The 113025-nt window shown below is 69.7% G+C and carries 104 protein-coding genes, 3 tRNA genes and 2 pseudogenes (2 of these 109 running past the window's edge); 57 read left to right on the top strand and 52 right to left on the bottom strand.

The annotated features are described in order from the left end of the window. The 3 genes from ACZ4NB_RS03365 to ACZ4NB_RS03355 form a co-directional block, all read right to left on the bottom strand. Positions 1-751: the 5' portion of an IclR family transcriptional regulator gene (locus ACZ4NB_RS03365; protein ID WP_467658216.1), read on the bottom strand. Its footprint begins 20 nt before the window's first position; only the first 751 of its 771 coding nucleotides appear in the window; its start codon is at positions 749-751; its stop codon lies off the left edge, out of view. 397 nt (positions 752-1148) lie between these two features. Beyond that, entirely contained in the window at positions 1149-1373 is a 225-nt protein-coding gene (locus tag ACZ4NB_RS03360) for a DUF5326 family protein (protein ID WP_467657966.1), read from the bottom strand. A gap of 218 nt (positions 1374-1591) precedes the next feature. Beyond that, positions 1592-1909: a cupin domain-containing protein gene (locus ACZ4NB_RS03355; RefSeq protein ID WP_467657965.1), complete on the bottom strand. Its 318-nt coding sequence runs from the start codon at positions 1907-1909 to the stop codon at positions 1592-1594. Between the two features lie 48 nt (positions 1910-1957). On the opposite strand from ACZ4NB_RS03355, the gene ACZ4NB_RS03350 reads away from it, so the two are divergent. From ACZ4NB_RS03350 to ACZ4NB_RS03330, 5 genes are all read left to right on the top strand, one after another. Next, a complete protein-coding gene (locus ACZ4NB_RS03350) occupies positions 1958-2335 on the top strand; it encodes a phage holin family protein (protein WP_384424276.1) in 378 nt (125 codons plus the stop codon). Positions 2336-2338: 3 nt separating this feature from the next. Then, a complete protein-coding gene (locus ACZ4NB_RS03345) occupies positions 2339-2914 on the top strand; it encodes a low molecular weight protein-tyrosine-phosphatase (protein WP_467657963.1) in 576 nt (191 codons plus the stop codon). Then, positions 2911-4050: a cystathionine gamma-lyase gene (locus ACZ4NB_RS03340; protein ID WP_467657961.1), complete on the top strand. Its 1140-nt coding sequence runs from the start codon at positions 2911-2913 to the stop codon at positions 4048-4050. The genes ACZ4NB_RS03345 and ACZ4NB_RS03340 overlap by 4 nt, the downstream gene beginning before the upstream one ends. 231 nt (positions 4051-4281) lie before the next feature. Beyond that, positions 4282-5178, top strand: a complete 897-nt coding sequence (locus ACZ4NB_RS03335) for a LysR family transcriptional regulator (protein WP_467657959.1) — start codon at positions 4282-4284, stop codon at positions 5176-5178. A 48-nt stretch (positions 5179-5226) separates the two neighbouring features. Next, positions 5227-5706: an NUDIX domain-containing protein gene (locus ACZ4NB_RS03330; RefSeq protein ID WP_393485819.1), complete on the top strand. Its 480-nt coding sequence runs from the start codon at positions 5227-5229 to the stop codon at positions 5704-5706. Between the two features lie 53 nt (positions 5707-5759). Here the strand turns inward: ACZ4NB_RS03330 and ACZ4NB_RS03325 are convergent, their stop codons facing one another. The 3 genes from ACZ4NB_RS03325 to ACZ4NB_RS03315 form a co-directional block, all read right to left on the bottom strand. After that, positions 5760-6560, bottom strand: a complete 801-nt coding sequence (locus tag ACZ4NB_RS03325; RefSeq protein ID WP_467657957.1) for a pyridoxamine 5'-phosphate oxidase family protein — start codon at positions 6558-6560, stop codon at positions 5760-5762. Between the two features lie 91 nt (positions 6561-6651). Further along, positions 6652-8460, bottom strand: coding sequence for a globin domain-containing protein (locus ACZ4NB_RS03320; protein ID WP_467657956.1), 1809 nt, complete (start codon positions 8458-8460; stop codon positions 6652-6654). A 449-nt stretch (positions 8461-8909) separates the two neighbouring features. Further along, a complete protein-coding gene (locus tag ACZ4NB_RS03315; protein WP_467657954.1) occupies positions 8910-9545 on the bottom strand; it encodes an HAD family hydrolase in 636 nt (211 codons plus the stop codon). A gap of 153 nt (positions 9546-9698) precedes the next feature. On the opposite strand from ACZ4NB_RS03315, the gene ACZ4NB_RS03310 reads away from it, so the two are divergent. Further along, positions 9699-10256 carry a DUF2269 family protein gene (locus ACZ4NB_RS03310; RefSeq protein WP_467657953.1) on the top strand — a complete coding sequence of 186 codons (558 nt, stop codon included), beginning with the start codon at positions 9699-9701 and terminating at the stop codon, positions 10254-10256. Between the two features lie 20 nt (positions 10257-10276). On the opposite strand, the gene ACZ4NB_RS03305 is transcribed toward ACZ4NB_RS03310, so the two are convergent. Both ACZ4NB_RS03305 and ACZ4NB_RS03300 read right to left on the bottom strand, forming a co-directional pair. After that, positions 10277-10750 carry a GlcG/HbpS family heme-binding protein gene (locus tag ACZ4NB_RS03305; RefSeq protein WP_467657952.1) on the bottom strand — a complete coding sequence of 158 codons (474 nt, stop codon included), beginning with the start codon at positions 10748-10750 and terminating at the stop codon, positions 10277-10279. A 135-nt stretch (positions 10751-10885) separates the two neighbouring features. Beyond that, positions 10886-12106 carry an MFS transporter gene (locus ACZ4NB_RS03300; RefSeq protein ID WP_467657951.1) on the bottom strand — a complete coding sequence of 407 codons (1221 nt, stop codon included), beginning with the start codon at positions 12104-12106 and terminating at the stop codon, positions 10886-10888. A 132-nt stretch (positions 12107-12238) separates the two neighbouring features. On the opposite strand from ACZ4NB_RS03300, the gene ACZ4NB_RS03295 reads away from it, so the two are divergent. Together ACZ4NB_RS03295 and ACZ4NB_RS03290 are read left to right on the top strand one after the other, a co-directional pair. Then, on the top strand, positions 12239-12757 hold the full coding sequence (locus ACZ4NB_RS03295) for a MarR family winged helix-turn-helix transcriptional regulator (protein ID WP_467657949.1): 519 nt from the start codon (positions 12239-12241) through the stop codon (positions 12755-12757). 88 nt (positions 12758-12845) lie between these two features. Further along, positions 12846-13298, top strand: coding sequence for a GNAT family N-acetyltransferase (locus ACZ4NB_RS03290; RefSeq protein ID WP_467657948.1), 453 nt, complete (start codon positions 12846-12848; stop codon positions 13296-13298). A gap of 76 nt (positions 13299-13374) precedes the next feature. On the opposite strand, the gene ACZ4NB_RS03285 is transcribed toward ACZ4NB_RS03290, so the two are convergent. The 5 genes from ACZ4NB_RS03285 to ACZ4NB_RS03265 form a co-directional block, all read right to left on the bottom strand. After that, positions 13375-14136, bottom strand: coding sequence for a TetR/AcrR family transcriptional regulator (locus tag ACZ4NB_RS03285; RefSeq protein ID WP_467657946.1), 762 nt, complete (start codon positions 14134-14136; stop codon positions 13375-13377). Between the two features lie 805 nt (positions 14137-14941). Then, positions 14942-16078 carry a pyridoxal-phosphate-dependent aminotransferase family protein gene (locus ACZ4NB_RS03280; RefSeq protein WP_467657945.1) on the bottom strand — a complete coding sequence of 379 codons (1137 nt, stop codon included), beginning with the start codon at positions 16076-16078 and terminating at the stop codon, positions 14942-14944. Positions 16079-16202: 124 nt separating this feature from the next. After that, positions 16203-17666 (bottom strand): serine hydrolase domain-containing protein, encoded by a 1464-nt coding sequence (locus ACZ4NB_RS03275; protein WP_467657943.1) that lies wholly within the window; start codon positions 17664-17666, stop codon positions 16203-16205. A gap of 122 nt (positions 17667-17788) precedes the next feature. After that, positions 17789-18499, bottom strand: a complete 711-nt coding sequence (locus ACZ4NB_RS03270) for a hypothetical protein (protein ID WP_467657942.1) — start codon at positions 18497-18499, stop codon at positions 17789-17791. Between the two features lie 49 nt (positions 18500-18548). Beyond that, positions 18549-19808 (bottom strand): DNA polymerase III subunit beta family protein, encoded by a 1260-nt coding sequence (locus tag ACZ4NB_RS03265; protein ID WP_467657941.1) that lies wholly within the window; start codon positions 19806-19808, stop codon positions 18549-18551. A 398-nt stretch (positions 19809-20206) separates the two neighbouring features. On the opposite strand from ACZ4NB_RS03265, the gene ACZ4NB_RS03260 reads away from it, so the two are divergent. Both ACZ4NB_RS03260 and ACZ4NB_RS03255 read left to right on the top strand, forming a co-directional pair. Further along, a complete protein-coding gene (locus ACZ4NB_RS03260; protein ID WP_384424260.1) occupies positions 20207-20452 on the top strand; it encodes a hypothetical protein in 246 nt (81 codons plus the stop codon). A gap of 134 nt (positions 20453-20586) precedes the next feature. After that, positions 20587-21009 carry a hypothetical protein gene (locus ACZ4NB_RS03255; protein ID WP_467657940.1) on the top strand — a complete coding sequence of 141 codons (423 nt, stop codon included), beginning with the start codon at positions 20587-20589 and terminating at the stop codon, positions 21007-21009. 30 nt (positions 21010-21039) lie between these two features. Here ACZ4NB_RS03255 and ACZ4NB_RS03250 read toward each other — a convergent pair whose 3' ends face one another. From ACZ4NB_RS03250 to dnaB, 3 genes and pseudogenes are all read right to left on the bottom strand, one after another. After that, entirely contained in the window at positions 21040-21378 is a 339-nt protein-coding gene (locus tag ACZ4NB_RS03250; RefSeq protein ID WP_467657939.1) for a cyclic-phosphate processing receiver domain-containing protein, read from the bottom strand. A 160-nt stretch (positions 21379-21538) separates the two neighbouring features. Next, positions 21539-21727 (bottom strand): annotated as a pseudogene (locus ACZ4NB_RS03245) (alpha/beta hydrolase fold domain-containing protein); the annotation flags it as partial. A gap of 79 nt (positions 21728-21806) precedes the next feature. Further along, entirely contained in the window at positions 21807-23264 is a 1458-nt protein-coding gene (dnaB, locus tag ACZ4NB_RS03240; protein WP_467658215.1) for a replicative DNA helicase, read from the bottom strand. Between the two features lie 476 nt (positions 23265-23740). Here dnaB and ACZ4NB_RS03235 point away from each other — a divergent pair, with 476 nt between their 5' ends. Both ACZ4NB_RS03235 and ACZ4NB_RS03230 read left to right on the top strand, forming a co-directional pair. Continuing rightward, entirely contained in the window at positions 23741-25078 is a 1338-nt protein-coding gene (locus ACZ4NB_RS03235) for an MATE family efflux transporter (protein ID WP_467657938.1), read from the top strand. A 41-nt stretch (positions 25079-25119) separates the two neighbouring features. Beyond that, positions 25120-25983, top strand: a complete 864-nt coding sequence (locus tag ACZ4NB_RS03230; RefSeq protein ID WP_467657936.1) for a trypsin-like serine peptidase — start codon at positions 25120-25122, stop codon at positions 25981-25983. A gap of 79 nt (positions 25984-26062) precedes the next feature. On the opposite strand, the gene rplI is transcribed toward ACZ4NB_RS03230, so the two are convergent. The 4 genes from rplI to rpsF all read right to left on the bottom strand — a co-directional run bounded on the left by rplI (position 26063) and on the right by rpsF (position 27835). Continuing rightward, positions 26063-26509, bottom strand: coding sequence for a 50S ribosomal protein L9 (gene rplI / locus ACZ4NB_RS03225; RefSeq protein ID WP_467657935.1), 447 nt, complete (start codon positions 26507-26509; stop codon positions 26063-26065). An 18-nt stretch (positions 26510-26527) separates the two neighbouring features. Further along, complete coding sequence (rpsR, locus tag ACZ4NB_RS03220) at positions 26528-26764, bottom strand: 30S ribosomal protein S18 (protein ID WP_003978893.1); 237 nt, start codon at positions 26762-26764, stop codon at positions 26528-26530. A gap of 110 nt (positions 26765-26874) precedes the next feature. Further along, positions 26875-27462, bottom strand: coding sequence for a single-stranded DNA-binding protein (locus ACZ4NB_RS03215; protein WP_384424252.1), 588 nt, complete (start codon positions 27460-27462; stop codon positions 26875-26877). Positions 27463-27544: 82 nt separating this feature from the next. Continuing rightward, positions 27545-27835 (bottom strand): 30S ribosomal protein S6, encoded by a 291-nt coding sequence (gene rpsF, locus ACZ4NB_RS03210; protein WP_006604399.1) that lies wholly within the window; start codon positions 27833-27835, stop codon positions 27545-27547. Positions 27836-28064: 229 nt separating this feature from the next. Between rpsF and ACZ4NB_RS03205 the strand changes: the two genes are divergently transcribed. From ACZ4NB_RS03205 to ACZ4NB_RS03195, 3 genes are all read left to right on the top strand, one after another. Next, positions 28065-28370 (top strand): hypothetical protein, encoded by a 306-nt coding sequence (locus ACZ4NB_RS03205; RefSeq protein WP_393485789.1) that lies wholly within the window; start codon positions 28065-28067, stop codon positions 28368-28370. 138 nt (positions 28371-28508) lie between these two features. Next, positions 28509-29630 (top strand): lipid II:glycine glycyltransferase FemX, encoded by a 1122-nt coding sequence (locus ACZ4NB_RS03200; protein WP_467657934.1) that lies wholly within the window; start codon positions 28509-28511, stop codon positions 29628-29630. Between the two features lie 77 nt (positions 29631-29707). Then, positions 29708-30739: an alanine racemase gene (locus tag ACZ4NB_RS03195; protein ID WP_467657933.1), complete on the top strand. Its 1032-nt coding sequence runs from the start codon at positions 29708-29710 to the stop codon at positions 30737-30739. 92 nt (positions 30740-30831) lie between these two features. Here ACZ4NB_RS03195 and ACZ4NB_RS03190 read toward each other — a convergent pair whose 3' ends face one another. Both ACZ4NB_RS03190 and ACZ4NB_RS03185 read right to left on the bottom strand, forming a co-directional pair. After that, entirely contained in the window at positions 30832-32313 is a 1482-nt protein-coding gene (locus ACZ4NB_RS03190) for a glycosyltransferase family 87 protein (protein WP_467657932.1), read from the bottom strand. Between the two features lie 134 nt (positions 32314-32447). Next, entirely contained in the window at positions 32448-35111 is a 2664-nt protein-coding gene (locus ACZ4NB_RS03185; RefSeq protein WP_467657930.1) for a transglycosylase domain-containing protein, read from the bottom strand. 361 nt (positions 35112-35472) lie between these two features. Between ACZ4NB_RS03185 and ACZ4NB_RS03180 the strand changes: the two genes are divergently transcribed. The 4 genes from ACZ4NB_RS03180 to ACZ4NB_RS03165 all read left to right on the top strand — a co-directional run bounded on the left by ACZ4NB_RS03180 (position 35473) and on the right by ACZ4NB_RS03165 (position 39290). Beyond that, positions 35473-36153, top strand: coding sequence for a PadR family transcriptional regulator (locus ACZ4NB_RS03180; RefSeq protein ID WP_467657929.1), 681 nt, complete (start codon positions 35473-35475; stop codon positions 36151-36153). A gap of 46 nt (positions 36154-36199) precedes the next feature. Next, positions 36200-37282, top strand: a complete 1083-nt coding sequence (locus ACZ4NB_RS03175) for an inositol-3-phosphate synthase (RefSeq protein ID WP_467657928.1) — start codon at positions 36200-36202, stop codon at positions 37280-37282. Positions 37283-37360: 78 nt separating this feature from the next. Further along, positions 37361-38620, top strand: coding sequence for an MFS transporter (locus tag ACZ4NB_RS03170; protein ID WP_467657926.1), 1260 nt, complete (start codon positions 37361-37363; stop codon positions 38618-38620). A gap of 109 nt (positions 38621-38729) precedes the next feature. Beyond that, positions 38730-39290: an LppU/SCO3897 family protein gene (locus ACZ4NB_RS03165; RefSeq protein WP_467657925.1), complete on the top strand. Its 561-nt coding sequence runs from the start codon at positions 38730-38732 to the stop codon at positions 39288-39290. A gap of 121 nt (positions 39291-39411) precedes the next feature. Here ACZ4NB_RS03165 and ACZ4NB_RS03160 read toward each other — a convergent pair whose 3' ends face one another. Further along, positions 39412-40887: a CCA tRNA nucleotidyltransferase gene (locus tag ACZ4NB_RS03160; RefSeq protein WP_467657924.1), complete on the bottom strand. Its 1476-nt coding sequence runs from the start codon at positions 40885-40887 to the stop codon at positions 39412-39414. Between the two features lie 249 nt (positions 40888-41136). On the opposite strand from ACZ4NB_RS03160, the gene ACZ4NB_RS03155 reads away from it, so the two are divergent. From ACZ4NB_RS03155 to trxA, 7 genes are all read left to right on the top strand, one after another. Next, on the top strand, positions 41137-43392 hold the full coding sequence (locus tag ACZ4NB_RS03155; RefSeq protein WP_467657923.1) for a DUF6049 family protein: 2256 nt from the start codon (positions 41137-41139) through the stop codon (positions 43390-43392). Between the two features lie 46 nt (positions 43393-43438). Then, positions 43439-45661 carry a murein biosynthesis integral membrane protein MurJ gene (gene murJ / locus ACZ4NB_RS03150; protein WP_467657922.1) on the top strand — a complete coding sequence of 741 codons (2223 nt, stop codon included), beginning with the start codon at positions 43439-43441 and terminating at the stop codon, positions 45659-45661. A gap of 107 nt (positions 45662-45768) precedes the next feature. After that, on the top strand, positions 45769-47484 hold the full coding sequence (locus tag ACZ4NB_RS03145; RefSeq protein ID WP_467657921.1) for a protein kinase family protein: 1716 nt from the start codon (positions 45769-45771) through the stop codon (positions 47482-47484). A gap of 584 nt (positions 47485-48068) precedes the next feature. Next, positions 48069-48746 carry an RNA polymerase sigma factor SigM gene (sigM, locus tag ACZ4NB_RS03140; protein ID WP_467657920.1) on the top strand — a complete coding sequence of 226 codons (678 nt, stop codon included), beginning with the start codon at positions 48069-48071 and terminating at the stop codon, positions 48744-48746. Positions 48747-48748: 2 nt separating this feature from the next. After that, positions 48749-49681, top strand: a complete 933-nt coding sequence (locus ACZ4NB_RS03135; protein ID WP_467657918.1) for an anti-sigma factor family protein — start codon at positions 48749-48751, stop codon at positions 49679-49681. Between the two features lie 114 nt (positions 49682-49795). Next, on the top strand, positions 49796-50770 hold the full coding sequence (gene trxB, locus ACZ4NB_RS03130) for a thioredoxin-disulfide reductase (RefSeq protein WP_467657917.1): 975 nt from the start codon (positions 49796-49798) through the stop codon (positions 50768-50770). A 46-nt stretch (positions 50771-50816) separates the two neighbouring features. Next, complete coding sequence (gene trxA, locus ACZ4NB_RS03125) at positions 50817-51143, top strand: thioredoxin (RefSeq protein ID WP_393485761.1); 327 nt, start codon at positions 50817-50819, stop codon at positions 51141-51143. A gap of 83 nt (positions 51144-51226) precedes the next feature. Here the strand turns inward: trxA and ACZ4NB_RS03120 are convergent, their stop codons facing one another. The 9 genes and pseudogenes from ACZ4NB_RS03120 to rpmH all read right to left on the bottom strand — a co-directional run bounded on the left by ACZ4NB_RS03120 (position 51227) and on the right by rpmH (position 58075). Continuing rightward, positions 51227-51844, bottom strand: coding sequence for a GNAT family N-acetyltransferase (locus ACZ4NB_RS03120; protein WP_467657916.1), 618 nt, complete (start codon positions 51842-51844; stop codon positions 51227-51229). A gap of 309 nt (positions 51845-52153) precedes the next feature. Next, the gene (locus ACZ4NB_RS03115; protein ID WP_467657915.1) at positions 52154-53254 is read right to left on the bottom strand and encodes a ParB/RepB/Spo0J family partition protein; all 1101 of its coding nucleotides are present in this window, start codon (positions 53252-53254) and stop codon (positions 52154-52156) included. Beyond that, entirely contained in the window at positions 53251-54321 is a 1071-nt protein-coding gene (locus ACZ4NB_RS03110) for an AAA family ATPase (protein ID WP_393486448.1), read from the bottom strand. Before ACZ4NB_RS03110 ends, ACZ4NB_RS03115 begins: the two co-directional genes overlap by 4 nt. Before the next feature lie 306 nt (positions 54322-54627). Continuing rightward, positions 54628-55353 (bottom strand): 16S rRNA (guanine(527)-N(7))-methyltransferase RsmG, encoded by a 726-nt coding sequence (gene rsmG / locus ACZ4NB_RS03105; RefSeq protein WP_467657914.1) that lies wholly within the window; start codon positions 55351-55353, stop codon positions 54628-54630. 135 nt (positions 55354-55488) lie between these two features. Continuing rightward, positions 55489-55995, bottom strand: coding sequence for a Jag family protein (locus tag ACZ4NB_RS03100; RefSeq protein WP_467657912.1), 507 nt, complete (start codon positions 55993-55995; stop codon positions 55489-55491). 14 nt (positions 55996-56009) lie between these two features. Beyond that, on the bottom strand, positions 56010-57137 hold the full coding sequence (yidC, locus tag ACZ4NB_RS03095; RefSeq protein ID WP_467657911.1) for a membrane protein insertase YidC: 1128 nt from the start codon (positions 57135-57137) through the stop codon (positions 56010-56012). Positions 57138-57140: 3 nt separating this feature from the next. After that, the gene (yidD, locus tag ACZ4NB_RS03090; RefSeq protein WP_393485750.1) at positions 57141-57458 is read right to left on the bottom strand and encodes a membrane protein insertion efficiency factor YidD; all 318 of its coding nucleotides are present in this window, start codon (positions 57456-57458) and stop codon (positions 57141-57143) included. Positions 57459-57544: 86 nt separating this feature from the next. Further along, positions 57545-57913: pseudogene (rnpA, locus tag ACZ4NB_RS03085) on the bottom strand (ribonuclease P protein component); the annotation flags it as partial. Positions 57914-57937: 24 nt separating this feature from the next. Beyond that, complete coding sequence (gene rpmH / locus ACZ4NB_RS03080) at positions 57938-58075, bottom strand: 50S ribosomal protein L34 (RefSeq protein ID WP_003949374.1); 138 nt, start codon at positions 58073-58075, stop codon at positions 57938-57940. Positions 58076-58451: 376 nt separating this feature from the next. Between rpmH and dnaA the strand changes: the two genes are divergently transcribed. From dnaA to ACZ4NB_RS03020, 12 genes are all read left to right on the top strand, one after another. Further along, positions 58452-60344, top strand: coding sequence for a chromosomal replication initiator protein DnaA (gene dnaA / locus ACZ4NB_RS03075; protein WP_467657910.1), 1893 nt, complete (start codon positions 58452-58454; stop codon positions 60342-60344). Between the two features lie 986 nt (positions 60345-61330). After that, positions 61331-62461 carry a DNA polymerase III subunit beta gene (gene dnaN / locus ACZ4NB_RS03070; RefSeq protein ID WP_033266997.1) on the top strand — a complete coding sequence of 377 codons (1131 nt, stop codon included), beginning with the start codon at positions 61331-61333 and terminating at the stop codon, positions 62459-62461. Between the two features lie 231 nt (positions 62462-62692). Then, a complete protein-coding gene (gene gnd, locus ACZ4NB_RS03065; protein ID WP_399145855.1) occupies positions 62693-63571 on the top strand; it encodes a phosphogluconate dehydrogenase (NAD(+)-dependent, decarboxylating) in 879 nt (292 codons plus the stop codon). 58 nt (positions 63572-63629) lie between these two features. Further along, complete coding sequence (recF, locus tag ACZ4NB_RS03060) at positions 63630-64766, top strand: DNA replication/repair protein RecF (protein ID WP_467657908.1); 1137 nt, start codon at positions 63630-63632, stop codon at positions 64764-64766. A gap of 73 nt (positions 64767-64839) precedes the next feature. Further along, a complete protein-coding gene (locus ACZ4NB_RS03055; protein ID WP_393485741.1) occupies positions 64840-65373 on the top strand; it encodes a DciA family protein in 534 nt (177 codons plus the stop codon). Between the two features lie 297 nt (positions 65374-65670). Next, positions 65671-67725 carry a DNA topoisomerase (ATP-hydrolyzing) subunit B gene (gene gyrB / locus ACZ4NB_RS03050; RefSeq protein WP_467658214.1) on the top strand — a complete coding sequence of 685 codons (2055 nt, stop codon included), beginning with the start codon at positions 65671-65673 and terminating at the stop codon, positions 67723-67725. A gap of 50 nt (positions 67726-67775) precedes the next feature. Then, positions 67776-70367: a DNA gyrase subunit A gene (gyrA, locus tag ACZ4NB_RS03045; RefSeq protein ID WP_467657907.1), complete on the top strand. Its 2592-nt coding sequence runs from the start codon at positions 67776-67778 to the stop codon at positions 70365-70367. A gap of 15 nt (positions 70368-70382) precedes the next feature. Beyond that, positions 70383-71075, top strand: coding sequence for a DUF3566 domain-containing protein (locus tag ACZ4NB_RS03040; protein ID WP_467657906.1), 693 nt, complete (start codon positions 70383-70385; stop codon positions 71073-71075). Between the two features lie 88 nt (positions 71076-71163). After that, positions 71164-71237, top strand: a tRNA-Ile gene (locus ACZ4NB_RS03035). Between the two features lie 189 nt (positions 71238-71426). After that, complete coding sequence (locus tag ACZ4NB_RS03030) at positions 71427-71561, top strand: DLW-39 family protein (protein ID WP_003958712.1); 135 nt, start codon at positions 71427-71429, stop codon at positions 71559-71561. A gap of 232 nt (positions 71562-71793) precedes the next feature. Further along, complete coding sequence (locus ACZ4NB_RS03025) at positions 71794-73722, top strand: vWA domain-containing protein (RefSeq protein ID WP_467657905.1); 1929 nt, start codon at positions 71794-71796, stop codon at positions 73720-73722. Between the two features lie 32 nt (positions 73723-73754). Next, the gene (locus ACZ4NB_RS03020) at positions 73755-75149 is read left to right on the top strand and encodes a hypothetical protein (RefSeq protein ID WP_467657903.1); all 1395 of its coding nucleotides are present in this window, start codon (positions 73755-73757) and stop codon (positions 75147-75149) included. Between the two features lie 40 nt (positions 75150-75189). Here the strand turns inward: ACZ4NB_RS03020 and ACZ4NB_RS03015 are convergent, their stop codons facing one another. Both ACZ4NB_RS03015 and ACZ4NB_RS03010 read right to left on the bottom strand, forming a co-directional pair. Then, on the bottom strand, positions 75190-76506 hold the full coding sequence (locus tag ACZ4NB_RS03015; protein ID WP_467657902.1) for a serine/threonine-protein kinase: 1317 nt from the start codon (positions 76504-76506) through the stop codon (positions 75190-75192). Between the two features lie 60 nt (positions 76507-76566). Continuing rightward, entirely contained in the window at positions 76567-77115 is a 549-nt protein-coding gene (locus tag ACZ4NB_RS03010; protein WP_467657901.1) for a helix-turn-helix domain-containing protein, read from the bottom strand. A 127-nt stretch (positions 77116-77242) separates the two neighbouring features. Here ACZ4NB_RS03010 and ACZ4NB_RS03005 point away from each other — a divergent pair. Further along, a tRNA-Ala gene (locus tag ACZ4NB_RS03005) sits at positions 77243-77315 on the top strand. A gap of 183 nt (positions 77316-77498) precedes the next feature. Here the strand turns inward: ACZ4NB_RS03005 and ACZ4NB_RS03000 are convergent. Beyond that, entirely contained in the window at positions 77499-78221 is a 723-nt protein-coding gene (locus ACZ4NB_RS03000; protein ID WP_467657899.1) for a DUF5324 family protein, read from the bottom strand. A gap of 299 nt (positions 78222-78520) precedes the next feature. Here ACZ4NB_RS03000 and ACZ4NB_RS02995 point away from each other — a divergent pair, with 299 nt between their 5' ends. Beyond that, positions 78521-79048, top strand: coding sequence for a peptidylprolyl isomerase (locus ACZ4NB_RS02995; protein WP_384424218.1), 528 nt, complete (start codon positions 78521-78523; stop codon positions 79046-79048). 133 nt (positions 79049-79181) lie between these two features. Beyond that, positions 79182-80090, top strand: a complete 909-nt coding sequence (locus ACZ4NB_RS02990) for a rhomboid family intramembrane serine protease (protein ID WP_467657898.1) — start codon at positions 79182-79184, stop codon at positions 80088-80090. Between the two features lie 236 nt (positions 80091-80326). Here the strand turns inward: ACZ4NB_RS02990 and crgA are convergent, their stop codons facing one another. After that, entirely contained in the window at positions 80327-80581 is a 255-nt protein-coding gene (gene crgA, locus ACZ4NB_RS02985; protein ID WP_393485723.1) for a cell division protein CrgA, read from the bottom strand. A gap of 179 nt (positions 80582-80760) precedes the next feature. On the opposite strand from crgA, the gene ACZ4NB_RS02980 reads away from it, so the two are divergent. The 6 genes from ACZ4NB_RS02980 (at position 80761) to ACZ4NB_RS02955 (ending at position 85528) form a co-directional block, all read left to right on the top strand. Continuing rightward, positions 80761-81531, top strand: a complete 771-nt coding sequence (locus ACZ4NB_RS02980) for a DUF881 domain-containing protein (RefSeq protein ID WP_467657896.1) — start codon at positions 80761-80763, stop codon at positions 81529-81531. A 38-nt stretch (positions 81532-81569) separates the two neighbouring features. Then, a complete protein-coding gene (locus ACZ4NB_RS02975; RefSeq protein WP_467657895.1) occupies positions 81570-82268 on the top strand; it encodes a class E sortase in 699 nt (232 codons plus the stop codon). A gap of 81 nt (positions 82269-82349) precedes the next feature. Continuing rightward, positions 82350-82526 carry a hypothetical protein gene (locus ACZ4NB_RS02970; protein ID WP_384424213.1) on the top strand — a complete coding sequence of 59 codons (177 nt, stop codon included), beginning with the start codon at positions 82350-82352 and terminating at the stop codon, positions 82524-82526. Then, positions 82523-83179 carry an aminodeoxychorismate/anthranilate synthase component II gene (locus tag ACZ4NB_RS02965; RefSeq protein WP_467657894.1) on the top strand — a complete coding sequence of 219 codons (657 nt, stop codon included), beginning with the start codon at positions 82523-82525 and terminating at the stop codon, positions 83177-83179. The genes ACZ4NB_RS02970 and ACZ4NB_RS02965 overlap by 4 nt, the downstream gene beginning before the upstream one ends. Next, positions 83176-84759: a class E sortase gene (locus ACZ4NB_RS02960; protein WP_467657893.1), complete on the top strand. Its 1584-nt coding sequence runs from the start codon at positions 83176-83178 to the stop codon at positions 84757-84759. Before ACZ4NB_RS02965 ends, ACZ4NB_RS02960 begins: the two co-directional genes overlap by 4 nt. Before the next feature lie 25 nt (positions 84760-84784). Then, entirely contained in the window at positions 84785-85528 is a 744-nt protein-coding gene (locus ACZ4NB_RS02955; protein ID WP_467657892.1) for a class E sortase, read from the top strand. A 75-nt stretch (positions 85529-85603) separates the two neighbouring features. Here the strand turns inward: ACZ4NB_RS02955 and ACZ4NB_RS02950 are convergent, their stop codons facing one another. The 7 genes from ACZ4NB_RS02950 to ACZ4NB_RS02920 all read right to left on the bottom strand — a co-directional run bounded on the left by ACZ4NB_RS02950 (position 85604) and on the right by ACZ4NB_RS02920 (position 94270). Beyond that, positions 85604-86041 (bottom strand): hypothetical protein, encoded by a 438-nt coding sequence (locus tag ACZ4NB_RS02950; protein ID WP_467657891.1) that lies wholly within the window; start codon positions 86039-86041, stop codon positions 85604-85606. A 168-nt stretch (positions 86042-86209) separates the two neighbouring features. Then, positions 86210-88216 (bottom strand): Stk1 family PASTA domain-containing Ser/Thr kinase, encoded by a 2007-nt coding sequence (gene pknB, locus ACZ4NB_RS02945; RefSeq protein ID WP_467657890.1) that lies wholly within the window; start codon positions 88214-88216, stop codon positions 86210-86212. A gap of 145 nt (positions 88217-88361) precedes the next feature. After that, complete coding sequence (locus ACZ4NB_RS02940; protein ID WP_467657889.1) at positions 88362-89828, bottom strand: peptidoglycan D,D-transpeptidase FtsI family protein; 1467 nt, start codon at positions 89826-89828, stop codon at positions 88362-88364. Further along, positions 89825-91207, bottom strand: a complete 1383-nt coding sequence (locus ACZ4NB_RS02935; RefSeq protein ID WP_393485708.1) for an FtsW/RodA/SpoVE family cell cycle protein — start codon at positions 91205-91207, stop codon at positions 89825-89827. Before ACZ4NB_RS02935 ends, ACZ4NB_RS02940 begins: the two co-directional genes overlap by 4 nt. Before the next feature lie 23 nt (positions 91208-91230). Further along, positions 91231-92781 (bottom strand): PP2C family protein-serine/threonine phosphatase, encoded by a 1551-nt coding sequence (locus ACZ4NB_RS02930; RefSeq protein WP_467657888.1) that lies wholly within the window; start codon positions 92779-92781, stop codon positions 91231-91233. A 132-nt stretch (positions 92782-92913) separates the two neighbouring features. Continuing rightward, entirely contained in the window at positions 92914-93444 is a 531-nt protein-coding gene (locus ACZ4NB_RS02925) for an FHA domain-containing protein FhaB/FipA (RefSeq protein WP_467657886.1), read from the bottom strand. Positions 93445-93454: 10 nt separating this feature from the next. Then, positions 93455-94270, bottom strand: coding sequence for an FhaA domain-containing protein (locus tag ACZ4NB_RS02920; RefSeq protein ID WP_467657885.1), 816 nt, complete (start codon positions 94268-94270; stop codon positions 93455-93457). A gap of 517 nt (positions 94271-94787) precedes the next feature. On the opposite strand from ACZ4NB_RS02920, the gene ACZ4NB_RS02915 reads away from it, so the two are divergent. Continuing rightward, positions 94788-94871 (top strand) — tRNA-Leu (locus ACZ4NB_RS02915). Positions 94872-95258: 387 nt separating this feature from the next. Here ACZ4NB_RS02915 and ACZ4NB_RS02910 read toward each other — a convergent pair. Continuing rightward, complete coding sequence (locus ACZ4NB_RS02910) at positions 95259-96224, bottom strand: LysR family transcriptional regulator (RefSeq protein WP_467657884.1); 966 nt, start codon at positions 96222-96224, stop codon at positions 95259-95261. Positions 96225-96369: 145 nt separating this feature from the next. Here ACZ4NB_RS02910 and ACZ4NB_RS02905 point away from each other — a divergent pair, with 145 nt between their 5' ends. Next, a complete protein-coding gene (locus ACZ4NB_RS02905) occupies positions 96370-97596 on the top strand; it encodes an MFS transporter (RefSeq protein WP_467657883.1) in 1227 nt (408 codons plus the stop codon). Between the two features lie 160 nt (positions 97597-97756). Here ACZ4NB_RS02905 and ACZ4NB_RS02900 read toward each other — a convergent pair whose 3' ends face one another. Next, the gene (locus tag ACZ4NB_RS02900; RefSeq protein ID WP_467657881.1) at positions 97757-98407 is read right to left on the bottom strand and encodes an FMN-dependent NADH-azoreductase; all 651 of its coding nucleotides are present in this window, start codon (positions 98405-98407) and stop codon (positions 97757-97759) included. Between the two features lie 126 nt (positions 98408-98533). On the opposite strand from ACZ4NB_RS02900, the gene ACZ4NB_RS02895 reads away from it, so the two are divergent. Continuing rightward, complete coding sequence (locus ACZ4NB_RS02895; protein WP_467657880.1) at positions 98534-98896, top strand: winged helix-turn-helix transcriptional regulator; 363 nt, start codon at positions 98534-98536, stop codon at positions 98894-98896. An 81-nt stretch (positions 98897-98977) separates the two neighbouring features. On the opposite strand, the gene ACZ4NB_RS02890 is transcribed toward ACZ4NB_RS02895, so the two are convergent. Then, on the bottom strand, positions 98978-99412 hold the full coding sequence (locus tag ACZ4NB_RS02890) for a MarR family winged helix-turn-helix transcriptional regulator (protein ID WP_467657879.1): 435 nt from the start codon (positions 99410-99412) through the stop codon (positions 98978-98980). A gap of 138 nt (positions 99413-99550) precedes the next feature. Between ACZ4NB_RS02890 and ACZ4NB_RS02885 the strand changes: the two genes are divergently transcribed. The 4 genes from ACZ4NB_RS02885 (at position 99551) to ACZ4NB_RS02870 (ending at position 105281) form a co-directional block, all read left to right on the top strand. Beyond that, entirely contained in the window at positions 99551-100867 is a 1317-nt protein-coding gene (locus tag ACZ4NB_RS02885; protein WP_467657878.1) for an ABC-2 transporter permease, read from the top strand. Positions 100868-101236: 369 nt separating this feature from the next. Continuing rightward, a complete protein-coding gene (locus ACZ4NB_RS02880) occupies positions 101237-102703 on the top strand; it encodes a DUF2252 domain-containing protein (RefSeq protein ID WP_467657877.1) in 1467 nt (488 codons plus the stop codon). Positions 102704-103846: 1143 nt separating this feature from the next. Beyond that, complete coding sequence (locus tag ACZ4NB_RS02875) at positions 103847-104926, top strand: J domain-containing protein (protein ID WP_467657876.1); 1080 nt, start codon at positions 103847-103849, stop codon at positions 104924-104926. 10 nt (positions 104927-104936) lie between these two features. Further along, positions 104937-105281 carry a rhodanese-like domain-containing protein gene (locus ACZ4NB_RS02870; protein WP_467657874.1) on the top strand — a complete coding sequence of 115 codons (345 nt, stop codon included), beginning with the start codon at positions 104937-104939 and terminating at the stop codon, positions 105279-105281. 18 nt (positions 105282-105299) lie between these two features. Here the strand turns inward: ACZ4NB_RS02870 and ACZ4NB_RS02865 are convergent, their stop codons facing one another. The 6 genes from ACZ4NB_RS02865 to paaA all read right to left on the bottom strand — a co-directional run bounded on the left by ACZ4NB_RS02865 (position 105300) and on the right by paaA (position 110121). Beyond that, positions 105300-106433: an acyl-CoA dehydrogenase family protein gene (locus ACZ4NB_RS02865; RefSeq protein WP_467657873.1), complete on the bottom strand. Its 1134-nt coding sequence runs from the start codon at positions 106431-106433 to the stop codon at positions 105300-105302. Positions 106434-106585: 152 nt separating this feature from the next. Beyond that, positions 106586-107629, bottom strand: a complete 1044-nt coding sequence (locus tag ACZ4NB_RS02860; RefSeq protein WP_467657872.1) for a 2Fe-2S iron-sulfur cluster-binding protein — start codon at positions 107627-107629, stop codon at positions 106586-106588. Further along, entirely contained in the window at positions 107629-108126 is a 498-nt protein-coding gene (paaD, locus tag ACZ4NB_RS02855; RefSeq protein ID WP_467657870.1) for a 1,2-phenylacetyl-CoA epoxidase subunit PaaD, read from the bottom strand. Before paaD ends, ACZ4NB_RS02860 begins: the two co-directional genes overlap by 1 nt. After that, positions 108120-108836 (bottom strand): 1,2-phenylacetyl-CoA epoxidase subunit PaaC, encoded by a 717-nt coding sequence (gene paaC, locus ACZ4NB_RS02850; protein WP_467657869.1) that lies wholly within the window; start codon positions 108834-108836, stop codon positions 108120-108122. The genes paaD and paaC overlap by 7 nt, the downstream gene beginning before the upstream one ends. After that, positions 108836-109174 (bottom strand): 1,2-phenylacetyl-CoA epoxidase subunit PaaB, encoded by a 339-nt coding sequence (gene paaB / locus ACZ4NB_RS02845; protein ID WP_393485679.1) that lies wholly within the window; start codon positions 109172-109174, stop codon positions 108836-108838. The genes paaC and paaB overlap by 1 nt, the downstream gene beginning before the upstream one ends. Next, entirely contained in the window at positions 109171-110121 is a 951-nt protein-coding gene (gene paaA, locus ACZ4NB_RS02840; protein ID WP_467657868.1) for a 1,2-phenylacetyl-CoA epoxidase subunit PaaA, read from the bottom strand. Before paaA ends, paaB begins: the two co-directional genes overlap by 4 nt. Positions 110122-110288: 167 nt before the next feature. Here paaA and ACZ4NB_RS02835 point away from each other — a divergent pair, with 167 nt between their 5' ends. The 3 genes in view from ACZ4NB_RS02835 to ACZ4NB_RS02825 are tightly spaced (each overlapping or abutting the next) and all read left to right on the top strand, a layout consistent with a single transcriptional unit that may run on beyond the window. Then, positions 110289-110960 (top strand): DUF5819 family protein, encoded by a 672-nt coding sequence (locus tag ACZ4NB_RS02835; protein WP_393485676.1) that lies wholly within the window; start codon positions 110289-110291, stop codon positions 110958-110960. Beyond that, positions 110957-112372, top strand: a complete 1416-nt coding sequence (locus ACZ4NB_RS02830; RefSeq protein ID WP_467657866.1) for an HTTM domain-containing protein — start codon at positions 110957-110959, stop codon at positions 112370-112372. The genes ACZ4NB_RS02835 and ACZ4NB_RS02830 overlap by 4 nt, the downstream gene beginning before the upstream one ends. Beyond that, positions 112369-113025, top strand: the 5' portion of a protein-coding gene (locus ACZ4NB_RS02825; RefSeq protein ID WP_384424187.1) for a TrmH family RNA methyltransferase. 18 nt of this gene lie beyond the right edge of the window; the window shows 657 of its 675 coding nt (coding positions 1-657); its start codon is at positions 112369-112371; its stop codon lies off the right edge, out of view. Before ACZ4NB_RS02830 ends, ACZ4NB_RS02825 begins: the two co-directional genes overlap by 4 nt.

Below are 113025 nucleotides of genomic sequence, written 5' to 3'. Positions count from 1 at the left end.
CGAGTGTCGTTAGTGTCGTCTCCGCCATTTTTCGTAGTCGATCCGTAACGGACCGCAATCGGTGCAGTTCGTTGGCGGGAAGTGACACGGCCAACGACGCGGCGGCCGCGCCGACCTGGATGGGGATGGCCGAGCACACCGTGCCCAAGGCATATTCCTGGCGCTCGAAGGCCGCCTGACCGCGACGCACCGTATCCAAGCGCCGCAGCAATTCGCCCTCAGATCGCAGGGAAAAGGGCGTTATCGACTGGACGGGATGTCGTGACAGATGCTCCTTCCTCGATGCCTCGTCAAGCTGCGCGAGCAGACACTGCCCGATCGCATGAGCGTGCGCGGTGGTACGAAAATCAACCCATTCCTCCACCGGCGGCCGATCCGGGTTGTCGGCGACCGCCACGACCTCTACTTCACCCTCCCGGTAGACGGCGAAGTAGACGGCGGCGCTCAACTTCCGGCCCGCCACGGCCAGCGCTTCGGAGATCTGGGCCCGCTGCCGGCACCTGGCCCCGACCTGACCGATGGCCTCCGCCGCCGCACCGATGACGAAGACGCCGTTCTCGCGCTGCAGATAGCCCTCGTGGGTCAGGGTCCGCAACAGGTGGTAGGTCGTCGGCAGCGGCAGTCCGGTTTCTCTGGCGAGTTGTTTGGCCGGCGCTCCATCGGCGTGCGCGGCCACCGCCTCCAGCAGCCGGAGCGCTCGTTGCACCGACCCGATCAAGGTGGGGTGTGAAGCGGATTCGCCGTTCACCACTGCCAACGCCAACCCCCAGATCCGCTCGCCGTGGGGCACGGGGACCCCGGTCGCGGGACCCGCTCCCACGACCGCGCGCGTCTCCCAGGCTTGCGCGACGACGCCGGCCCAGTCGCGCCTCACTCGGTATTTTCCGGAACGTCACCATCCGGAAGACGCCTGCGATCCGCACTCTAACTCCGCCGATCGGAGCAGTAGGCCGAAAGGCAGCGGAGTTAACCCGCCTGGCGCACTAGTTGGCTTGAGGAGGCGGGGTCGGACCGACATCTGACGTGGTGGGGCCGCCGTTGAACGGGGTGGGGCAGAGTTGGACGGTGTGCGTCGGATGGTGCGCCGGGTGGCATCTCGACACGGGCGGGTGTGCCCGTACGCGGTCGTCCGGTCGGAGTGGGAGGGCTTACCAGTCGCTCTTCGACGAGGACGACGACGAGCCGCTGACCCTGCGCACGAGATAGACGACCCCGGCGATGAGCGCCGCCGCGATAAGGAGCTTGAACAGCACGCCGATCAGGAAGCCGAGCGCCGAGGTGATGAATCCTCCGAAGACCACGATCAGGACGACGGGCACCACGACCCAGGTGACCCACCACGGAAGCCCTGCGAATATCCCCTTACCAGCCACTGCTCTGCCCTGCTTTCTGTCTGTAACGGTGTCTGTACCGCGCTATCTGTCCATCGCACTGTCTGTGCGCCGATGGCACCGTCCGCGCGCCGGGCCGCTGCCCGGCCGCCTCCGGCTCTCCCATCACCAACGATGCTAGGGCGCGGAACACAGCCGTGGGGGCTTCGCAGCCCCGGCACTCCCCTGAACCTTCCCCTACGGGTCGCGGGCCTCCACCCTTAGCTCTCAGGAGGAGAGAAGACCACCATCACCCTGAGATCCTCGCTGATGTGGTGGAACTTGTGGGGAACCCCGGCCGGCACATAGACCACGCTTCCGCGCGCCACCGGCTCCGTCTCCGCCCCGACCGTGATCGCCCCCCGGCCGCTGACCACGAAGTACACCTCGTCCTGGGCGTGCGGCGCCTGCGGATCGACGCTGCCGGCGTCCAGCGCGTACAGCCCGACCGACATGTTGCGTTCCCTGATGAACTGCAGGTACGCGCCGTCGTTGGCGGCCCGCTCCGCTTCCAGTTCATCCAGCCTGAAGGCCTTCATGCCGTTCGCACCCCTTGATGGTTCACACTCGTCTGCGACGATCTCACCATGAAGCATTTTCTGGTCAAGACGATCGCCAACGCCGCGGCGCTTGCCGTGGCCATCTGGCTGCTCAAGGACATCACGCTCACCGGCGAGAACACCGGCCGCCAGGTGCTGACCCTGATCCTCGTCGCGCTGATCTTCGGGCTGGTCAACTTCCTCGTCAAGCCCGTGGTGAAGCTGCTGTCCTTCCCCCTGTTCATCCTCACGCTCGGCCTGATCACGCTGGTCGTGAACGCGCTGATGCTGCTGCTGACATCCTGGCTCGCCGGCAAGGTCGACCTCGCCTTCCATGTGAACGGCTTCTGGACGGCGCTGCTCGGCGGCGTGATCATCTCCATCGTCTCCTGGGCGATGCATGTGATCCTTCCCGACGAGGACTGATCCTTGACCGCTGCGTTCCGCATCTGCTTCGTCTGCACGGGCAACATCTGCCGTTCGCCGATGGCGGAGTCCGTCTTCCGCGCCCGCCTCGCGGAGGACGGGCTCGACGCCCTGGTAGAGGTGGACAGCGCCGGCACCGGTGGCTGGCACGAGGGCGACGGAGCCGACCCGCGCACGGTCGCCGTGCTGCGCGCGGGCGGCTACCCGTCCGCCCACACCGCCCGGCAGTTCCGCGCCTCCTGGTTCGACCGCCTCGACCTGGTCATCGCGCTCGACTCCGGGCATCTGCGCGAGCTGCGACGGCTGGCCCCCACGCCCGAGGCCGCCGCCAAGGTCCGCCTGCTGCGCTCCTACGCGGAAGGCGCGGCGGCTGATCTCGACGTACCCGATCCGTACTACGGCGGTTTCGCGGACTTCGAGGAGTGCCTGGAGATGGTCGAGACGGCGAGCGAGGGCCTGCTGGCAGCGGTCCGCATCGCGGTCACGGCCCGCTCCGTCGTCCCGGCCCGCGCCTCGGGGCACGACGACCGAAGCCCGGCGCAGGTCCCGCACCACCCGCAAGAGAAGGAGGGCCGATGACGGGCGACGGCACCCGCGTCGTACGAGCCGGGCTTCCGGAGCCGGAGCCCTTCGAGCCGGCCCTCCCCGGTCCGGTCTTCGCGGCCCACTTCCACCTGCCCGGCGACGCCGTCGGCCCCTACACATACGGACGGGACGCCAATCCGACGTGGACCGGCCTGGAGAAGGCCATCGGGGCGCTGGAATCGCCGGACACGAGCGCCCACACCGTCGCCTTCGCGTCCGGCATGGCGGCGATCAGCGCCGTCCTCTTCTCCCAGCTGCGCTCCGGCGACGCCGTGGTCCTGCCCAGCGACGGCTACCAGCTGCTGCCGGCCGTCCGCACCCGCCTGGAGAGCTACGGCATCGAGGTCCGTACGGCCCCCACCGCAGACGACGCACAGCTCGACGTGCTGGACGGTGCCCGGCTGCTGTGGATCGAGACGCCCTCCAACCCCGGGCTCGACGTCTGCGACATCCGGCGGCTGGCCGACGCGGCACACCGGCAGGGCGCCCTCGTCGCCGTCGACAACACCCTCGCCACCCCCCTCGGCCAGCGCCCGCTGGACCTCGGTGCGGACTTCTCGGTCGCCAGCGGCACCAAGGCGCTGACCGGCCATGGCGATGTCCTGCTGGGGTACGCCAGCACCCGCGATGCCGCGCTGGCCGAGTCCGTACGGCTGTGGCGCAAGACCGTGGGCGCGATCCCGGGCCCCATGGAGAGCTGGCTCGCACATCGCTCGCTCGCCACCCTCGCACTGCGCATCCGCCAGCAGTCCGCCGGTGCGCTGGCGCTTGCCACGGCGCTGGCCGACCGCCCCGAGGTCACCGGCCTGCGCCACCCCGGGCTGCCGTCCGACCCGTCCCACCGCCTCGCCACCCAGCAGATGCGCCCTGGCCGCTTCGGCTCCGTGGTCTCGTTCGTGCTGCCGGACAAGGCGTACGCGGAGCGGTTCCTGTCCGCGCTGGCCTTGGTCGACGATGCGACGAGCTTCGGGGGCGTACGGTCCAGCGCCGAGCGCCGCGCCCGCTGGGGCGGCGACGCCGTGCCCGAGGGCTTCATCCGCCTGTCGGTCGGCGTCGAGGAACCGGAGGACCTGGTCGCGGACGTCCTCCACGCCCTGGATGTCGCGGCGCGCGAGGCCGCACAGAGCTGACCGGACGTAATAGGCCGGCAGGGTATCCCCCCTCGTCACCCTGCCGGCCGCGGCTCCGCGTGGACCGAGTCCACGTGTTTCACGTGAAACCAGCTGTTTCACGTGAAACGAACCGCCGAGACAAGGCTAGTTGACTGAGCGTCAGTGTCCAATCACGCTAGCGACACAGCCCTATCGACAAATTTATAGTTGGCCCGCGACCAGGCTTCCGAGGGACGCAGGAGGTACGCGATGGATCTGGCTCTGCTGCGCACCTTCGTCACGGTGCACCGAGCCGGCTCCTTCACCCGTGCCGCGGCGTTACTCGGCCTCTCCCAACCCGCGGTGACCAGCCAGATCCGGGCGCTGGAACGCCAGTTGGGCCGCCCGCTCTTCCTGCGCTACGCCCGTGGCGTCACCCCCACCACCATCGGCGACGAACTCGCCCACAAAGTGGCGCCGCACCTGGACGCACTCACCGAGATCACCGAGACCGGCCTGGACCGGGACTCCGTCACCCGCACCCTCCATCTCGCCGGGCCCCCGGAGTTCCTCGCCGAGCGCGCGCTCCCCGCACTGACCCCCCTCATCGCCCAGGGCCTGTCCATACGCACCGCCTTCGGCGCCACCGACGAGCTGCTGACCGGCCTGGCCGCCGGCCACCACGATCTGACCGTCACCACCACCAGGCCGCGTGGCGGACTGCTCACCGCCACCCCGCTGTGCGACGAGGAGCACGTCCTGATCGCCGCACCGCGCTGGGCGGCCCAGTTGGGCGGCCCGGCCGTGCTGCAGGCCGGGGGCGTCCGCGTGCTGGACCCCGTACCGCTGGTAGAAGTCCATGAGAGCCTGCCGTTGATCGCCCGCTACTGGTCAGCGGTCTTCGACGCCAAGCCCGCAGCCTCCGCCGCCGTGATCGCGGCCGACCTCAGGGCGGTGCTGTCGTGCGTCACGGCCGGTGCGGGGCTGGCCGTCCTGCCCCGCTATCTGTGTGCCGAGGCGCTGGACTGCGGAGAGGTCGTCGCGCTGCTCGACCCGCCGGTCCCCCCGCTGCGCACCTACTTCCTCGCCGTACGGACCGGAACGCTCGGCCTGCCGCATATCGCACGGGCGCATGAGTCGCTGCTGCGGTCCGCCGTCGACTGGTGATGAAGGGGCAGGGGTTTCACCAGGCTGTGGTTGCGGCATCTGTCGACTATGACCGTACGGCCAGTCGTCAAACGCACCGCCCGCGCGATCCTGCTCGACGGCGCGGATCTTGTTCTGATCAAGCGCACCAAACCGGGCCGGGCCCCGTACTGGATCACCCCCGGCGGTGGGGTCGAGCCCGAGGACGCCACCGTCATCGACGCCCTCCACCGTGAACTGGACGAAGAGCTGGGCGCGAAGGTCAAGGACGTGGTGCCGGTCTTCGTTGACACCGTCGAGCACATCAGCGACGGCGGGGTGGACGGCGTGAAGGTGCAGCACTTCTTCGTGTGCCGGCTCGACTCGATGGACCCCGCACGCCGCCACGGCCCGGAGGTCGAGGAGCCCTGCGGGGACTACGAGATCGTGCGGGTGCCCTTCACCCGCGTCGGGATCGCCTCCGTCGAGGTCGTGCCGCTGTCGCTGCGGCACTACCTGGACGGCAACATCGAAGGCGTACGGGCGATGCACGCCCCCGACCTGGGCTGAGCCCGGACGGCCGCACCGCAGCACCCCGCGCCGCGGCAGTCGCGGCCGTCGCGTCAGCCCTCGCGCCGGTCGAACCACCCGCGGAATTCGGGTTCGTCCTCCGCGGGGCGGCGCGGCTGGGCGCGCGCCAGCACCCGCTCGACCCGGTCGAGGAACTCCGCGTTCAGCTCCTCCACGAAGTCCTCCCGGCCTTCGGCCCGCAGCGCGGCGCCCGTGTCCTCGTGCAGCCCGCCCCGAAGGTGCTCGTTCTTGCGCTCCGCGCGCCGGAACGGCGGCCGCTCGCCCGCCTCGGCCGCCGCGCCGAAGAAGTCGCCGCCCTTGCGCTTGAAGTCGTCCGTTCCCCAGGCCCGCGCCCCGCGCTGGTGCGCCGGGACCTTCTGCAGATGCGGAATGTGCTTGGCGCAGTGGATATACGCCTCTTCGACCTCGACCGTGACCCACAGCTGGGCGCGCCGGCCGGGCACCGGATCGACCGGAAGATCGGCGTGGTGCGCCCGCATCTCGTCGTCCATCACAACCCGCGCCCGGCCGTTGACGTGCAGCCCGATGCGGTCGCGGGTGAAGTCGACCATCAGCATGCCCAGGCGGGGGTTCTCCGAGATGTTGCCGATGGACGCCATGACACCGTTGCCGCGGTACTCCGGGTAGGCCAGCGTCCGTTCGTCGAGCACCCGGAGGAACCCGGGCGGGCCGGCGCGGAACGTCGCATCGCACTCGCCGTGCCGGTCGGCCGTGGACAGGAAGAACATCTCCTGCCGGGCCACGAACTCCTGCATACGGGCGTTGAGATGGTCCAGGACCTGGTCCTGGTAGAAGCGGTCGGCGCGCCGGGTCGTGCCGAGTCTCTGCTGCACCAAGTGCTCGCCGTCACTTCCGGGGCGCGCCTGCGCGCTCGTGCCCCGCCCCTCGCCTCTCGGCTCGTGTTCACCCTGTGCTGCCAAGACCTCAATCTCCTGCCGAGACCAGCTCTTCTATGGAGTCGTGCCGTATGCGGTCGGTCGGAATACCGACCCCCACCAAAGCGTCCACACCGCTGCGGATCAACCCGGGCGGCCCGGAAAGATAGGCGTCGTACTCCCGGAACGGTCCGTATTGCCGTACTGCGTCCGGAAGCTGACCGGTCTCGCTGCTGGTCCCGCCGCGGACCGCGGGCCCGGTGGCGACGACCGGACGGACCGAGAGCCAGGGGTGGGTCTGTTCGAGCTGCAGCATGGTGTCGAGGTCGTAGAGGTCGTGATCGCTGCGGGCACCGTAGAAGACCTCGACCGGACGCCGGACTCCGTGTTCGGCGACGTCCTGGACCAGGGCCTTGATGGGGGCGATGCCGGTGCCGCCGCCGACACACAGCAGGCCGTTGCGCGTGGAGTGGTCGACGGTCATCGAGCCGGCCGGGGCACCGAGCCGGATGACGTCGCCGGGCCGGGCGCGGTGGACCATGGCGTTGGAGACCCAGCCGGCCGGAACCGCCTTGACGTGGAACGAGAGCAGGCCGTCCGAGCGCGGCGCGGAGGCGAAGGAGTAGTGCCGCCAGACCCGCGGCCACCAGGGGGTTTCGACGCTGGTGTACTGCCCGGCGAGGAACGGGTAAGGCTGGTCGGGGCGGACCGTCACCACCGCGATCTCGGGCGTGCGCAGCTCGTGCGAGACGACCTCGGCCTGCCACCACGGGGGCGCCACGGCCTCGTCCTCGGCGGCGGCATCGATCATGATCTGCGAGATCGCGGTGTACGCGCGCACCCATGCGGCCTCGGTCTCCGCGTCCCAACTGGACGTCGCATAGCGCGAGAGCGCCTTGAGCAGGCATTCGCCGACCGCCGGGTAGTGGTCGGGCTGGGTGCCGTACTTGCGATGCCCGCGGCCGAGGTTCGACAGGTACGCGGTGAGCACCTCACCGTCGTCGACATGCTGGGCCGCGGTGAGCAGCGCCTTGAACAGCCGGTCGCGCTGGGTGTCCATCGAGGCAGGGAACAGCGCCCGGAGATCGGGGTGCTGGACGAAGAGCAGCGCGTAGAAGTACGAGGTGACCTTGTCCGCGACCGGCCCGATTTCGGCCATGGTGCGGCGGATGAGGATCGCGTCGGGCGAGGCGGGTGCCGCATCGGAGGCCGAGGCTTGCAGAGCGTCGAGGGAGGGCTCCGGGGCGGGGGCGGCGGGGCGCTGAGGGGTGAAGACGGAGGGGGCGGGGGCCTCGTTCTGCACGGCGGGGCCGGCGCCGGCGGGGGCTGCCGTGCGGCGTATCGACTCGTGGACGGGTTCGGGCTCGGGGCCCCGGGACGGCTCGCGTTGCTGGGCGGGCTCGGGCACAAGGTGCGGCGGGTCGAACGGGGACGGGGGAGCGCTGTAGCCGCGGCCCGCGGCGGCCTGCTCGGCATAGCGGGGTGCGGCGGGCCGGTGGCTCGTCTCGCGACGGGGCTGAGGGACCTGCTGCGGCTCCGCTTCGCGTTCCCGCGTGGCGGCGGTGCCTACCGGACGAATCGGGTTGACCGGTCTACTGGGTATCCGTTCCCGTTCGTTCCGTTCATCACGTTCGTCGTGCTCGTACCGCTCACGGAAGTCTCCGAGCTGACCGCGGTCGTCGCGTCCACCCGGGTCGTTCGCTCCGGCCCGGCCGTCCTGGCCCTGCCGGTCCTGGACGTTCTGTCGCTCCTGCTGTTCTCCGGAGGGCTTCTTCGCCGGCGGAGTGAACCAACCCCAATCGCCACTGTTGCCGCCAGAAGAGCCGCCATCGGCCGACGTGGTGGTCGGAGCGTCCATGGTCTGCCTCGCCTCGAACGTCTTTCGGTTGACTTAGCACTTCCGCGGATCGGAACTGCCCGGAATTCCCCCGTCCTGCCCCGGAATTCTTAATCGACTCAAGCGATTCCGGCAAGCCCCTCCAAAGCGGACAGACCCCACTCCCTTGCGACAATGCGGAGCAGACGCCGCGTCAGCAGCATGCCAGCCCCGCCCACCACAACGGACAAACAGTCGGAAGTCCGGTGCCACGGGCCGCTTCGTCGCTATGCTGACGAACTTTGCCCGCCCTTCGTGACCCGCGGAAGCCCTGACCCCCGCCAAGCCGGACTCGACCATACCGGCAGTAGTTGAAACCACAAGACCTGATCTTGGAACACTCCGAACGGGCCCTCTGATAACAGGGTTCCTCCCCACAGAGTGCATTTTCAGCGCACACAGTGGGCGAATCCCCGGCAGAAAACTCGGAATTACCGGGCAGTACGCACCAGTTCGTATGCCTCACGCAGATCGCGTCCCGCGTATGCATATAAGGCCAGGTCACTGACGTGGTGATCGGCATTCACGGCCACGGATCGGGGCACCGCGGCGAACAGTTCGGCATCCGACTTCGAGTCGCCGTACGCCACGCAGTCGGCCCGGGTCAGCCCGTACCTCACACAGAGTTCATCGGCGATCCGCACCTTCGCCGCCGGCGAGAGAATGCCGGTCGGATCCATCGGCTGCCGGATCGGGACAGCGGGCCAACGCGAGGCGTGTGCGCTATCGGCCCCCCAGCTCAGCAGCCGGTCCACGAAGAAGCTCGGTGAGAGGGAGATCACCGCGCATCGTTCGCCCCGTGCTCGGATATCCGCCCAGACCTCCTGAATTCCGGCCAGCCACGGCGCGCCGTCGAAGGCCGCGGCGACATGGAGTTCGGTCAGCTCGGCGGCCCAGAGGTCACACGCCCGCTGGGCATACTGCAGCGGCGTCAGCTCCCCCGCCACGAACCCGCGCTCCAGCTCGGCGATCTCCCGGTCCAACCCGAGCTGCCGGGAGATCTCGATGGCGGCCGCGGACCCGTGGAGCAGAGTTCCGTCCATGTCGAACAGATGCAGCGTCCCCATAGGGCGGAGCTTAGGGCCTGCGCATCCTGGCCCATCGGACGGGCCCTGACTGCTGTAGGGGAGAGGGGCCGGAGGGCGTACTCGGGTGCGCGTAGGCGCGGATACTCCCGGCGGCAGATGTACGGCGGGGCCGCGGACGCGACCGTGGACCGTATGCAGCAGCTACGCCGGCCCGCCCGCCGGGCCCTCCTCGTCCTCCACGTCGCCGTATCCGTCAGCTGGCTCGGGCTCACTCTCGGGCTGCTCACCCTCAGTGTCACCGGCTTCACCACCCACTCTCCCGAGATGGCGGCGGTCGCCTACCGGGCGATGAAGATCTTCAGTGACTGGCTGGTCCTCCCGATCGCCCTTGCCACGCTGGTCAGTGGACTGGTGCTGTCGATGGGCACCCCATGGGGACTGGCCAGGCACCGCTGGGTCCTCATCAAGTTCTGGCTGACGCTCGTCACCGTGCTGCTCACGGTCTTCTCCCTCAGCCCTGGCATCGACCGGCTGGCCGCCGAGGCGGCCGCGGGCAGCCCCACCCCCGACTTCCGTCTCGTCGTCGCACCGGCGGTCGCCACCGCCACCTACCTCTTCATCACCGCGATCTCCGTCCTCAAGCCCTGGGGGCTGACCAAGCGCGGCCGCCGACTGCGCGCGGTGCAGTCGACCGGGACCCGCACCCCTCAGGCGCGTGGGAGCGGCAAGGAGGGTGCGGGCGTCCGCTAGCGGACGGGGCGGGACCGTCGTCAGACGAGGTCGGCCTCCGCTATCGCCGTGGTGGCGATCTGGTGGTCCTGCTCGGGGGCGCCGCCGCCGACGCCGATCGCGCCGATCAGCCGGCCGTCCCTGTGCAGTGGCACGCCGCCCGCGAGGAAGAGCAGCGGCCGGTCCAGCGCCGTGGGCAGCGTGTGGAAGAGCCCGTCGGGTCGTACGAGATCGACGAGCTCGGCGGTCGGCGCGTCCAGCTGAAGAGCGGTGTAGGCCTTGCGGGTGCTGGTCTCCCCGGAGATCAGCACGGCCGTGTCGTCCCGCCGGAAGCCGAGCAGATGGCCACCCGCGTCGACAACGGTCACGCTGCCCCGGACCCCAAGGGCTTCGGCGGCCCGCACGGCGGCCTCGATGAGGGATTCGGCATCACGGGTCGTGAGGGGGCGGACAGCGGGGGCGGGCTCGACGGTGGAGGCGTGAGGGGTGGAGTCCTGGCCGGTGGAGGTGCTCATGAGGAGTGTCCTTGGGGGTGTGGTGCGGGTGGCGCTCGTGGCGCCGCTGGTGCTGGGGTTGGTGGGGCTGGGGTTGGCGTTGCCGGGGCGGCGAGAAGTGCCGGGGTATGGCTGCCGGCGCGGTGGCCGGAACCGTCAGCTCTGCGCGGCCGGTACTGGCCCGTCGGCGACCGTGCCGGGAAGCCCGGTGGCCACCACCTGGCCGCGGCCCGTCTGACGCCGCTCCAGGCCGGAGGCGAATATCGCCACCGCGAGCGCCGCGACGGTCATCAGCGCACCGACCCAGTTGGGGGCGGTGTAGCCGAGGCCGGCCGAGATGACGATCCCGCCGAGCCAGGCGGCCAGTGCGTTGCCGAAGTTGAAGGCCGCGATGTTGCCGGCCGAGGCCAGCGTGGGCGCCGCGGCCGCCTGGTCCATCACCCGCTTCTGCAGCGGCGGCACGGTCGCGAAGCCGAAGACGCCGATCAGCGCGATGGTGACCGTTGCGCCGATCTTGTTGTGCGCGGTGAAGTTGAAGGCAGCCAGCGAGAGCGCCAGACCGGTCAGCGACACATAGAGCATCGGCATCATGGCGCGGTCGGTGAAGCGGCCGGAGACCAGGTTTCCGCCGACCATGCCGAGGCCGAAGATGGCCGTCAGCCAGATGACGGAGGACGGTGCGAAGCCGGTGACCTCGGTCATCATCGAGGCGAGGTAGGTGACGGCCGCGAAGACACCGCCGAAGCCGAGGATCGTCATCAACATCGCGAGGCCGACCTGAGGGTTGCGGAAGACCGCCAGTTCGCTGCCTATGGGGGAGGCCGCTCGCGCCCGCTGCGCGGGAACGAGCTTGACGATGCCCAGCAGGCCGATCACACCGAGTGCGGTGATGGCGTAGAAGGTGGTGCGCCAGCCGAACTGCTGGCTGAGCATCGTGCCGGCCGGGACCCCCACGACGTTCGCGATGGTCAGACCGCTGAACATCAGCGAGATGGCGCTGGCGCGCTTCTGGGGCGCGACCAGGTCGGCGGCCACGAGCGCGCCGATGCCGAAGAACGCGCCATGCGTGAACGCGGAGACGATCCGCCCGGCGAGCATGATCCCGAAGTTGGGCGCGATGCCCGTGAGCAGATTGCCCACGATGAACAGGCCCATCAGCAGCATCAGCATCTGCTTGCGCGTGAAGCGCGTGCCGAGAGCGGTCATCAGCGGGGCACCTATGACCACGCCGAGGGCGTAGAGGGTGGTCGCGTATCCGGCGAGCGGGATGGAGACACCGAATCCGGCCGCCATGTCGGGCAGCAGGCCCATGACCGCGAACTCGGTCGTTCCGATCCCGAAGGCGCCGATGGCAAGCGCCAGGAGCGCGAGAGGCATGACGGATCCCTTCAGATCATTGCGTCCGTCCTTTACGAGCGTCCACAATAGTTGCAGACGCGGTTAATTGCAAGCGCTGGATATTTCGAAAGTGCTCTATCCTGATACGTGCGCCCCTTGAGGAGGTCTTCGATGACGCAGCAGACGCGGGAGCAGGCAGCAGCGCAGCAGCCGGCGACAGCCGAGCCCGGTTGCCCGCCGGCGTCGCCCCCCGGGCTCGCCCAGGGCTGGTGCGCGCTCTCCGCCCTGCACGGCCGGATCGAGTCGCACATCGAGCGCGCACTGCAGGCGCAGCACGACCTGAGCGTCCGCGAGTTCTCGGTTCTCAACGTGCTCAGCGAGCAGCACGACGGACCAGGCGGCCATCTGCGGATGCACCAGGTGGCGGACTCCGTCGTCCTCAGCCAGAGCGCGACCACCCGCCTGGTCACCCGGCTTGAGGAGCGGGGACTGCTCTCGCGCTTCCTGTGCCCCGACGACCGGCGCGGCATCTACACCAACGTCACGCCCGACGGGCTCGCGCTCCTGGTGGAGGCCCGGCCCACGCACGACGGCGCGCTGCGTGAGGCCCTCCACGACGCCGCTCGGCGTCCTGAGCTGGCGCCGCTGGTCACCGCCGTCGAGACACTCGCACCGGCAGCGGAGCGCTGACCGCAGGGCCGAGTACGGTCCGGTGGCCGGGTGCCCGGACCGGGCACCCGCCTGCCGCCCCGTAAGCGCGCGGCATAAGGTCGCGCCCATGAGCGACATCGAGATACGCCGCGCGACCGAAGCCGACCTGCCCGCCATCGTCGCGATGCTCGCCGACGACCCCCTGGGCGCCGCCCGCGAGTCGCCCGACGACCTCGCCCCGTACCTCGCCGCATACGAGGCGCTCGCCGCCGACCCGCAGCAGCACCTGGTCGTCGCCGTGCGCGACGGGCGGACGATCGGCACCCTCCAGCTCACGGTCATCCCCGGCCTGTCCCGGCGCGGCGCGACCCGTTCGATCATCGAGGGCGTGCGGATACACCGCGACGAACGCGGCGGCGGCCTCGGCAGCCAGCTCATCGAGTGGGCGGTAGCGGAGTCCCGCACGCTCGGCTGCCAGATGGTGCAGCTCACCTCCGACGCGACCCGGATCGATGCGCACCGCTTCTATGAGCGCCTCGGCTTCGAGGCTTCCCACCTGGGCTTCAAGCTCACGCTCTGAAGAACGGGCGCACACTGTGAGGGGGATGCGCTCACTCCGTTGGGGGCGTTTGGGCGCGTTCACTTCGCGGTGGCGTTCAGCTCCGCCGCGTACGCCGCCGCGCCCGGTGGGCCTTCTGCCGGCAGGCACCGCCGCAGAAGCGCGCGGGCCGGCCCGTACGGGCCGTGGCAAGCGCCGTACCGCACACCTCACACCGTGATTCGTTACGGTTTCTCGCCTCAGATGGAAGTTTCGTTACTACCGGGCCCGGCCGCAGCGCATCACACATCAGCGCCGTCATCCGCCCCGGCGCCGCGGACTCCGGATGCGCCGCCGACGTGGCCTGCTCCATGGAGAGACAGCCCACCAGCAGGGCCCTGAGGTCCCTTATCCCTACGTCCTTCCGCACCGCGCCCGCCTGTTGAGCCCTGGCGAGCAGAGCCTCCAGCGCCTCGTCGAAGTCCCGCCCCACGCCCGGCGAGGGCTCCAGGCGCCCTGTGCCGGCCGCCGCCAGCGCGTCGCACAGCGCCTTGTTCTGCGAGGCGAGCCGCACTACCGATGCCAGGAAGCGGTAGAAGACCCCACCGGGGTCCTCGACATCGATCAAGTCCCTTGCGGTGTCGGTGAAAAGCTCGATCCGTTCCACGATCGTCGCCCTGAACAGGGCTTCCTTGGAAGGAAAATGGCGGTAGACGGTGCCCGCACCGACGCCCGCACGGCGTGCGATCTCCCCGAGCGGAACCCCCAACCCCTGTTCCTCGAAGGCGGATCGAGCCGCCTGAAGCACCAGTGCCCTGTTGCGTCGCGCATCCGCACGCGGGCGCAGGACACCACGCGCGGCACCACCGCCGTCCGCCATCTCCGGGCCTCCTGAGAACCATCGACGTCCGCGTCCAGAACCGCTGTTTTAAACGGGTCGGCAATTCCGATTCTACGGGACGGATCTACACATGATCCTTAAGGGCCGGACGCGGTCGCGGCGACCCGATCGCCCGGGCGTACGAGCGGGAGCGAAAGGGGGCACGGCGAGCGGGAGAGGAACGGGAGGGAGCGGGGCGAGAACGGGAGGGAGCGGGGCGAGAACGGGAGGGAGCGGGGCGTGCGAGAGGAAGCAGAGCGTGCGGAAGGGAGCAGAGCGTGCGGAAGGGAGCGGCGAACCGCCGCCTGATGGCGGACGGCGGAAAGTGAGCGGTGTGCGGTGTGCGGTGTGCGGTGTGCGGTGTGCGGTGTGCGGTGTGCGGTGTGCGGTGTGCGGCGTGCGGCGTGCGGCGTGCGGCGTGCGGCGTGCGGCGAGGCTACGGAGAGCAGGTGACGGGTGGTGAATAGCGGATGTCGGACGGCTGGCCAGAACCGGCACAATCCCCCCCCGCAAGGCCAAGAGCCGCACCTTGACTGCCACCCCGGCGTACGTGCCTCGACCACGCCTCGACCACGCCTCTGCCAACGGCTACCCCGGCCACATGCCCCAACTCCGGCCCGGCACAAGGATTTTGAAGCAAAAGACAGGCCGCCGAGGAGCCCATTCAGGGCCTCGGGGTTACGCGAAATAAGCCGAGTGTCCCTCGCCAGACCCCCACGCACGTTTCACGTGAAACGAACCCCGTAGCGCATACGCAAGTGGGGCCGTGTTTCACGTGAAACACGGCCCCACCCATGCCTTGCCTTCAGCTACCGGTGACCTCGTCCCATGCCTCGCCCGCAGCCACAGCAGCTCCCTCGGCGTCCACGGACACGCCCAGCGCACGCAGTCCGCCCGCCAATGCCGTCAGCGAGGCGGTGACCACCGCGCGATCGGCCGCGCGGCCATAGTGGTTCACCCGGATCATCTCCTTGGCCAGCGCCCCCGCCGCGGCCTGTACCGGCACCGCAGCGTCCACCGCGAGCGCAGCGGTCACGATCTCCCGGGCGTCCACTCCCTCCGGCGCACGGAGCGTCGTCGCAGCCGGCGCCGCGTCCTCATCGCGCACGACGTACGGAGCGAGCCCGCCCATCGCCCGCACACCGGCCCGGGTAGCCGCGGCCGCCGCCCGGTGCCGGGTGATCACCGCATCCAGACCCTCGGCATCGATACGGTCGGCTGCCTGCTCCAGGGCGAGCATCTCCAACTGCGCCGGAGCGTGCGGCAGGGCGGCGCGGCCGCCGTCGATCCAGCGCTCCTTCCAGTCCAGCAGCGAGAGGTAGGAGCGGCGGGGAGCCTGCTCGTTGGCGGCGATCCGCTCCCACGCACGGGCACTGACCGACACCACGGACACACCGGCGGGACCGGCCATCGCCTTCTGCCCGCCGATCACGCACAGGTCCACGCCCCACTCGTCGGTCAGCAGCGGCTCGGCGCCCACGGACGCGACCGCGTCGAGCATGAACAGCGCGCCGTGCTCCCGCACCACCGCACCGATCTCACCGACCGGGTTGGTGTTGCCGGTGGCGGCCTCGGCGTGCACCAGGCTCACAAAGTCGATCTCCGGGTGCTCCCGCAGCGCAGCCGCCACCTGCTGCGGGGAGACCGCACCCGTGAACGGCGCGCTGATGGTGATCACCTCTGCGCCGCAGGACCGCAGCCAGCCGCCGAAGGTCTCGCCGTACGGTCCGGTGATGATGTTGAGCGCCGTGCTGCCGGGCCGCACGGCCGAGCGGATGCAGGCTTCCAAAGGCAGCAGCGCCTCGCCCTGCATCGCCACGACATCGCAGCGGGTGCGCATCAGCGCGGCGACCTTGTCCTCGATCCGCGCGAAGCGGGGCGCGGTGAGCGGAGGGAGGTCGAGCAGGTCCGGGGCGGTGGGGTTCGCGGTCGGGTCAGACACGGCAGTCACAGGGCCTTCCAGCGGTAGCGAGCCGCCTCGACGCGGCTCCTGACGTCTCGCTCGACTGTACGGCCCGACGGACCGCGCCCTCACCGCACGGGCCTCACCGCCCACCGCACCTGCCTCACACCCGCCAGCCCTCCGGATCCACACCCCCGGGCACCGGCTCCGCCGGCTCGTACGGCCCGCGGGTGAAGACGAAGGTGCCGAGATCCAGATGGCTGACCGCACCCTCCGCATCCCGCACCACTCGAAGGGTCTCGCCCGCGTAATAGCCGTCCAGCCCGGTCCAGGTGCCGTCCTTCTCCGCCCGGAACCGTGAGGACCGCCCCGCCTGGGACAGCGGAGCGAGTTCCAGTCCGCACTCGGCCCCGAGCCGCAGCGTGTGCGGGTTCGCTCCCCAGTGCCAGAGACCGGTCAGCGCCAGCAGTTCCGGATCCAGCGGGCCGGGCAGCGGTCGCCAGGGCTCGGGAATCCGGGGTTCGTGCTCGACCACGATCCCGGTGAGGTCGGCGGCGATCGCCGCAACCGCCGGGCCGGAAGTGCAGTTGGCGAGCACGATCCCGGCGACGTCCTCGTCGACATCGGTCCACAGCGCCGCCAGGAAGCCGGGCATCGAGCCGGTATGGCCCACCAGCGTCCGCCCTCCCCGGCGCACCAGCTGAAGCCCCAGCCCGTACCCCGCCTCCCACGCGCTCCCCTCCGGTGGCACGGCCGGTGTCCGCATCTCGGCCAGACTCGCCGCGCTCAGCACCCGCTCATCTCCCCTGAGCAGGAACGTCGCCCACCGGCACAGATCGTCCAGCGTGGACCACAGCTGCCCCGCCGGGCCCATCAACCCGGTGTCGTGAGCCGGTTCCGGCAGCAGCACATCGGCCCACGGGTGCACCGCCCAGCCGCCCACGTGCGGCATGCCCGGCTGCAGCGTCGTACGGCCCATGCCCAGCGGTCGCAGCACCTCGCGCCGCAGCACCTCGTCCCATGGCATACCGCCCCGCAGACGTTCGACCAGCGCGCCCAGCAGCGCATAGCCGGGGTTGGAGTAGTGGTGCCGCCGCCCGGCGGGGAGTCGCTGCGGCCGGTCGCCGAAGAGGTCGGCCGGCTCCGGCCGCAGTTCGCCCGAGGTCCGCTCCCACCAGGGAGCCCTCGTCTCCGCCGCCAACCCCGAGCTGTGCGAGAGCAGTTGAGCGATCGTCGCGTCCGGTACCGGAGTGCCGTCCAGATGCTTGCCGACCGGGTCCTCCAGCCGCAGCAGCTGCTCGTCCCGCAGCCTCATCACCAGTACGGCGACAAAGGTCTTGGTGAGCGAACCGATCCGGTACTGCACGTCCCCGTGCGGCACCTCTCCCGCCACCGAAGTCCTGGCGCCGCTCCACACCGCTCGGCCGTCGCGGACCACCGCACCCATCATCGAGGGCGCCCGCCCCTCCGCCTGCCCGATCGCCAGCCGCCGCAGCAGGGACCGCCGTGTCTGGGGCAGCAGCTCCACGAACGCTTCGCAGGTGTCGACCGGCACCGGCACATGGCCGACCGGCCCGGGCTCGCCCGCCCCGGGCTCCTGGGGCTCGACGGACTGGGTGATGGTCATGGCGCTCCTCAACGGCAGATCCGATAGAACCGATCCAGCTCAGGCAGACAGCTTCGCCTGTCCGGCCCCGCCCGACCCAACTCAGCCGCCCCGCCGTTCGCCCCCACCCGCTCGGCGGCTCATCAGCGCAGCGCCGCCGCCCCGAGCACGCTGCCCAGCTCGGCCTGTTCCGCCTCCGGCAGCCAGCGCGCCGCATGCACCATGTGCAGGGCCGTACGCAGCCGCAAGCGGTCCTCGTCCGTACCGAGGTACCCGAGGTACGCCGGGAGGGTCAGTCCCAGCGCCTTGAGATCGGCCCGTGCACACCACCGCGACAGCAGCTGACGGACGCGTCCGTCGACCGCCGCGTCGAGGGCCCATGGCACCGCGCCCCCTCCTGGCTCGTCCCCCTGCCCAGCCCCTTGCACGGACGACGCAGGAGCCGTGCCTCGCAGGCCCTCGGCGATCGCGAACCGGTTCCAGTCGCCGTACTGCCCCTCGGGGGCGCCCCCCGCCCGCGCCGCGGCGCGCAGGAAGTACGCATGCGCCAGCGCCGGTTGGCCGAGCTGCCGATAGGCGAGCCCCATGTTCACGTACAACGACGGATAGAACCCCTGGACCCGCTCGTCACCCACCCGGTCGGCACGGGTCAGGCACTCCTGATTCCAACGCAGCGTCTCTTCGGGCAGGGTCTGGTGCCGGGCAAGGTAGTGCGCGGCGATGCACGCCTCATAGTCGTCGGCGGCGATGTCCCAGGCCCGCTGGAAGAGTGCGAGGGCCGCCGCAGCGTCCCCCTCCGCCTCGGCCTGCATCCCCTCGACGCACAACCGCACCACCGGCAGTTCCGGATCCATCGGCCCATCCCCCTCAACAGTCACCAGTAGTCAGTGCAGTGGCCAGCAGTCAGTCCTTGGCCTCGGCCTCTGTCTCGTTCTCGGTCTCTGTCTCGTTCCCGGTCTCTGTCTCTGTCTCTGTCTCGATCCCGCGCACCGGCATCACCAGCGTGGTGAAACTCCCCTGGTCGGCGGAGCGGACCACGACGGGGCGGTCGGCCGAAGCGATCTCCAGCAGTACATCGGGCCCCACCCCAGCCTCCAGCGCAGGCACAAGTACCGCCGGATCAAAGGCGATCCGCAGCCCGGGCCCTGTACGAACCATCCGCAGCAGGACGGTCTCACGCCCACCGCCCGACACCGCCAGCGTCTGCTCGGCCGTGGGCCCGGGCGTTGTTTCACGTGAAACAACGCCCGCACTCCGGCCGCCCGCACCACCCCCGGCGTCGTCCCCCGCGACGGTCGCCATCGTCACCACCCCCGCCCGTCCGGACACCGCATCCCGTAGCGCCAAACGGTCGACGATGACGCGATGCCGCCCGGCCTCCAGTCCGTCCAGCATCAGCCGGTAGTCCGGAAAGACCTCGGGGGTGCCCTCGCCCTGTCGTCGCCCCGCGCTCTCCGTCACCTCGCGACTGTCCGCCTCACCCCGCAGCCGCACGCCCGCGCCGTCGTTCGCGCACTCCACATCGACCGCCACCTGCCGTACAGCCCACTCCGCCAGATGCCGCGCCGTATCCGCGCCGATCAGGACCTGTCGCGGCCCGCCCTCGAACTCCGCCGGCCGCAGTACTCGCACCGCCAGGCGATAGCGGTCCGTGGCCACCAACCGCACCTCACCGTCGACGAATTCCAGCAGCACACAGCCCAGCACCGGATGCTCCTTCCGGGACGCACCGGACGCGGCCGCGGGTGCCACCTGCCGTACCGCACTGGCGAGTTCGGCGCCGCCCACCCGCGCCCTGGCCCAGCTGCGGCAGTGCTCCGAGCCGCCGGCCGCCTCCCGGAGCAGCCCCTCCACCAGCGCCCGCGCCGTATCCGCCATCTGCCGAGTCCGCTCCAGGTGTGCCCGCAGTACGCCCCGCGCAGCATCCGCCTGGCCGTCCAGCACGACCGCGGCATCCACCAGCGGCAGCCCCGCCTCCCGCAACCGGCGCAACCGAACCGCCCGCGCAGTCTGTCCCGCCGCATAGCGCCGGTAGCCCGTCACGGCATCCACCTGAGCCGGCCGCAGCACTCCGCAGTCGTCGTAGAACCGCAGAGCGCTCGGCGTCAGCCCCACCCGTCGCGCGAATGCACCGATGCTCAGCAGTTCTTCGCTGTCGTCCATGGACGAGATTGTGGAGCTTCAACCAGCTTGAAGGTCAAAGGCCGTACGGCGGCGGCGATGGGCCACCTGGCGGATCGCCGCCGTCTCCGGCTCCGCCCTGACCATCGGCACGTCACCACGAGCGGCCAGGTCAACGCCCTTATCAGATAGCGACGTTGACACTTCTACCGAAGGGCGGCGCTCCCAATTCCGTTCGCCGGATGGCCAACTGACCCCGTCACCCACAGGACGGAGCGCCAGCACCCGCCGCCCAACCCCCTGCCACCACCGTAGGCAGAACCCCCCGAGACCCGGATGGCAGTACCGATGCGCGGTGCGGCATTTTTCATATTAGCATCCCAGTCACTGTACGCAGTGGATCTGTCACAGATCGCATCCGTTCAATCTATGGAGGAGAAATGCGCAAGCTTCACAAGGCTGCCGTCGTGGCCGCCATCCTTGGCACCGTCAGCTTCCTCGGCGCCGGGACGGCCTCCGCCCGGGGCGGCGGCCACGGTAACTGGTGCCGGTCGCACGACCTGAACGTCGACGTCCTCGGCCAGGTCGGGATCCTCAACGGCCTGCTGGGCAACGCGCTCAACGGCGAGGGCGGCCCGGGCGGACAGTTCGGTGGGGTCGGCTCGAGCATGGGCTGCAACGGCTGACATCTGGCACACGTCCCGGCGTCCGAGCCAACCGGCTCGGCGCCGGGGCGCCTCCCCGACCTACATCAGGGCCTGGGCGCAATCCGGTGCGCCGCGCATATCGCCCCGGCATCGATCGCAAAGGAACTCCGCACATGTTCAGTCGAAAGAAGATCGCCGCCGTCTCGGTGCTCCTGAGCGGCCTCGCCGTGACCGGCGCCGGTGCCACCCAGGCGTACGCCGCAGCAACGCCCAGCGACTGCACCCGCACCGCACAGGGCATCACCTGCATGCACAAGAGCCAGTCCGTCTACACCAACAAGGACGGCAAGCGCATCGTCAGGCAGACGCACGAGTGCTCGACGAACTCCCGGCACGTCCTGGTGCTGCCCCGCATCGCCCTGCTCAACGAAGCACCGCAGACCACGAGGGTCGGGCCCGTCATGGACTGCTCCAACAGGGTGCCACCGACCAGGGACTTCAAGGAGGACAGCCGGAACGTCCGACTACGCCCGGCGGCCCCCCACAACCGCTACGAGGAGGGCTTGGTCCAGCTCATCGCCAGAAAGCTGCTCTGACCTGGGCGCCTCGACCCCCCGTCGAAGGCTCTACGCCGTTGCCCGCCGGACCCGGTAGTTCCAGCGCCTGAGCGACCGGACGACGGTCTCGGCACCGATGGGGTTGGCGCTGTGAACGAAGACCATGCCGATGTGGAAGGGCCGCCCGCTGAAGGCGGCTTCTTCCATAAGAGTCACCACGGGCATGATGCTGTCGTCGCCGCCGAGATCATGGTCGAGCCAGAGCTCGTCGATGAAGCCGTCGCGGTGCTCTTGCAGGAGCCGGACGCCTTCGCGGCTGGTGCGGGCGATCCGGGTGGCTCTGGGGAGCGGTCGGAGGTCGTCGATGCCGAGGATGACGGGCATCGGTACGGCCGGGTCCTCTCTCACCTGGTCATCATCGCAGGAGAGCGGCCGCGAGAACCTCGGGGTGCCAGGTCGTTCGAGAACACCGATGGCTGGTGCTCCCGAATGACCTGGCCGCCTCGGTGGGCCGGTCAGGCATCCCCGGCCGGGCGGGGCGGTGAGTGAGTCGGCCGGCGTCGTGGTGGACGAACGTGACGTCACCGCGTTCCTTGGCCATGAGGGCGAGTGCAGCGGTCATGTTCCCGCCGACCGACTCTCCGGCCACCGACAGGCGTTGTGCATCCAGCCCCCTGGGCGCTCCCTCGCGGATGATCCACCGCGCGATGGCATAGCCCTGCCCGATGGCCACGGGGTAGTGGGCCTCGGGTGACATGGAGATGTCGCATCCGACCTCCGCCGACACCGACCGTGAGATTCCGGTACGGACAGTGGGTCGCTACGAAGCCGCCCGCTCAGGTCTGTGCCATGTCCACGAAGCGGGAGTAGTGGCCCTGGAAGGCGACCGTGATCGTGGCCGTGGGGCCGTTACGGTGCTTGGCCACGATCAGGTCGGCCTCGCCCGCGCGGGGGGACTCCTTCTCGTAGGCGTCCTCGCGGTGCAGCAGGATGACCATGTCGGCGTCCTGCTCGATCGAACCTGATTCACGGAGGTCGGAGACCATCGGCTTCTTGTCCGTGCGCTGCTCGGGGCCACGGTTCAGCTGGGAGAGCGCGATGACCGGGAGCTCCAGCTCCTTCGCCAGCAGCTTGAGGTTTCGGGACATGTCCGAGACCTCCTGCTGACGGCTCTCGGCGCGCTTCGAACCGCCGGACTGCATCAGCTGGAGGTAGTCGATCACGACCAGCTTCAGCTCGTTGCGCTGCTTGAGCCGCCGGCACTTGGCACGGATCTCCATCATCGACAGGTTCGGCGAGTCGTCGATGTACAGGGGCGCGGCCGAGACATCGGGCATCCGCCGGGCCAGCCGCGTCCAGTCCTCATCCGTCATGCTGCCGGAGCGCATGTGATGCAGCGCCACCCGCGCCTCGGCGGACAGCAGGCGCATCGCGATCTCGTTGCGCCCCATTTCCAGGGAGAAGATCACGCTCGGCAGATTGCTCTTGATCGAGCAGGCCCGCGCGAAGTCCAGCGCGAGGGTCGACTTACCCATGGCAGGACGGGCCGCGATGACGATCATCTGCCCCGGGTGCAGGCCGTTCGTCAGCGAATCCAGGTCGGTGAAGCCCGTCGGCACACCCGTCATCTGGCCCTGACGTGAGCCGATCGCCTCGATCTCGTCGAGCGCGCCCTCCATGATGTCGCCGAGCGGCAGATAGTCCTCGCTGGTCCGCTGCTCGGTGACGGCGTAGATCTCCGCCTGGGCGCTGTTGACGATCTCGTCGACATCGCCGTCCGCGGCGTATCCCATCTGCGTGATGCGGGTGCCGGCCTCGACGAGCCGGCGGAGCACGGCACGCTCATGGACGATCTCGGCGTAGTACTCGGCGTTCGCGGCCGTCGGGACGGACTGGACGAGGGTGTGCAGATACGAGGCGCCGCCGACCCGGCCGATCTCGCCGCGTTTGGTCAGTTCGGCGGCGATGGTGATCGGGTCGGCCGGCTCGCCCTTGGCGTAGAGGTCGAGGATCGCCTGGAACACCAGCTCATGGGCGGGGCGGTAGAAGTCCTCGCCCTTGAGGACCTCGACGACGTCCGCGATGGCGTCCTTGGACAGCAGCATGCCGCCGAGCACGGACTGCTCGGCGTCCAGATCCTGCGGGGGGACCCGCTCGAAGCCGCCGGCCCAGGAACCGCCGTCCTCGTCGCGATCCGGCCTGTCGCCGCGGCCGCGGCCCTTGCCGTCGCCTCGGCGGGAGCGGGGGGCCGGCAGCCGGTCGCTCGGACCGGAGTCCGCCCAGGGGTCTTCCATGGGCTCGGGAATGCTCACCCCGGCACCTCCTCCCGTCCGCGGCGCGGACCTTGCTGTGCTGTTCTTTCATACGGCACAGCTCTGACAATCGAGACGCCCGACTCCGGTTACGGCGCGTCGAGTTCGGACGATGTCTCAGGCCAGAACAGGCGGCGGGTGCCGGTCCACGGTAGGCCCGTGGGCACCGTCCGCCAATCTGGTTATCCACAGGCCATGTGGATGACCGCCCCGCAACTGTGGAGAACTCCCCGGATCCTGTGCACGGCGCGGGGGAAACTTCTGTGGACAAGCACACAATCACCCCACCCTCACCCCTCTGACCTGCAGTTTTCTCATCCATAGGCTGTGGGGGAGAAAAACTTCTGCCAGCCGTCCAAGATCGCGACAAACGCCACGGAGGAGGAGGCTCCACACAACGGAAAGTAAGGACTGCAAGGGGTTTGCGTCTCTTACCTGTGGAAGATTAGATTGAGTGCATGACACAGGCTCCCGCGACCCTGCGGCGCTCCGACCGCCGCCACGACCGCGAGATCATCGCCCTCGCCCTCCCCGCCTTCGGCTCACTGGTCGCGGAACCCCTCTTCGTCATGGTCGACAGCGCCGTCATCGGCCACCTCGGCACCTCCCAGCTCGCCGGCCTCGGCGTCGCCGCCGGCCTGCTGACCACCGCCGTCGCCGTCTTCGTCTTCCTCGCCTACGCCACCACCGCGGCGGTCGCCCGCCGGGTCGGCGCCGGCGACCTCCCCGCCGCGATCCGCCAGGGCATGGACGGCATCTGGCTCGCCCTGTTGCTCGGCGCGGGCGTCATCGCGGCCGTGCTGCCCACCGCCCCCTGGCTCGTCGAGGCCCTCGGCGCCTCGGCCACCGCCGCCCCGCACGCGACCGCCTATCTGCGCATCAGCGCACTCGGCATCCCCGCGATGCTCGTCGTGCTGGCCGCCACCGGCGTGCTCCGCGGCCTCCAGGACACCAAGACCCCGCTCTACGTCGCCATCGGCGGGTTCTCCGCCAACGCCGCGCTCAACGTCGCCCTGGTCTACGGCGCCGGCCTCGGCATCGCGGGGTCCGCCTGGGGAACGGTCATCGCCCAGTGCGCCATGGCCGCCGCCTACCTCGCCGTGGTGATCCGCGGCGCCCGACGGCACGGTGCCTCGCTCCGCCCCGACGCCGCGGGGATCCGCGCCTGTGCCCAGGCCGGCGTTCCGCTGCTGGTCCGCACGCTCTCGCTGCGCGCTGTGCTGATGATCGCCACCGCCATCGCCGCCCGGCTCGGCGACGCCGAGGTCGCCGCCCACCAGATCGTGCTCACGCTGTGGTCCCTGCTGGCCTTCGCGCTGGACGCGATAGCCATCGCCGGGCAGGCCATCATAGGCCGCTACCTCGGCGCGGGGGACCGCGACGGCGCCCGGGCCGCCTGCCGCCGCATGGTCCAGTGGGGCATCGCCTCGGGCCTGGTGCTCGGCGTACTGGTCGCGCTCGCCCGCCCGGTGTTCATCCCGCTGTTCACCTCCGACCCCGCCGTCCAGGGCCCGCTGCTGACCACGCTCCTGGTCGTGGCCGTGACCCAGCCGATCTCCGGGATCGTCTTCATCCTCGACGGCGTCCTGATGGGCGCGGGTGACGGCCCGTATCTCGCCTGGGCGATGGTGCTGACGCTGGCCCTGTTCGTGCCGGCCGCGCTCGCCGTACCGGCCTTCGGCGGCGGACTGGTCGCCCTGTGGTGGGCGATGGCGCTGATGATGGCCGTCCGTATGGCGACGCTCTGGGTGCGCACCCGCTCCGGCCGCTGGATTGTGACCGGGGCCTCCCGCTGAACCACCTCCCGCAGCACGGAGTGCATGTCGATAATGACGGGGTGCGCTCGCTTGCCAGGAAGTCCGTGCTGCCCATGACGCTCGTCGCCGTCATGGCTGCTGCCGTCGTGGGCTACGCCGCGGAGGAGTCCGATACGCGCGGCGGCACAGGCCACAGCAGTTTCGGCAAGTCCGGCGAGGCCGGGCAGGACCCCCAGGACCAGGACCCGACCGCGACGGCGCCGGCCGATATCGGCAATGCGTACACCCCGCGCCGGACCGAGCAGAACGCCCGGGTCGGCGTGGTCTTCGAGAAGAACGACTCCGGCGACCACTTCTGCACCGCGAGCGTGGTGCAGAGCCCGGGCCGCAACATGCTGATAACGGCGGCGCACTGCGCCTTCGACGCCGACGCCGGCTCCACGGTGGACGACCTTCTCTTCGCCCCCGACTATCGCGACGGCGAAGAGCCCACGGGCCTGTGGAAGGTCAAGAAGGTGATCGTCGACGACCGCTGGGCCAAGAAGCAGGACGAGGATCTCGACGTCGCCTTCCTCATCCTCGACAAGAAGGACGGCGAGCAGATCCAGGACGTCCTGGGCGGAAACACCCTGGGCATCGACCGCGGCTTCGACAACGAGGTCAAGATCACCGGCTACCCCACCAGCCGAAACACCCCGATCTCCTGCCAGAACCGCACCACGAAGTACAGCGACACCCAGATGCGCGTCCAGTGCACCGACTTCGAGGGCGGTACGAGCGGCAGCCCCTGGCTCGCCGACTACGACCCCAAGAGCCACACCGGCACGGTCATCGGCGTCCTGGGCGGCCATGAGGGCGGCGGCGACGAGGACGACATCTCCTACGCGGCGTACTTCGACGACGACATCGCCGAGCTGTACAAGCACGCCCAGGACGAGGACTGAGACCAGGCCGCTCGCACCCCGGCACGGCGAAGGGCCGCACCCCGATGACGGAGTGCGGCCCTTCTGCGTTGTCCTGCGATCAGGCGGCGATGACCTCGACGCCCAGCTTCGCAACGACCTCGGCGTGCAGACGCACGGAGATCTGGTGCGCGCCCAGGGTCTTGATCGGCGAGCCCAGCTCGACACGACGCTTGTCCACGTCCGGACCACCAGCGGCCTTGATCGCCGCAGCGACGTCGGCCGGGGTGACGGAGCCGAACAGACGGCCGGCGTCGCCGGCGCGGACGGCCAGCTTCACGCTGACGCCCTCAAGCTGGCCCTTGACCTCGTTGGCCTGCTCGATCGTGGCGATCTCGCGGATCTTGCGACCGCGGCGGATCTGCTCGACGTCCTTCTCGCCACCCTTGGTCCAGCGGATCGCGAAACCGCGCGGGACCAGGTAGTTGCGGGCGTATCCGTCCTTGACGTCAACGACGTCGCCGGCGGTGCCGAGGCCGGAGACCTCGTGGGTGAGGATGATCTTCATGTGTCGGTCACCCTTCCCTTATCGCGCGGTGGACGTGTAGGGCAGCAGCGCCATCTCACGGCTGTTCTTCACGGCCGTGGCGACGTCACGCTGGTGCTGAGTGCAGTTGCCGGTGACTCGGCGGGCACGGATCTTGCCGCGGTCGGAGATGAACTTCCGCAGCAGGTTCGTGTCCTTGTAGTCGACGTAGGAGATCTTCTCCTTGCAGAACACGCAAACCTTCTTCTTAGGCTTGCGAGCAGGCGGCTTCGCCATTGTCTCTCTCCAATGAGTTCAAGAAGTTTGTGCTGACGCCCTCAAGGCCCCCGGCCGTTCCACGGCGTTGTTTCACGTGAAACAACGCGGGTCCGGACCGGATGCGAGACCTAGAAGGGCGGCTCGTCCGAGTAGCCACCGCCGGAGCTACCGCCCCAGCCACCGCCGCCGCCACCCTGCTGGCCGCCGCCGGCAGGGCCGCTGGTCGCCCACGGGTCGTCGGCAGGAGCGCCGCCGCCCTGCTGACCGCCGCCGGGGCCGCCGCCCCAGCCGCCGCCACCCTGGCCGCCGCCCTGCTGACCTCCGCCGAAGCCGCCGCCCTGGCCACCGCGACCGCTGGTCTTGGTGATCTTGGCCGTGGCGTTCTTGAGGCTCGCGCCCACTTCCTCGACGTCGAGCTCGTAGACCGTGCGCTTCACGCCCTCGCGGTCCTCGTACGAGCGCTGCTTGAGGCGGCCCTGTACGACTACGCGGGTACCCCGCGTGAGGGACTCGGCGACGTTCTCAGCCGCCTGACGCCACACCGAGCAGGTCAGGAACAGGCTCTCGCCGTCCTTCCACTCATTGGTCTGGCGGTCGAAGGTGCGGGGGGTGGATGCGACGCGGAACTTCGCAACCGCCGCACCGGACGGGGTGAAGCGCAGCTCGGGGTCGTCGACAAGATTGCCGACAACCGTGATGACGGTCTCGCCTGCCATTAGGGGAACCTCTCGGCGGGTGTGCTGCTGGCTGCTGGTGTTGCTGCTACTCGGACCCGGTCACCGCTGAACGCTGAGGCGCTCAGTGGGTCTCGGGACGGAGGACCTTGGTCCGGAGGACCGACTCGTTCAGGTTCATCTGACGGTCGAGCTCCTTGACGACCGCAGGCTCGGCCTGCAGGTCGATGACCGAGTAGATGCCCTCGGGCTTCTTCTTGATCTCGTACGAGAGACGACGACGGCCCCAGGTGTCGACCTTCTCGACCTTTCCGTTGCCCTCGCGGACGACGGAGAGGAAGTTCTCGATCAGCGGGGAGACAGCGCGCTCCTCGAGATCGGGGTCGAGGATGACCATCACCTCGTAGTGACGCATGGTGAACCCACCTCCTTTGGACTCAGCGGCCACGGTCGTTCCGTGGCAGGAGGGTCATATGCGTTTCCGCGCCGAGCCCAGCCGGTCATCCGGACAGACATAGGCGCAGACCGTACAGAGTACCTGCCTGAAGCCTTCCGGTTGAAATCCGGGCGGTGCACCCCTCAATCTGGAACACAACGGGTGTGAGCGGCGTTACAGTGCGCCGCCCTGTCATCGGAGGTGCCGCATGGCACAGGCAGCTAGGACCCAGCGCGACCTGCTCTCGCTTCTCAACAGCGACGGCAAGGAGCATCCCGTCGAGAACACCTTCGCCATCGTCACCCTGGTGCTCGGCGCGATCGCCGCCCTCACCACGCTCTCTCCCAGTCTGCACTTGGTCAGTTCCTGGGTCGGTCTGATCGGAATCGGCACCGGCCTGTGGGGCCAGTTCATCTCGTCGACGACAGGCGAGCGGTTCCTGTTGATCATCGGGCTGGGCGCGTCCGCCTTCGGTTTCTACCTAGGTGTCGCGTTCGGCGGACTCATCGGCTGAGGCGTCCGGCCGTCTCACGGTGTGGCATACGGGGCCCAGCCCGTACGGCCCAGACGGGGCGCTCCCCGGTCACAGTAGGCTTCGGCGCGAGAGCCGGAGCCCCGACCATGGGGACACACCTGCCGAGGAGCGCCCCGCATGAGCCTGACCCTGAGGACCATCAGCCGAGAGCAGCATCTGGCGTACATCCAGAGCCTGCCCGCGGCGAGCCACATGCAGGTTCCGGCCTGGGCGGACGTGAAGGCCGAATGGCGTTCGGAGAGCCTGGGCTGGTTCGACGCGAGCGGCGAGCTGGTCGGCGCGGGCCTGGTGCTCTACCGCCAGGTGCCCAAGGTCAAGCGCTACCTCGCGTACCTGCCCGAGGGACCGGTCATCAACTGGTTCACGCCGAACCTCAAGGACTGGCTCGAACCGATGCTGGCGCACCTCAAGAGGCAGGGCGCCTTCACCGTGAAGATGGGCCCCCCGGTCGTCATCCGGCGCTGGGACGCCGCAGCGATCAAGGCCGGCATCCAGGACCCGGAGGTCAAGCGCCTGCGCCAGGTCGAGGCGACCCACATCGAGCCGCGCGCCTTCGAAGTGGCCGACCAGCTGCGCCGCATGGGCTGGCAGCAGGGTGAGGAGGGCGGCGCCGGCTTCGCCGACGTGCAGCCCCGCTATGTCTTCCAGGTGCCCCTGGCCGATCGTTCCCTCGAAGAGGTCCACAAGGGCTTCAACCAGCTGTGGCGCCGGAACATCAAGAAGGCCGAGAAGGCCGGCGTCGAGGTCGTCCAGGGCGGCTACGACGACCTGGCCGAATGGCAGCGGCTCTACGAGATCACCGCGGAACGCGACCGGTTCACGCCGCGCCCCCTCGGCTACTTCCAGCGCATGTGGAAGGCGCTCAACGCCGAGGACCCCAACCGCATGCGGCTGTACTTCGCGCGGCACAACGGCGTGAACCTCTCGGCCGCGACGATGCTGGTCGTCGGCGGGCACGTCTGGTACTCCTACGGCGCCTCCGACAACATCGGCCGTGAGGTCCGGCCCTCCAATGCCATGCAGTGGCAGATGCTGCAGGACGCCTACAAGCTCGACGCCTCGGTCTACGACCTCCGCGGCATCAGCGACTCCCTGGACGAGAACGACCACCTCTTCGGCCTGATCCAGTTCAAGGTCGGCACCGGTGGGCAGGCGGCGGAGTACCTCGGTGAGTGGGACTTCCCGCTCAGCAAGGTCCTGCAGAAGGCGTTCGACATCGCGATGTCGCTCCGCGGATAGCCGGCGCACCGCCGACAGCTCCACCGCACCGTTCCACCCCGAGACACCCCGCTACGAGAAAGGTTCCGGCCCCGGCCATGGCGCTCACCCTCTACGTCGACACCGCGCGCTGGCGGGCGCATCAGCAGAGCGTTCTCCAGCAGTTCCCCGGGCTGGTCCCGGTCTGCAAAGGCAACGGCTACGGCTTCGGCCATGAGCGCCTCGCCGACGAGGCGACCCGCCTGGGCGCCGACATCCTCGCGGTCGGGACGACCTACGAAGCGGCCCGTATCAAGGACTTCTTCAGCGGTGACCTGCTCGTCCTGACCCCGTTCCGGCACGGCGAGGAGCCGGTGCCGCTGCCCGACCGGGCGATCCGCTCGGTCTCCTCGGTCGAGGGCGTCGGCGGCCTGGTCGGCGCCCGGGTCGTCATCGAGGTCATGAGCAGCATGAAGCGCCATGGCGTCAAGCCGGAGGACCTGCCGAAGCTGGCCGCGGCCATCGAGGACGTCCGGCTTGAGGGCTTCGCGATCCACCTGCCGCTGGACCGCGCCGACGGCTCCGACGCGGTCGACGAGGTCATCGGCTGGATGGACCGGCTCCGCGCCGCCCGCCTCCCGCTGCACACCATGTTCGTCAGCCACCTCAAGGCCGATGAACTCGCCCGCCTCCAGCAGCAGTTCCCGCAGACCCGCTTCCGCGCGCGGATCGGTACGCGGCTGTGGCTCGGCGACCACGAGGCCACCGAGTACCGCGGCTCGGTGCTCGATGTCACCCGGGTCTCCAAGGGCGAGCGCTTCGGCTACCGCCAGCAGAAGGCGGCCTCCGACGGTTACCTGGTCGTGGTGGCGGGCGGAACCTCGCACGGCGTGGGCCTGGAGTCTCCCAAGGCGCTGCACGGCGTGATGCCGCGCGCCAAGGGCGTGGCCCGGGCCGGTCTGGCGACCGTCAACCGCAATCTCGCGCCGTATGTCTGGGCCGGGAAGCAGCGCTGGTTCGCGGAGCCCCCGCACATGCAGGTGTCGATCCTGTTCGTGCCGGGGGACGCCCCGCAGCCGCAGGTCGGCGAGGAGCTGGTGGCCCATCTGCGGCACACCACCACTCAGTTCGACCGCCTCGTGGACCGCTGAGCCGACCTGCCGGATCCACCACACACCAAGGGCCCGGTGCCGCAGAACTCCTCTGCGGCACCGGGCCCCGTGCATGCGCCACCGCCCCGGCTTCAGTCCCGTACGACGCCCCAGCGCACCCGTGGCGCCGCCTCGAAGTGCACCGCGTGCCGAGGCGGGTGGTACGTCCTGCCGAGCACGAACACATCGGGGCTGCGGTCCAGGACCCCGCCCGACGGATCGTCGTCGCCGTCCCTGCGGACCACGTCCCGCTCGGGCATCAGAATGTCCCGTACGACCACGGCGCAGAGGTAGAGAGTGCCCAGGAGGTGCAGCGCGATGGCGAACTGATAGCCCTCCGGCGGCAGTCCTTGGTGCTTGTCGCCGCTGCCGGTGTAGGCGAGGTACATCCAGATCCCCAGGAAGTACATGACCTCGCAGGCCTGCCAGATGAGGAAATCCCGCCAGCGCGGCCGGGCCAGCGCGGCGAGCGGGGTCAGCCACAGGACGTACTGCGGCGAGTAGACCTTGTTGGTCAGGATGAACAGCGCGACGACGAGGAACGCGAGCTGGGCAAACCGCGGCCGCCGCGGGGCGTAGAGGGTCAGGACCCCGATGGCGGCACAGCCGACGAGCATCAGCAGCGTGGCATAGGTGTTGGCGTTCTCCAGCGGGTTGCCGGTGCGCTGCGAGATCAGCAACCAGATCGAACCGAAGTCGATGGGCCGCTCCTGGCTGAAGGTGTAGAACTTCGCCCAGCCCTCACGGATGTGGAACCCCGTCGCATCGTGCGTGATCATCACCGGCAGGTTCACCAGCAACCAGGACCCCACGGCTCCGGCAGCGGCCTTCCCGAACGCGCGCCAGGCTCCCGCCCGCCAGCACAGCACCAGCAGCGGGCCCAGCAGCAGCACCGGGTACAGCTTCGCCGCGGTCGCCAGACCGATCAGCATGCCTGCCTTCAGCGGGCGGCTGCGTGACCACATCAGCATCCCGCCGGCGGTCAGGGCGATCGCCAGCAGGTCCCAGTTGATGGTCGCGGTCAGCGCGAAGGCGGGTGCCAGGGCGACGAGCAGGCCGTCCCAGGGGCGCCGCCGATGCGTACGGGCCACGCACACCGCGATGACGGCGGCGCAGACCATCAGCATCCCCGCGTTGACCAGCCAGTAGATCTGTTCGCGGTACTGGATCGTCCCCGCGCTCGGCGTCAGCCACGAGGCGACCTGCATGAAGTACCCGGTGAGCACCGGGTACTCGAGGTACTCCATATCGCCGGGCAGCCGGTCGAAGTACGGGATGAGCCCGTCGGCGAAGCCCCGTCCCGCATAGAGATGAGGGATGTCGGAGTAGCAGGCATGGGTGTACTGGCTCGTCGCCCCGAAGAACCAGCCGCCGTTGTAGCACGGCAGCTTCTGCACCATGCCGAGCGCGAACATCCCGATGGCGACCAGTGCGACGACCCGCACCGGCGTCAGCCAGTGCGTTCCGAGCAGGGCGCGACGGCCGAGCGGACCTCCGACCAGCTCGCTGCCGGCCGCCGCCACCTCATCCCGCCTTGTCGGCCGTACCGGCTCGTCCTGTCGCACGCTCGTCATGGCCCCATCCTGCCGTACGACCAGGGGCAGAACATGGCGAAGCCCCTGTCCCGGCAAGCCGGGCAGGGGCTTCGTGGCTCATGTTTCACGTGAAACAGTCACCGTTGTTTCACGTGAAACGGTCGGCGCGGTGGCTATTGGCCGGTCGGGCCGCCGAACAAGCCTCCATTACCTCCGCCGTTGCCGTTCCCGTTTCCTCCGCCGTTGGTGCCCGGATCCACGGTGGGAGTGCTCGTATCGCCCCCGGTGTCGCCACCGGGTCCGCCGCCGGTGGTCGTCCCACCGTTGTCGTTGCAGTTGACGTCCCAGGGAGAACAGGGCTTGGTCGGAGTCGGGCTCGGACTGTCCGACGGGGGAGCGGACTCGGTGGGAGTCTCCGACGGGGTCGCCGACGGGGTGTCCGACGGGGTGGGAGTCGGCGTCGGGGACGGCATACCCGCCTCGTCGGCCCGCTCGCCGAGCGGGATGGCGGCCGGGAACGGCTCCGGGGTGACGCCGTTCATCGCCTGCAGCATGTACTCGGTCCACACCTCGGTCGGCAGCGCACCACCGTGGATCGAGTCGAAGCCGCCGACTCCGTTCATGGACAGCTGGCGCGGGTTCTGCGCGTCCTCGCGGAACATCGTGATGGCCGTCGAGAGCTGCTTGGTGTAGCCGACGAACCAGGCCGACTTGTTCTCGTCGGTGGTACCGGTCTTGCCCGCGGCCGGCATGTTCAGCCTGTTGGCTTCCTTCGCGGTGCCGTTGTCGATGACGTTCTCCAGCACCTTGGTCACGTTGTTGGCGATGTTGGAGTCCATCGCCGTCTCCTGGCTGGGCTTCTCGAAGCCCGGCAGGTCCTCGCCGCCGTGCGTCACCTTGGTCACCGAGTACGGCTCCACCTTCGTGCCCGACGCGGCGAAGGTCGCATAGGCGTCGGCCATACGAATCGCGCTCGGGGTGGAGGTGCCCAGTGCGAAGGACGGGTTGAGGTTCTTGTCGAAGCTGGCCGGCGAGATGCCCGAGAGCTGCGCCATCTCCTTGACCTTGTCCATCCCGACATCCATGCCGAGCTGCACGAACGGGGTGTTGACGGACTGCTCCATCGCCTTGACCAAGCTGATGTAGCCCCAGCGGTGGGCGCTCTCGTTCTCCTGGTAGAAGGGCGAGTTGTCCCGCTTGAGGACGTAGGTGCCGTCCGCCTTCTTCACCTTGAGATGGTCGTTGCCGTTGTACCGGCTGAGGGGCGAGAGCCCCTGGGGCTGGGTCGCGGGCACGCCGTACTTCATCGCCGCCGCGAGTACGAACGGCTTCCAGGTCGAGCCGACCGGCACACCGAAGGTGTCGGCGTTGTTGCTGAAGTGGCCCTTGTCATAGCCCTCACCGCCGTACAGGGCGACGATCTTGCCGTCCCCCGGCACCACGGAAGCACCGCCGAACTGGACGTACTTGTCCTTCTCGCGCTCCTTGGGGTTGATGTACCGCTTGTGGACCTTCTTGACGGCGTCGGCGAGCTGACCGGTCTTCTTCTTGTCGAAGGTCGTCCGGATCGTGTAGCCGCCCTTGTCGAACTGGGCCTCGCTGATGTCCCCGTGCTTCAGCACGTACTTCTTGGCGGTGTCCATCAGATAGCCGATCTGGCCGCTCTTGCTGGCCACCGGCTTGGGAGTGACGGGCTTGGGGAACTTCGTGTACTCGGCCCGCTCCGACTTCGACATGAGGCCGTTCTCGACCTCCCGGTCGAGGATCCACTTCCACCGCGCGATGGCGCGCTTGGTGTTCGCCTCCCGGGTGGCCCCGGGGCCGGTGCCGCCCGCCGGGTCGTAGAGGTCGGCGCCCTTGAGCACGGTCGCCAGGAAGGCGCCCTCGTCCGGCTTCAGCTTGTCGGCGTTCTTGCCGTAGTACGCCTGAGCCGCCGCCTGGATCCCGTAGGCACCGCGCCCGTAGTAGCTGGTGTTCAGGTACCCCTGCAGGATCTTCGGCTTGTCCATACGCCAGCCGACCTTGATCGCGATGAACAGCTCCTTGAACTTGCGATCGAAGGTCTGCTGCTGGTTCAGCATGGCGTTCTTGACGTACTGCTGAGTGATGGTCGAGCCACCCTGGGTCTCGCCGCCCCTGGCCATGTTGAACACGGCACGCGCGATACCCATCGGGTCCACTCCGGAGTCCGTCCGGAAGGACGCGTTCTCCGCCGCGATCGCTGCATTCTGCATCGACGGCGGAATGTCTTGTATGTCGATGTTCTGCCGGTTGGTCTTACCGTCGCGAGCCATGACGTCGCCATTGGCCCAGAGGTAGACGTTGTTCTGCGACTTGGCGGCGTCGCTCTCGTTCGGCACGCTCACCAGGGCCAGCGCCACACCGGAGGCGCCCACGATCAGACCGGCGAAACCGATCACCATGCTGGTGACCTGCTTCCACGACGGCACGAAGCGCCGCCAGCCGACCTTGCCCGCGCGCGGGTAGTCGATCAGACGCCGCTTGGCGGGCCTGCCGTCGCCACGCCCGCGGCCGCGGCCTCCCTCGGGGCCACCGCCGCCACCGCCACGGCGGCCGCCGCCACGGCCGCCGGCGCCGGAGCTCGCCATCGAGGCATCGGACGCCCTGCGGCGACCGCCACGCTGGGCAGCCCTGCGGGCCTCGGCCCGACCGCCCATCCGCGACTCATGCCCGGAGGCGTCACCGTAGGGGGCAGGACCGGCAGCGGAGTCACGCGAACGGGCGCCACGGCGCCCTGATGGCTCTTGCGCGGCGCGTCGGGCCGCGGCACGTCCGCCACTCTGCGGCTGTGGCGGTTTGCGACGGTGCTCGCTCATGGAACGAATACTCCTCGGGCAGGCGCGCTATCTCGTCGCCTGAAGGCGGCAGTTGTCTTCAGGTCCCCCCGATGCACGGCCCATGCCAAAGGCGCGGGCCGCAATACACCGAGGACGGGGACGCTGGATATCGGCCCACGGTTCCCGGCAGTCTGCATGCCGCACAGACTACGCACGGCCAAAACCTCCCCAGTGTTGAAATTCACTCCAAATCAGTCAGGTTGCATCGCACGAATCGGTGATGTGACGCCGTTCACCGACTCCCCCCTTGTCCCCCTCCAGTGCCCGTTCTATCGTCTGGATGTATCGAGTCGATACATCAGCACGACATAAAGAACGCACCGGGCCTAGGAGGCGGAGGATGACCAGACGTTCCGGCATCCTCGAGTTCGCCGTCCTCGGCCTGCTCCGCGAGTCCCCGATGCACGGCTACGAGCTGCGAAAACGGCTCAACACCTCGCTCGGGGTGTTCCGTGCGTTCAGCTATGGCACCCTCTACCCGTGCCTCAAGGCGCTGGTCGCGAGCGGCTGGATCGTCGAGGAGACGGACGCCGCTGCGGAGGGGGTTCCCGCCGCGGCTCTGACCGGGCGCCGAGCCAAGATCGTCTACCGATTGACCGCATCGGGCAAAGAGCACTTCGAAGAATTGCTCGCCCACTCCGGACCGGATGCGTGGGAGGACGAGCACTTCGGCGTCCGCTTCGCATTCTTCGGCCAGACGTCGCGGGACGTACGGATGCGGGTGCTGGAAGGCCGCCGCAGCCGGCTGGAGGAGCGCCTTGAGAAGATGCGCACCTCCTTGGCCAGGTCCCGCGAGCGGCTGGACGACTACACCCTCGAACTGCAACGCCACGGCATGGAATCCGTGGAGCGCGAAGTCCGTTGGTTGAACGAGCTCATCGAGAGTGAGCGCGCCGGGCGCGATCAGCGCGCACCGGGTCCCGCAGCGCATGACATGAAGAACCAGTCAGGAGATACGGGCGGCCTGCCCCGGCACCGGGGTGGTTCCCGGCCGGATCCGTCCGATGACACCACCACATGAGGCCCTGCTGCGCAGGTCCTCATCGAGAACACAGGGAGCAACCGGAATGGGTTCGGTTCGCGTAGCCATCGTCGGCGTGGGCAACTGCGCCGCCTCGCTGGTACAGGGCGTCGAGTACTACAAGGACGCCGACCCGAAGAGCCGTGTGCCCGGCCTCATGCACGTGCAGTTCGGCGACTACCACGTGCGTGACATCGAGTTCGTGGCGGCGTTCGACGTGGACGCCAAGAAGGTCGGCCTCGACCTCGCGGACGCCATCGGCGCCAGCGAGAACAACACCATCAAGATCTGCGACGTGCCGAACACCGGCGTGCAGGTCCAGCGCGGCCACACCCTCGACGGCCTGGGCAAGTACTACCGCCAGACCATCGAGGAGTCCCCCGAGGCCCCGGTCGACATCGTCCAGGTCCTCAAGGACAAGCAGGTCGACGTCCTGGTCTGCTACCTCCCCGTCGGCTCCGAGGACGCCGCGAAGTACTACGCCCAGTGCGCCATCGACGCCAAGGTCGCGTTCGTCAACGCCCTCCCGGTCTTCATCGCCGGCACCAAGGAGTGGGCCGACAAGTTCACCGAGGCCGGTGTGCCGATCGTCGGTGACGACATCAAGTCGCAGGTCGGCGCCACGATCACGCACCGCGTGATGGCCAAGCTCTTCGAGGACCGGGGCGTCATCCTGGACCGCACGATGCAGCTGAACGTCGGCGGCAACATGGACTTCAAGAACATGCTTGAGCGCGAGCGCCTGGAGTCCAAGAAGATCTCCAAGACGCAGGCCGTCACCTCCCAGATCCGGGACCGCGAACTGGGCGAGGACAACGTCCACATCGGCCCCTCGGACTTCGTGGCGTGGCTGGACGACCGCAAGTGGGCCTACGTCCGCCTTGAGGGCCGCGCCTTCGGCGACGTCCCGCTGAACCTCGAGTACAAGCTCGAGGTCTGGGACTCCCCCAACTCCGCGGGCGTCATCATCGACGCGCTGCGCGCCGCGAAGATCGCCAAGGACCGGGGCATCGGCGGCCCGATCCTCTCCGCTTCCTCGTACTTCATGAAGTCGCCGCCGGTGCAGTACTTCGACGACGAGGCGCGGGAGAACGTCGAGAAGTTCATCAACGGCGAGCTCGAACGCTGACGCGCCGTTCGCTGCCTCCCTCCGCAGGCCTCCGGGTATTCCGCCCGGGGGCCTGCGGGCTGTGTGAGGCTGTGCCTCATGCATGCTGTGCGCGACCTCCGCGTATTACTCCGGCTACGTGACTTCCGCTCACTCCTTGCCGCACGGCTTCTGTCCCAGGCGGCCGACGGGGTGTTCCAGGTCGCGCTCGCCACCTACGTCGTCTTCTCGCCCGAGAAGCAGACCTCACCGGCGGCCATCGCCTCCGCCATGGCGATCCTGCTGCTGCCGTACTCGCTGCTCGGGCCGTTCACCGGCGTGCTGCTCGACCGCTGGCGGCGCCGCCAGGTCCTGCTCTACGGCAATCTGCTGCGCACGCTGCTGGCCATGGCGACGGCGGCGCTGATCGTGTCGAACGTCCCCGACTGGCTCTTCTACGCCTCGGCCCTCTCGGTCACCGCGGTGAACCGCTTCGTCCTGGCCGGGCTCTCGGCCGCACTGCCCCGGGTGGTCGACGGCGGACAACAGCTGGTCATGGCCAACTCCCTTGCCCCCACGGCCGGCACGCTCGCGGCGACGGCGGGCGGCGGGCTCGCCTTCGCCGTCCGGCTGGCCGGCCCGGACGTGGACGCGTTCGTCGTGCTGCTGGCCGCGGCCCTCTACTTCTGCTCGGCGCTCACCGCGCTGCGTATGACGCCACAGCTGCTCGGCCCCGATCTCACCGACCGCCCACCGCATCTGCGAGAAGCCCTGCTGAGCACCGTACGCGGCCTCGCGGAGGGGCTGCGTCATCTCGCCGAGCGGCACACCCCGGCCCGCGCGCTGGCCGCTATGACCCTCATCCGCTTCTGCTACGGAGCGCTGACGGTCATGGTGCTGATGCTGTGCCGGTACTCCTGGGCCGAGACCGAATCGGAGGGCCTGGCCCTGCTCGGGATCACCGTCCTGGTGTCGGGCGCGGGCTTCTTCATGGCCGCCGTCGTCACTCCGTGGGCGGTGGCGCGCTGCACCGCGTTCGGCTGGATCGCCTGCTGTGCCGCCATGGGCGCGGTGCTGGCGCCGGCGCTCGGCCTGTCCTTCACACCGGGACCGATGCTGGCCGCCGCCTTCGTGCTCGGCCTCGGCACACAAGGAACCAAGATCTCCACGGACACGGTCGTCCAGTCCACGGTCGACGACGCGTTCCGCGGCCGGATCTTCGCCATCTACGACGTGCTGTTCAACGTCGCCTTCGTCGGCGCCGCCGCGGTCGCCGCCCTCATGCTGCCGCCGGACGGCAGGTCCACCGTTCTGCTGCTCATGGTGACCGTGATCTACGCGCTCGTCACCGCGGCAATGGTGCGCTTGCGGCGCGGTTAGGCACCGCTTCCTCGCACGGTGGCGACCGGCTCAGCGGCCGGGCGCGCGCACCAGATACCTTACGGGCGTCCTGCACGAGCCTGTACACATCAAATATCGGGGGAGTTCCATGACCATGCCGCCTCAGGGCCCGAACCCATACGGCCAGGCGCCGTACGGGCAGAACCCGTATCCCCAGGGACCGCCGCCGCAGGCTCCCTACGGCCAGCCCCAGGCCGGGTACGCCCACCCCCAGCAGCCACAGGCTCCGTACGGCTATCAGCAGCCGCAGCCGGGATACCCCGCGCCGCCGCAGCAGCCCTACATGCAGGGAGGCGCTCCCGTTCCGCCGCCGCGTCCCGCCAAGAACCGGTCCCCCAAGGCGATCCTCAAGGGCATCGGCATCGTCTTCGTGCTGATCGCCTTCGCGTTCTTCTGGATCACCAGCCTGGACGACGCGGACAGCGCCGAGGTCGGTGACTGCGTGAAGAAGTCCGCAAGCTCGCTCGATGACGGCCTCAAGGTCGTGGACTGCGGCACCTCGGAGGCCCAGTACAAGGTGACCGCGGTGCACAACGACACCTCCGACCCCTCCATCTGCCCTGCGGGGGAATCGGCGTACACCAAGTCCGTGCAGCGCCGTAAGCGCGCCGACACCCACATGGTGCTCTGCCTGACCCCGGCGAAGTAGCGCGAACCGAGCGCGCCGGACAAGCCTTGGGGCGGTGTTTCACGTGAAACACCGCCCCAAGCCCATGCCATGTTTCACGTGAAACATGGCTGCCCACCGACCGCCTGTTTCACGTGAAACATCAGCTCTGCGTCGCCCACCACTCCTTCAGAGCGGCGATGGCCGCCTCGCGGTCCATGGGACCGTGCTCCAGCCGGAACTCCAGCATCTGCTTGTACGCCTTGCCGACCTCGGGCCCAGGACTGATGCCCAGGATCTGCATGATGTCGTTGCCGTCCAGGTCGGGCCGGATCGCCTCCAGCTCTTCCTGCTCCTGCAGCCGCGCGATCCGCTCTTCGAGCCCGTCGTAGGCACGCGACAGCGCGGCGGCCTTGCGCTTGTTGCGGGTGGTGCAGTCCGAGCGGGTCAGCTTGTGCAGCCGGTCCAGCTGGGGGCCGGCATCGCGCACATAGCGGCGGACCGCGGAGTCCGTCCACTCTCCCGTGCCATAGCCGTGGAAGCGCAGATGCAGCTCCACCAGACGCGAGACGTCCTTGATCATGTCGTTGGAGTACTTCAGCGCGGTCATCCGCTTCTTGGTCATCTTCGCGCCCACCACTTCGTGATGGTGGAAGGAGACCCGGCCGTCCTTCTCGAAGCGCCGCGTCCTGGGCTTGCCGATGTCGTGCAGCAGGGCCGCCAGCCGCAGGACCAGATCGGGTCCGTTCTCCTCAAGGTCCATCGCCTGGTCCAGCACCGTCAGCGAGTGCTCGTAGACGTCCTTGTGCCGGTGATGCTCGTCACTCTCCAGCCGCAGAGCCGGCAGCTCGGGTAGGACCCGGTCGGCCAGGCCGGAATCGACGAAGAGCCGCAGGCCCTTACGCGGGTGCCGCGCCAGGAGCAGCTTGTTCAACTCGTCCCGTACCCGCTCGGCCGAGACGATCTCGATGCGCTCCGCCATCGCCTTCATCGCGGCGACGACCTCGGGGGCGACCTCGAAGTCCAGCTGGGCGGCGAAGCGGGCGGCCCGCATCATCCGCAGCGGATCGTCCGAGAACGACTCCTCCGGCGTGCCCGGCGTGCGCAGGACACGGGCGGCCAGGTCCTCCAGGCCGTCGTGCGGGTCGACGAACTCCTTCTGCGGCAGCAGCACCGCCATGGCGTTCACCGTGAAATCCCGGCGGACCAGGTCGTCCTCGATGGAGTCGCCGTAGGACACCTCGGGCTTGCGGGAGGTGCGGTCGTACGCCTCGGAGCGGTAGGTCGTGACCTCGATGTCGAACGAGTCCTTCTTGCAGCCGACGGTGCCGAAGGCGATGCCGACCTCCCAGACCGCGTCCGCCCACGGCCGGACGATCTTCAGTACGTCCTCGGGGCGGGCATCGGTGGTGAAGTCCAGGTCGTTGCCGAGCCGGCCGAGCAGTGCGTCCCGGACAGAGCCGCCGACCAGGGCAAGCGTGAACCCGGCCTCCTGAAATCGGCGGGCCAGGTCGTCCGCGACGGGGGAGACCCGCAGCAGTTCGCTCACGGCGCGCCGCTGCACATGGTTCAGCGCGTCCGCCGACTGCGGGCTCTGCTCGGCGTGCGGGGTGGGGAGGTCATTGTTGGCGTTCGGCACAACAGAACAGGGTACGTGGCCGCGCAGCGCGAAGCGCCACGTAATAAAGGGGACAGGCCGGTCATACGGCGGTCGGCACGGCGATCATGTGGAGCACTCCCCGGCACTCTGGTGCTGCGGGCCTCGTTACCATTCGTGGACGCACATTCCGACGACCACTGACGACGACGAGGGACGGACGAGCGCGTGGCCGAGGCGGCAGGGTTCCAGGTGACTGAACGGCCGCGTGGTCGATGGCTGCGAAGGACCGTGACGCTGCTCACTGGGCTCCCCCTGCTCGTAGGACTGGCCCAGGTCCCGCACGCCACCTCCGCGCAGGCGGCCCCGACCGGCTCCCGCACGGTCGATGTCACCATCGACTCGATGTCCCCCTCCGCTCCCGGCAAGAGCGACACGGTCACCGTCTCCGGCACGCTGACCAACGACGGCCGCAGCACGATCACCGACGCCCACGTCGGAATGCACCGCGGCGACGCGCTCAGCAGCCGCAGCGCCATCGAGGCCGCGACGCATCGCAACGGGTACCTGCCGGGGGCGGACGGCGAGGAGGTCAAGGACCACCAGCAGAAGATCGACAAGCTGGAGCCCGGCGTCAGCCGCCCCTTCACCCTCAGCGTCCCGGTCAAGGACCTCGATCTCGACGATGACGGTGTGTACCAGATCGGTGTCTCGCTGTCGGGGCGCTCGCAGTCCTCGTCCTACGAGCAGGTCCTGGGGATCGACCGGACGTTCCTGCCCTGGCAGGCCGCCAACGCCGAGAAGAAGACCCAGCTCACCTACCTGTGGCCGCTGATCTCCCCCACCCACCTCACTGCCGAGACCGACGCCGACGCCCAGCAGACGCCGGTCTTCCGCAACGACGACCTCGCCGCCGAGCTGGCCCCCGGCGGCCGGCTCCAGCAGATGGTCGCGCTCGGCAAGAACCTGCCGGTGACCTTCGTCATCGACCCCGACCTGCTCGCGACCGTCGACGCGATGACCAAGTCGTACCGGGTGGACGGCCCGGACGGCCCGATGGGCAAGAACCAGGCGGTCGCCAAGCAGTGGCTCCACGAACTCGAGGAGGCGGTCACCTCGCACGAGGTGGTGGCGCTGCCCTTCGCGGACCCCGACCTCGCCTCGCTCGCCCACCACGGCAAGGGCGTGCCCAGCGCGCTCGGCCACCTCGGCCCGGCCACCGACCTCGCCGAGAAGACCGTGGACACGATCCTCGGCGTCAAGCCGCGTACGGACTTCGCCTGGCCCGTGGAAGGCGCGATCGACTCCTCCATCGTCGATGTCGCCACCTCGGCCGGTGCGCACAACGTGATCACGCGGAGCGACAGCCTGCGGGAGAACGGCGGACTGTCCTACACCCCGACGGCAGCCCGTCCCATCGGCGGCGGCAACACCGCCATCGTCGCGGACGCACAGCTCTCGCAGACCTTCGAGGGCGATATGTCGAAGGCCGGGAACGCCACGCGCGCGGTCCAGGAGTTCATCGCCCAGACCCAGATGATCAGCCTCCAGGAGCCGGACCGGCAGCGCAGCATCGTCGTCGCACCGCAGCGGATGCCATCGGTCAGCCAGGCCCAGGCCATGGCCACCGCGCTGCGTCAGCTGAACGATTCCGGGCGCTGGACCACGCCGCTGCACCTCGGCGCCGCCGCCAAGGCCAAGCCCGACCCCGCGGCCAGCCGCCGTGTGCCCAGCGGCGCCGCCTACCCGTCCTCGCTGCGCCGGCACGAGCTGCCCATCGATGCCTTCCGGCAGATCCAGGGCACCCAGTCCGCGCTGGACGACTTCCGGGTGATCCTGGCGCAGCCGGAGCGTGTGGTGACGCCGTTCGGCAACGCCATAATGCGCGAGATGTCGACGGAGTGGCGGTCCGATCGCACCGGTGCCGCGAAGTTCCGTCACTCGGTGCGCAGCTACCTCGACGGCCTGACCAAGAAGGTCCACCTGATCCAGAAGTCGGACGCCACGCTCTCCGGGCGCAGCGCCACGATTCCGGTGACGGTCCAGAACAACCTGGTCCAGGGCGTCAAGGACATGACGCTGAAGCTGACCTCCTCCCAGCCCAACCGTCTGGACGCGGGCAAGCCGCAGCAGATCACGGTGGACGGCGGGCACAGCCAGTCGTTCAAGTTCAACACCACGGCCAACGCCAACGGCCGCGCGTGGGTGACCGCCCAGCTCTACACGTCGGACGGAAAGCCCTACGGTGGCCGCATGACGTTCCAGGTGAACGTCACGGAGATCACCGCCACTGTGATGCTGGTCATCGCGGGCGGTGTGCTGCTGCTCGTCCTCGCCGGAGTGCGGATCTACCTCCAGCGCAAGCGGGCCGCGGCCCAGCGCGCCGAGGACGGGTCGGACGGCGACGGCTCCGATGGCGAGGAAGGCACGGACGGCGACAGCGGCGGCACGGACGGCGACGCCCCCGAGCAGCCGAGTGACCCCAAGCCGGACACCGGTTCGGAAAGCTCCGACCCGTCCGGCTCAGGTGAGAAAGTGGACCGTTGATAGATGGCGGGGCCGGATGGCCGGCGACGGATGAGGTGGGGCAGCGATGAATGCGCCGTACGACGGTGACCGGGGCCGGGGCGCCAATGGCGACCCCATGGGGCCGGTCCCTCCGACGCCCCCGTCCTCAGCGGACCATGATCCGTTCGTGCAGGACGCCTACCGCAACGGCCCGCACCGCGCACCGGACCCGATGGCCCAGGAGCCGGTGAGCGAGGCGCGCTACGACCGCCCCGCGCAGCACCCTGCGCCACCGGCGCAGCCCGCGCACCCGCTCTACCAGCAGCCGGCGGCGGGCCGCCCCACCCCCGACGCCCAGTCGTGGCCCGCGCCTGCGCCCTCCGAGCCGCCGGGCCCCGGCCACGGTCTGCCGTACGGCGACGATGCCGCGACGATGCAGTTCATGGGCCTCGACGAGCGGGGCGCCCAGGCGGCCGGCGACCGTCGGGAGCCCGATGCCTTCGCGCATCTCTTCCGTGACCAGCAGCAGCCCTACGAGCCGCAGCGCCCGGCACCCGCCGGCCCGCCTGCCGCGCCCTCCGCTGCCGCCGCGGCGCCCGTTCCGGAGGCCGTACCGCAGCAGCCCGCTCCGGCACCGGCGCCCGCCCCCGCAGCGGCGGCCGGCAAGCCTTCCGGCGGCCGCGCCTCCGGCCTGCTCAAGTCCAGTGCGGTGATGGCCGCCGGCACGATGGTGTCCCGTCTCACGGGCTTCGTCCGCTCGGCACTGATCGTCGCGGCACTCGGCGGCGCCGTGCTCGGCGACTCCTGGCAGGTCGCCTACCAGCTCCCGACGATGATCTTCATCCTGACCATCGGCGGCGGTCTGAACTCCGTCTTCGTCCCGCAGCTGGTGCGCGCGATGAAGGAGGACGACGACGGCGGCGAGGCCTACGCCAACCGGCTGCTGACCCTCGTCGTCGTGGTCCTGGGCGTGCTGACGGTGCTGTCGGTGCTCGCCGCGCCACTGCTGGTGAAGCTGGTTTCCTTCGACATCTCACGCGACCCCGCGGCCAACGAGGTCGCCGTCGCGTTCACCCGCTACTGCGTACCCACGATCTTCTTCATGGGGCTGCATGTGGTGATGGGGCAGATCCTCAACGCCCGCGGCCGCTTCGGCGCGATGATGTGGACTCCGGTCCTCAACAACATCGTCATGATCGCCACCTTCGGCCTGTTCATCTGGGTCTACGGCACGGCGAAGACCTCGCACATCGGCGTCACCACGATCCCCGACGAGGGCATCCGGCTCCTGGGCATCGGCACCCTGCTCGGGCTCGTCGTCCAGGCACTGGCGATGATCCCCTACCTGCGCGACGCCGACTTCCGGATCCGGCTCCGCTTCGACTGGCGCGGCCACGGCCTGGGCAAGGCCGCCAAGCTCGCGAAGTGGACGGTGCTGTTCGTGCTTGCCAACCAGGCGGGCGTCCTCGTCGTCACCCAGCTGTCCACCTGGGCCGGCAACACCGCCGACCAGCAGGGCCACCCGGGCACCGGCTTCATCTCGTACGCCAGCGCCCAGCTGATCTGGAACATGCCGCAGGCGATCATCACCGTCTCGGTCATGGCGGCGCTGCTGCCGCGGCTGGCACGGTCCGCCCACGACGGTGACACCGGAGCCGTCCGGGACGACATGTCGCAGGGCCTGCGCACCTCCGCCGTCGCCATCGTCCCGATCTCGTTCGGCTTCCTCTCGCTCGGCATCCCGCTGTGCACGCTGGTCTACGGCTCGTCCGGCGCCGGCATCCCGATGGGCTACATGCTGATGGCCTTCGGTGTGGGCCTGATCCCGTTCTCGGTGCAGTACGTCGTCCTGCGCGCCTTCTACGCGTACGAGGACACCCGCACCCCCTTCTACAACACGGTGATCGTCGCCGCCGTCAACGCCGCGGCCTCCGGGCTCTGCTTCCTGATCCTGCCCGCCCGCTGGGCCGTGGTCGGCATGGCAGCCTCCTACGGCCTGGCGTACATCATCGGCGTCGGCGTGGCCTGGCGGCGGCTGAGCAAGCGGATGGACGGCGATCTCGACACCGCCCACGTCGTGCGGACCTACGCGCGGCTGGCCGGCGCCAGCATCCCGGCGACGATCGTCTCCGGAGCGGTGGTCTACGGCATCATGCAGACGCTCGGCAGCGGATTCCTCGGTTCGCTCGCCGCGCTGATCGCCGGCATCGCCGCACTTCTGGCCGTGTTCTACGTCGCCGCACGCAAAATGCGCATCGAGGAAATGAACGCCCTGGTCGGCATGGTCCGGTCAAAGCTTGGGCGTTGATTGAGCACAACCATCGACTGCCACCGTGTGTCGTGCATAGTGGCGGACTGTGGGCACAATTGTCTTGGCTCATTGAGCCTGCAACGGATGGGGAGGCAGGAACGACGGTGGCGGAACGGAGCACGGCTGCCGTCGACGTGGCCGACACGAGCGGTGAGGAACCGCTGACCGCCAAGGCGGGTAAGGCCACGGACGACGGTGCTAAGGCCGAAAAGGTATCCGGCGGGGAACAGGACGCCGCACGCACCGATGAGCAGCGTGCCCAGGCGACCGAGGCCCAGCCACCGGAACTGCACAGCGGCCACAAGCTCGCCAGACGCTACCGACTAGAGGAGTGCGTCACCCGTCTGGACGGATTCAGCAGCTGGCGTGCGGTGGACGAGAAGCTGCGGCGAGCCGTCGGCGTGCATATCCTGCCCGCCGACCATCCGCGGGGCCGGCCGGTGCTCTCCGCCGCCCGTTCCTCGGCGCTGCTCGGCGATCCCCGATTCGTCCAGGTCCTGGACGCGGTCGAGGAGAACGACCTCGTCTACGTCGTCCACGAGTGGCTGCCGGACGCCACGGAACTCACCACCGTGCTCGCCAACGGGCCGCTGGAGCCGCACGACGCCTACCAGCTCGTCAGCCAGGTCTCCCAGGCCATGGCCGCCGCGCACCGCGAGGGCCTGGCCCATCTGCGGATCACCCCCGGTTCGGTGCTGCGCACGGAGTCCGGGCAGTACCGCATCCGTGGCCTCGCCGTCATGGCGGCGCTGCGCGGCATCACCTGCGAGCACCCGCAGCGCACGGACACCGAGGCGATCGGCGCGCTGCTGTACGCCGCGCTGACCCAGCGCTGGCCGTACGAGAACGACGCCCACGGCCTGACCGGCCTGCCCAAGGGTGTCGGGCTGATCGCGCCCGACCAGGTGCGCGCCGGGGTCCACCGCGGGCTTTCCGAGCTGGCCATGCGGGCCCTGATCAACGACGGCGCCACGGCTTCCCGCCAGGAGCAGCCCTGCACCACCCCGGAGGAGCTGGCCAAGGCCGTTGCGGCCATGCCGCGTATCCGGCCTCCGGAGACGGCGTTCAGCACGCCGCCGCCGTATCAGCGCACGGGCTACCAGCAGGGCAACTACCGGCAGTCGTCGGCGCACAACGGCCAGGCCGCCCGGCAGACCCAGCCCGTTGCCACGCCTCCGCCGCCGCTGCAGAGCCGCACGGGCCGGGCGCTGAAGTGGTCCGTCTCCGCGCTGCTGATCGCGGCGCTGGGGCTGGGCAGCTGGCAGCTCGCGGACACGCTGCTGAAGCGGGAGAACGACGAGGACGATCCGGGGAACTCGCAGACGGGCGGCGGCCAGGCGAAGAAGCCGAGCGGCAAGCCTCTCTCGATCACGGGCGCCACAGAGTTCTCGCCCCTGGCCGAACCCTTCTCAGCGGCGCAGGCGCGCAATGCCACGGACGGCGACCCGAGTACCGCCTGGGTGACAGGTCGGTTCAAGGGCTGGGCAAACTTCGGAAACCTGCCGTCGCGCGCAAACGGCAGCGGCATCATCGTCGACCTCGGACGCGCGAAGGACATCTCCGAGATACAGGTCAGCATGTATCGGCCGGGCCAGACCGTGGAAGTCCGCGCAGCGGCGCCTTCCGCAGCCGACCCGACGAAGCTCGACGATTTCTCACGGCACCTCTCCAAACCGGAGAAGGCCGGTGACCGGCTGGATGTGAAACTCGACCAGCCGGTGCGGGCCCGCTATGTACTGATCCGCGTCACGGAACTTCCCAGCGATGGGGAATCGGATTGGTTCCGCGGGGGCCTTTCAGAAATCAAAATTTCCGGCTGAACCGCGGACAGCGCATCTCCCGCACCCGCCGGCGCCTTCGCCTACGGCACGAGGGCCTGCCAAGTCATCGGCAGGCCCTCGTGCCGTGTGATGCTCGGCCCCGTCCCTGGGTGTCCTGAGCGACGACGAAGTACTTGCCGCAATTGCCCCCGAACCTCCAGGTCCGCGGCCCGCCCACGCGGCGCGTGCCGTGCGGCCAGGAACCCGTCGGCCGCTGCATGCACTGCTTCCGCGTGAAGAATTCCACGCGCGCAGTTTTGGCGCGAAATTCAGTCGACAGCACCGTGCGAAGCAGGCCATGCCAAATCTCCGCAATAGACAACCGGAAGGGCGGGTAGAAGGCGGCACCTGCGCAGCGGCCCTGCCGAGAAGGAAAAGCACCTGTGCGGCCTTCAGAAATCCTAGGGACGAGATCGCGCGCCTACGAATACCTGGCACTTCTCCCGACGGCTGCCTACCATGCGGTGTACGAGGTTGCTGCCAGCCCGTGGACTCATCACGTTGCGGTACGGCGGGTCGACGATCGCCGGTTGGTGACAGGGCCAAGGTTCCGAGGGTTCAGCCGCTGGGCAAGGGGGGTTGGGATGGGTGTGCTGGACGAGTCTGGTGATCAGGACCTCCTCGCCCGCCATGTCGCCGGCGACCCCGACGCCTTCGGGGAGATCGTCCGACGACACCGCGACCGGCTCTGGGCGGTGGCACTGCGCACCCTGGGGGATCGCGAGGAGGCCGCCGACGCCGTCCAGGACGCCCTCGTCTCCGCCTACCGTGCGGCCCACACCTTTCGCGGCCAGGCCGCCGTGACGACCTGGCTGCACCGCATCACGGTCAATGCCTGTCTCGACCGGGCCCGCAAGGCCGCCTCGCGGCGCACCTCGCCCGTCGCCGAGACCGAGCGGCTGGAGCAGCTGCTGGAGCCCGAGGAGTCCGCCGCCGCCCCTGCCGAGCGCCAGGATCTGCACCGGGAGCTGCTGAGTGCGCTGCGCACACTCCCGGAGGAGCAGCGGGCCGCTCTCGTCCTCGTCGATATGCAGGGCTACCCCGTCGCGGAGGCGGCCGCCATCCTCGATATCCCGACCGGGACGGTGAAGAGCCGCTGCGCACGAGGCCGTGCTCGGCTCCTGCCCTTGGTCACCCATCTGCGCGCCGACGGCGGGGGTAGCGAACCCGCGAGCGGGGGAAGGAACCGGGCGCAGGGGACATCCGTCCCACCGACGGCAGGACCGAAGGACACAGGTGCCGTGAAGGGCGGAGGTGGGTGAGCGTGACGTCGACGACCGGCACGGGTGAGCACCCGGAGGTCTCTGAGATCTCCGACCTCACGGACGGGCTGCTCTCCCCCTCGCGCACCGCGGATCTGCGCGACCACCTCGCCGCCTGCGCGCTGTGCGAGGACGTCTATGAGTCCCTGGAAGAGATCCGGGGGCTGCTGGGCACGCTCCCCGGTCCGGCGCGGATGCCTGCCGATGTCGCCGGGCGCATCGATGCCGCCCTCGCAGCCGAGGCGCTGCTGGACGCCACCGCTCCTGGCGCCGCGGGGCATGTTTCACGTGAAACAGCCACCGCGCCGGTCGCTGTTTCACGTGAAACCGACGTCGAGTCCCCCGGTCGCGGATCGGCGGCCACCCGGCCCCCAGGGCGGTCTCGGGGCGCCTCCGGGCCGGGCCGCCAGACACCGGGCGGTCGCTCGTCCCGTTCTCGCCGCTGGCCGCGGATTCTGCTCGGCACGGCGGCGGCCGCCGCGATCCTCAGCTTCGGTGGCCTTCTGCTCCAGAACGCCGCCATGGACAGCGGCCAGGGGCACCACCAGGACCGGTCCTCCGCGACCACCGAGAAGAGCATGAACGGTGCGGCCGCCCTCACAGCCGCCAGCCTTGAATCACATGTTCGCGATCTGCTGGCGTCCAAGAGCTCGCACAAGTCCCCCGACATCGGTGCTCAGAGCCTCCCCGAGACCCCGCTGCGGGGCAGTGCCGACACCATTCCGTCCTGTGTCCGCCAGGGCATCGGACGCCCCGAAGCGCCGCTCGCGTCCAGCCACACCCGCTACCAGGGCAAGGACGCCTTCCTCGTCGTACTGCCGGATCCGGCCGACGCACGGCGGGTCTCGGCGTATGTCGTCGCCTCCTCGTGCGTCTCCGCCACGCAGCCGGCTCCCGGCAAGGTCCTGCTGTCGGACTCGTACCAGCGAGACTGAGCGACGAGAAGTGCGCTGTGACACTCCGGGAATGCTAGCCCCGTAGGATCCGTTGGGTGGGGTGAGAGTTCCCCGAGCCCCAGCAAGCAGTCGGCAGAGACAAGGAAGACACCCGTGAGCGACGTCCGCAACGTGATCATCATCGGCTCCGGGCCCGCGGGCTACACCGCAGCGCTCTACACCGCCCGCGCGTCCCTGAAGCCGCTCGTCTTCGAAGGTGCCGTCACCGCCGGAGGCGCGCTGATGAACACCACCGACGTGGAGAACTTCCCCGGTTTCCGCGACGGCATCATGGGGCCGGACCTCATGGACAACATGCGCGCCCAGGCCGAGCGCTTCGGTGCCGAACTCGTGCCGGACGACATCGTCGCGGTCGATCTCTCCGAAGAGATCAAGACGGTCACCGACACCGCAGGAAACGTGCACCGTGCCAAGACGGTCATCGTCAGCACCGGCTCCCAGCACCGCAAGCTCGGCCTGCCCCGCGAGGACGAGCTGTCCGGTCGCGGTGTCTCCTGGTGCGCCACGTGCGACGGGTTCTTCTTCAAGGACCAGGACATCGCCGTCATCGGCGGCGGCGACACCGCGATGGAGGAGGCCACCTTCCTCTCCCGCTTCGCCAAGTCGGTCACGGTCGTCCACCGCCGCGACACCCTGCGGGCCAGCAAGGCGATGCAGGATCGTGCCTTCGCCGACCCGAAGATCAAGTTCGTGTGGGACAGCGAGGTCGCCGAGATCCACGGCGAGAGCAAGCTCTCGGGTCTGACGCTGCGCAACATCAAGACCGGCGAGACCTCCGAGCTCCCCGTCACGGGCCTGTTCATCGCGATCGGCCATGACCCGCGGACCGAGCTGTTCAAGGGCCAGCTGACTCTCGACGACGAGGGTTACCTCAAGGTCGACGCCCCCAGCACCCGCACCAACCTGCAGGGTGTCTTCGCCGCGGGCGATGTCGTCGACCACACCTACCGCCAGGCGATCACCGCAGCCGGCACGGGCTGCTCCGCCGCCCTCGACGCCGAGCGCTTCCTCGCCGCGCTGTCGGACGGCGAGTCGACCGCCGAGCCGGAGAAGACCCCCTCCGCCTGACCCGCGCACCCAGCTTTCCCAACACCCACTCAGTAAGGAGACTGCCATGGCCGGCGCCACGGTGACCGTCACGGACGCCAATTTCGAAGAGGTCGTCCTCAACAGCGACAAGCCCGTCCTCGTGGACTTCTGGGCCACCTGGTGCGGCCCGTGCCGCCAGATCGCCCCGTCCCTGGAGGCCATTGCCGCCGAGCACGACGAGATCGTCATCGCCAAGCTGAACACCGACGAGAACCCGGCGACCACCGCCAAGTACGGCGTCATGTCGATCCCGACCATGAACGTCTACAAGGGCGGCGAGGTCGTGAAGACCATCGTCGGCGCCAAGCCGAAGGCCGCCATCGAGCGCGACCTGGCGGACTACCTCGCCTGAGTCACACCGGTTGTTTCACGTGAAACGGGCCCGCCCTCATCGAGGAGGCGGGCCCGTTCTCCGTTTCACGTGAAACAGACTGCCTACAGCGGTCGCAGTGCGGGTTCCTTCTGGACTGCTCCCAGCAGACGGTCGAGCGCCAGCTCCACGTCTTCCTTCCACGAGATGGTGCTCCGCAGCTCAAGGCGCAGCCGCGGAAAGCGGGGGTGGGGCCGTACGGTCTTGAAGCCCACCGCGAGAAGATGATCTGCGGGCAGTACACACGCCGGCTCGGACCAGCGAGTGTCGCCGAACGCCTCGATCGCCTTGAACCCGCGCTGGATCAGATCCTTGGCGACCGTCTGAACCATCACCCGCCCCAGCCCCTGCCCCTGGAACCCGGGGATCAGCCACGCCGTCAGCAGCTGCACCGCATCCGGCGACACCGGACTGGTGGGAAAGGCCATGGAGCGCGGCACATAGGCCGGCGGGGCGTACATCACAAAGCCGGCCGGCACCTCGTCGACATAGACGACCCGCCCGCAGGATCCCCACTCCAGCAGTACCGCCGAGATCCAGGCTTCCTTCTCCAGCTCGGGACGCCCCGCCTTTACCGCAGCCTCGCCGCTGACGGGGTCGAGCTCCCAGAAGACACAGGAGCGGCAGCGCTTGGGGAGATCCGGAAGGTTGTCCAGCGTGAGCGGTACGAGCCGACGGCCCATGAAACCAGGTCCTCACTTCTCTCACCTGCCGCACCACGGAGCGCCGTCAGCGCCGCCTGCTCCCTGAGCAGACCACCAACGAACCCCCCGACGGCTGCGAGGCCGAACCCCGCCGCCAGCAGTCCGGTGCGGCTCACCGATCGCATGGCCCTCTCCTCGCTGTGAGGTGTCTCCACGTGGATCCGTGCCATACCCGAACGCATCGTATCCACCCTTTACGGGCACCGGTAGCGCGCGAGAGCAAAGGGCGGGCCGTGTTCCGGTATGGATTCCGGAACACGGCCCGCCCAGCTGCCGACGGGTGTCAGCTCACTCTTCGTCGTTCTTCTCCTCGGCCAGCGTCTGGCCCAGGACAGGTCCCTCACCGGGGGCGAGAGTGCCGAGGATCCGCTCAAGATCTTCTATCGAGGCGAACTCGACGACGATCTTGCCCTTCTTCTGCCCCAGGTCGACCTTCACCCGGGTCTCGAAGCGATCGGACAGACGGGAGGCCAGGCCGGTCAGCGCGGGGGACACCCGGGTACCGGCACGCGGCCCCTTCGCCTTGCTCGCGCTCTTGGGCTCCGAGCCCATCAGCTTCACGATCTCCTCGACCGTGCGCACCGACAGCCCCTCCGCCACGATGCGGTACGCCAGGTGGTCCTGCTCCTCCGAGTCCTCCACGGAGAGCAGGGCGCGGGCGTGTCCCGCGGAGAGCACACCCGCGGCGAGCCGGCTCTGCACGGACGGCGAGAGGTTCAGCAGACGCAGCGTGTTGGAGACCTGCGGACGCGAGCGCCCGATCCGGTCCGCCAGCTCGTCATGCGTGCACTTGAAGTCCTTCAGCAACTGGTCGTAGGCGGCAGCCTCTTCCAGTGGGTTGAGCTGTGCCCGGTGCAGGTTCTCCAGGAGCGCGTCGAGGAGCAGCTTCTCATCCTCGGTGTCCCGGACGATGGCGGGAATCTTCTCCAGTCCGGCCTCACGGGACGCCCGCCAGCGCCGCTCGCCCATGATGAGCTCGTACGTGTCGTGCGCCGTCTGACGCACCACCACCGGCTGCAGCAGGCCCACCTCCTTGATGGAGGTGACCAGCTCGGCAAGAGCGTCCTCGTCGAAGACCGTTCGCGGCTGGCGCGGATTGGGCTTGATCGCGTCCAGCGGCACCTCGGCGAAGTGCGCACCGGCGACCGCCGACAGGCCCTCCGCCGCTGCCTCGGTCCCGACCGCCGCTTCCGTTTCACGTGAAACACCGTGCGCCGGCAGCGACGCCACCTTGGCGGCCGCCACTCCTCGCTCCGGGGCCAGCACCGGTACGGACGACGGTGACGTCGCCCCCTGTCCCACCGCGGGCCCGACGTTGTCCGTGCTCTGCGGTGCCGCGGGGATCAGCGCACCGAGCCCACGGCCCAGGCCTCTACGTCGTTCGCTCACTGATTCCCCTCCGAGATGCTGTGCTGTGCTTCGTAGTTGACGCTGAGGCCCTGGCCCCCGGTCTGCGGGACGCCACGGAACGCGATCTCCCGGGCCGCTTCGAGATAGGAGAGCGAGCCACTGGATCCCGGGTCATAGGTGAGCACGGTCTGCCCGTAACTGGGTGCCTCGGAGATGCGCACCGAGCGGGGAATGCTCGTACGGAGCACCTCGTGGCCGAAGTGGTTGCGCACCTCGTCGGCGACCTGGGAGGCGAGCCGGGTGCGCCCGTCGTACATCGTGAGCAGGATCGTCGAGACATGGAGCTGGGGGTTGAGATGGCCCCGCACCAGATCGACGTTCCGCAGCAGCTGGCCCAGACCCTCCAGTGCGTAGTACTCACACTGAATCGGGATCAGTACCTCGGCGCCGGCGACCAGTGCATTGACGGTCAGCAGGCCGAGCGAGGGCGGGCAGTCGATGAAGATGTAGTCCAGCGGCTGTTCGTACGCCTTGATGGCCCGGTCCAGTCGGCTCTCCCGAGCCACCAGGGAGACCAGCTCGATCTCGGCACCGGCCAGATCGATCGTGGCGGGAGCACAGAACAGCCCCTCCACATCCACGACCGGCTGCACCACATCGGAGAGCGGCTTGCTCTCCACCAGCACGTCATAGATCGACGGCACTTCGGAGTGGTGGTCGATCCCCAGCGCCGTCGATGCGTTGCCCTGAGGGTCGAGGTCGATCACCAGAACCCGTGCGCCGTGCAGGGCCAGCGAGGCCGCCAGGTTGACGGTCGTGGTGGTCTTGCCCACCCCGCCCTTCTGGTTGGCAACCACCATGACCCGGGTCTGTTCAGGCCGGGGCAGCCCCTCACCCGCGCGGCCGAGTGCCTCCACCGCAAGCTGAGCTGCACGACCGATCGGGGTGTCGTCCATCGGGGGCGGCGTTTCACGTGAAACGTCGTCCCCGAACGACTCGCTACGGGGACCGGGGACCGGATCGGTCATCGGTCCCGCGATGTTGGCGTCGGACCGCAAGGATTCACTCTCCTCGACATCAGGCTCGCAATGTTCAGAGCCTGCCATGCTTTCGGTGTCGTGAACCAGTGAGGTCCGTTCTCCTGTGGACGAATCCACATCTGTGGATACTTCCGTGACCCTTGTGGGCTTACGGTCGCGCGGCGCGGCGGCCGCACGACCGCGACCGATGATCCCTTGCAGCAGAGAACGACGTTTCACGTGAAACACGATGCCAGCGTCGCGCCCGAATGAGCCGCGACACTCCGTCTTGGGTGGTTTTGATGGCGTTTATGGAATTAGCCCGTTCCCCTATTTCGCGGAACGGGACATCCCGCGCATCAGTGCCGGCCTGTTCCGCACCGGCACGGAACATCAGCGCCGGCGCCCCCTCGACGCACGGCTGACGCGGGCCGCCTTCGCCCGCTTGGCCGCGAAGCGCACACCGCCGGGGCTCTCGCCCACCTCGACCCGCACCACGGTCGTCGGCGGGTCCACGATGCCCTCGCCCACCTGCACCACCGAGGTCTCCACCACACCGAGCTTGCTCAGTGCCGCCCGGGCCCCCTTGAGCTCCTCCTCCGCGGCATCGCCCTTGAGCGCCAGCATCTCGCCGTAAGGGCGCAGCAGCGGAACGCCCCAGCCGGCGAGCCGGTCGAGCGGCGCGACGGCGCGCGCGGTCACCACATGCACCTGGGGAAGCTTGCCCATGACCTCTTCGGCCCGTCCGCGCACGACCGTGACATGGTCGAGGCCGAGCAGCTCGACGACTTCCTGGAGGAAGTTCGTCCGCCGCAGCAGCGGCTCCAGGAGCATGATCTTCAGATCCGGGCGTACCAGCGCCAGCGGGATGCCGGGCAGCCCGGCCCCCGAACCCACATCGCACACCGAGACGCCCTCGGGCACCACCTCGGAGAGCACCGCGCAGTTCAGCAGGTGCCGCTCCCACAGCCGCGGCACCTCACGCGGGCCGATCAGCCCTCGCTTCACCCCCGCGTCGGCGAGCAGTTCGCCGTACCGCACGGCCTCCGGAAAGCGCTCGCCGAATACCTCCTGTGCCGCCTTCGGCGCAGGAGGGAGCTCCGCTGCTGCCTCCGTCACGGGAACCGCCCTTCCTCTGGACTGCTTTTCCTGCCGGGAACCCGGGCCTACTCACCCGGAATAACACAGAACGCTGACAACTTTTGGCCCCGCCTGCGAGCAGACGGGGCCAAAGAAAAACGGACGTGCTGAGCGTCAGGCCGGGAGGACTACCACTCGGCGCTCCGGCTCCTCGCCCTCGGACTCGCTGCGCAGCCCGGCCGCTGCCACGGCGTCGTGGACGACCTTGCGCTCGAACGGCGTCATCGGGTCGAGCTTGACCGGCTGGCCGGTGCCCTTGGCCTCCTCGGCCGCCTTCGCGCCGATCTCCGTGAGCTGCTCGCGCTTGCGGGCCCGGAAGCCGGCGATGTCGAGCATCAGACGGCTGCGGTCACCGGTCTCCCGGTGCACGGCCAGCCGGGTCAGCTCCTGCAGTGCCTCCAGCACCTCGCCATCGCGGCCCACCAGCTTCTGCAGATCACGGCTGGTCGAGTCGCTGATGATCGACACCGCGGCGCGGTCGGCCTCGACGTCCATGTCGATGTCGCCGTCGAGGTCGGCGATGTCCAGCAGACCCTCAAGGTAGTCGGCCGCGATCTCGCCTTCCTGCTCAAGGCGGGTCAGGGTGTCGGTGCCCTCGGCGGCAGGGGTCGTGTCCGTCACGAAAGGACTCCTTCTTACTTCTTCGACGGGTGCTTGGGGCGCTGCTGGCCCTTGCGCTGTCCGGACTTGGCGGTGCGGGACCCGGAGGCGCCGCCCTTCTCCTTGCCGTCCTGCGTGTCCTTCTTCTCCAGCGACTGCTTCTTCGCTCCGCCCTCGGCAGAGCCCGCCGACCCGGCACGCGTACGCTGCGTGCCGCCGGCGGCCGGGGCACCACCGGTCTGCCGCTTGGCCTTCGTCTGGCGCTTGGGCTGCTGGCGGTTCTGACGCGCCTCCTCGGCGGCCTTCTTCGCCGCGATCTCGGCCGGAGCCTCGACCAGCTTGCCCTTGGCCCGCAGCCGCTCCTGGCGCTCCTCGAATGCCTTGCTGCCGGGAGTCGGGTTACGACGGATGACGAACATCTGCTGGCCCATGGTCCACACGTTGGTGGTCAGCCAGTAGACGAGAACACCGACGGGGAAGTTGATACCGAAGACGGCGAACATGATCGGGAAGACGTACATCAGCATCTTCTGCTGCTGCATGAACGGCGTCTTCACCGTCAGGTCGACGTTCTTGGTCATCAGCTGGCGCTGGGTGAAGAACTGCGACGCCGACATCAGGACGATCATGATGACCGTGACCACGCGGACATCGGTCACCGAGGCGCCCAGGCTCTCGATCTTCTGCGCGCTGTCCATGAACTTCGCCGCCAGCGGGGCGCCGAAGATGTGTGCCTTCTGCGCACTCTCCAGCAGAGGCTGGTCGATGACACCGACCACCTTGTTCTGGGCGATGTGGTTCAGGACCTGGTACAGCGAGATGAAGAAGGGCGACTGGGCCAGAATCGGGAGACAGCTCGAGAGCGGGTTGGTGCCCGTCTCCTTGTAGAGCTTCATCATCTCTTCGGACTGGCGCTGCTTGTCGCTCTTGTAGCGCTCCTGGATCGCCTTCATCTTCGGCTGGAGCGCCTGCATGTTCCGCGTCGACTTGATCTGCTTCACAAAGAGCGGGATCAGGCAGATACGGATCAGCACCACCAGCGAGACGATGGACAGACCCCACGCCGCGCCACTGTTCGGATCAAAGATCAGGCCGTAGAACGAGTGGAACTGGACGATGATCCAGGAAACGGCGTAATAGAGAGGATTCAGGATCGTGTCCACGAATCAGGCTCCTTGGGCGTTGGGCTGAGTCTCGGGCTGGGTGGCGGGCTCATGGACAGCAGTCCCACCCAGACGGCTCCTCAGCCGCTGATGCCAGACCGGACGCTTCCGGGGAGGGACGTGGTCGACGCCACCGAGCGACCACGGGTTGCAGCGCAGGATGCGCCAAGCCGTCAGCGCAGTCCCTTTCACCGCGCCGTGCCGGTCGATGGCCGTATAGCCATAGTGCGAGCACGACGGGTAGTACTTGCAGACCGGGCCCAGCAGGGGGCTGATGGTCCACTGGTAGATCTTGATCAAAAGCAGCAGCGGGTACTTCACTGTGCGCTCCCTCCCGGGCCCCGGCCGGGGTTCCGGGAGCCCGCGGCGCTGCCGCCGCCGGTCACGGCTCCGGGGGGATTGCAGCCTTTCGGCGCCCCTCCCAGCAGCCGCTCAAGGGCGGCGTCCAGGTCGCGGGCCAGCTGGTCGTGATCCGCGTCGCCCGCGCCGGGCAGGGCCCGTACGACAACCAGGCTACCGGCGGGCAGCCGGTCCAGCCGGTCGCGCATGAGATGACGGAGTCTGCGCTTGACCCTGTTGCGCACGACCGCGATGCCAACGGCCTTGCTCACGACGAAACCCGCACGCGCCGGGGGAACGCATTCCCCCGCTGCGTGCGGGTCCGTTGCACCGCTACGACAATGAACGACAAGGAGCGGGCGCCCGGCCCTGCGTCCCCGGCGTACCGCGGTCGCAAAGTCCTCGCGCCGCCTCAGCCGATTTTCGGTAGGCAGCACGTCATGGACCTAGGTTCAGGCTGCTCAGGCCGACAGGCGGGCGCGACCCTTGCCACGGCGGGACGCGAGGATCGCGCGGCCGGCGCGGGTCCGCATGCGCAGACGGAAGCCGTGGGTCTTCGCGCGGCGGCGGTTGTTCGGCTGGAAGGTGCGCTTGCTCACTCGGGGGCTCCAGGAATGCTTGTTGTCTCAAGGTGAGACAGATGTGGGGCGTCGTTGGCTGTCACCGTGCGCCCACGAGTAACTCGCAACGCCTAAGTGCACCGCTTCACGATCACCAGAGCGCGATCTTTGCCCATCGGAGGCAGGCGGCAGCAGCCATCGACAACTCGACCTGGTCACGGTACGCGCGGCTACGCCATCCGGTCAAACCGGCTCCTCGGCAGCACGAGGGGCCGCTCGTCAGGACACACTATGCACAGCCTGTGGACAACAACTTGAATCCCCAGGCCCGCCCTGACTACCGTGGCTGAACTCCGATTCCTTCCCGCCCGTCCTGAGAATCACACATTCGTGGGACTGTGAGAGAGCGTGCCCTGTGGCTGATGTACCTGCCGATCTTGCCGCAGTGTGGCCCCGAGTGCTCGACCATCTCCTCCGGGCGGAAGCCGACGGCCTCAAGCCCAAGGACCAGGACTGGCTCAAGCGCACCCAGCCGCTGGCGCTGGTCGCCGACACCGCACTGCTCGCCGTCCCCAACGAATTCGCCAAGGGCGTGCTGGAGGGCCGGCTGGCACCGCTGATCGGCGAAGCCCTCAGCCATGAGTGCGGCCGGCCGATCCGGATCGCGATCACCGTCGACGACTCCTCCGAGGAGCCCCCGGCGCCGGCCGCGCCCGCGCAGCACCAGCCGCAGCAGCACCAGTCGCAGCAGCAGGCCCCGCGCCACCAGCAGCCGCATCAGTCACCGCAGCAGCACGACGCATACGACTACGAGCGCCGCCACGACACCCGGCAGGGCTACGGGCACCAGGGCGACGACCTGCCCGGCGTCCGGCCCGCCTACCCCGACTACCAGCAGCCCCGGCACGAGCCCGGCTCCTGGCCGCAGCACTCCGCCCCCCTCGCCGGCGGCCCCGGACCGCGTGACGACTACGGATGGCAGCAGCAGCACCTCGGCGGCTTCCCCGAGCGCGACCCGTACGCCTCCCCCTCGCACGTACCGCAGCACCAGCAGCACCAGAACGACTTCCGCGCGCAGGCACCCGACCGCGGCGGGCCGCCGCAGCACTCCGACGGTGGGCGCCCCGCGTACGAGCAGCAGCGCCGCGATCTCACCGAGCACCAGCCCGGCGGGCACAACGGCCGCTCCGGTCCCGGCGCCGCACTGCCCGCGCCCAGCGGTGCGCCCAGCCCGCTCGCCGCGCAGCCCGCGCCGGCGACCGGCCCCGGTGAGCCGACCGCGCGGCTGAACCCGAAGTACCTCTTCGACACCTTCGTCATCGGCGCCTCCAACCGCTTCGCGCACGCCGCCGCGGTCGCCGTCGCCGAGGCCCCGGCCAAGGCGTACAACCCCCTGTTCATCTACGGGGAGTCGGGCCTCGGCAAGACCCACCTGCTGCATGCGATCGGGCACTACGCGCGGAGCCTGTACCCGGGCACCCGGGTGCGGTACGTGAGCTCGGAGGAGTTCACCAACGAGTTCATCAACTCCATCCGCGACGGCAAGGCGGACGCGTTCCGCAAGCGCTACCGCGACATGGACATCCTGCTGGTCGACGACATCCAGTTCCTGGCGAGCAAGGAGTCGACGCAGGAGGAGTTCTTCCACACCTTCAACACGCTGCACAACGCCAACAAGCAGATCGTGCTCTCCAGTGACCGGCCGCCCAAGCAGCTGGTCACCCTGGAGGACCGGCTGCGCAACCGCTTCGAGTGGGGCCTGATCACCGACGTCCAGCCGCCCGAGCTGGAGACCCGGATCGCGATCCTGCGCAAGAAGGCGGTGCAGGAGCAGCTGAACGCGCCGCCGGAGGTGCTGGAGTTCATCGCGTCCCGCATCTCGCGCAACATCCGCGAGCTGGAGGGCGCGCTGATCCGGGTCACCGCGTTCGCCTCGCTCAATCGGCAGCCCGTCGACCTGGGGCTGACCGAGATCGTGCTGAAAGATCTGATCCCCGGGGGCGAGGACGCCGCGCCGGAGATCACCGCGACCGCGATCATGGCGTCCACCGCCGACTACTTCGGGTTGACCATCGACGATCTGTGCGGCTCCTCGCGCAGCCGGGTGCTGGTGACCGCCCGGCAGATCGCCATGTACCTGTGCCGCGAGCTGACCGATCTCTCGCTGCCGAAGATCGGCGCGCAGTTCGGCGGCCGGGACCACACGACCGTGATGCACGCGGACCGCAAGATCCGCGCGCTGATGGCCGAGCGGCGCTCGATCTACAACCAGGTCACCGAGCTCACCAACCGCATCAAGAACGGCTGAGGCCGCCGGCCGCCGCCGCAGGCGCACCCAGGGCGCCCCGGGACTCGCTCCCGGGGCGCCCTTGCGTATAGGGGGAGGGGACGGACGCTCGCGCACCGCTTCAGAGCCGCTGCAGAGCCGCTTCACCGCCGCCCGGAGCCACTGCCGCGCGCTCCCGGAGCCCTCCCCGTCCGCTCCAGGAACGCCCCCCGGTCCCGTCCCGGGCCCGTCCCAAACCTGTGGAGCGCACCGGCCGTGTTCGATTCCGTGCCTGGTCACGGCCTCTCTCCACAGATTGGGCAAGATTCTTCCGTCCACACCCTGGGGAGAGGAAAGTTATCCCTGTGGGATCCACAGGCCGGGCTTCTGACGGAGCATCGGGGGAGGTCAGCAGCGTGTGGAATTGTGGCCAACCAATCTCCACAGGCTGTGGACAGCGAAACCGTCCACAGGGCGGTGGATGTCTTGTCCACCGGCCGCCCACAGAAGAGCGGCTGTTGTCCCCAGCAATCTCCGGCTTCTCCACACCCCTGTCCACTGTTCGGCAACACAACACCCCTCCTCACCGCGCCGAGTGAAAGCGGTCACACCAAGGTGGTGGGTTGGGCTGTGGGGAACGTGGGTAAAGCTGGGGATGGCACTGGGGAGAAGTACCCCCGCCCTGTGCATCGGGTGTGCAGAACTTCCGGCGGTCCACAGAACCCCCGGTTTTTCCACGGCCGCCGCCCACAGGGGCAGTGGACAAAAAATCCGCGTTGACCTGCGCAAAGGCAGTTGTCCACGGTTTCCACAGCCCCTACTACTACGACCACGGATATCTACCGGGGAACTCGTTCGGAAACGGGGCCTGTGCACAAGTTGGCCGCCGGGCGTCCGGGACCGGTCGAGCCGACTTGACCCCGAGCCGCACCGACTGTCGGTGGCGTGCGTCAGACTGGTCTCCGGCAACCCAGCCGACGAAGAAGGCCAGCAGGGCGAGAGCCAGCAACAGCAGGAGGCGGTTTCCGGTGAAGATCCGGGTGGAGCGCGATGTACTCGCGGAGGCAGTGGCCTGGGCGGCCAAGAGCCTCCCGGCCCGTCCGCCGGTGCCCGTCCTCGCGGGCCTGCTGCTGAAGGCGGAGGACGGCGCACTGAGCCTCTCCGGCTTCGACTACGAGGTCTCGGCGCGGGTCTCGGTGGAGGCCGAGGTCGAGGAGGAGGGCACCGTCCTCGTCTCCGGCCGGCTGCTCGCCGACATCTGCCGCGCGCTCCCCAACCGCCCGGTGGAGATTTCCACCGACGGTGTACGAGTGACCGTCGTCTGCGGCTCCTCGCGGTTCACCCTCCACACCCTTCCTGTGGAGGAGTACCCGTCGCTGCCGACCATGCCCACCGCCACCGGCACCGTCCCCGGTGAGGTCTTCGCCGCTGCCGCCGCCCAGGTGGCCATCGCCGCCGGCCGCGACGACACCCTCCCGGTGCTCACCGGCGTACGGATCGAGATCGAGGGCGACACCGTCACCCTCGCCTCCACCGACCGCTACCGCTTCGCGGTGCGCGAGTTCCTGTGGAAGCCGGAGAGCCCGGACGCCTCCGCGGTCGCGCTCGTCCCGGCGAAGACGCTGCTGGACACCGCCAAGTCGCTGAGCAGCGGCGACACCGTCACGCTCGCGCTGTCCGGCTCCGGCCAGGGCGAGGGCCTGATCGGTTTCGAGGGCGCCGGCCGACGGACGACGACGCGTCTGCTGGAGGGCGACCTGCCCAAGTACCGCACGCTCTTCCCGACCGAGTTCAACTCCGTCGCCGTGATCGAGACCGCCCCGTTCGTCGAGGCCGTCAAGCGTGTGGCGCTGGTGGCCGAGCGGAACACGCCGGTCCGGCTGAGCTTCGAGCAGGGCGTGCTGATCCTGGAGGCCGGCTCCAGCGACGATGCACAGGCTGTGGAGAGGGTCGACGCGGATCTGGACGGCGACGACATCTCGATCGCCTTCAACCCCGGCTTCCTGCTGGAGGGCCTGTCGGCCATCGACTCCCCGGTGGCCCAGCTGTCCTTCACGACGTCCACCAAGCCGGCGCTGCTGAGCGGCCGCCCGGCCAAGGACGCCGAGGCCGACGACGCGTACAAGTACCTGATCATGCCGGTCCGGCTGTCGGGCTGACGGCTGACGGCTGACGGCTGGCAGCGCGCGGGGCGACCGCGCGCTGCGGCACACCCGGGGGCGCCCGTCGGCAGGCCCCGTACCGAGCGCCCGGATGCTCATCGGAGCCCTTGCGGCGACTGGCTGACAGGGGCCCCGATGAGCGGCTGAGCCCACAGCTGTGCACGGACCTGCGGGCGTAGGCTCGGACTCGGGAACACCAGCAACGACTACGTGCAAAGAGGGTCTCTGATGGAGCTCGGTCTCGTCGGTCTCGGCAAGATGGGCGGCAACATGCGCGAGCGCATTCGCCGCGCCGGCCACACCGTCGTCGGTTACGACCGCAACCCGGACCTGGCGGATGTGAACAGCCTCCAGGAGCTTGTGGGCAAGCTCAAGGGCCCGCGGGTGGTCTGGGTCATGGTGCCGGCCGGCGCCGCCACCCAGTCCACGATTGACGAGCTGGCCGAGCTGCTCTCCCCGGGCGACATCGTCGTGGACGGCGGCAACTCCCGCTGGACCGATGACGAGAAGCACGCCGAGGAGCTGAAGGCCAAGGGCATCGGCTTCGTCGACTGCGGTGTCTCCGGTGGCGTCTGGGGCCTGGAGAACGGCTATGCGCTGATGTACGGCGGCGAGAAGGACGATGTCGCCAAGGTGCAGCCGATCTTCGACGCCCTCAAGCCCGAGGGCGAGTTCGGCTCGGTGCACGCCGGCAAGGTCGGCGCCGGCCACTTCGCGAAGATGGTCCACAACGGCATCGAGTACGCGATGATGCAGGCCTTCGCCGAGGGCTGGGAGCTGCTGGAGAAGGTCGACTCCGTCACGGACGTCCGCGAGGTCTTCCGCTCCTGGCAGGAGGGCACGGTCATCCGCTCCTGGCTGCTCGACCTGGCCGTCAACGCGCTGGACGACGACGAGCACCTGGAGAAGCTGCGCGGTTTCGCACAGGACTCCGGCGAGGGCCGGTGGACCGTGGAGGCCGCCATCGACAACGCCGTGCCGCTGCCCGCGATCACGGCCTCGCTCTTCGCGCGCTTCGCGTCCCGCCAGGACGACTCCCCGCAGATGAAGATGATCGCCGCGCTGCGCAACCAGTTCGGCGGCCACGCGGTCGAGAGCAAGAAGTAACCCAGTAACAGCAGTAGCGGCAAGGAAACAGAAAGCCGGGGGAGGTCGGCGCACCGCCATGCACGTATCGCATCTGTCGCTCGCCGACTTCCGCTCGTACGCCCGGGTCGAGGTCCCGCTCGAACCGGGCGTCACGGCGTTCGTGGGCCCCAACGGCCAGGGCAAGACCAATCTGGTCGAGGCGGTCGGCTATCTGGCCACGCTCGGCAGCCACCGGGTCTCCTCGGACGCCCCGCTGGTGCGGATGGGCGCCGAGCGGGCCGTCATCCGTGCCGCGGTCGTCCAGGGCGAGCGCCAGCAGCTGGTCGAGCTGGAGCTGAACCCCGGCCGGGCCAATCGCGCCCGTATCAACAGGTCCTCGCAGGTCAGACCGCGTGATGTGCTCGGCATCGTACGGACGGTGCTGTTCGCGCCGGAGGATCTGGCGCTGGTCAAGGGCGACCCCGGGGAGCGCCGGCGGTTCCTCGACGAGCTGATCACCGCGCGCTCGCCGCGGATGGCCGGGGTGCGTTCGGACTACGACCGCGTCCTCAAGCAGCGCAACACCCTGCTCAAGACCGCGGCGCTGGCGCGGCGGCACGGCGGGCGGCAGATGGACCTGTCGACGCTGGACGTCTGGGACCAGCATCTGGCGCGGGCCGGGGCCGAGCTGCTGGCGCAGCGCCTCGATCTGATCGCCGCGCTCCAGCCGCTCGCGGACAAGGCGTACGAGCAGCTGGCGCCGGGCGGCGGGCCCGTGACGCTGGAGTACCGCGGTTCGGCGGGCGAGGCGATGGCCGCCGCCTCGACCCGCGAGGAGCTGTACGGCGTGCTGCTGGCGGCGCTCGGCGAGGCCCGCAAGGGGGAGATCGAGCGCGGGGTGACGCTGGTCGGCCCGCATCGCGACGATCTGCTGCTCAAGCTGGGGCAGCTGCCGGCCAAGGGGTACGCCAGCCACGGCGAGTCCTGGTCGTATGCGCTGGCGCTGCGGCTGGCCTCGTACGACCTGCTGGGCGCGGAGGGCAATGAGCCCGTGCTCGTCCTCGACGACGTCTTCGCCGAGCTGGACGCGCGGCGCCGGGAGCGGCTGGCGGAGCTGGTGGCCCCCGGGGAGCAGGTGCTGGTGACGGCGGCGGTGGACGACGACGTGCCCGGGGTGTTGACCGGGGCGCGCTATGCGGTGGCCGACGGCGCCGTGGAGAAGGTGACCTCGTGAGCGAGCGGAGCGAGCGAGCCATGAGAAGGCGCGCGCCTCGCGAATGCGAGGCCGAGCGGAGCGAGGTCTCGGCGTGAGCGAGGAGCAGCCCGGCCGGCCCAAGCCTCCGGAACTGTCCGGTGTGGATCTGGCCCGGCAGGCGCTGGTGGCCGCCAAGGAGCAGGCGCGTGCGCGGGGCGCGGCCGCACAGCAGAAGAAGCAGGCCCGGCGCGGCGGGCTGCGCTCGGGTGCGCGGGCGGACGGCCGCGATCCGCTGCCGCTCGGCGCGGCGATCAACCGGCTGATCACGGAGCGCGGCTGGGAGACCCCGGCCGCGGTCGGCGGGGTGATGGGGCGCTGGCCGCAGCTGGTCGGACCCGAGGTGGCGCAGCACTGCGAGCCGCAGAAGTACGACGAGGACGCCCGGGTGCTGACGGTGCAGTGCGATTCGACGGCGTGGGCGACGCAGCTGCGGCTGCTGGCTCCGACGCTGGTGGCGCGCCTGAACGAGGACCTCGGACACGGCACCGTGAAGCTGATCAAGGTGCTGGGCCCCGGCGGCCCCGCGCGCCGTTACGGAGCGCTGCGCGCACCGGGCAGCAAGGGCCCCGGCGACACCTACGGGTGAGCCCCAAGGCGCCGGTAAACGCATGAGGCGGATGAGACCCCGCTCACGGTAGCCGGCGGTTGACAGTCGGAAGCGCTGAGTGCCCGTGTGAGCGTCCTGGCCCCCCTTCTCGGATATGGGGAGTCGGCGGACGCTAGTTCAGGGCGGCACATGACGACTCAGGTGCCTGCAAACCCCCATGAGTGTCAGCGCTACCGGTAGACTGGTGGCAATCCCGCCCACTCGCGGAACATGTCGAACGACGCAGCCGCTCCCGCCTGTCCTCCCGGGGTGACCCGCACAGGCGCGGAAGGGCTCGTGCTGTGCCAGAAAGGGCGCTTCGTGGCCGACTCCGGCGACCTCAACGAGAACAACACGGTTTCTACTGAAGAGGGGGTTCCTGCCGGCGCCCTGGGCGACTCCTCGGTGGAGAAGTCGTACGACGCCAGCGCGATCACCGTCCTCGAAGGCCTGGACGCGGTCCGTAAGCGTCCCGGCATGTACATCGGTTCCACCGGTGAGCGCGGCCTGCACCACCTCGTGCAAGAGGTCGTCGACAACTCCGTCGACGAGGCGCTGGCGGGGTACGCGGACACCATTGACGTGACGATCCTGCAGGACGGCGGTGTCCGGGTCGTCGACAACGGCCGCGGTATCCCCGTCGGCATCGTGCCGTCCGAGAACAAGCCGGCGGTCGAGGTCGTGCTGACGGTGCTGCACGCCGGCGGCAAGTTCGGCGGCGGCGGCTACGCGGTCTCCGGTGGTCTGCACGGCGTGGGTGTCTCCGTCGTGAACGCCCTCTCGCAGCGGGTCGCGGTCGAGATCCGCACGGACGGCTACCGCTGGACCCAGGAGTACAAGCAGGGTGTGCCGACCGCTCCGCTGGCCAAGCACGAAGCCACGGAGGAGTCCGGCACGTCGGTGACGTTCTGGGCCGACGGCGACATCTTCGAGACGACCACGTACAGCTTCGAGACGCTCTCGCGGCGCTTCCAGGAGATGGCCTTCCTCAACAAGGGGCTGGCCATCTCGCTCAAGGACGAGCGCCCGGACCACGTGGACGAGGACGGCAAGCCGCTCTCTGTGCGGTACCACTACGAGGGCGGCATCGTCGACTTCGTGAAGTACCTCAACTCCCGCAAGGGCGAGCTGGTGCACCCGACGGTGGTCTCGGTGGAGGCCGAGGACAAGGAGCGCAACCTCTCCGTCGACCTCGCGATGCAGTGGAACACCCAGTACAGCGAGGGTGTCTACAGCTTCGCGAACATCATCCACACCCACGAGGGCGGTACCCACGAGGAGGGCTTCCGCGCCGCGCTGACGGGTCTGATCAACCGCTACGCGCGCGACAAGAAGCTGCTGCGCGAGAAGGACGACAACCTCACGGGTGAGGACATCCGCGAGGGTCTGACGGCGATCATCTCGGTCAAGCTCGCCGAGCCGCAGTTCGAGGGCCAGACCAAGACCAAGCTGGGCAACACCGAGGTGAAGACCTTCGTCCAGAAGGTGGTCCACGAGCACCTCAACGACTGGCTGGATCGCAACCCCAACGAGGCCGCGGACATCATCCGCAAGGGCATCCAGGCGGCGACCGCCCGTGTGGCCGCCCGCAAGGCGCGCGATCTGACCCGCCGCAAGGGCCTGCTGGAGACGGCGTCGCTGCCGGGCAAGCTGAGCGACTGTCAGTCCAACGACCCCACCAAGTGCGAGATCTTCATCGTCGAGGGCGACTCCGCCGGCGGCTCGGCCAAGTCCGGCCGCAACCCGGAGTACCAGGCGATCCTGCCGATCCGAGGAAAGATCCTCAACGTCGAGAAGGCACGGGTCGACAAGATCCTGCAGAACAACGAGGTCCAGGCGCTGATCTCGGCCTTCGGCACGGGCGTGCACGAGGACTTCGACATCGAGAAGCTCCGCTACCACAAGATCATCTTGATGGCGGACGCCGACGTCGACGGCCAGCACATCAACACCCTGCTGCTGACGTTCCTGTTCCGCTTCATGCGCCCGCTGGTCGAGGCCGGACACGTCTACCTCTCCCGCCCGCCGCTGTACAAGATCAAGTGGGGCCGGGACGACTTCGAGTACGCCTACTCGGACGCGGAGCGGGACGCCCTGGTCGAGCTGGGCAAGCAGAACGGCAAGCGGATCCGCGAGGACTCCATCCAGCGGTTCAAGGGTCTCGGTGAGATGAACGCCGAGGAGCTGCGGGTGACGACCATGGACATCGACCACCGCGTCCTCGGCCAGGTCTCGCTGGACGACGCGGCCCGCGCCGACGACCTGTTCTCGGTGCTCATGGGCGAGGACGTCGAGGCACGCCGCTCGTTCATCCAGCGCAACGCCAAGGACGTCCGCTTCCTCGACATCTGAGCCCTGTCGGCCCGAACAACAGCCGCAGCTCGAAAGGACTTTGAACCACCATGGCCGACGAGAACCCCCCTGTGACCCCGGACGGCGTGACCGCCGAGGGCGCGCCCGCCGCCATCGAGGGCGTCGGGATGCGCGTCGAGCCCGTCGGGCTCGAAACGGAGATGCAGCGCTCCTACCTCGACTACGCGATGTCCGTCATCGTCTCGCGTGCGCTGCCGGACGTGCGGGACGGCCTCAAGCCCGTCCACCGCCGGGTGCTGTACGCGATGTACGACGGCGGCTACCGCCCCGAGAAGGGCTTCTACAAGTGCGCCCGCGTCGTCGGCGACGTCATGGGTACGTACCACCCGCACGGCGACTCCTCGATCTACGACGCGCTGGTGCGCCTGGCGCAGCCGTGGTCGATGCGGATGCCGCTGGTCGACTCCAACGGCAACTTCGGCTCCCCGGGCAACGACCCGGCCGCGGCCATGCGGTACACCGAGTGCAAGATGAAGTCGCTGTCCATGGAGATGCTCCGGGACATCGACGAGGAGACCGTCGACTTCCAGGACAACTACGACGGCCGCAACCAGGAGCCGACGGTCCTGCCGTCCCGCTTCCCCAACCTGCTGATCAACGGCTCGGCCGGTATCGCGGTCGGCATGGCCACCAACATCCCGCCGCACAACCTGCGCGAGGTCGCGGCCGGCGCCCAGTGGGCGCTGGAGCACCCGGAGGCATCCCACGAGGAGCTGCTGGACGCGCTGATCGAGCGGATCAAGGGCCCGGACTTCCCCACCGGCGCGCTGGTGGTGGGCCGCAAGGGCATCGAGGAGGCCTACCGCACCGGCCGCGGCTCGATCACGATGCGCGCGGTGGTGGCGGTCGAGGAGATCCAGAACCGCCAGTGCCTGGTGGTCACCGAGCTGCCGTACCAGGTCAACCCGGACAACCTCGCGCAGAAGATCGCCGACCTGGTCAAGGACGGCAAGATCGGCGGCATCGCGGACGTCCGCGACGAGACCTCCTCGCGCACCGGCCAGCGCCTGGTCATCGTCCTCAAGCGGGACGCGGTCGCCAAGGTCGTCCTCAACAACCTCTACAAGCACACCGATCTGCAGACCAACTTCGGTGCGAACATGCTCGCCCTGGTGGACGGCGTGCCGCGCACGCTCTCCCTGGACGCGTTCATCCGCAACTGGGTGACGCACCAGATCGAGGTCATCGTCCGCCGTACGAAGTTCCGGCTGCGCAAGGCCGAGGAGCGGGCGCACATCCTGCGCGGTCTGCTCAAGGCGCTGGACGCCATCGACGAGGTCATCGCGCTGATCCGGCGCAGCGAGACCGTCGAGGTGGCCCGCGAGGGCCTGATGGGCCTGCTGGAGATCGACGAGATCCAGGCCAACGCGATCCTGGAGATGCAGCTGCGCCGGCTGGCCGCCCTGGAGCGCCAGAAGATCACCGCCGAGCACGACGAGCTGCAGCGCAAGATCAACGAGTACAACGCGATCCTGGCCTCCCCGGAGCGCCAGCGCCAGATCATCAGCGAGGAACTCGCCGCGATCGTCGAGAAGTTCGGCGACGACCGGCGCTCCAAGCTGGTGCCCTTCGAGGGCGACATGTCCATCGAGGACCTGATCGCCGAGGAGGACATCGTCGTCACGATCACCCGTGGCGGCTATGTGAAGCGCACGAAGACCGACGACTACCGCTCCCAGAAGCGCGGCGGCAAGGGCGTACGGGGCACGAAGCTCAAGGAAGACGACATCGTCGACCACTTCTTCGTCTCCACCACCCACCACTGGCTGCTGTTCTTCACGAACAAGGGCCGGGTCTACCGCGCCAAGGCATACGAGCTGCCGGACGCGGGGCGCGACGCGCGCGGCCAGCACGTCGCCAACCTCCTCGCCTTCCAGCCGGACGAGCAGATCGCGCAGATCCTGGCGATCCGCGACTACGAGGCCACGCCGTATCTGGTGCTCGCCACCAAGGCCGGCCTGGTGAAGAAGACCCCGCTCAAGGACTACGACTCCCCGCGCTCCGGCGGTGTGATCGCGATCAACCTGCGCGAGCAGGAGGACGGCACGGACGACGAGCTGATCGGCGCCGAGCTGGTGTCGGACACCGACGATCTGCTGCTGATCAGCAAGAAGGCCCAGTCGATCCGCTTCACGGCGACGGACGACGCGCTGCGCCCGATGGGCCGCGCCACCTCAGGTGTGAAGGGCATGAGCTTCCGCGAGGGCGACGAACTGCTCTCGATGAACGTGGTCCGTGCCGGTACGTACGTCTTCACGGCCACGGACGGCGGCTACGCCAAGCGCACCGCGGTCGACGAGTACCGCGTCCAGGGCCGCGGCGGCCTGGGAATCAAGGCCGCCAAGATCGTCGAGGACCGGGGCTCGCTGGTCGGCGCGCTGGTCGTCGAGGAGACGGACGAGATCCTCGCCATCACCCTCGGCGGTGGCGTGATCCGCACCCGGGTCAACGAGGTCCGTGAGACCGGCCGTGACACCATGGGCGTCCAGCTGATCAACCTGGGCAAGCGGGATGCCGTCGTCGGTATCGCGCGCAACGCCGAGGCCGGCCGGGAAGCCGAGGAGGTCGACGCGGGCGAGGGGCCCGAGGAGGCCGAGGGGACCGAGCTCGCGGCGGAGTAGCGCAAGGAGCAGGTCGTGAGTGGAGCCACGGGCGCTGCGGCGGGTGGACAGGGAGGCAGGAAGAGCTCCCCGTCCGGACCCGCTACCGTGACGGAGCACAGCGCCCGTGGCTCTGCCATTTCTGACGACGGCCCCCTAGACGAGGGCTCGCACCAGGGGAGAACCGTGTCCGACACCCGACAACCCCAGCCGCAACCGCAGTCCCAGGGGTCGGCCCAGCCGCCCCAGGGCGCCCCACAGCAGCCGTATCAGCCGCCTCAGGCGTATCCCACCGGCGGTGGGCAGGGCGGCGGGCAGGCGGTCCGCAGGCCGCGTACGGGCGCCCGTACGGTCCCCAGGACGCGCAAGGCCCGGCTGCGGGTGGCGCGGGCCGATCCGTGGTCGGTGATGAAGGTCAGCTTCCTGCTCTCGATCGCGCTGGGCATCTGCACGGTCGTGGCCGTCGCGGTGCTGTGGATGGTCATGAACGCGATGGGTGTCTTCTCCACCGTCGGCGGGACGATCAGCGAGGCGACCGGCTCCGGTGAGGGCGGCGGCTTCGACCTGCAGTCGTTCCTGTCGCTGCCGCGGGTTCTGCTGTTCACGTCGATCATCGCGGTGATCGATGTGGTGCTGGCGACCGCGCTGGCCACCCTCGGCGCCTTCATCTACAACCTGTCGGCCGGCTTCGTCGGCGGTGTGGAGCTCACGCTCGCCGAGGACGAGTGAGCCCTCGCCGGGAGGGCTTCCGGGGGCCCTCGGGAACCGATTTTGGGAACGCCTCTGAAGTGCGCTAATCTTTCGGTGCAGCGAACGCGCGGCTATAGCTCAGACGGTTAGAGCGCTTCCCTGATAAGGAAGAGGCCCCAGGTTCAAGTCCTGGTAGCCGCACTGCACAATCGGCCCGGCCGGGGAACTCCCCGGCCGGGCCGATTCGTTGTACAGAAGCGGAAGTTGGCTCGTGGAGCAGTCCTCGGACGAGGTGTTGCCGACTGCGGGCTAGGTAACCGATCGGTATCGGCCGGTGTGTATCATCGGCCGACATAGGTCCCCTACGTCAACGAAAGACGAGGTCGCGCGGTGAAGAAGCTTCTCCTGGTCGCACTGGCCGCCATCGGCGGGCTCCTCGTGTACCGCCAGATCCAGGCGGATCGCGCCGAGCAGGATCTGTGGACGGAGGCGACCGACTCCGTGCCCGCAGGTTCGGGTGTCTGAGACCCATAAACGCACAGCATGCTGGTGCGAAACCCCGATTGCCGCTGGGTGATCGGGGTTTCGCATGTCCGGGGGCGGGCGGGGCGGCATGCGGTGGCCGGGTCGGGGTGGCTGGTTGTCGTTGCAGGACCGTGACGGTGATCCTCTTGAGTTTGCTATAGCACACCATTAGATTGCATTAGCAAAGCTTCTGTCTGTGATGTGGCCAGCAGGACACAAGGGGGATCAGGACATGGCACACCGACCACGCAGGGGGGCGGTGGCGTTGCTCGGCGGGCTGCTGCTGGCCCTGACCGGCCCGCCGTTTCAGGCCATTGCGGCCACACCCGCCAAGGTGCCGCCCACCGAGGGCACCGGCATGGTGATGGTGCTCGACTCGTCGGGCTCGATGGCCGACGACGACGGCTCCGGCAGCACCCGGATCGCTTCCGCCCGCAAGGCCGTCGGCACGGTCGTCGACGCACTGCCCGACGGCTATCCGACCGGCCTGCGGGTCTACGGCGCCGACCGGCCCAAGGGCTGCGAGGACACCCGGCTCGCGCAACCGGTCGCGCCCCTCGACCGTGCGGGCCTCAAGAAGGCCGTCGCGGGCCTCCGGCCCAAGGGCGACACCCCCATCGGACTGTCCCTGCGCAAGGCGGCCGAGGACCTCCCCCGGCCCGCCGGCGGTTCGATCGGCAAGCGCACGATCCTGCTGATCTCCGACGGCGAGGACAACTGCCAGACCCCGCCGCCGTGCAAGGTCGCCGCCCAACTCGCCGCGTCCGGTGTCGATCTGCATATCGACACCATCGGCTTCCAAGTGGCCGGCAAGGCCCGCGCCCAGCTGGAGTGCATCGCCAAGGCGGGCAACGGTCAGTACTACGACGCGCCTGACGCGAAGTCACTGGCGCGCCAGCTCCAGCGGGCCGGCCAACTCTCCGCGGACGGCTATCGGTTCAAGGGCAGGCAGGTCCGCGGTACGGCGACCGCGAGCGGCGCGCCCGTCATCGCTCCCGGGCAGTATCTGGACTCCATCGGGCCCAACGAAGAGCGCTACTACGCCACCGATCTGGACGCCGCCTCGACCGCCGACTTCTCGGCGACCGTCGTGCCGCAGCCCGGCGCGGCCGTCGACTCCCTCGACACGCTGCGCACCCGGATCGCCTACGGCACCGACAGCTCCTGCGACTCCACCAGTGAGATGTTCGGGCAGACGGAGGGCGCCACACCGCTGACCTCGGGCGTGAGCCGGGTCCCTTCGCAGAGCGGCACCAGCACCTGCGACAAGGCGGGCCGCTACTGGTTGGTCGTCGAGCGCAAGGCCGCCAAGGGCTCGGACGCCGCGCGCTGGCCGATGGAGCTGACGTTTCACGTGGAACATCCGCTGGCGAAGGGTGTCACCCCCGCACAGTCCGCGCCGGAGTACGGCGCGGGCGGCAAGGACGCCGCCCTGCCGACCGGCGCCCCCAAGGACGTCACCGGCGGCACCGGCTTCAACGACGCCCGGAGGCTGCACGCGGGCGTCTGGCGGGACAAGATCCTTCCGGCGCAGACCCTTTGGTACAAGGTGCCGGTCGGCTGGGGACAGCAGCTGCGCTACGACGTGGAGTTCGCCAACGAGCCGACGGTTCGCGGATACAGCTCCCACACGTCCTACGGGGCCACCCAGGTCTATACGCCGTCCCGCGCGCCGGTCGGCAGCGGTACCGGCCAGTTCAGCCGGCAGGTCTCCTACAACGGGCGGCTGGCGTCGCTCAGCATGGGAACGGTCCCGGTCGCCTGGACCAACCGCTATGAGGCGCACCCGAATGTGATTCCCGTGCACGACAAGGGCGACTTCTATCTGGCGGTGACGCTGGGCGCCAAGGCCGCCCAGATCGCGGAGAATCCGCGGATCGGTGTGGTGCTGCGGGTCGCCGTACTGGGCAAGGGGAGGTCCGGTCCCGAAGCCGGGGCGTCCGCTGCCAAGGCCGACACCTCTCCGGGCGAATCCGGGCCCTCGGCGGACGGCGGGGACGGCGGCGGTGGAGGATGGTCCACCGGACGTGTGGTGGCTCTCGCCGTCGGCGGAGTGGGCGTGCTGCTGCTGGCCGGTCTCGCGCTGGCCTACGTACGGGCGCGCAGGAAGCCGACGGCCGCAGAGGGCAATTCGGATCCGATGAGGGGTGGCTCGTGGTGACGGGGCGCATGACGACTCGGACGGTGTTTCACGTGAAACACCGCAACAGAGCGGTCGCCGTGCTGGCGGCGCTCGCCGCGGTGACGGTGCTGCCGGGGACGGTGGGGGTGGCCTCGGCCGACGAAGTCCCGGGCTACCGGATGGCGGACGGCGCCACGGCCGTCACGGGCACCGCCAGCGCCACGGACGCTCCCCAGCTCAAGGCCGGTCTGCACACCGACGCCATCAAGCGCGGCGAGCAGAAGTACTACGCCGTCACGCTGGACGCCAGGCACAGCGCCTACTTCTCGGTGGCCGCCGCGCCCAGGCCCGGCACCAAGGTCGAGGACTACGGCGACAAGCTGACCCTCAACGTCCAGGACAGCAGCGGCGCCACCTGCGACAGCGAGGCCAGCCCGTCCTACAACGGCGGTGGCATGGCCTATCCGCTCGCCGACTACGCCACCCGCCGCATCGGCGCCGACCGTTCGGGCTGCCAGAAGGCGGGCCCGTACTACCTGGTGATCACCCGCAAGGGATCGGCGACCTCCGGTCCCGAGACCTGGCCGATCGAGCTGGACTACCTCGAAGAGCCCCCGCTCAAGGGCAACACCCCCGCGCAGCCGGGCGAGGGGACCTGGAGCACCGCCGCGCCGGAGCTGCCCACGGACGCCACCAAGCGCAGCGCCAAGGGAGGCACCGGCTTCAACGACGCCGGCTCGGTCGCCACCGGCGTCTGGCGGGACCGGATCCGGCCGGGCGAGACCCGCTTCTACCGCGTACCGGTGGACTGGGGGCAGCGGCTCAACCTGAGCGCGGAGCTGCCGAACGCCTCCGCGGGCACCGCCTCGGGCTTCCTCGCCAGGGCGCTCAGGCTGGCCGTCTACAACCCGGCGCGCGGCGCGGTCGGCGACGGCACCTACGCCTCGTACACCGGAAAGCCGGCCGGCGCCGGGGAGTTCACCGCGCCCGTCGACTACGGCAATCGCTTCGCCGTGTCCCGCGAGGTCAGTGCGATGCGGTTCGCGGGCTGGTACTTCCTTGAGGTCACCCTGCACCCCGATGCGGCGCGGTACTTCCCCAAGGGCACGCCGTTCACCCTCCGGGTGGACGTCCGCGGCGCCGCCAAGGCCGCGCCCGGCTACGCCGAGCCGACCAGCGTGTTCTCCGTGACGCCCGAGGACCAGGAGGCGGCGCGGAAGGGCCAGTCCGCGCAGGAGGCGGAGAAGAGCGGCACGCTGATGACGGTGGCCTACGCCGGGATCGGCACGGGTGTGGTGCTGCTGGTGGGGCTGGGGGCGTGGACGCTGCTGGCCCGGCGGTCGGCGGCCGCGGCCCAGGGCGCTGCCGGCGGACCGGGGGCACAGCCCGTGCTGCCGCACCAGCCGACGCAGTCCGCCCAACAGGCCCAGCACACCCGGCAGTCCGGGCCGCCGCAGGGCTGGTAGCCGGGCGCCGCCGTACCGCGGCCCGCCCCGCAGCGGTGCGTCAGGCGGAGACCAGCGCCCAGACCCCGACCGCGATGCACAGCAGCGCGACGATCAGCACCGGGACCGCGACCTTCGGGGGCGGTCCCGGCTTCCTGTACGACGCGGGCGGCGCCGCGGCCGGGGCGGCGACGGTCGCGCCGTGCGGTGCCGGTGCGGGAACAGGGTGCGGCCCGGCCGTGTAGGGGCGGGTCGCGGGGTACTCCGGACGGACGGCCGCGGTGGGCTCGTACGCGGGCAGCGGGGGAGGCGTCTGCGCCGGCATCGGCGCGGGAGCCGGGACGGAAGGCGGTGCTGGTGTCGGTGTCGGCGTCGGCGGGGTGCTCGGCTCCGGCGGCGCGAGCTGGAAGCTGCCGGTGTCCGACATGGAAACGTGCCCCGTGGCACCGCCGCCCACCGCGGCGCCGGACGTCGGCGTCCCGGAAGGGTCCTCGGCCGCCAGGGGCCCGTCCGGTCCGAACCCGGCCGGCAGCGGGCCTATGTGGTCGAAGACCTCGACGACCTCTTCCTCAAGCGTGCTGTCCGGCAGCATCTCCACCGCCGCCAGGACCGCCTTGCGCGCGCCCGTGGCCGTCTTGAACCGGGAGTCCGGGTTCGGGTGCACCAGGGACGCCAGGACGTGCCACAGCGGCTCCGGCACGCCCTCGGGCGCGCTGGGGATGCCGTGCTGCGCGAAGTGCCCGACCAGGGCCTCGGCGTCCGGCTTGGTGCCGGTGAGCAGATACACCGCGACCAGACCGACCGCGAACAGGTCCGCCGGGAAGTCCGGTTCGGCACCCAGCATCTGCTCCGGCGCGAAATAACCGGGCGTGCCCACCACATAGTTGGTCTCGGTCAGGCGCGGCTCGCCCTTGCGCATCGCGATGCCGAAGTCCGACAGACGCAGATGCGGCCGGCCGGTGCCGGTGGACTCCAGCAGGATGTTCGCCGGCTTGATGTCGCGGTGCACCACGCCCTCCGCGTGCACCGCGGTGAGCCCGGCCAGCAGCTGGTCCAGGAGCGTGCACACGAACCGCGGCGGCAGCGGCCCGTAGTCGCCGATCAGATGCGCCAGCGAGCCGCCGTTCACCAGATCCATGGTGAACAGCACCTTGTCGTCGTTCGCGGCCCAGCTCGCCGGGGCCAGCACATGCGGATGGTCGATCCGCAGCGCCTGTTCGCGGACGAACCGCAGGAGTGTGTGCGCATCGCTCTGCTGCAGCACCTTCGCCGCGACATAGCGGCGGCGCCGGTGGTCCCAGGCGCGCCAGACCGCGCCCACCCCGCCCCGTCCGATCGGATCGATCAGCTCGTACCGGCCGGCGAAGATCTCACCCATTGCGCCCCGTCCGCTTCTGAACTCACGACGTCCCCTGTGGCTGCGGTTCCAGGTCTGGCCCTAGCCCTGGTGCGCCTCGTAGTGCGCGACCGCGTCCGCGGTACGACCGGCACCGTAGACCCGGAGGAACTCTGCCAGTTCGGGGTGAGTGGGGGCGAGGGTGTTCGCCGCATCGATGATGTCGCCGGCGTCGGAGACCGATCGCAGCAGCGACTGGATCTCCCGCACCACGCGCCGCACCGTGGTCGCCCCCGTCGACGAGGTCTGCTGCGCGGTGTTGTTCAGCACCGAGCCGCCCGCCGTCTTCTTGATCTCCTCCATGCGGTCGGTGGCCTCGGCGGCGCTGACGCTGCCGTCCGCGACCTGACCGGCCAGCTCCTGCAGCGCCTGGACCCGCTGCACCACAGCCGGGTTGCCTATCTTCGCGCGCTGCCCGCTCATCAGCTGGGAGAGCATCGGCGCGGACAGGCCGAGCACCGAGGCCAGCCGGGCCTGGTTGAGACCGAGGTCGTCGATGAGACGGCGGAACAGCGCACCCAGAGGCTCCCCGTACCAACTGCGCTGGAGCTCCCGGGCCCGCGCGGTGGCTTCCTGCTGTGCTGTGTCCATGCCCTGTCCCCTGTCTCCCCGGTCGGTTCGCTGCCGCGAATCTCGCGAAGCATCCTACGGAGAGCGACGGTGTGCGGCGATACCCGGTCGGGAAAGCGGCCGGACACCGGGTACCCTGGTGCGCGAAGGGGCCTTAGCTCAGTTGGTAGAGCGCTGTCTTTGCATGGCAGATGTCAGGGGTTCGACTCCCCTAGGCTCCACTCCTCAAGCCCTTCCGATCGGCGTCACCGCTGGTCAGAGGGGCTTTTTCCATCCCTGACGGGCCGCGCTGACGGGTCGTCATCCGCGCCGGGGCGGGACCGCTGCAGCTCTGCGCGAACGGGCCGTGCCCACCGCCCTCCTACGGCGGTGGGCACGGCCCGGTGAATTCCGGCCGCCCGGCGTCAGGCCGTGTTGCCTCCGCGGCGGCGTTCGTCGGCCTCCGCCTCGGCCTGCTTGGACTGGACCTCGGGGTCGAGCGGCGCGCCCTCGCTGCCGTCGACCGCGCTCAGCCGCCCGCGTTCGCCGACCTCGGTGGGCGCCGGCGGCTCGACCAGCCAGTCGGGGTTGGCCTGCTTGTCCCACCACTTCCAGGCGGCGATCGCACCGCCGACCACGACGCCGATCACGGCGAGGCGCTTGGTGGCCCGGCCGCACTTGGCGCGGCGGCTGTGCTTCTTCTGGAGCCTGGTGATCTCGGCGGCCGTCACCTGGCCGCGGAGCGCGGCGAGCGCGGCGCTGCCGCGGGCGAGCGCCTCCTCGCGGACCGGCTCGGCCGCGGCCCGCGCGCTGGTCACGGCGTGCTCCAGCCGGGGCGCGGTGTACTCGGCCGCATGCCGTGCCGCCTTGCGGGTCCGGCGGGCGGCCCGGGTCGCCGCGGCGTCCACCTTGGGCGGCAGCGTGCCGCGTGCGTGCTCGATACGCGGCTGCAGATGGGCGTCGTACTGCGACCGGGCCTGGTGGGCAGCCTCGGCCACCTTCGGGGCCATACGCGTACGGGCCTCGTGCGCGTAGTGCGCGGCGGCGTCCTTGGCCGTACCGGCATACGGTGCCACCGCCTCCGCGGCGTGCCGCACGCTGTCCTTGGCCGTGCAGGTCGCGGCGCGCACGCTGTCCTTGCGGGTCACGGGATCCTCCTCCTCGGTGGCGTGTCCGGGGGCTTGGGGGTTTGGTCCCCCGTGTCTGCTGTGTCGCCTGTCCACCCGTTTGGAGATCATGCCCGCTCGGCGCCCGTACGGCATGTGTGAGCGGGCATCCGGGTCATGCGCCCAGGCTTCCCCGGCCTGCGGTGGCGGCCCTCGCGCGGTGCGCCGGCCGGGCGCCCGAAATCAGTGCGAAGTCGGGGAAGAGGTGGTGGTCGTGCGCCCCCTGGGCCGGTCCATGCGAGGATCGGGAACCGTCAGTGAAGACTTATGGAAGGTTGATCGTGGCCGAGCAGCTCTACGCCACCCTGAAGACGAACCAGGGCGATATCGAGATTCGGCTTCTGCCGAACCACGCACCCACGACGGTCAAGAACTTCGTCGAGCTCGCCAACGGCGAGCGGGAGTGGACCCACCCCGCGACCGGCAAGAAGTCCACGGACCGCCTCTACGACGGCACGGTCTTCCACCGCGTGATCAGCGGCTTCATGATCCAGGGCGGCGACCCGCTGGGCAACGGCACCGGCGGCCCCGGCTACGAGTTCAAGGACGAGTTCCACCCCGACCTGGCCTTCAACAAGCCGTACCTGCTGGCCATGGCCAACGCCGGCCCGGGCACCAACGGCTCGCAGTTCTTCATCACCGTCTCGCCGACCGCGTGGCTGACCGGCAAGCACACCATCTTCGGTGAGGTCAGCACCGAGGCGGGCAAGAAGGTCGTCGACGCGATCGCCGGCACCCAGACCAACCCGCGCACCGACCGCCCGGTCAACGACGTGGTCATCGAGTCCGTGGTCATCGAGACCCGCTGAGCCGCGTCTTGTGCCCCGGCCGGGTCCGGGGAACCATTGCGCCCCGCCCGGTCGTACTCCGGGCGGGGCGGTGTGTTTGACGCCTCCGGGGCGTGTGCCGCGCCCCGCACACAGCAAGAGGACGAGGGGACCGATGGACCAGGTGCCAGGCAGCCCGCAGGAGCCGCAGAACGCCCGGGGCGACGACGGCCTGCCGGGCTGCTACCGCCACCCGGAGCGCCCGACCGGTATCCGCTGCACCCGCTGCGAACGGCCGATCTGCCCGGACTGCATGGTCAGCGCCTCGGTCGGCTTCCAGTGCCCGGAGTGCGTACGCAGCGGCAGCGGGACCGGCCATGCGCCGGGGGCGACGGCGCCGCGCACGATCGCGGGCGGCACCATCGCGGCCGATCCGCGGCTGGTCACCAAGATCCTGCTGGGCATCAACGCCGCCGTCTTCCTCGCCGTGCTGGCGACCGGCGACGAGTTGGTGGGCCGCCTGGACCTGCTGGGGCTCGCCTTCGACCCGAGCCGCTACCAACTCGTCGGCGTCGCCGAGGGCGAGTGGTACCGCCTGCTGACCGCGATGTTCCTGCATCAGCAGATCCCGCACATCGCCTTCAACATGCTCTCGCTGTGGTGGCTGGGGCCGCCGCTGGAGGCGGCGCTCGGCCGGCTGCGGTTCATCGTGCTGTACATGCTCGCCGGTCTGGGCGGCAGCGCCCTGTCGTACCTCCTCGCCGCGCAGAACCAGCCCTCGCTGGGCGCGTCCGGCGCGATCTTCGGGCTGCTGGGCGCGACCGCGGTGCTGATGCGGCGGATGCGCTACGACATGAAGCCGGTGCTGATCCTGCTCGGCCTCAACCTGGCCTTCACGTTCCTGTGGCCGCATATCGCCTGGCAGGCGCATGTCGGCGGCCTGGTGGTGGGCGCCGCGGTGGCGTTCGGGATGGTGCACGCACCGCGCGACCGCCGCAACGCGGTCCATCTCGCGACATGTGCGGTGGCGCTGCTCGCGATCGGCGCGGTGGTGTGGGTACGGACCCTTCAGCTGGTCGGCTGAGAGGCCCGTCCCGTCAAGTTGTCCACAGTACGTGGCCGATCTTGTGCATGCTGTGCGGAACTGGTGTTCCACGCCGCCCTGACCTGCGTTTCCCCAGCAAGGACAGGGGGAGGCGAAGGTCAGGAGCGGGTGCCGCCGATCACACCGGCGTCAACGTTCAGAGGGTTATCCACAGATCTTCTGAAGTTTTCCCCGGCTGTGGATAACTGTGTGGATGGCCTTGGGCAGGGCTTGCGCTACTTCCACTGCGTGGATACGCCGAAGCCCACCGCGATGAAGCCGAACCCACAGACGATGTTCCAGTTGCCCATGGCGCCGATCGGCAGATCGCCCTCCGACACATAGAACAGCACGATCCACACGAGCCCGATCAGGAACATCGCCAGCATCAGCGGCGCCACCCAGCCACGGCCCGAGGCCATCTTCAGGTTGGTGGTCTTCGCCGGCGGCGGCGTGAAGTCGTCCTTCTTGCGGATCCGTGACTTCGGCACGAGGAACTCTCCTGTCGATGTGCTGCTCCCCCACTCTCGACGTCGCTCGAGCGGCTGACCTGTCCGCGCGGGGGAGGTACGAGGTGTGCGCCGGGCTGTGGACGCGATGGGGAGCGGATTCCTTTCCCGGGCGTCCGTTAGCGTAGTGCTTCCGCGGCGTCGTAAGGAGTAAGGGTACGTTGAGTAATTCCGCTGACTCCTCCGGCCGCCCCGTCCGCCTGCGCCTGCGGCCCGTACGGCTTCTCACCCTGATCGTCTTCGCGCTCGCCGGGCTGCTCTTCTGGCTGAGCTTCGACACCGCGCGTGGCACCAATCTACGCTCGGACGACTCCATGCTGCGGCTGTCCGACCTCATCCAGGAACGCAGCCACAAAAACGGCGCCCAGGACGACCGCAACGCCACCCTGCGCGAGGAGGTCGACGCCCTCGCGCAGCGCGACAACGGCAGCTCCAAGGCCGAGGACGCCAAGCTCAAGGCGCTGGAGAAGAGCGCCGGCACCAAGCCGCTGTCCGGCCAGGGCGTGACCGTCACCCTCACCGACGCCCCGCCGAACGCCACCGCCAAGATCCCCGGCGTTCCCGAGCCGCAGCCCAACGACCTGGTCATCCACCAGCAGGACCTGCAGGCCGTGGTGAACGCCCTGTGGCAGGGCGGCGCCAAGGGGATCAAGGTCATGGACCAGCGGCTGATCTCCACCAGCGCGGTGCGCTGCGTCGGCAACACCCTGATCCTCCAGGGCCGGGTCTACTCCCCGCCGTACAAGGTCACCGCCGTCGGCGACCGCGAGGCGCTCAACAACGCGCTGACCGCCTCCCCCGCCATCCAGAACTACCTGCAGTACGTCAACGCCTACGGACTGGGCTGGAAAGTCGACCAGCACGAGGCGATGACTCTTCCCGGCTACTCCGGCACAGTGGATCTCCACTACGCACAGCCTGTGAAGCCGTAGCCCGCGCGCCGCGGGACGGCGGGGAGGGGCGGGGCCGGATGACGCTGCGGTGGATCGTGCGGACGCTCAGCGAGATCTGCGTCACGGTCGGCGCGCTGATCGTCCTCTTCGTGGTCTACCTGCTCTTCTGGACCGGCGTACGGGCCGACAGCGCCATGGACGGCGAGATCGGCAGGCTCCAGCAGCAGTGGGCGTCGCCGGCCACCGAGCCCGGCCCCGATCCCGCCGCCGATGAGCCCGCTCAGGCCCCGCGGCCCCGCCGCTATGTGCCGGGCGGCTCCTTCGCCGTCATGTACATCCCGCGCCTCGGCGCCGACTGGGCCAAGCCCGTACTGGAAGGCACCGGGACCGACGTCCTCAAGCGGGGCCTGGGCCACTACGCGCGCACCGCCCGCCTCGGCGAGGTCGGCAACTTCTCCGTCGCCGGCCACCGCCGCACCTACGGCGACCCCTTCAAGGACTTCCCGCGGCTGCGGCCCGGCGACGCCGTGGTGCTGACCGACGGCACGACCTGGTTCACCTACCGCATCGACAACCGGCCCTACACCACACTGCCCGGCGATATCGGCGTGATCGACCCCGTACCGCGCAAGTCCGGATTCAACGGCCCCGGGCGCTACCTCACACTGACCACCTGCGAACCGGAATGGGGACACAGCCACCGGCTGATCGCCTGGGCACACCTCGACTCCACCCAACCCGTGGCACAGGGAAGGCCATCGGCTTTGACGAGCTGACCCCCCTGCCCCCGCCCTCGCCCCTTACTCTGGTGTCGCAATCGACATCGTCATCGGCATCGGCAAGGGGACAGCGACAGCATGTACGGCTGGATCTGGCGGCATCTGCCGGGCAACACATGGGTCAAGGCGCTGATTTCCCTGGTGCTCGTGCTGGCGATCGTCTTCGTGCTCTTCCAGTACGTCTTTCCGTGGGCGGAGCCGCTGCTGCCCTTCAATGACGTCACGGTCGACCAAGGGATGGCAGCCGTCCGATGACCGCACGGATTCTTGTCGTCGACAACTACGACAGCTTCGTCTTCAACCTCGTCCAGTACCTCTACCAACTGGGCGCCGAATGCGAGGTGCTGCGCAACGACGAGGTCGCGCCCCGGCACGCCCAGGACGGCTTCGACGGGGTGCTGCTCTCGCCCGGCCCCGGCACCCCCGAGCAGGCCGGCGTCTGCGTCGAGATGGTCCGGCACTGCGCGGACACCGGCGTCCCGGTCTTCGGCGTGTGCCTGGGCATGCAGTCGATGGCGGTCGCCTACGGCGGTGTGGTGGACCGCGCGCCCGAGCTGCTGCACGGCAAGACCTCGCCCGTCCTCCACGAGGGCGTCGGCGTCTTCTCCGGTCTGCCCTCGCCCTTCACCGCCACCCGCTACCACTCACTGGCCGTCGAGCCCGACACCGTCCCCGACGAACTGATCGTCACCTCCTGGACGGAGGCCGAGGACGTCCCCGGCGGACGGATCGTCATGGGCCTGCGGCACCGCGAACTGCCGGTGGAGGGTGTGCAGTTCCACCCCGAGTCGGTACTGACCGAGTGGGGGCACCGGATGCTGGCCAACTGGCTCGTCGAGTGCGGCGACGAGGGGGCTGTGGAGCGCTCGACGGGGCTCGCCCCGGTGGTCGGCAAGGCCGGCGCGTGACCGCCCTGCGCCCCGAGCGTGAAGGGAGACCCTACGACCCGTACGAGCCGGAACAGCCGTACGCGTCGCAGGAGCCGCACGGGTCGCAGGACCCGTACGGCCGCCCCGATACGTTCGAGGCGGCGGTGGGGCAGCTCGACGACCCGCTGAACGATCCGCTGCCGGGGCAGGCGGCGGCGCCCACGCCGGCACCCGCGTCCCCGCCCTCCCCGACGCCCACGCCGAGTCTGCTCGACCAGCCGGGGCGGGGGCGCCGGCGGGGCAAGCCGGCGGAGGAGGGACTGCCGGGCTCACCGTGGTTCCGGCCTCAGCAGGCGCAGCAGCAGATGCCCCAGCAGACGCCGCCGCAGGCGCCGCAACGGCAGGCCCCGGCGGCACCCCCGGCTCCCCGGGGGCCGCGGCCCTTCGGGGCCGAGTCCGCGGCCAGGAGCCAGGGGCAGAGCCCGAGCCAGGGTCCGAGCCAGGGCCCGAGGCAGGGGCAGACCCAGCGGCAGGGCCGGGTCCCCGGGGCCCGGGCCGGGCACGCCCCGTACTCCCCGACGCCGACGCCGTCCGCCGCTCCGTCCGCCGCTCCGTCCGTCTCCGGGCCCGCCGCCTCGCCCGCCGCGCAGGGGCCGGACGACGAGACCATGGCGCTGCGGCAGGCCGAGCAGCGCGGCGGGGGCACCGTTTCACGTGAAACCGACACCGCTGGTTCACGTGAAACAGCGACGTCGGTGTCCACCACGGCGGCCGGGGGCCGTGCGGCCCGGCGTAAGGCCGCTCAGGAGGCCGCCAAGCGAGGCGGCAGGCGTGGCCGGCGCGGCGATGCGGACGCCGCCCCAGCGGCCTCAGGGACGGCCTCTGAACCGGCCTCCGCTCCCACTTCCCGGCTGGAGGCCCGACGGGCCGCCCGCGCCGCCAAGGACAGCCCCAGCCTGATCGTCAGCCGCGCGCTGGGCGAGGTGTTCATCACCCTCGGCGTCCTGATGCTGCTCTTCGTCACCTACCAGCTGTGGTGGACGAATGTGATGGCCGAACAGGAGGCGGGCGGCGCCGCCAACAACCTCCAGCACGAGTGGGACAAGGGCGGAGGGGAGAAGAAGAACCTCGCGGCCGGTGAGCGCTTCGGGATCATGTACATCCCCAAGCTGGATGTGAAGGCGCCGATCGCCGAGGGCATCGACAAGCCCAGTGTGCTGGATCACGGCATGGTCGGGCACTACGGCAAGAGCAGCGGGCTGAAGACGGCGATGCCCTGGGACAAGAAGGGCAACTTCGCGGTCGCGGCCCATCGCAATACGCACGGTGAGCCGTTCCGGTACATCAACAAGCTCACCAAGGGCGACAAGATCATCGTCGAGACGCAGAGCTCGTACTACACGTACGAGATGGAGAGCATCCTCCCGCAGACGTCTCCGAGCAACACCAGCGTCATCGGTCCGGTACCGCCCGGCTCGGGATTCACGGGGCCGGGGCGCTACATCACCCTGACGACCTGCACGCCGGAGTTCACCAGTACCTTTCGGATGATCGTCTGGGGCAAGATGGTCGACGAGCGGCCGCGGAGCAAGGGCAAACCGGAAGCGCTCGCCGGCTGAGCGAACACAAAAGGGGTACTACGCGGTGACTGCAACCGGAACCGACGAGGACAGCGACCGGTTCGCGCCGCCACCCAAGCCGCGGCGCCGGGTACGCCGGACCATCGCCTCCGTCGTCAGCGTCATCGGCGAGCTGCTGATCACGGCCGGCCTGGTCATGGGCCTCTTCGTCGCCTACTCGCTGTGGTGGACCAACGTCCTCGCCGACCGCGAGGCGCACAAGCAGAGCGACCAGGTACGCCAGCACTGGGCGAGCAGCGGGCCCAAGGGGCCGGGGGAGCTGGACACCAAGGACGGCATCGGCTTCCTGCACGTACCGGCGATGAACAACGGCGAGGTGCTGGTCAAGAAGAGCACCGCCGAAGGCGTCCTCAATGAGGGGGTAGCCGGCTACTACACCAAGCCGGTCAAGTCGGCGCTGCCTCAGGACGAGAAGGGCAACTTCACCCTCGCCGCGCACCGCGACGGCCACGGCGCGAAGTTCCACAACATCGACAAGCTCAAGGACGGCGACCCGATCGTCTTCGAGACCAAGGACACCTGGTACGTCTACAAGGTCTACGCGACGCTCCCCCAGACCTCGAAGTACAACGTCGACGTCCTCAACAAGGTCCCCAAGGAGTCCGGCAAGCGCAAGCCGGGCCGCTACATCACCCTGACGACCTGCACCCCGGTCTACACCTCGACCTACCGCTACATCGTCTGGGGCGAACTGGTCCGCACGGAAAAGGTCGACGCGGACCGCACACCGCCGAAGGAACTGGGCTGACCCGCCCGGCAGTTGAATACGACCGTGGCGGCCCTCCGGAGAGAGCCGCCACGGACGCGGTGCGCGATGCCGCGGTCAGCAGACCGTGCCGGTCTGCGCATACGCGGTGTTGGCCCCGTCTCCGAACTGGACACGGCCGAATGCCTGCGTGCAGTTGGTCGTGGCGTAGCCCTTGCTCCACATCTCGTAGGCCGGGCGGTTCTTCAACACCATGCCATGGGCGGACCCATCCGGCGTGGTGACGGAGATGGACGCGTACTTCCACGTGTGGTTCTTGCGGAAGGAATCCCAGATCAAGAGGTAGCCGTACATCTTTCCGCAGCCGTGGTACTGCTTGACCGAAGCGGCCGGCTTCCCCTTGTACTTCACATACTTGGTGGCTCCGACCTGCCGCACCGAGGAGCAGCCGGACGGCGTCGAAGCGGCGGCGGACCCGGCGTTGACCAGGCCGAGCGCGAGCGTGATGCCGGCGAGCGCGGCGACGGAACCGGCACGGCGAGTGAGCTTGTTCAAGAATCTTCCCCCTATGGCTGTTCGAATGCCAGACCGAACTTACGGCCCGTCAGGAGTGAGGGCAAGTCGCTTCTGGTGAACCGCCTCGGCCGCGCAACGACGAAGCCCCGGCCGCCCTTCAAGGGCTGCCGGGGCTCCGCTGTGATGTCCCGTCAGGGAAGTCGGCTGTCAGCCGCCGAACGGTCCGCCGAAGAAGCCGCCGCCGTCGTCGCCGCCGTTGTTGCCGCCGTTGCCGTTCCCGCCACCGCCGATGGTGGTGAGCGTCACGGTGGTGGAAGCGGGGTCGGACGGGGTGTTCGGCGCCGGGTCCTGGCTGAGCACCCGGGCGTTGTCCTCCGGTGAACTGCCCCCGGCGAACTGGATGTTGTTGAAGCCGGCCTCCTTCAGCGCCTGCTTGGCTTCCTTGACCGTCCGGCCGACGACCTGCGGCACGGGCTTCTGCGCCGCTGCCTTGCCGATCGTGAGGCTGACCGTGGAGCCGTTCTTGACCTCGGTGCTGCCCTCAGGGCTCTGACCGATCACCTTGCCGACCAGGTTCGGGTCGGGGGTCTCCTGCTCGGTCTTGCTGACGTCGAAGCCCAGGTCCCGCAGCTGCTTCTCGGCCGCCGCGGCGTCCTTGCCCTTCACGTCCGGGACGGTCGTCTTCGGGCTCGCCTGGGCGACGAACAGCGTGATCTTCGCGTTCTTGGCGGCCTCGCTCTGAGGGTCGGGGTCCTGGTCGATGACCGTGCCCGGCTTGCCCTCGTCGGTGACCTTCGCCTCCTGCGTGACGTTCTTGAAGCCCTTGCTGGTGAGCATCGAGCTGGCCTTGGCGAAGGTGTAGCCGGTCACATCGGGAACGGTGACCTTCACACCCCCCGAGCACAGTGTGACCGTGACCGTCTCGCCCTTGCTGATGTCGCCGCCCGGGGCCGTGTCCTGCTCGGTGACCTGGCCCTTCTTGACGTTGTCGCAGGCCTTCCGGCCGCCCAGGGCGACCTTGAAGCCGCCGTTGACCCCGAAGTCCTTGGCCTCCGAGAGGGTCTTCCCGACGAGGTTGGGCACCGTCGTCTCGCCGCTCTTGTTGCCGCCGCTGAACATCGCCTTGCCGATGAAGATCGCACCGACCAGGACGAGCACCGCCGCGAGCACCAGCAGGATCGTCGAGGTGTGGTTCTTCTTCTGGCCGCCGCCGCGCCGCCGGTCGCCACGGTCCTCGTAGCCGTAGCCGCCGTCGTCCGCGTTCATCGGCGGGAGCATGGAGGTCTGGCCCGCCGGATCCTGCGGACGCAGCATCGTGGTCGGCTGGTCCTGGTCGAAGCCGGCCGCACCCATGGCGGAGGCCGCCGCGACCGGCTGCCCCTCCAGCGCCGCCTCGATGTCGGCGCGCATCTCGTCGGCCGACTGATAGCGGTAGTCCGGGTCCTTGACCAGCGCCTTCAGGACGATGGCGTCCATCTCCGGCGTGATCTCGGGGTCGAAGTTGCTCGGCTTCTGCGGCTCCTCGCGGACATGCTGATAGGCCACCGCGACCGGCGAGTCGCCGATGAACGGCGGCCGGACCGTGAGCAGCTCGTAGAGCAGACAGCCGGTGGAGTACAGGTCGGAGCGGGCGTCGACCTGCTCGCCCTTGGCCTGCTCGGGCGAGAGGTACTGCGCGGTGCCGATGACCGCCGCGGTCTGGGTCATCGTCATCCCGGCGTCGCCCATCGCGCGGGCGATACCGAAGTCCATGACCTTGACCTGGCCGGTGCGCGTCAGCATGACGTTGGCCGGCTTGATGTCGCGGTGGACGATGCCGGCCCGGTGGGAGTACTCCAGCGCCTGGAGGACGCCGGTGGTCATCTCCAGGGAGCGCTCGGGAAGCAGCTTCCGCCCGGAGTGCAGCAGCTCGCGCAGGGTGGAGCCGTCCACGTACTCCATGACGATGTACGGGATCGAGACCCCGTCGACATAGTCCTCGCCGGTGTCGTAGACCGCGACGATCGACGGATGGTTCAGCGAGGCGGCCGACTGGGCCTCACGGCGGAACCGGGCCTGGAAGGACGGGTCACGGGCGAGATCCACCCGCAGCGTCTTCACAGCCACGGTGCGGCCCAGGCGGGTGTCATGCGCGAGGTAGACCTCGGCCATGCCACCGCGGCCGAGCACCGAGCCCAGCTCGTACCGGCCGCCGAGGCGACGCGGCTCTTCCATAAGCTTCTCCAGCCCTCTCCGTCAGTCCCGACCGCACCGGTGTGTGGTCCGGCGGTGTGCTGTCCGGGCTACCGTACCCGGCACGCCACATCGGATCGGGTCAGAGCCGCAACCTGATATATGACCGGTATGGGCATGACCCGAGTCACTTCTCGCCTGCGAGTACCGCCTCCATGACGCGCTTCGCGACCGGCGCGGCGAGCTTGCCACCGGCGATGTCGTCGCGGAGGGTGTCGGATCCCTCGATGACGACGGCGACCGCGACGGGGGTGCCCTTGTCGGTCTTCGCGTAGGAGATGAACCAGGCGTACGGGTTGTCCTTGTTGTTCTCGCCGTGCTGCGCGGTACCGGTCTTACCGCCGACTGTGACGTCCGGGATCTGGGCGTTGGTTCCCGTGCCCTTCTGGACCACGGTCTCCATGATGCTCTGGATCTTCTGCGCGTTCTCCGGCGAGAGCGGCCGGCTCATCTCCTGCGGCGTGTGCTGCTGCACCACGTTGAGGTTCGGGGCGACCAGCTGCTCGACCATGTACGGCTTCATCAGCTTGCCGCCGTTGGCGACCGCCGAGGCGATCATGGCCATCTGCAGCGGGGTGGCGCGGTTGGATGCCTGGCCGATGCCGGCCATCGCGTTCTGCGGCCGGTTGTCCGTGGGGAAGATGCTCTCCGCGGCGCGGACCGGAGTGTCGATCTTGGCGTCGTTGAAGCCGAACTTCTCGGCCTCGGCCTTCATCTTCTTGTTGCCGAGGTCCGCGCTGATCTTGCCGAACACCGTGTTGCAGGACCAGCGCAGCGCCTCGCGCAGGCTGGCGTTCTCGCAGGGGATGTTGCCCTCGTTCTTCAGCTGCACGGTGGTGTCGGGCAGCGTGTAGGGCAGCGGCGATTCGGTCTTGGAGTCGACGTCGTTGTAGAGACCGTTCTCCAGGGCCGCCGAGGCCGTGACGACCTTGAAGGTCGAGCCCGGCGGGTAGGTCTGGCGCAGCGCCCGGTTGAGCATCGGCTCGTCGGGGTTGTTCTTCTTCTGCAGCCCCAGGTAGGCCTTGGCGTCCTTGTCGCTCATCCCGGCGAAGGTGGACGGGTCGTACGACGGGGTGCTGGCCAGCGCCAGGATCGCACCGGTCTCGGGGTTGATCGCGGCGACCGCGCCCTTCTGGTCGCCCAGGCCGTCGAAGGCGGCCTTCTGCGCCTTGGCGTTCAGGGTGGTCACCACGTCACCGCCCTTCTGCTTGCTGCCGGTGAACATGTCGACCGTGCGGCTGAAGAAGAGCCTGTCGTCGGTGCCGGTGAGGATGCCGTCGTTGAGCTTCTCCAGCTGGTTGGCGTCGAAGGCCTGCGAGGCGTAGCCGGTGACCGGCGCCCACATCTTGCCGTTCTTGTACGTCCGCTTGTACTTGAAGTCGCCGCTGTCGGTGGTCGTGGAGCCGGTGACCGCCTTGCCGTCGACGATGATGTTGCCGCGCGGCGTGCTGTAGCGCTCGATGGCCACCCGCCGGTTGTGCGGGTCGTTCTTGAGCTCGTCGCCGTTGACGAACTGCACCCAGTTGACGCGGACGAGCAGGGCGAGGACGAGCAGGCCGCAGAAGATCGCGACCCGGCGCAGAGGCTTGTTCACGGGCGGACCACCTGGGTCATCTCGGCGTCGGTGGACGGGGCGGGGGCCGGCGCCGGGCGGCGCGCGGTGTCGCTGATCCGGAGCAGGATCCCCACCAGCGCCCAGTTGGCGATCACGGAGGAACCACCCTGGGCGAGGAACGGCATCGTCATACCCGTCAGCGGGATCAGGCCCGTCACACCGCCGGCGACGACGAAGACCTGCAGCGCGAAGGCGCCGGAGAGGCCGACGGCCAGCAGCTTGCCGAACGGGTCACGGGCGGCCAGCGCGGTACGGATACCACGCTCGATCAGCAGGCCGTAGAGCATCAGGATGGCCATCAGACCGGCCAGCCCGACCTCCTCGCCGACGGTGGCGAGGATGTAGTCGCTCTTCGGCGCGATGCCCTGGATCAGGCGGGAGTAGCCCTGCCCCAGGCCGGAGCCCAGGATGCCGCCGGAGCCGAAGGAGTACATGGCCTGGGCGGTCTCGGTGACACCGCCGTTGAGCAGCTCCAGCGGGTTGAGCCAGTTGTGCACACGGGTCTGGACGTGCGACTCGAACGAGGCCACCGCGACTGCGCCGCCGGCGCTGAGCAGCAGGCCGAACACGATCCAGCTGGTCCGCTCGGTCGCGACGTACAGCATCACGACGAACAGGCCGAAGAACAGCAGCGAGGTACCCAGGTCGGTCTCGAAGACCAGGATCATCAGGCTCAGCGCCCAGATGACCAGGATCGGGCCGAGGTCGCGGCCGCGCGGGAGGTAGAGCCCCATGAAGCGGCGGCTGGCCAGCGCCAGCGCGTCCCGCTTCACCATCAGATAGCCGGCGAAGAAGATCGCGATGATGATCTTCGCGAACTCGCCGGGCTGGAGCGAGCCGAGGCCGGGGATCGTGATCCAGATCTTCGCGCCGTTCACGCCCGGGAAGAACATCGGCGCGACCAGCAGCACCAGCGCGACCACCATCGAGATGTAGGTGTAGCGCTGCAGGACCCGGTGGTCCTTGAGGAAGATCAGGATGCCGAGGAACAGCGCCACACCGAGCGTGGACCACATCAGCTGGTTGGGCGCCATCGCCTTGCCCAGCGAGGGCTCCTGGTCGAGCCGCCAGATGAAGACCAGCCCCAGGCCGTTGAGCAGGGTGGCGATGGGCAGCATCAGCGGGTCGGCGTACGGCGCCCACTTGCGCACGACGAGGTGCGTGACGCCCGCCAGCAGACCGAGGCCCAGGCCGTAGCCCAGCACGCCGGCCGGCACCGTACCGTCCTTGGCCAGGCCGACGTTGATGTACGCGAACACCGGAATGAGCACCGCGAAGACCAGCATGGCCAGCTCGGTGTTGCGGCGGCTCGGGGCCCCGATGGTGCCGATGGTGGTGGTGTTGGTGGTACTGCTCATGAGATGTCCGGCCCCCTACGCCCTCACTGCTGGGTGCTGCAATTCTTTTCCAGCTTCAGCTGTTCCTCGGAGGGGGCCTGGCTGGGAGTGGGTGTGGGTGTCGGGTTCACGGTCGCCGCGAGGGTTCCGGCCGTGCCCGCCTTGTCGGTGGCACCGGGCTTGGCCGTCGGCGTCCCCGGCTTGGTGGGCGTCCCGGGCTTGGTGGGCGTGCCCGCCTGGCCCTTGCCCTTGTTGCGGGCCGCCTCGCGCTCGGCCGCCTCCCTCTGCTCCTTGCCGCGGCAGGCGTTGGCCTGCTTGCTCAGCTCGCTGACCTTCGCGGCGGCCTGTGAACGGCTGTCGACCGCGATGGTCTCCTTGACCTGGTTGCGCTGGTACAGCGGGAGGTACTTGAGTTCGATCTCGGGGTGGTCCTCGTCCACGTCGTTGAGCTTGATCCACGCGAGGTCCTGGCTGATACCCCGGTAGAGCGCGACGTGGTCGTCCTTGGTGCCGACGAAGTACTGGGTCTGCGTCCAGCGGTAGCCCGCGTAGGCTCCGCCGCCGACGACGGCCAGGGCGAGCGCGATGAGCAGGGACCGCTTGATCCATCTGCCCCGCTTGGGCTTGACGAAGTCCTCGTCCATGAACGCGCCGAAGGAGCCCTGCGGCGGACCGGCGACCTCGGGGCCACCGCTTCCGGGCGGGCCGAAGGCGCCCCCGGGGGCCGGCTGGCCTCCGGGCCGGCCCAGCTCGGCGGCCCGGGCGGCGGGCGTCTGCATCGTGCTGGGGTCGCTGAGCTGGTGCTGGTTCTCCGCGACGGCGCCCACGATCACCGGGGTGTCGTTGAGCTGCCCGGCCATCGTCTCGTTGCCGTCCACGTCCAGGACGTCGGCGACGATGCAGGTGATGTTGTCGGGGCCGCCGCCGCGCAGCGCGAGCTGGATCAGCTCCTGCACCGTCTCGTGCGGCCCGTGGTAGCTGGCGAGGGTCTCTTCCAGCGTCTGGTGGCTGACGACTCCGGACAGTCCGTCCGAGCAGATCAGGTACCGGTCGCCGGCCCGCACCTCGCGGATCGACAGATCCGGCTCGACGTGATCGCCGCTGCCCAGCGCCCGCATCAGCAGCGACCGCTGCGGATGGGTGGTGGCTTCCTCTTCGGTGATCCGTCCCTCGTCGACCAGCCGCTGCACCCAGGTGTGGTCCTGGGTGATCTGGGTCAGTACGCCGTCGCGCAGCAGATAGGCGCGGGAGTCGCCGACGTGGACGAGCCCGAGCCGCTGCCCGGTCCACAGCAGGGCGGTCAGGGTCGTGCCCATGCCCTCCAGCTGGGCGTCCTCCTCGACCATCACCCGCAGCTGGTCATTGGCGCGCTGCACGGCGCTGCCGAGCGACGTCAGCAGGTCCGAGCCCGGGACGTCGTCGTCGAGCTGGACGAGGGTGGAGATCACCTCGGAGGAGGCGACCTCGCCGGCGGCCTGGCCGCCCATGCCGTCGGCGATGGCGAGCAGGCGCGGCCCGGCGTAGCCGGAGTCTTCGTTGCCCTCGCGGATCATGCCCTTGTGCGATCCGGCGGCGAAGCGCAGTGACAGACTCATGCGCACCTCACCCGTCGGCTCGGGGTACAGCCGGTCTCGTCGAGCCACACTGCCCACCCTCCGGTCGGGAGCACGCCCGGGTCCGCCGAGTGGACCGCCGCGGCTCGCTCGCTGCGCTCGCTCATTGTCGTACTACTTCCGCAGCTCGATGACGGTCTTGCCGATGCGGATCGGGGCTCCCAGCGGAATCGGTGTCGGGGTCGTCAGTCGGGTCCGGTCCAGGTACGTGCCGTTGGTGGAACCGAGGTCCTCGACGATCCACTGGCCGTCACGGTCCGGGTAGATCCTGGCATGCCTGCTGGACGCGTAGTCGTCGTCCAGCACGATCGTGGAGTCGTGCGCACGGCCCAGGGAGATCGTCTGGCCTTGGAGGGCGACGGTGGTGCCGGTCAGCGAGCCTTCGGAGACCACCAGCTTCGTGGGGGCTCCACGGCGCTGGCGGTTGCCGCCGCGGCCGCCTTCCTGGCGGCCGCGCTGCTGCTGCTGGGGCGCGGCGGCCTGGCGCTGCGCGCGCGCATCCGGTCCGCCGCGCCGGGCGGCACCGCGCTGTGTGACGCGCGTGCCGAACAGATCGCTGCGGATGACCTGTACGGCCACGATGACGAACAGCCACAGTACGGCGAGGAAACCCAACCGCATGACCGTGAGGGTCAGCTCTGACATTGCCCCCGCTTCACCCTTCGGCTTGCCGGTAAACGATGGTGGTACTGCCCACGACGATCCGCGAGCCGTCGCGGAGATTAGCGCGGGTGGTGTGCTGCCCGTCTACCACGATGCCGTTCGTGGAACCCAGATCCTGGATCGTGGGGGGCGTTCCGACCCGGATCTCACAGTGACGCCGGGAGACACCCGGGTCGTCGATCCGTACGTCAGCGTCGGTGCTGCGGCCCAGTACGAGAGTGGAGCGCGAGATCTGGTGGCGGGTGCCGTTGATCTCGATCCAGCGCCTGGTCTGCGCGTAGGGCTGCGGTCCTGCACCGGGCGGTGCCGTACGGGGTACGGGCTGTGCGCCGCCGGGAGGCGGGGACGAGGGCATCGGAGGCGGGCTCACATGGCCGCCGCGGGGTCCCGCGGAGGCACGGGCCGCCGCCGGGCCCGGCTGGTCCTGGGACGAGCTGGAGGCGAGCGTACGGCTGCGGACGCGGTACAGGCCGGTGTCGAGATCGTCGGCCTTCTCCAGATGGACCTTGATCGGTCCCATGAAGGTGTAGCGCTGCTGCTTGGCGTAGTCGCGGACCATGCTCGACAGCTCGTCGCCGAGCTGCCCGCTGTACGGGCTGAGCCGCTCGTAGTCGGGGGTGCTCAGCTCGACGATGAAGTCGTTGGGGACGACGGTGCGGTCGCGGTTCCAGATGGTGGCGTTGTTGTCGCACTCGCGCTGCAGGGCGCCGGCGATCTCAACGGGCTGCACCTCGGACTTGAACACCTTGGCGAAGGTGCCGTTGACGAGACCTTCGAGACGCTGCTCGAAACGCTTCAGTACTCCCACGGGGCACCTCCTTCCTCAGCCTTCGTCGGGGTCGTCCTGATCGGGTCGTCCTGATACTGCTTACTGATCGTATCCACGCCTCGGGAAATCGGCTGGTTCCCCTTTCCCGCCTTGAGGACGAGTGTCGCCCCTCACAGGGTTGCCCGGTGCTTGCTCTGCTCCTTGCCCACTGCTCGTGCACTGCGATCGTAGATGTGCCCCGAAGACAGTGTCCCGCAACCGCCGACCACTCCTGCCGGGCGGGGGCCGGAGCCGGACACCGTGCGGCACGAGCCGTTCCGTCCACCTCCGGGGTGGGCCTCGTTCCGGTTGCGGCTACCGCGAGTGTGACCCCTAGGGGCGGCACTCGGCGAATGCCCGAGGCGAGGAGGCTGCCTCCCCGACCCGGGTGCCCAGGGGAAAGGCGTGTGAACCCACCCCTGACAGCGTGCTAATGTTCTGGATGTCGGAAGGCGCTCGCACAAGACCCGGACGGAACACCCCGGATCACGTGAGAGAATCAAACGGCAGCACCCATGCGCGGGTGGCGGAATAGGCAGACGCGCTGGATTCAGGTTCCAGTGCCCGAAAGGGCGTGGGGGTTCAACTCCCCCCTCGCGCACAGATGAGACCCCCGGTCTCCGGAGAAATCCGGAGACCGGGGGTTTCTTGTTGTCTTCATCACGCTGTTGGCTATGTCACGGGGCTTGGGGACGGTACGGAGCCGGGCCCGGGCGGGGCCGGGGCCGGGGCGCTCGATCGGGGGCTTGCGGGGTGGATCGCCTTCGGGGGTTCTGGGGGCGTCCGGGGCTCCGAGGATCTTCGGCAAACTGCCTCTTTGGACTTCGTGCCCTTTGTCGGAGCTATCCCGCCTATTGCCTCCCTCGCCTTCCCTCTCCCCCCTTCTCCCTCATCTGGCCATTCGCCTTCTTTGTCTCTTTGGTCTTCTTTGCCTTCTCTGGGCCTCTGCCTCTTTGTTTGCTCTGTCACCTTCATCGCCTTCATTCGCCTACGTGGCCTTTGCGACGTCCTCCGCCGGCTCCGCGGTCTCGGCCACGGCCGTGCGGAAGGCGCGGACGCGGGCCGTTTCCCGCTCGGTGTGGTGGACGAGCCCCAGGACGGAGTCCGGCAGGCCGGTGACGGGGACGAAGGCGATGTCGCGGCGGCCGTGGTACTCGGCGGTGGGGCGGCACAGCAGCATCCCGCCGCGGTCGGCCGCGGTGAGGGTGAGGCCCTCCTGCAGGGTGCTGACCTCGGGGCCGGCGGGTATCGGGCGGCCCTGAGGGGTGGCGGCCGGGGCGTGGACCGCGCGCCAGTAGGCGGGTGCCGGGCCGCCCGGGGAGATCAGGGCGATGCCGGTGAGGTCCTCGGCGGTGATCGTGGGGCGGGCCGCCAGCGGATGGCGTACGGATACCGCGAGGGTCTGCTGCTGGGCGGAGAAGACCGGGCCCAGGGTGAGATCGGGCTCGGTCATGGGCAGCAGTGTGACGGCGATGTCGACGGTGCCGCTGCGCAGCGCGCCGAAGGGGTCGCAGAGCGGGATCTCGACGATCTGGGTGGCGCAGGCCGGGTGGCGGCGGTGGAAGGCGTCGATGGCCCGCATGATGCGGTCGTCCGCGGTGCCCTGGAAGCCGATCGTCAGCCGGCCCTCGATGCCGCGGGCGGCGCTGCGGGCGCGCTCCACGGTGGCGCGCAGTGCGTCGTAGGCGGGGCGCAGCGACGTACGGAACTCCTCGCCGAGCGGAGTCAGGCGGACCCGCCGGCTGGTGCGGTCCACCAGGCGGGCGCCGATCCGGGACTCCAGGGCCCGCAGCAGCTGGCTGACGCGGCTCTGCGACACATACAGCCGCTCGGCGGTGCGGCCGAAGTGCAGCTCCTCGGACAGGGCGAGGAAGCACTCCAGCTCGCGGAGTTCGAGGCCGGGGGCGGGGCGGAGGGCGGTGGTGGTCGTGGCCGGTGGGCCGCTGCCGCTCATGGGGTCCTTCGCGGAGTGGTGGGGGACGGTGGCCTGGCTCGACGGATCGATGGGTCCTGCTCGGAGCCGGATCGATAAGTCCTGCTCATAGAAGGGTGAGGAGTCGGCCGTTGTTCCCGGGCGGGTGCGGGCGTTGGCTGGGGACATGACGAACGGTGAGGGCGGGACGGCGGTTCGCGGACGTGAACCAGGTGGAGTCTCAAGGGAGTCGGCGGGAGTACGGGGCGGTGGCTGGCCGGCGGTGGGGGCGCTGGCGGCGGCGACGTTCACCGTGGTGACCTCGGAGATGCTGCCGGTGGGGCTGCTGACGCCGATCGGCCGGGAGCTGCGGGTCTCGGACGGTACGGCGGGGCTGACCCTGACGGTGACGGGCCTGGTCGCGGCGGTGGCCGCGCCGGTGCTGACGTTGCTGGTGGGGCGGCGGGACCGGCGGGCGGTGCTGGCCGCCCTGATGGGCACGCTGGCGGCGGCGAACCTTGGCGCGGCGTATGCGCCGAACGCCGCGGTGCTGCTGGCGGCACGGGTGCTGGTGGGGCTGGGAATGGGAGGGGTATGGGCGGTCGCTGCGGGGCTCGCGGTGCGGCTGGTGCCCGGCAGACGGGTCCCGGCGGCCACCTCCCTGATCTTCAGCGGGGTCGCGGCGGCGTCGGTGCTGGGGGTGCCCGCCGGTACGTTCCTGGGTGAACTGGGCGGCTGGCGCGCCGCGTTCGTGGCGATGGCCGTGGTCTGCGGCGCGGTGGCGGTCGCCCTGGCCGTACTGCTGCCTCCGCTGCCGGAGGACCGGGCGGTCCGGCTGGACGGCGTGCTCCGGCTGCTGCGCGGCGCGTCCGTACGGACCGGACTGCTGCTGGTGGCGCTCCTGGTGACGGGCCATTTCGCGGCGTACACCTATGTGCGGCCGGTTCTTGAGCAGGTGGCGGGCGCGCACGCGGACCAGATCGGCGCGGTGCTGCTGGCCTTCGGCCTGGCGGGCCTGGCGGGCAACTTCGCTGCCGGTGCCGGTGCGGCGCGCGCACCGCGGGCGGTGGTGCTGGTGATCTGCGGGGTGCTCGCGGGAGCGGTGCTGCTGGTGCCGCTGCTGGGGCGCGGCGCCGGGGTGCCGGGAGCGGCCGTCCTGGTGGCCGTATGGGGCCTGGCCTACGGGGGCGTGTCCGTCAGTACCCAGACCTGGCTGATGGCCGCGGCGCCGGGTGCCCGGGAGGCGGCGTCCGCGCTGTTCGTGGCGGTGTTCAACGGGGCCATCGCGCTGGGCGCACTGCTCGGCGGCCGGGCCGCGGACGGCTGGGGCGCGGTGGGCGTGATGTGGCTGGGCGGGGCGCTCGCGGTGGGGGCGCTGGTGACGGTCGGGCTGGGAAGGGCGCCGGGGAAGTAGGTGGTGGAAGGGGTGCGGCGGGGGAGAGTGGCCGGTGGTGTCTGCCACGGGCCCCGTTGGCGGGGTGGTGCGGCGGATGAGGTGGGCGCGGGCCCGGGGGCGTGGGCTACGGGTGGGGTGGTGTCGCCGGTGCCCCCGGGGCGGGCGCGGGTGGTGGGTCTCAGGCGGCGAGGCGCTCGGCCAGGGCCTTGGCCTTGGTGGCCGCGTCCTGGTGGGCCTTGTCGCGGGAGGTCTCGTACAGGGGGACCAGCTCGGCCATCGCCGGGTTGCTGGGGGCCATGGTGAGCTCGGGGACGATGAAGTCGACGTCGAGGCCCATACCGCCGTTCAGGACGGCCTCAAGGTAGTTCTGGACGTACTCGAAGGACTCCCGGGGCGTGCCCGGTGCGTACGAACCGCCGCGGCTGGCGACGACGATGGCCGGGGTGCCCTTGGCGGACGGCGTCTCGCCCGCCGTGCGGCCCATGATGATCACCTGGTCGAGCCACGCCTTGAGCGTGGAGGGGATCGTGAAGTTGTACATCGGCGCGGCGATGACGACCGCGTCGGCCTGCTCCAGCTCCTCGGCGAGCGCGACCCGGCGCGCGAAGGCGGCCTGCTGCTCGGGGGTGTGGGTGCTCGGGTCGGAGAAGGCGGCGGAGGCCGCGACGCCGTCGAGGTGCGGCAGCGGGTCGGTGGCCAGGTCGCGGTGGATGACCGTGCCGTCGGGGTGCTGCTCCTCCCATGCCTTGCGGAAGGCCGAGGTGACGGAGCGGGAGGCGGAGCCGCCCTCGGGGAAGAGGGAGGAGTCGATGAGCAGAAGCGTGGCCATGGGAATCGGTCCTTCGGTTCGCGGTCGGACGAGGCGCGGCCGCTGGTTGAATTCCGTACGTCCCTATTAATAACACAGGAGCTTACTTTTCTGCAGTAGCCAACGAGAAGGCGGTACTCTGGGTGTATGGCGGACCACAGCGAGGCGATGTGCAGGCAGGTCGACGACGGCATGACGCGCGTCTTCGAGCTGTTCGGGAAGCGCTGGACGGGGTTGATCGTCGCCACCCTGATGCCGGGCCCGGTGCACTTCGCCGACTTGCGGCGGGCCATTCCCGGGATCAGTGAGCGGATGCTCTCCGACCGCCTCATGGAGCTGGCGGCGACCGGTCTGCTGCTTCGCGAGGTGGACGCGGGGCCGCCGCTGCGCGTCTCGTACCGGCTGACGGAGGCCGGTCTGGCGATGGAGCCGGCGCTGGCGGAGCTGGGGCGCTGGGCGGAGACGTACCTCGCCGACGGGGGGCAGTGTCCGGAGCGGTTCCGGAAGTAGCACGAAGCGGGGGCGGGCGGCGGCGCTCCGGGAGTGCCGCGGCAGCGGGGGTGAGAGGGGCGCCTGGTGCGCCTGGGGGTCTTACCCGAGTCGCTCCTGCGCGGCGTTGTAGCGCCGCAGGTACGTCGCGAAGCGGTCGAGGTCGGCCTCGTCCCAGTCGGCCAGCCGCTGATGGAACGCCTGGCGGCGGCTGGCCGTGACGTTGGCGAGCACCTGGGCGCCCTTCTCGGTGGGGTGCAGCACCTGGACGCGCTGGTCGTCGGGGTCGACGCGGCGCTCGACGAAGCCGAGTTTCTCCAGTGCCGCGATCTGCCGGCTGACCGTGGACTTGTCCAGGAGGTAGTGCGCCGCGAGGTCCGTGGCACGGCATCCGTGCTGGTCGTCGAGGTGCGCCAGCAGGGTGTAGGAGACCAGCGACAGCTCGGGATGCATCCGGGCGGCGGCCGCGCGGGCTCGTCGGGCGAACGCGGTCATCTCCTGCTGGATGGTCTCGACGGAGTCGTCGCGGTGGGTCACGGTTTGCCTTTCCTGGAGGTGGTTGTATAGTACAACGTAATTGAGAGTTGTATTTGCCAACTAGATGGTGCGGTGCCGAGGACGACGGCTGACACCTAGTGGCGACAGCTGATCCGACGATCCTGAGAGGGCCTGCCCATGAGTACGGTCCGACGTCCCGACCACCGAAGCGAACGACACGGCGGCCACCGTTCCGCGCACCCCGCCCACTCCACCGGGCTGCGCCATGTCCTGACGCACCTGATCACCCCGCTGCTGATGTGCATCGGCATGGGGCTGGCGTATCTGGGCGCGTTCGCCAACCCCGCGCCGCACGACCTGCCCGTGGCGGTCGTCGGATCGAGCCGGAGCGCTCAGCTGCTCGCTCAGTCGATCAACGACAGGGCGCATGGCGAGCTGGAGGTGCGGACCGTCGGCAACCGGGCGGCGGCGGTCGAGCAGCTCCAGCACCAGGAGATCTTCGGCGCGTACGTGATCGACGCGAAGGCGCAGGGCGCGAAGGTACAGGGTGCGAGCGTGCGGCATGCGACGTCGCACGGCGGGCCCGGGACGGGCGTGAAGTCGCATGGGGTGAGGGGAGATTCGGCTTCGGCGGGTGCCGCGGGGGGTGCGGCGGCGGCAGCTGCGGGCTCCGCGAGGCCGGCGCCCGAGCTGCTGGTGGCGACCGCCGGGTCCGACACCAGCGCCTCCGTCGTGCAGAAGATCTTCACTCCCCTAGCCGTGCAGCAGGGTGCCCCGCTGAAGGTCACCGACGTGGCGCCGACCGCCGAGGACGACCCCACCGGGCAGGGCGTCTTCTTCCTCCTGGTAGCGCTCAGCATCGGCTCGTACGCTTCGGTCGCGGTGATCGGCGGCGCCGGAGCCGTGCTGCCGCTCCGGCTCCGGGCGGCGCTGGCGATCGGCACGTCCTTTGTGGTCGGCCTCATCGGCGCGGCGTTCGCGGGCCCCGTCTTCCACCTCGTCGACCACGGCCTGTGGGGCGTGTGGGGCATGGCGTGGCTCTACTCCGCCGGCATCCTGCTGATCGGCACCGGCCTGCACACGTTCCTCAAGCGCTGGACGACGCTCGGCGTGATGGCTCTCTTCGTGATGCTCAACTTCACCTCCTCCGGCGGGATTTTCCGCCCCGAGATGCAGAACGGGTTCTTCGCGGCTCTGCACTCCTTCTGGAACGGCGCGGGCTTCGTGGAGGGCACCCGCAGCCATGTCTACTTCGACGGCTACGGCCTGTCCGGGCACCTTTGGACGCTGGTGTGGTGGCTGGTCGTCGGCGTGCTGACGGTCGGTGCGGCGGCGCTGGCCGAGAAGCGGCGGCGTGCGGCGGAGGCGGAGACGGCGGCCAACGCGGCGGCGGTGGCGGCTGCCGCGGTGGCGGCGACCGTGTCGCCGCGGCAGCCGACGGGGGCTGCGGACGAGGACCTGGAGGAGGAGCTGGAGGAGGCGGTGGGTGTGTAGGGGGCGGTGATCGCCGTGGTCGTGGCGGTTGCCGTGGCGCGGCGCCGGGAGACCGCAGCGGTGCCCCGCCACGGCGGTTGCTTCTGATTCGGCTGCGGATCGGGCTGCGGACGGTGCTGTGGCTCTTGGCTTGGGCTTCGGCTGTGGCTTGGGCTTGGACTTCGGCTTGGGCTGGAACTGCGGTGGGGGTTCTGGAGTCCTGGTCCCTGGCGCCGCCGGATAGTTATCCACAGGCTGTGCGGGCTTTGGCGAAGTGTCGGTAACGTCGTTGCTCGTCGGCAAGCCGGGACCGCTCGGCAGGCCGACGCGTAGGCAGGACACGAGAGACGACACGAGAGACGCAGGTCGTGAAGGGGGAGGTGGCCCGCCATGTCGCGTGTGCCGTACGTACCGGGGTTTGCGAGGGCGGAGGCGCAGGGTCCTTCGGGGCCGTCGCCCAAGGCCGCCGGCCGGGCGCTGCGGGAGCGCCTGCCCCGCTCCGAGCAGGGCGCGCTCTCGATCGCGGCCGGGCGGCCGGATCCGGTCGGGGCCGTCGAGGCGTCCAACGCCGGACGACTGCCCGAGCTGACGCCGATACGGGTCGGCCGGATGGCCGCCAGCCCCTTCGCCTTCCTCCGCGGCTCTGCGGGCCTGATGGCGTACGACCTGACGAACAGCCCCGTGACCGGCATCGGCGCGCAGATCTGCGGGGACGCGCACGCCGCCAACTTCGGTCTCTACGGCGATGCCCGCGGTGGTCTCATCATCGATCTCAACGACTTCGACGAGACCGTGTACGGGCCGTGGGAGTGGGACGTGAAGCGGCTGGCGACGTCGATGGTGCTGGCCGGCCGGGAGGCGGGTGCCGGCGAGGACGACTGCCGCAAGGCGGCGCTGGACACGGTGGGCGCGTATCGGCGCACCATGCGGCTGCTGGCCAAGTTGCCGGTGACCGAGGCGTGGAACGCCATCGCCGACGAGGAGTTGGTCTCGCACACCGACGCCCGGGATCTGCTGGGGACGTTGGAGCGGGTGTCGGCCAAGGCCCGCAAGAACACCAGCGCGCGGTTCGCGGCGAAGTCCACGGAGCAGACGGCGGACGGCGGGCGGCGGTTCGTGGATGCGCCGCCGGTGCTGCGGCGGGTGCCGGATGCGGAAGCCGCAGCGGTGGCCGCGTCACTGGCCCACTACCTGGAGACGCTGCCCGATGACCGGCTGCCGCTGCTGTCCCGGTACGCGGTGCACGATGTGGCCTTCCGCGTGGTCGGCACGGGCAGTGTCGGCCTGCGGTCGTATGTGGTGCTGCTGCTGGATCACCAGGGTGAGCCGCTGGTGCTGCAGGTGAAGGAGGCGCGCGCCTCGGTGCTGGCACCGTATGTGGAGAAGGCCGGATTCCCCATGCCGTCGGCGATACACGAGGGGCGCCGAGTGGTGCTCGGGCAGCGCCGGATGCAGGTCGTCAGCGACATCCTGCTGGGCTGGACGACGGTGCAGGACATAGCGTCGCCCGGCCGGGGCGGGGCAGCAGCCGGAGCCGGTCGCCCGGAAGAGGGGCTCATGGACGGACTCCCCTTCCAGGTCCGGCAGTTCAGAAACCGCAAGGGCAGCGTGGACCCGGCGCAGCTGTCCGGCGCCCAGATGGACGACTACGCCCGGATGACCGGCGCCCTCCTGGCCCGAGCCCACGCGCACAGCGCCGACCCGCGCCTGCTGGCCGGCTACTGCGGCAAGAACGAGGAGCTGGACGAGGCCGTGGCAAGGTTCGCCCTCGCTTACGCCGACCGCACGGAGGCCGACCATGCAGCCTTGGCCACCGCGGTGAAGACGGGCCGAATCGCGGCTGAGCTGGGGGTATGAGGGCGGGCATGGCCAGCAGAGGTGCATGACCTGCGTGGCAGGCATGAGCTGAGTGGCGTGCCCGAGGCGCGTGAGGTGGGTGAGATGGGGGCGGCGTGACGTGTGAGGGCGCGGCTGGATGGCTGTGGTGATCGCCGGGGGCTGGGCTGTCGTTCGTCGTCCGGGCGGAAGAGGTTGAGGAGCTGAAGGGGCTGCCCGGTCGTCCGGCTGTGCATTGACCGGCTGCCCGGGAGGGGGCTGGGTCGGCCACGGCCTCGGGGGCTGGGGGCCATCAGGCTGGGCCTGGGCCTGGGCGTTGGGCGGGCTGAGTGGGCTTGGGTCCGCCGCCTTGCCTGAGGAGGCTGGCTCGCTGCCTGCTTGAGGAGGCTGGGGCGGGCGCCACGGCTGGGCTTGGGTTCGCCGTATGGGCGGGCCTTGGCTCGTCGTACGGGCCGGGGCCGACGGCGAGTCTGAGGGCTGGGGGCCACGCGGGCTGGCGGTCGACGCATGGCGGGGTGGCGACGGCGCCGGGCTCGCCGCCCTGGCCCGGTGGGCTGGGAACGGCGCGGGCTGGCGGTCCGGAGCCGGCGCTCTGGGGACGAAGCGGCATTCATCGACCGTCCGAACCTCGTGGTCCTGGGGGCGATGCCGGGCTGGTTCGTTCAGGGTGGCTGTGGCTGTGGCTGTGGCTGCGGATGGGGCTACGGGGTACGTCGCGGCGCGCGCTGGCAGGCTCTGGCGGCTGGCGGCTGGCGGCTGGCGGCTGGCGGCTGGCTGGGCGACGGCGACGGCGGTGATGGCGGCGGCGGTGGCCGCAACGGTGGTGGCGGCGGTGGCCGTGATGGTTGTGGCGGTGGTGGGTGGGTGGGGGAGGGGCCCCCGGGGGGAGGGGAAGGCACCAGAGGAAGCGAAGCGACCGGCGATCTCAAGGCGGCACAGGAACCAGCCCCGGCATGACGCACAGAGCCAGCCCCGGCATGGCGTAGAGGCCCCCCACGGGGCAGAGGCCCCCACGGGGCAGAGGCCCCCACGGGGCAGAGGCCCCCACGGGACAGAGGCCCCCACCCGGCGCGGGGCGGACGTACCAGCCCTGCATGGCGCGGACGTACCAGCCCCGGCATGGGGCGCAGGAATCAACCCCGGCTTGGGCCGTACGCTGACCGGGTGACGAACTCGCACGCGGAGAACGCGCAGGACGGCCAGCACCAAGCGGACGCACCGGGGACATCGGGCGCCCAGGGTGGTTCGCAGGCACCCGACGCCCGCGGTGGTGGGCAGGGCGGTGCCCAGGCCGGGTACGGCGGCGGCCGGGAGGATCAGGTCGCGGGCTCGGATGAGCCGGGGGCGCGCCAGGACGCCGAGGCGGGTTCGCCAGCCGGGCCAGCCGGGCCAGCCGGGCCGGCCGGGGACGAGCCGGACGCCGGGCCGGGTGCCGCGCCGGGCGCCGAGCCGGGTGCGCAGGCCGCTCAGGACGAGGCGACCCGGCGGCTGGCGAAGGCGGTGTTCGCCGCGGAGCAGGCGCTGATCGAGTTCGAGATCGCCGTGGAGACCTTCCGGGTCGAGGTGGAGAACTTCTCCCGCCTGCACCACCAGCGGCTCGGCCCCATGTACACGCGGCTGGACGAGCTGGATGCGCAGATTGCCGAGGCCGTGGCGGCGCGTACGGGCGACCCCGAGGACATCCGTAAGGCGCGGGAGGCACGGGCGTCGGTGCTGCCGATGCCGGAGGTGGAGGAGCTGTTCCACGGCTGGATGGGGTCGGAGGGGCTGTTCCCGGAGGCGCAGGCGATGCTCACCGAGCGGTCGGTGCGGCCGCCGGAGAAGGTGCGGCCCAGCGAGGGGGCCCGCAAGGTCTACCGCGACCTGGTGCGCAAGGCCCACCCCGACCTGGCACGGAACGAGACGGAGCGGGCACGCCGCGACGCGTTCATCGCGCGCGTCAACATGGCGTACGGGCAGGGCGACGAGGCGGCGCTGCGGGAGCTCGCGCGGGAGTGGGAGGCCGGTCCCGCCCCGGTCGAGGAGCGGCTCAGCGAGAGCGAGGAGCTCTACGCCCGGCTGGAGTGGCTGGCCGAGCGCAAGGAACTGCTGGCCGCCCTCGCCGCCGAGCTGGAGGACAGCGCGATCGGTTCGATGATCAAGATGGCGCCGGAGGACCCGGACGCGCTGCTGGACGAGATCGCCGAGAAGCTGCTCGCCGATGTCGCAGAGCGCGAGGCGTACCTCGCGCAGCTCGTCGGGTAGCGTCGTGAGCATGCAATTTGGTTCTGTACCCACGGTCGCCGTCGATGCGCTCTCGTCCGGCGACTTCCTCCTGGACGTGCGTGAGGACGACGAGTGGGCGGCCGGGCACGCCGAGGGTGCGCTGCACATCCCGATGAGCGAGTTCGTCGCCCGTTACGGGGAGCTGACCGAGGCGGCGCCCGAGGACGGCAAGGTGTATGTCCTGTGCCGGGTCGGCGGGCGTTCCGCGCAGGTGGCGCAGTATCTGCTCCAGCAGGGCATCGACGCGGTGAATGTCGCGGGCGGCATGCAGGCATGGGAGGCCGCCGGCCGTCCGGTGTCGGACGGCAAGGGCGGCTCGGGCACGGTCGTCTAGCCGGGGCCGGGCTCGGCCTCAGCCCAGTGGATGCGACGCCAGCAGGTTGCCGAGGGCTTCTTCGTGGGCGGCGGCGGGGCCGAGGGAGAGTTCGAGCTGTTTGGCCCAGGCGTGGTAGCGGTGCAGGGGGTAGTCGGTGTCCGCGCCGAAGCCGCCGTGCAGATGCTGGGCGGTCTGGACGACGCGGCGTACGCCTTCGGAGGCCCAGATCTTGGCGACCGCGACGTCTCCGGCGGCCGGTAGCGGGCCGGGGGCGTCGGTGGTGATGCGCCAGGCGGCTTGCCAGAGCGTGGCTTCCATGGCGCGCAGGTCGATGAAGCGGTCGGCGGCCTGCACGGCGACGGCCTGGAAGGTGGCCACCGGGTACCCGAACTGTTCGCGCTTGCCGGTGTAGTCGCCGGTCATCGCGAGTACGCGTTCGCCCAGGCCCAGGGCGAGCGCGCAGGTGCCCGTGGTCAGGACATGGCGCAGCGACTGCCATGCGGCGGGGTCGCCGATCATCTCGCGGGCGCCGATACGCACGGAGTCCAGCCGGACCTCGGCATGGCGCTCTCCGCTGGTGGAGATCTGGTCGTCGAGGGTGACGCCGGGGTGGGCGCGGCGGATGAGGGCGAGTACGGCGTGGCCGTCGGTGGTGTGGGCGGGCAGCAGGATCCGGTCCGCGGTGCTCCCCCAGGGGACGGCGGTCTGGGTGCCGTCGAGGATCCAGTCGGCGCCCTCCTGGCGGGCGGTCACGGCGAGCTCGGCCGGCTCGTGGCCGGTGCGGCCGGCGGAGGCGACGGTCACGACCAGGTCCCCGGCGGCGATGGGAGGCAGCACTTCGCTACGCAGCTCGTCGGCGGCGTAGCGCTGGAGGGTGAGTGCGGCGGCGCCGGATTCCAGCAGTGGGACCCGTGCCAGGACCTTGGCCGACTCGCGCAGGACGAGGCAGAGTGCGATCGGGTCGAGGCCCGCGCCGCCGTGCTCGGGCGCGATCGGCAGGCTCAGCAGGTCGGCATCGGCGAGCTTGCGCCACAGGGGGCGGTCGAAATCGTCGGCGACCGCGCCCGCGGTGAGCGCGGGGCTGGGCACGCCGTCCGGAGCGACCCCCGAGAAGACGGCCCTCGCCGCCTCGACGGCGGCCTGCTGCTCCTCGGTGAAGGTGAAGTCCACTGGTCTGTCCTCCCACGCGGCGCCTTGATCTGACGAAGCGTCAAGGTAGAACAGGTTGCAGGAATTGGGAATGGTGGGGACGGAGGGCGGTCAAAGGCGCGGGGCTGCGGTCGGGTTGAGGTGTGGTGTGCGCTCGGGCATCGCACCCGGCGCTAACGGTCGAAGTCCAGCTCGACCTTCTCCGTGACCGGATGGGACTGGCAGGCCAGGACGTAGCCGGCGTCGACCTCGTCCGATTCCAGGGCGAAGTTGCGGTCCATGCGGACCTCGCCCGAGACCAGGAAGGCCCGGCAGGTGCCGCAGACTCCGCCCTTGCAGGCGTAGGGGGCGTCCGCGCGGTTGCGGAGCACCGCGTCGAGCAGGGGCTCGCCGTCGTGGACCGGCCAGGTGCCGGAGCGGCCGTCGAGGGTGGCGGTGACGGTGCTGTGCGCGGGGGTGGCGGCGGCCGGGACGGCCGGGGCGCCGTTGTCTATGTGGAAGATCTCTTCGTGGATACGGGATCGGGGCACGTCGAGGGCGCGCAGGGCGCGCTCGGCTCCTTGGACCAGGCCGTACGGGCCGCAGAGGTACCAGCCGTCGACGGACTCGATCTGCAGGAGGGCGGGCAGGAGGGAGCGCAGCCGGGTCTCGTCGAGGCGGCCGGACGGCAGGCCGGCCTGCTGCTCCTCGCGGGAGAGGGTGTGGATGAGCTGGAAGCGCTGGGGATAGCGGTCCTTGAGGTCGGCCACCTCCTCCAGGAACATCGTCGAGGCCGCCGTGCGGTCGCTGCGCAGCAGGCAGAAGCGGGCGTCCGGCTGCTGGGCCAGGAGCGTGGCGGCGATGGAGAGCACAGGGGTGATGCCGCTGCCGCCGACGATGCCGACGAAGTGGCCCGGGCGTGGTGCGAGGGTGAACCGCCCGGCCGGGGCCATGACCTCCACCGTGTCGCCTACCGCCAGTTCCTTGAGGGCGTAGGTCGAGAAGGCGCCGTCCTCGACGAGGCGGATGCCCACGCGCAGTACGGGCTCGTCGGTGGCGGGGGTGCAGATGGAGTACGTACGGCGGATCTCCTGGCCGTCGACCGTTCTGCGCAGCGCGATGTGCTGCCCGGGGGTGTGCCGGAACGTCGTGCGCAGCTCGGGCGGGACCGCGAAGGTGACGGCCACCGCGTCGTCCGTGAGCCGCTCGATCTCCCGGACCTGGAGCGGGTGGAACATCACAACTCCTTGAAGTGGTCGAAGGGTTCACGGCAGGACTCGCAGCGGCGCAGTGCCTTGCACGCCGTGGAGGAGAACCGGCTCAGCAGAGTGGTGTCGGTCGATCCGCAGTGCGGGCAGCGGATCGTGAGGTCGACGGTGATGGGTCCGCCGGCCGGGCCCGCGGGGCGCGGCGGGGCGATGCCGAATTCGGCCAGCTTCCGGCGGCCCTCGGCGGTGATCGCGTCGGTGGTCCACGGGGGACTGAGGACCGTGCGGACCTCGACCTCGGGTATGCCGCGGTCGTGCAGTACGCGTTCTATGTCGGCGGACATCGCCTCGATGGCGGGGCAGCCGGTGTACGTGGGCGTGAGCTGGACCTCGACGCGGTCCGGGGCCGTCAGCCGTACGTCGCGCACTACGCCGAGCTCGGCGAGGGTGAGGACGGGCAGCTCGGGGTCGGGAACGGAGCCGGCGAGCGCCAGCAGTTCCTCTTCGAGGGCGGTGGTGGTCACCATGTCGCTCCCGGGTGGCTGCGGTGGAGGTGCTGCATCTCGGCGAGCAGTCGTCCGAACGACTCGGTGTGCAGGCCCTGGCGGCCCGCGCCGGCCGTCCAGGCGCCGTGCCGGGGGCCTTCGGGGACGGCGAGGGTGGCCCGCCCGAGGGTGGCGGTGATGCGGGTCGTCCAGGTGTCGTGGAGGGCCGGCCAGGGGACCGACTCCAGTCCTTCCACCGGTGCGAACATCTCGCCGGTGAACTGCCACAGGGCGTCCAGGGCCCGCTGTATCCGGGTGTGGCTCTCGTCGGTGCCGTCGCCCAGGCGCAGCGTCCACTGCTCGGCGTGGTCGCGGTGGTAGGCGACCTCCTTGACGGCCTTGCCGGCCAGCGGGGCCAACTCGCTCTCGCCCTCGGCGAGTCGCTCGTACAGCAGCTCCTGGTAGGTGGAGAAGTAGAGCTGGCGGGCGATGGTGTGGGCGAAGTCGCCGTTGGGCTGCTCGACCAGCTGGAGGTTGCGGAACTGCCGCTCCTCGCGCAGAAACGCCAGTTCGTCCTCGTCGCCGGCCAGGGAGAGCAGCACCCGGGCCTGGCCGAGCAGGTCCAGCGCGATATTGGCCAGTGCGACCTCCTCTTCCAGGACCGGGGCGTTGCCGGCCCACTCGCCCAGGCGGTGGGAGAGGATCAGGGCGTCGTCCCCGAGGGGCAGGGCCGGGGTGGCCGTGGCGTTCATCAAAGGTGATGCACCCCGTCCGGGATCTCGTAGAAGGTCGGGTGGCGGTAGGGCTTGTCGCCGGACGGTTCGAAGAAGGCGTCCTTCTCGTCCGGGGAGGAGGCGGTGATCTGCGCGGAGGGCACCACCCACAGGGAGACGCCCTCGGAGCGGCGGGTGTAGAGGTCGCGGGCGTTGCGCAGGGCCATTTCGGCGTCCGGCGCGTGGAGGCTGCCGGCGTGGGTGTGGGAGAGGCCGCGGCGGCTGCGCACGAAGACCTCCCACAGGGGCCAGTCCGTGGGCGCGGTGGTCGCTCCCCCGTCGGCTGCCGGGGTCTCGGTGGGGCGGTGTGTCGTCATCGGCCGGCCTTCCCGTGCTTGGCCGCGTGTGCGGCGGCGGCTTCGCGCACCCAGGCGCCTTCCTCATGAGCCCGCCGGCGGCGGCTTATCCGCTGTTCGTTGCAGGGGCCGTTGCCCTTGAGGACCTCCCGGAACTCGGCCCAGTCGATCGGGCCGAAGTCCCAGTGGCCGCGCTCTTCGTTCCACACCAGGTCGGGGTCGGGGAGGGTGAGTCCGAGGGCCTCGGCCTGGGGGACGCAGATGTCGACGAAGCGCTGCCGCAGCTCGTCGTTGGAGTGCCGCTTGATCTTCCAGGCCATGGACTGCGCGGAGTGCGACGACTCGTCGTCCGGCGGGCCGAACATCATCAGGGACGGCCACCACCAGCGGTTCACCGCGTCCTGCGCCATGTCGTGCTGGGCCGGTGTGCCGCGGCTGAGGGTCAGCAGGAGTTCATAGCCCTGTCGCTGGTGGAAGGACTCCTCCTTGCAGATACGGACCATCGCGCGGGCATAGGGGCCGTAGGAGCACCGGCACAGCGGGACCTGGTTCGTGATCGCCGCGCCGTCCACCAGCCAGCCGATGGCACCGACATCGGCCCAGGTCAGGGTGGGGTAGTTGAAGATCGAGGAGTACTTCTGGCGGCCGGAGTGCAGCTTGTCGAGCAGCTCGTCGCGGCCGGTGCCGAGGGTTTCGGCGGCGCTGTAGAGATACAGGCCGTGGCCGGCCTCGTCCTGCACCTTCGCCATCAGGATCGCCTTGCGGCGCAGCGACGGCGCCCGGGTGATCCAGTTGGCCTCCGGCTGCATGCCGATGATCTCGGAGTGGGCGTGCTGCGCGATCTGCCGCACGAGTGTCGAGCGGTAGGCGTCCGGCATCCAGTCCCGCGGTTCGATGCGCTCGTCCGCGGCCACGGTGGCCTCGAATACGGCCTCGCTGGCCGTCTCCTCCGGCGCGATCGTCGTCATGTGGTGCCCCCTCGCTCCCGACCGACCGATCGTTCGGTTCAATGGTGAGTGGGCGGGCCGCGGGTGTCAAGCCTGTGGATAACCCAGGGGAGGGTGTGCCCGGTGCGGCCGCGTAGGTACGGTTCCGAAGCGGAGTCGACCGCATGGAATCTGGGAACGGGGCGGGAATGCAGTCATACGGGGACGAAACGCGGTCGGTGGCCGCGCTCTCGCTACCCTCGCGGATCGTCATAGGCGTGGCCGCCTGCGCCGTCGCCGTCGCGGTCGCCATCCATCTCGCGATGATGTTTCTGCACGTCGCGCCATCGAACACGCTCAGCAAGCAGCAGGGCGCCCTGATCAGCGACTACGTCTATCCCGAGTACGAGCAGAACTGGAAGCTGTTCGCGCCCAACCCCCTCCAGCAGAACATCGCGGTCCAGGTCCGTGCGCAGCTGCGCACCGAGGACGGCACCGCGCGGAACACCGGCTGGACCGATCTGACCGCCCGCGACGGCCAGGCCATCCGCCACAATCCCGTTCCCAGCCACACCCAGCAGAACCAGCTGCGCCGCGGATGGGAGCTCCTGGTCAACAGCCACGACGCGCAGAACCGCGCCGTCGGCCCGCGCGGGCAGCTGGCCGAGCGCTACATCCGGCGGATCGTGATGCTCCGGATGTCCCAGGAGTGGACCAGCGGCGGCGCGCGCGTCCAGCAGATCCAGGTCCGTTCGCAGACGACGCCGGTCAGCCCGCCGCCGTGGAGCACCGAGAAGATCAGCGACAAGCCCGTGTACCGCGTGCTGCCCTGGTGGCAGGTCACCGCAAAGGACCTGCCCGAGGGGGCGAAGAACCAGTGACGTCACCGACGCCGCAGCCACCGCACAGCGCATCGTCCGCATCACTGCCCCCGCATCTCACGGAGTCGACCGACGTGCCGCAGCAGGCGCAGCAAGTCCAGCAGGAGCAGCAGGCGTCCCGGGAGGCGCAGCCGCCCCAGGAGACGCCCGCTCCCTACGAGGAGACCCGCATCGAGCGCGTGATCGGCCGCGCCTTCGGCCGTGTCACCAGCCGGGCGATGGCCCCGTACCAGACCGCTGTGATCCGGATCGGCTTCTCGGCGACCTGGCTGCTGTTCCTGCTGCGCGAGTGGCCGCACCGCCAGACCCTCTACGGGCCCGACGGCCCCTGGAGCCTGGACATGGCGCGCCGGCTCCTGGACGCCAATCACGCCTTCTCCGCGCTGCTGTGGTCCGACGGGCGCGGCTGGTTCGAGATCGTCTACCTCCTGGCCGTCGCGGCCAGTGCGGCGCTGATGCTCGGCTGGCGCACCCGGACCATGTCGGTGCTCTTCATGGTGGGCGTGCTCTCGCTGCAGAACCGCAGCATCTTCATAGGCGACGGCGGCGACAACGTCATCCACCTGATGTCGATGTACCTCGTGCTGACCCGGTGCGGGCAGGTCTGGTCGCTGGACGCGCGCCGTGCGAAGCGGGCGGAGTCCGCCGAGGGGGAGCGGCCCGCCCGCGATCTGCCCGGCGTCGTGCTCTGGGCCGTGCTGGGCCTCGGCCTGGCCGTCGCCCAGCTGTCCGGCGGACACGGCCTGAACTGGTTCGACAACGGCCCGTTCCCGCACATCGGCTGGAGCCTGGTCCTGTGGGGCCTGTGGGTGACGCACGGCCTGTGGTGGGCGGTGCGGCGCCACGCCCCCGGGGAGCCGCGCATCGTCCTCGACACGCTCGCCAAGCTCGCCCACAACGGCGCACTGCTGGTGATCATGGTCGAGGTCTGCCTGATCTACGCCACGGCCGGCTGGTACAAGATCCAGGGCACGCGCTGGCAGGACGGCACCGCGGTCTTCTACCCGATGCACCTGGACTACTTCTCGCCCTGGCCGGGGCTGTCCGACCTGCTCGGCAGCAACGGTTTGATGGTCATGCTGCTCACCTACGGCACGGTGATCGTCCAGGTCGCCTTCCCGTTCACGCTCTTCAACCGGCGCCTGAAGAACGTGCTGCTGGTCGTGATGATCTGCGAGCACCTCTCGATCGCGTTCCTCCTGGGGCTGCCGTTCTTCTCGCTCGCGATGATCGCGGCGGATGCGGTCTTCCTGCCGACGAACTTCCTGACCTGGCTCTCCGCCCGCGTCGTGGGCCTGCGCAAACGGCTCTTCTCGCGCGGCGGCTCCCCCGGGGCGGGCGCCGGATCCGACGGCGGTGTGCCGCCGGCCCGTACCGAGCACGGCGGCGGTGGCCATACGCTCGTGGGGTGAGCAGTGAGAAAACCGCCCCCGCCGAGCCCCTCCAGTACGACGAGGGCTACGGGACGCAGATCGGCGTCGGTCCGCACCCGGAGCCCTGGCCGCAGGACGCCCGCTACGACCCCGAGCTGCTCGCGCACGGCGACCGCCGCAACGTCGTCGACCAGTACCGCTACTGGACGCGCGAGGCGATCGTCGCCGACCTCGACACCCGCCGCCATGACTTCCATGTGGCTGTCGAGAACTGGGGCCACGACTTCAACATCGGCTCGGTCGTACGGACCGCGAACGCGTTCCTGGCCAAGGAGATCCATATCGTCGGGCAGCGCCGCTGGAACCGCCGCGGCGCGATGGTGACCGACCGCTACCAGCACGTCCGCCACCACCCGGACACGGCGGATCTCACCGCCTGGGCGGCGGCCGAGGAACTGCCGATCATCGGGATCGACAACCTCCCCGGGTCCGTGCCGCTGGAGACCACCGAGCTGCCGCGCCGCTGTGTGCTGCTGTTCGGCCAGGAGGGGCCGGGGTTGACCGAGGAGGCGCGCCGGCACGCCTCGCGGGTCTGCTCGATCGCGCAGTTCGGCTCGACCCGCTCGATCAACGCGGGGGCGGCGGCCGCCATCGCGATGCACGCCTGGATCGGCCGCCATGCGCGGATCGAG

This window comes from Streptomyces sp. NPDC026575 (assembly GCF_055567415.1).
Note: the sequence above shows the minus strand (reverse complement) of the source record. Positions and strands in the feature narration are given on the sequence as shown.

What these genes read in the sequence shown, in the direction of transcription:
- ACZ4NB_RS03355 (WP_467657965.1), bottom strand. Translation starts at nt 1,909, where the DNA reads ATGAAGGCCTTCAGGCTGGATGAACTGGAAGCGGAGCGGGCCGCCAAC.
- ACZ4NB_RS03350 (WP_384424276.1), top strand. Translation starts at nt 1,958, where the DNA reads ATGAAGCATTTTCTGGTCAAGACGATCGCCAACGCCGCGGCGCTTGCC.
- ACZ4NB_RS03340 (WP_467657961.1), top strand. Translation starts at nt 2,911, where the DNA reads ATGACGGGCGACGGCACCCGCGTCGTACGAGCCGGGCTTCCGGAGCCG.
- ACZ4NB_RS03335 (WP_467657959.1), top strand. Translation starts at nt 4,282, where the DNA reads ATGGATCTGGCTCTGCTGCGCACCTTCGTCACGGTGCACCGAGCCGGC.
- ACZ4NB_RS03330 (WP_393485819.1), top strand. Translation starts at nt 5,227, where the DNA reads ATGACCGTACGGCCAGTCGTCAAACGCACCGCCCGCGCGATCCTGCTC.
- ACZ4NB_RS03320 (WP_467657956.1), bottom strand. Translation starts at nt 8,460, where the DNA reads ATGGACGCTCCGACCACCACGTCGGCCGATGGCGGCTCTTCTGGCGGC.
- ACZ4NB_RS03315 (WP_467657954.1), bottom strand. Translation starts at nt 9,545, where the DNA reads ATGGGGACGCTGCATCTGTTCGACATGGACGGAACTCTGCTCCACGGG.
- ACZ4NB_RS03310 (WP_467657953.1), top strand. Translation starts at nt 9,699, where the DNA reads ATGCAGCAGCTACGCCGGCCCGCCCGCCGGGCCCTCCTCGTCCTCCAC.
- ACZ4NB_RS03305 (WP_467657952.1), bottom strand. Translation starts at nt 10,750, where the DNA reads ATGAGCACCTCCACCGGCCAGGACTCCACCCCTCACGCCTCCACCGTC.
- ACZ4NB_RS03300 (WP_467657951.1), bottom strand. Translation starts at nt 12,106, where the DNA reads ATGCCTCTCGCGCTCCTGGCGCTTGCCATCGGCGCCTTCGGGATCGGA.
- ACZ4NB_RS03295 (WP_467657949.1), top strand. Translation starts at nt 12,239, where the DNA reads ATGACGCAGCAGACGCGGGAGCAGGCAGCAGCGCAGCAGCCGGCGACA.
- ACZ4NB_RS03290 (WP_467657948.1), top strand. Translation starts at nt 12,846, where the DNA reads ATGAGCGACATCGAGATACGCCGCGCGACCGAAGCCGACCTGCCCGCC.
- ACZ4NB_RS03285 (WP_467657946.1), bottom strand. Translation starts at nt 14,136, where the DNA reads ATGGCGGACGGCGGTGGTGCCGCGCGTGGTGTCCTGCGCCCGCGTGCG.
- ACZ4NB_RS03275 (WP_467657943.1), bottom strand. Translation starts at nt 17,666, where the DNA reads ATGACCATCACCCAGTCCGTCGAGCCCCAGGAGCCCGGGGCGGGCGAG.
- ACZ4NB_RS03270 (WP_467657942.1), bottom strand. Translation starts at nt 18,499, where the DNA reads ATGGATCCGGAACTGCCGGTGGTGCGGTTGTGCGTCGAGGGGATGCAG.
- ACZ4NB_RS03265 (WP_467657941.1), bottom strand. Translation starts at nt 19,808, where the DNA reads ATGGACGACAGCGAAGAACTGCTGAGCATCGGTGCATTCGCGCGACGG.
- ACZ4NB_RS03260 (WP_384424260.1), top strand. Translation starts at nt 20,207, where the DNA reads ATGCGCAAGCTTCACAAGGCTGCCGTCGTGGCCGCCATCCTTGGCACC.
- ACZ4NB_RS03255 (WP_467657940.1), top strand. Translation starts at nt 20,587, where the DNA reads ATGTTCAGTCGAAAGAAGATCGCCGCCGTCTCGGTGCTCCTGAGCGGC.
- dnaB (WP_467658215.1), bottom strand. Translation starts at nt 23,264, where the DNA reads ATGGAAGACCCCTGGGCGGACTCCGGTCCGAGCGACCGGCTGCCGGCC.
- ACZ4NB_RS03235 (WP_467657938.1), top strand. Translation starts at nt 23,741, where the DNA reads ATGACACAGGCTCCCGCGACCCTGCGGCGCTCCGACCGCCGCCACGAC.
- rplI (WP_467657935.1), bottom strand. Translation starts at nt 26,509, where the DNA reads ATGAAGATCATCCTCACCCACGAGGTCTCCGGCCTCGGCACCGCCGGC.
- rpsR (WP_003978893.1), bottom strand. Translation starts at nt 26,764, where the DNA reads ATGGCGAAGCCGCCTGCTCGCAAGCCTAAGAAGAAGGTTTGCGTGTTC.
- ACZ4NB_RS03215 (WP_384424252.1), bottom strand. Translation starts at nt 27,462, where the DNA reads ATGGCAGGCGAGACCGTCATCACGGTTGTCGGCAATCTTGTCGACGAC.
- rpsF (WP_006604399.1), bottom strand. Translation starts at nt 27,835, where the DNA reads ATGCGTCACTACGAGGTGATGGTCATCCTCGACCCCGATCTCGAGGAG.
- ACZ4NB_RS03205 (WP_393485789.1), top strand. Translation starts at nt 28,065, where the DNA reads ATGGCACAGGCAGCTAGGACCCAGCGCGACCTGCTCTCGCTTCTCAAC.
- ACZ4NB_RS03200 (WP_467657934.1), top strand. Translation starts at nt 28,509, where the DNA reads ATGAGCCTGACCCTGAGGACCATCAGCCGAGAGCAGCATCTGGCGTAC.
- ACZ4NB_RS03195 (WP_467657933.1), top strand. Translation starts at nt 29,708, where the DNA reads ATGGCGCTCACCCTCTACGTCGACACCGCGCGCTGGCGGGCGCATCAG.
- ACZ4NB_RS03190 (WP_467657932.1), bottom strand. Translation starts at nt 32,313, where the DNA reads ATGACGAGCGTGCGACAGGACGAGCCGGTACGGCCGACAAGGCGGGAT.
- ACZ4NB_RS03185 (WP_467657930.1), bottom strand. Translation starts at nt 35,111, where the DNA reads ATGAGCGAGCACCGTCGCAAACCGCCACAGCCGCAGAGTGGCGGACGT.
- ACZ4NB_RS03180 (WP_467657929.1), top strand. Translation starts at nt 35,473, where the DNA reads ATGACCAGACGTTCCGGCATCCTCGAGTTCGCCGTCCTCGGCCTGCTC.
- ACZ4NB_RS03175 (WP_467657928.1), top strand. Translation starts at nt 36,200, where the DNA reads ATGGGTTCGGTTCGCGTAGCCATCGTCGGCGTGGGCAACTGCGCCGCC.
- ACZ4NB_RS03170 (WP_467657926.1), top strand. Translation starts at nt 37,361, where the DNA reads ATGCATGCTGTGCGCGACCTCCGCGTATTACTCCGGCTACGTGACTTC.
- ACZ4NB_RS03165 (WP_467657925.1), top strand. Translation starts at nt 38,730, where the DNA reads ATGACCATGCCGCCTCAGGGCCCGAACCCATACGGCCAGGCGCCGTAC.
- murJ (WP_467657922.1), top strand. Translation starts at nt 43,439, where the DNA reads ATGAATGCGCCGTACGACGGTGACCGGGGCCGGGGCGCCAATGGCGAC.
- sigM (WP_467657920.1), top strand. Translation starts at nt 48,069, where the DNA reads ATGGGTGTGCTGGACGAGTCTGGTGATCAGGACCTCCTCGCCCGCCAT.
- trxA (WP_393485761.1), top strand. Translation starts at nt 50,817, where the DNA reads ATGGCCGGCGCCACGGTGACCGTCACGGACGCCAATTTCGAAGAGGTC.
- ACZ4NB_RS03120 (WP_467657916.1), bottom strand. Translation starts at nt 51,844, where the DNA reads ATGGGCCGTCGGCTCGTACCGCTCACGCTGGACAACCTTCCGGATCTC.
- ACZ4NB_RS03110 (WP_393486448.1), bottom strand. Translation starts at nt 54,321, where the DNA reads ATGGCAGGCTCTGAACATTGCGAGCCTGATGTCGAGGAGAGTGAATCC.
- gnd (WP_399145855.1), top strand. Translation starts at nt 62,693, where the DNA reads ATGGAGCTCGGTCTCGTCGGTCTCGGCAAGATGGGCGGCAACATGCGC.
- recF (WP_467657908.1), top strand. Translation starts at nt 63,630, where the DNA reads ATGCACGTATCGCATCTGTCGCTCGCCGACTTCCGCTCGTACGCCCGG.
- gyrA (WP_467657907.1), top strand. Translation starts at nt 67,776, where the DNA reads ATGGCCGACGAGAACCCCCCTGTGACCCCGGACGGCGTGACCGCCGAG.
- ACZ4NB_RS03025 (WP_467657905.1), top strand. Translation starts at nt 71,794, where the DNA reads ATGGCACACCGACCACGCAGGGGGGCGGTGGCGTTGCTCGGCGGGCTG.
- ACZ4NB_RS03015 (WP_467657902.1), bottom strand. Translation starts at nt 76,506, where the DNA reads ATGGGTGAGATCTTCGCCGGCCGGTACGAGCTGATCGATCCGATCGGA.
- ACZ4NB_RS03010 (WP_467657901.1), bottom strand. Translation starts at nt 77,115, where the DNA reads ATGGACACAGCACAGCAGGAAGCCACCGCGCGGGCCCGGGAGCTCCAG.
- ACZ4NB_RS02990 (WP_467657898.1), top strand. Translation starts at nt 79,182, where the DNA reads ATGGACCAGGTGCCAGGCAGCCCGCAGGAGCCGCAGAACGCCCGGGGC.
- ACZ4NB_RS02975 (WP_467657895.1), top strand. Translation starts at nt 81,570, where the DNA reads ATGACGCTGCGGTGGATCGTGCGGACGCTCAGCGAGATCTGCGTCACG.
- ACZ4NB_RS02970 (WP_384424213.1), top strand. Translation starts at nt 82,350, where the DNA reads ATGTACGGCTGGATCTGGCGGCATCTGCCGGGCAACACATGGGTCAAG.
- ACZ4NB_RS02965 (WP_467657894.1), top strand. Translation starts at nt 82,523, where the DNA reads ATGACCGCACGGATTCTTGTCGTCGACAACTACGACAGCTTCGTCTTC.
- pknB (WP_467657890.1), bottom strand. Translation starts at nt 88,216, where the DNA reads ATGGAAGAGCCGCGTCGCCTCGGCGGCCGGTACGAGCTGGGCTCGGTG.
- ACZ4NB_RS02935 (WP_393485708.1), bottom strand. Translation starts at nt 91,207, where the DNA reads ATGAGCAGTACCACCAACACCACCACCATCGGCACCATCGGGGCCCCG.
- ACZ4NB_RS02930 (WP_467657888.1), bottom strand. Translation starts at nt 92,781, where the DNA reads ATGAGTCTGTCACTGCGCTTCGCCGCCGGATCGCACAAGGGCATGATC.
- ACZ4NB_RS02925 (WP_467657886.1), bottom strand. Translation starts at nt 93,444, where the DNA reads ATGTCAGAGCTGACCCTCACGGTCATGCGGTTGGGTTTCCTCGCCGTA.
- ACZ4NB_RS02910 (WP_467657884.1), bottom strand. Translation starts at nt 96,224, where the DNA reads ATGAGCGGCAGCGGCCCACCGGCCACGACCACCACCGCCCTCCGCCCC.
- ACZ4NB_RS02905 (WP_467657883.1), top strand. Translation starts at nt 96,370, where the DNA reads ATGACGAACGGTGAGGGCGGGACGGCGGTTCGCGGACGTGAACCAGGT.
- ACZ4NB_RS02900 (WP_467657881.1), bottom strand. Translation starts at nt 98,407, where the DNA reads ATGGCCACGCTTCTGCTCATCGACTCCTCCCTCTTCCCCGAGGGCGGC.
- ACZ4NB_RS02895 (WP_467657880.1), top strand. Translation starts at nt 98,534, where the DNA reads ATGGCGGACCACAGCGAGGCGATGTGCAGGCAGGTCGACGACGGCATG.
- ACZ4NB_RS02885 (WP_467657878.1), top strand. Translation starts at nt 99,551, where the DNA reads ATGAGTACGGTCCGACGTCCCGACCACCGAAGCGAACGACACGGCGGC.
- ACZ4NB_RS02880 (WP_467657877.1), top strand. Translation starts at nt 101,237, where the DNA reads ATGTCGCGTGTGCCGTACGTACCGGGGTTTGCGAGGGCGGAGGCGCAG.
- ACZ4NB_RS02870 (WP_467657874.1), top strand. Translation starts at nt 104,937, where the DNA reads ATGCAATTTGGTTCTGTACCCACGGTCGCCGTCGATGCGCTCTCGTCC.
- ACZ4NB_RS02860 (WP_467657872.1), bottom strand. Translation starts at nt 107,629, where the DNA reads ATGTTCCACCCGCTCCAGGTCCGGGAGATCGAGCGGCTCACGGACGAC.
- paaD (WP_467657870.1), bottom strand. Translation starts at nt 108,126, where the DNA reads ATGGTGACCACCACCGCCCTCGAAGAGGAACTGCTGGCGCTCGCCGGC.
- paaC (WP_467657869.1), bottom strand. Translation starts at nt 108,836, where the DNA reads ATGAACGCCACGGCCACCCCGGCCCTGCCCCTCGGGGACGACGCCCTG.
- paaB (WP_393485679.1), bottom strand. Translation starts at nt 109,174, where the DNA reads ATGACGACACACCGCCCCACCGAGACCCCGGCAGCCGACGGGGGAGCG.
- paaA (WP_467657868.1), bottom strand. Translation starts at nt 110,121, where the DNA reads ATGACGACGATCGCGCCGGAGGAGACGGCCAGCGAGGCCGTATTCGAG.
- ACZ4NB_RS02835 (WP_393485676.1), top strand. Translation starts at nt 110,289, where the DNA reads ATGCAGTCATACGGGGACGAAACGCGGTCGGTGGCCGCGCTCTCGCTA.